We start from the raw sequence: 85,458 nt of genomic DNA, 5'->3' as shown, positions 1-85,458 counted from the left end.
CGGGGGGGCCGGGGGCGGCCCCCCCCCCCGGGGGGGGGGGGGGGGGGGGGGGGGGCGCCCCGGGGGGCCCCCCCCCCCCCCCGCGGGGGCGGGGGGGGGGCCCCCCCCGGCCCCCGCGACCCCGGCGTCCTGACGTCCGTCTGACGTCCGCCTCCCCACCCGCAGCCGCTTCCGGACCGGACCGCGCTCAGTCGGCCTCCGGATCGCGCGTGTCGACGATCCGGGTGGTGTCGTGCTCCGCGTCGGCATCGGGTCGGGCCCCGGCCGCCCCGTCGGCCCCGTCGGCCGGCGGCGGATCCGGAGGTACACCGGACCCGCCGCTCACCCGCGTCGGTGTCGGTGTCGGCGGCGCGGGCGGTGGCTGCAGCGGTTCGGGCGAGGCCCCCGGCGCCGCCACGACCGCGAAGGTCGTCAGGCGGCTCTCGTCGCCGTACAGCCACTTCCCCGCCGTCACGTCGTAGACCCACACCGACTCCCCGTCCACGACCACCCCGGCCCGCAGCCCCCGTACGGTCCGCCGGAAGGAATCGGCGTCCGTCCTCCCCGAGGCGAGCTCGTCCGCGGCACGCCGGTAGCGCTCCAGGGCCTCGGCGGCGCGTGTGAGCAGGGGCCGCGCGTCCTCCGTACGGGCGAGCGGCCGGTCGGCCGTCGGCGGGGGTTGCGGCACCGACACCAGGAGCCGGCCGTCCACCCAGGCGGACCAGCCGTTGGCGCACAGGACCTCGCCCCAGTCGCCGCGCCGGGACAGCAGCTGTACCGGGAGGAAGCCGTCGAGCGGCACGGTGGGGCGGGACACGTCGGGGCTCTCCCAGGCGGGAAGACCCTCCTGGGGGACGATGTGGGTGGGCCGGAAGTCCTCGACCGGACCGGGGCTGGTCATGGGCGGCTACTTCCTCATGACCGCGGGCTCGTTGCGGCGCAGTATCCGGGCCACCAGCACGGTGAACAGCACGGACAGGACGAGCAGCATCCAGATGTCGAGGAGCCAGAGGCTCGTCTCGTGATCGAACATCGGGTCCTGGGTGATCTTGAGTGGCACGATCGCGCCGAGGTCGGTGGTGCTGGCCATCGCGCCCATGGCCCACCGGGCCGGCACGACCCAGGCCAGCTGTTCGAGGACGGGGACGCCGGAGAGTTTCAGCAGGGCGCCGCAGAAGGCGGACTGGACGATGGTGAGGAGGACCAGCAGCGGCATGGTGGCCTCCTCCTTGGTCACCAGGGCGGAGATCATCAGGCCGAGCAGCATCGAGGTGAACGACAGCAGGGCGACGGCGAGGGTGATCTCGATCAGCGGCGGCAGGAAGATCCCCTTGCCGCCGGGGGCGTTGGTGTCGACCCCGGCGAGGCCGACCACGGTGAGGACCACGGCCTGGGCGATGGTGAGTACGCCGAGGACCACCACTTTGGACATCAGGTAGGCCGACCGGGACAGGCCGACGGCGCGCTCGCGCTGGTAGATGACGCGTTCCTTCACGAGTTCGCGCACCGCGTTGGCGGCGCCGGTCAGGACTCCGCCCAGGACCAGGATGAACAGCGCGTTCAGGCCCGTCTCGGCCGTGAGGGCGCTGCCGGCCAGCGCACGGGCCAGGCAGCCCATGACGAACGGCAGCCCGATCATGATCGCCAGGAAGGTGCGGTCGGCGCCGAGGACGGCGGTGTACCGGCGGATCAGGGTGGAGAGCTGGGAGCCCCAGCTCTGGGCCTTGGGCGGCGGTTTCGGCACGGCTCCGGCCGCCCGTGCCGCCTCCCCGGCGGAAGGGGGCGGGGGCGGGGGCCGTCCGGCGGAGACGTCGACGTAGCGGCTCTGCAGCGGTGAGGCCCGGTACTGCCCGGCCCAGTCGCGGTTCTGCTCGTTCTCGAACGCCTCGTAGGCCTCGGGCCACTGCGTGAAGCCGAAGAATCCGAGGGCCTCCTCCGGAGGGCCGTAGTACGCGGTGCGCCCGCCGGGCGCGAGGATCAGGAGGCGGTCGCAGACTTCGAGGTTGAGCACGCTGTGGGTGACGACGATGACCGTGCGGCCGTCGTCCGCAAGGCCGCGCAGCATGTGCATCACCGAGCGGTCCATGCCGGGGTCGAGGCCGGAGGTGGGCTCGTCCAGGAAGAGCAGGGAGGGCTTGGTGAGCAGCTCCAGGGCGACGGACACGCGTTTGCGCTGGCCGCCGGAGAGGCTGTGGATGGACTGGTCGGCACGCTGCTGGAGGCCGAGTTCGCCGATCACCTCCTCCACCCGGGCCTGGCGTTCGGCCTTGGCGGTGTCCTGCGGGAAGCGCAGTTCGGCGGCGTAGCCGAGGGCGCGCCGCACGGTGAGCTGGGAGTGCAGGATGTCGTCCTGGGGGACGAGTCCGATGCGGCGGCGCAGTTCGGCGTAGTCGCGGTAGAGGTCGCGTCCGTCGTAGAGGACGGTGCCCTGGTCGGCGGGGCGCAGCCCGGTGAGCGCGCCGAGCAGCGTGGACTTGCCGGCGCCGCTGGGGCCGACGACGGCGAGCAGGCACTTGGCCCCCACGGGGAAGGACACCCGGTCGAGGAGGATCTTGCGGCCCTTGTCCACGGCGACGGTGAGGCCCTGGACGTCGAGCGAGACCTCGCCCGTGTCCACGAACTCCTGGAGCTGGTCGCCGACGAGGCAGAAGGCGGAGTGTCCGATGCCCACGATGTCGCCCTGGGCGAGGGGGGCGGCCCGGCGGTCGAGGCGGGCGCCGTTGAGGTAGGTGCCGTTGTGGCTGCCGAGGTCGGCGATCTCGTAGGTGCCGTCGGCGAGGGCACGGAGTTCGGCGTGCCGGCGGGAGACGGTGAGGTCGTCGATGACGAGGTCGTTCCCGGGGTCGCGGCCGATGCTCACGGCGGCCCGGGCGAGGAGCGGACGTACGGTCGTCGGCCGTTGGAAGGTACGGGACACCGACGCGACCCGCGAGGGCCGGACGCGGGCGGCGGCGTCCGGCACGGCGGAGGAAGGCGGTGGCGGTGGTGGTGGCGGAGCCGGAGGGGGCGGCGGACCGACGAGGACGGCGCGCGGGCCGTCCTCCGCGTCGCCGAAGCACAGCCGGCTCCCGGCGCCGACGCTCCATTCGTGGACGCGCCGGCCGTCCGCCCAGGTCCCGTTGGTGCTGTGCTCGTCCTCCACCGTCCAGTGGTCGCCCTCCGGGCGCAGGACCGCGTGGTGCCAGGAGACGCGGGCGTCCTCCAGGCAGATCTCGCAGAGCGGGTCCCTGCCCACGTGGTAGGTCCGGCCCGGGCTCATCGCGATCGAGCCCGTGTCGGTCACCAGGACGAGCTCGGGTGCGGTCGGCACACCGGGGCGCTGGACCATGAGCAGATTTTCCCATGAACCCGACCGCCCGGCAGCGGTCCGACATCATCGCAGGTCAGAGGCCTCTTATGGGTAATGACAACGGTCCCCGTTGCAGCCTTTGCCCATCTCGCCGGGGTGCGCTTCACTTCACGCGACGGATCCGAACACACGGGTGCCGCGATGAGACGGGGGACGCCATGAGTGGGCACGACCACGCGCACGACGACCACGACCACGGGCACGGAAACGGGCACGCGGGACACAGCCACGGCGTGTCCGCCGACGCCGACCGCCGCTGGCTGGCGATCGCGCTCGCGCTGATCGGCGGGTTCATGGCCGTCGAGGTCGTCATCGGCGTCATGGCCAACTCTCTGGCCCTGATCTCCGACGCGGCACACATGCTGACCGACGCCGTGTCGATCGTCCTGGCGCTGATCGCCATGCGGCTGGCCGCGCGGCCCGCCCGCGGTGGCTTCACGTACGGCCTCAAGCGGGCGGAGATTCTCTCCGCCCAGGCCAACGGCCTGACGCTGATCCTGCTGGGGCTCTGGCTGGCGTACGAGGCGGTGCGGCGGCTGATGGACCCGCCGCCGGTGGAGGGCGGTCTGGTGGTGGTGACGGCGCTGGCCGGCATCGCCGTCAACGTGGCGGCGGCCTGGTGCATCTCCCGGGCCAATCGTTCCACGCTCGTCGTCGAAGGCGCCTACCAGCACATCCTGAACGACCTCTTCGCCTTCATCGGGACCGCCGTCGCCGGCGTGATCGTGCTGACCACCGGCTTCCGGCAGGCGGACGCGATCGCCACGCTGGTCGTGGTGGTGCTGATGCTCAAGGCGGGCTACGGGCTGATCCGCGAGTCCGGCCGGATACTCCTGGAGGCCGCTCCGGCCCATGTGGACCCGGACGCGGTCGGCGACCGCCTCGTCGGCCACCCGCCCGTCACCGAGGTGCACGACCTGCACATCTGGACCATCACCTCGGGGCAGGCGGCGCTCTCCGCGCACGTGCTGGTGGAGCCGGAGGGCGACTGCCACGCCGTACGCCGGGACCTGGAGGGGCTGCTGGAGAAGGAGTACGGGATCACGCACACCACCCTCCAGGTGGACCACGCGCAGGACTCCCTCCTCACGGTCGGCCGGGCGGGCGAGGGCCCGGCCGGCGCCCACTGCGCGGACGCGCACGGGCCGGTCCACCGGCAGGGGCCGCACGACCACTGACCCCGGGTCCGTGCCCGCGCGCCTCTGGGCCCAGTGCACTGACCCGCGCCCGTACGGGGCATGGATGGACCCATGACGCACAAGCGCAGTGCCGGACTGCTCCTGTTCCGGCGGACCGGCGGTCCGCCGGAACAGGACCCGTCCGGGGTCGAGGTCCTGCTGGGACACATGGGCGGCCCGCTCTGGGCCGGGCGGGAGGCCGGGGGCTGGGCCATCCCGAAGGGTGAGTACGGGCCGGAGGAGACGCCGCGGGACGCGGCCCGCCGGGAGTTCACCGAGGAGATCGGGCTGCCCCCGCCGGAGGGCGCGTACCTGCCGCTGGGCGAGGTGCGGCTGACCAGCGGGAAGCTGGTGACCATCTGGGCCGTGGAGGCGGACCTCGACCCGGAGCTGATGGTGCCCGGGACCTTCACCATGGAGTGGCCCCCGCACTCCGGGAACGTCCAGGAGTTCCCGGAGCTGGACCGGGTGGCATGGTTTGCTCCGCCACTGGCCGAAAAAATGCTGATTAAGTCTCAGGTCCCTTTCCTGGAGCGGCTGTTGGTACTCCTGGGGGGCCTTGAGAGCTGACTCGTACTTGCGCTTGCCAACACCCCCACCTGCATGGACATTGCACATATGACGAACGTCGTGCTGGTGGGAACCCTGGACACCAAGGGTGTGGAGTACGGCTGGCTGCGCGAGAGGCTGCTGCGCACCGGCGTCGAAGTGGTACTGGTCGATACAGGAATCATGGGCGAACCCCGGGTGCCCGCCGATGTGCCGCGTGACGCGGTCGCCCGGGCGGCGGGAACGGAACTGTCCGAACTGCGCGCGGCCGCCGACCGGGGCGCGGCCGTGACCACGATGGCCCGCGGCGCGGAGGCGACGCTCTTACGCCTGCACGCCGAGGGCCGGCTGCACGGGGTGCTCGCGATCGGCGGCAGCGGCGGCACCTCCATCGCCACCCGGGCGATGCGCGCCCTGCCGCTGGGCGTACCGAAACTGATGGTCTCGTCCATGGCGTCCGGGGACGTCAGCCCCTACGTGGGCTCCTCGGACATCACGATGATGTACAGCGTGGTGGACATCGCGGGGATCAACAGCGTCTCCGGACCGGTCCTGACGAACGCCGTCGAGGCGATCGTCGGAATGGCCGGGGCCTACGCCCGCGCCTCCCTGGAACGCCGCCCGCCCCGGCTGGGAGCGGGCGCCCGCCCGCTGATCGCGGCGAGCATGGCGGGCGTGACCACGGCCGGTGTGGACGCGGCCCGCGAGCGGCTGACGGACCTGGGCTACGAGGTGCTGGTCTTCCACGTCAGCGGCACCGGCGGCCGCACCCTGGAGACCCTGGCCGGCCAGGGGATCTTCGCGGGCGTCCTCGACCTCACCCTCAGCGAGCTGGCCGACGACCTGTGCGGGGGCATCCTCACGGCGGGCCCGGACCGGCTCAGCGCGGCCGGGCGGGCCGGGATCCCGCAGGTGGTGAGCCTGGGGGCGCTGGACATGGTGAAGTTCGGCCCGCTGGAGAGCCTGCCCCAGCGGGTCCTGGACCGGGGGGTCCACGTCCACAACCCGTCCATCACGGTGATCCGGACGAACGAGGCGGAATGTACGGAACTCGGCCGTCGGGTCGCCGTCAAACTCCGTGCCGCGACCGGCCCCACGGCCGTCTGCGTCCCGCTCCGCGGACTCTCCACGCTCGGATCGCCGGGCGGCCCGTACCATGACCCCGGCGCGGACCGGGCTCTGTTCTCGGCGCTGCGCGACGGCTTGCGGGGCAGCGCCGCCCGGCTCTACGACTACGACACGCACATCAACGACCCGTCCTTCGGCCGGGCGGCCGCCGACCGGTTGCACGACATGATCGGCGCGATGGCGGCCGCGGCCTGAGGGCCGCAGCCTGAGACACCCCGCACGGTGGGAACCGGCCGTGCCGGAAACCGTGTCCCAGGGGGTGGCCGGTCACCGACCGGGCACCGGGACAGGACACGGTGCGGCACGGCACGGCGGAGCGCCGGACAGGGGGCGGGAACGATGAAGGACACGCGGGCGGCATGGTCGGTCCCCGGTTACACGGAGGTCCGGGAACTCGGCGCGGGCGGCAGCGGCCGTGTGGTGCTCGCCGTCCACGACGCCACGGGCACGGCGGTCGCGGTGAAGTACCTCAGCGACCGGCTGCGCCAGGACCCCGCGTTCGTGGGGGAGTTCCGGGCCGAGGCGCGCCTCCTGGGCGGGCTCGGGACCCCGTACGTGGTGAGGCTGTACGAGTACGTGGAGTCGCCCGGCGGCGCGGCCATCGTGATGGAGTTGGTCGACGGCATCTCCCTGCGCGCGCTGCTCAAGCAGTCCGGGCAGGCGGACGCCGAGGCCGCGCTGGTGGTCCTCAAGGGATCGCTGCTCGGGCTCGCGGCGGCGCACCGGGCCGGCGTGGTCCACCGGGACTACAAGCCGGAGAACGTGCTGGTCGCGGCGGACGGCTCGTCGAAGCTGGTGGACTTCGGGATCGCGGCGAACCGCGGCACCACGCCCGGCGTGGCCGGAACCCCCGCCTACATGGCCCCCGAGCAGTGGCAGGGCCGGCCGGCCTCGCCCGCGGCCGACGTGTACGCGGCGACGGCGACCTTCTTCGAGTGCCTGACCGGGCGCAAGCCGTACGACGGGGAGAACTTCGCGGAGCTCGCCGTGCAGCACATAGAGGCGCCCGTGCCGGAGACCGAGGCCCCGGAGCCCGTACGGCCGCTGATCCGGCGCGGCCTCGCCAAGCAGCCCGAACAGCGCCCGGAGAACGCCGAGGCGTTCGTCGCGGAGCTGGAGGGCGTGGCGCTGGCGGCGTACGGACCCGAGTGGGAGGAGCGCGGGCAGCGCAAGCTGGCGGCGCTGGCCGCGCTGCTGCCGCTGCTGTTCCCCTCGGCGGGCGCCCCGGCGGCGGGCACCACGGCGGTGGCCACGACCACCCTGAGCAGCGGCAGCGGCTCGGGCTGGGCGCCCGGCCGCAGCGGCTGGCTCGCGGCGGGGATCGCGCTGGTCCTGGGCGCGGTGGTGGTGCTGACCACGGACGCGATCGGCGCGGCCCCGGGCGGGGCCTCGGCGTTGAGCGCCTTCGCCACGACGAGCGCGGCGCCGCCCGGATCGGCCTCCCCGACCCCGACCCCCACCCCGACAGGCTCCGCTTCCGCTTCGCCGACTCCGAGCCCCTCGGCGTCGGCGAGCCCTTCGCCGTCCGCATCGGCCTCCGCCTCCCCGTCCGCGTCGCCGTCGGAGTCGCCCTCGCACACGCCGAGCCCCACCCCGAAGCCCACGGTGAGCTGGTCACCCACGCCCACGCCGACGCCCACGCCGACCCTGGTGGTCACGAAGGTGGACGTGTCGCTCAAGACCGGCGTGTACCGGGGTGACGCGACGGTCTCGGTCGCCGCCCAGGGCACCGGGCCGGTCACGGTGGTGCTGGAGTGGTTCCTCGGCGGTGCGCAGGGCTCCTACTCCGTCCCCGACGGCACGGAGTCGTTCACGGTCCAGGCCGGCTCGCCGGTCACCGTGGTCAAGTCCCACACCTTCACCCGTGACCGCGGCTGCTACGGAGGTGTCCGGGTGACGACCAAGCCGGCCGCCGGGAACAAGTCCGCGTCGGCCTCGCAGTACCTCCTGCGCTGCCAGGACGTGCCCCGATGACCGGTCCCCGCGCCCCCGAGGGCGACGACTACAGCGCCACGGTCCTCGGCAGCCACTGGTTCTCCGGCCCCCCGGTGAACCCGGAGGTGGTCCCCGACCGGGTCGAGGGATCCGTGCTCCGGTTCGGTCCCGGGGTGACCGCGGCCATGCCCGCGCCGTTCCCCCTGGTGGTGGCCACCGTCGACGCTCCCCGGCGCCGCCGGCTCGCCGGTCTGCGGCGGTACGCCCTCGCCGCGGTCGTGCTGGCCGCCGTCCTCGCGTACCTCGGGTGGCAGCGGTTCGGGCCCGCCATCGAGGTCCGGGACGTGGCCGTGACCACCGACCCGCAGGGCCCGTCCTGTGACGCGACGGCCGACGTGGTGGCCGTCGTCGGGACCAACGGCCGCCCGGGGACGCTCACCTACCGCTGGGTCCGCAGCGACGGCACGCGGTCGGAGGAGCTGACCGAACGGGTGCCGCGCGGGCAGCGGGAGGCCCGGCTGCACCTGCTGTGGACCTTCCGGGGCACGGGGAACTACCCCGCGCGGGCCGAGCTTCAGCTGCTGTCCCCGGGTCAGCGCACGGCCGCGGTGGACTTCACGTACCGCTGCTCCCCGTAGCGGACAGCCGGATGACGGCGAGTCCGCCGTCGAGGTCCACGCGGGAACGCGGCGGCGCGCCGTCCTCCTCGTCGTCGCGCAGGACGAGGGCGCTCTGCCGTTCCTTGAGCTCGTTCTGCTTGCCCGGCGAGAAGCTGGCGTGCAGCTGCTCGAAGCCGGTGGCGGAGATCTGCCCCTGGCGGCCGTTCCAGCGCCAGGGCAGCAGGCCCGCGCGGCCCGCGCGTTCCAGTGCCAGGTCGAGGAAGGCCATGGCGGTGAGCAGCAGAGCCAGCCCCGGAAGGGTCATGAAGACGACGAAGCCCATGGCCCGACGGTAGCCGACCCGGTGGTTCGGCCGTTCGGCCGAGGGGACCGTGGCCGTCCCGCGAGGATGCCGAGTCCGCGCGGGAGGCCCGCGGCCGCTTTTGGGAGTGGCCGCGGGCCGTTCCGCGTTCCCTCCCCCGCCGCAACCGGGGGACGGAAGTCCAGGGGCGCGGCGGAGGTCAGAACCGGGCGTGCGCCGTGATGTCCGCCTCGAACTCGCCCGTCATCGCCGGGGTCACCGTCGGCCGGCACTGCCGGACCGCCGCCAGGTAGTCCTCCGTGGTCGCGCCCAGCTGCGCGGCGGCCGCACCCCGCGCGCCCACCGCCTCCAGGTCCCGCTCGAAGGACACCTGCGCCGCGATCCGGGCCGCGTGCTCGATGTCGGCCGGCGTGAACAGCTCGGTCGCGGCGACCAGGGCCGCCACGTCGACGTCCGCGCGCCCCGCCGTGTAGCGGGACCAGATCGCGGCGCGCGCCCCGGCGTCCGGGGTGCCGATCGGGATCAGGTAGTCGAAGCGCCCGGGCCGCAGAAAGGCCGGGTCGAGGGAGCGGATGGAGTTGGTGGCGCACACGAGCAGCCGTTCGTCGCCCTCCCGGAAGCCCGGTATCAGCTTGAGCAGCTCGTTCGTCACGCCGTGGATCCCGCCGGGCTGCGCGGGCTCGGTGCGCACCGGTGCGATCTCCTCCACCTCGTCGATGAAGACGAGTACGCGCTCCAGCTCGGCGATCCGGGCGAAGGCGTCGCGCAGCGCGGCGGCCAGGTTGCCCTCGTCGGCGAGGCGGGAGGGCAGCAGTTCCACGAAGGGCCAGCCGAGCCGGGAGGCGATGGCCCGGGCGAAGGTGGTCTTGCCGGTGCCAGGCGGCCCGAAGAGGGTGATCGCACGCGGCGGCCGCACCCCGTGCGAGGCGGCCCGCTCGGGCTCGGCGAGCGGCAGCACCACGCGCCGCTCGATGAGGTCCTTCTCCTTCTCCATGCCGGCGACCTTGGCCCACAGGTCGTTGGGGAGGAAGCGGCCGCCGAGGTCGTCGAGGAGGCCGGCCGCCGGCCCGTGCAGGGGCTCGGTCTTCTCGAAGTAGGCGACGGCGGGCTGCCGGGTGTAGCCGGCGTTGAGCAGGCCCTCGCCGAGCAGGTCCTCCTCGGGCAGGACGTAGGCGATGCGGCCGACGCGGGCCGCGATGAGCCGTCGCTCCAGCTCGACGAGCAGGGCGCTGGCCAGGCCGCGGCCGCGCCAGCCGGCGGCGATCGCGATCCGCATGACCCAGGCCCGCTCCCCGGTGACGCAGGCGAGTGCCGCGCCGATCGGGACGCCCTGGTGGACGGCGACCACGCAGGGCTGCCTGTCGGTCAGCGCGCTGATGCACTCGGCGAGCGAGAAGACGGACTCCTGGCCGAGTTCGGCCGTGGTGTCGATCAGGTGGACCACCGCTGCGAGATCGCTCTCGCGGTAGTCGTGGATGAGCCAGTTCACCGGGTACCGCCCCTCGTTCGTGCTCCTGCGGCGAGGCTAGGGGCGGCAGCACCGGGCGATCACGCTCCGTCGTGCACAACAGGCGGTCCGGAAACCGTCCGTGGCGTCCATAGACTGGTGCCTTCCGCCCGAACATCAGACCGAGGACCCCGGCACCTTCATGCTTTGCCACATATCCGCGGCCCGACGCGGGCGTCTCGTATGGATCGTTCCGTTCCTGTGGACCCTGGCGCTCGGTATGTGGGGACTCTCCCGGCAGGACAGCGTGTGGCGGGACGAGGCGGCGACCTGGCAGGTGGCCGGGCGGCCGGCGGGCGAGATCTGGCGGATGCTGGGGAACGTCGACGCCGTGCACGGGCTCTACTACCTGCTGATGCACGGCCTCTTCGAGGTCTTCGGCGCGAGTACGACGACCCTGCGGCTGCCGTCGGTGCTGGCGGTCGCCGCCGCCGCGGCGTGCGTGGCGCTGATCGGGAGCCGGCTGGCGGGCTTCTGGGCGGGGCTCGGCGGCGGGCTGGCCCTCGGGCTGCTGCCGGCCGTCCAGTTCTACCTGCAGGAGGGCCGGCCGTACGCGCTGGTCGCGGCCGGGGCCGGGCTGTCGACGCTGCTGCTGGTCTCGCTCCTGGAGAGCGGGCCCGGGCGGCGGGCCTGGCCGCGCTGGACGGCGTACGGGGTCACGGTGCTGGCGTGCGCCCTGCTGAACTGGCTGTCGCTGCTGGTCCTGCCGGCGCACGCGGCGACCCTGTGGTGGGTGCGGGCCGGGCGCGGTGTCCTGCTGCGCTGGGCGGCGTGCGGCGCGGGCGCGGTGGCGGGGGCGCTGCCGCTGATCCTGTTCAGCCGGGGCCAGTCCGAGCAGGTGTCCTGGATACCGCCGCTGACCTGGCACATGCTGATCGGCCCGGGGATCCTCCTCGTGATCGGCGGGCTCGGCGCGTGGGCGGACCGGCCCGGCCGCAAGGACCTCTCGGCGGCGGCGGTGGGGCTGCCGCTGCTGGCGGTGCCGCAGCTCGGGCTGATCGGGCTGTCGCTGGTCCAGCCGCTGTTCCAGGACCGGTACGTGCTGTTCTCCATGACGGGTCTGGCCCTGCTGATCGGCGCCGCCCTGGGCACGGCCGTCCGGGCGTGCGCGCCCCGGTTCCCGGCGGCGTCGGGCCTGCTCGTGCCGGGTGCGGTCGGGGTGGCGGTCGTGGTGCTGCTGCCGGTGGAGCTGGGCAAGCGGGCCCCGGCCAGCCGGATCGACGACGTCCTGGCGGTGGCCGGTGAGGTGGACCTGCTGAAGCGGGACGGGGACGCGGTGCTGTTCGTCCCGGCCGCGCGGCGGGACACCGCGCTGGTCTCCCCCGGCGCCTTCACGGGCCTGACCGATCTCGCGCTGGCCCGGACCCCGGTCGCCTCGGCCACCCTCAAGGGCGAGGAGGCGGAGCCGGAGCGGATCCGGGCGGCGCTGCTCGGGCAGCGGCGGGTGCTGCTGGTGACGGACGCGGCGGAGGTCGCGAAGGCCCCGTCGGCGGAGCGCGACAAGGCGAAGGCCGCGGTCCTGCGCGAGCACTTCACGGTGGTGGAGGACCGGCAGGTGCGGGGCCGCCGGGTGACGGTCTACGAGCGCCACGGGTAACCTCGCGGGCCCGCGTCCGGCTTTTACATCGGGTCCACCGGATTCACAGGGGATTCATACGGAACACCGGGCTCCGGACATAGGTTCGGCGGGCAGGGTGGAGTCATGATCCACCGCATGCTCACCCGGCCGGCCCGGCGCATCCGTGCGCGGCGGGCATCACGGATCCTGCTCGCGCTGACCGCGATGGCAGCGCTGCTCGGCGTGGACGTACCGGACGCCACGGCCGGAGCGCCACCGGGGATCACCGCGCGGGCGGTGCCCGGCGCCACGGCGGACCGGGTGGGCGCGCTCTTCGCGGACGGGCTCGACGGCGGGCACTTCTGCACCGCGTCCGTGGTGCGCAGCGACGACCACGACGTGATCGCCACCGCCGCGCACTGCCTGGAGAGCCCGTACACCACCGTCTTCGCGCCGGGCTACCGGGACGGCGAGGCCCCGTACGGCCTCTGGAAGCTCACCGGGGTGTACGTGGCCCCGGGCTGGACGGAGGGCCAGAACCCGGACGACGACATCGCCTTCGCGACGGTGGCCCCGGTGGACGGCGGGCGGAACGGGTCCGTCGAGGACCTCGTGGGCGGCTTCCCGGTCGCCGCCGCGCAGCCGGACGACGCGGCGGTGACGGTCATCGGCTACCCGCGGACCCTGGAGGCCCCGCTGCGCTGCGCCAACACCACCGAGCTGTTCTCCGAGACCCAGCGGCGGATCGGCTGCCCGGACCTCAGCGGCGGCACCAGCGGCAGCCCCTGGCTGGTGGACGGCGCGCTGGCCGGGGTGCTCGGCGGTCACGAGGGCGGCGGGTCCGTTCCGGAGGTCTCGTACAGCGCGGTGATGGGCGACCAGGCGGTGGAGCTGTACCGGGAGGCGGCCGACGCCGGTTAGGACGGCCGGGGCCGGACGGGGGCTAACGGACGGCCGGGATGCGTTCCGCCTCGGGCGCGGAGGACTGCGCGGGCAGCCGGTCGAGCGGGGGGCGGCCCGGGGTGGCCGCGCGGATGTCCTGCATGCCGCGTCGCAGCCGGTCGCGCAGGAAGCGGCCCAGGGGGCGTTCGACGAACCGGTGGATGAGCCAGGCGAGCAGCACCATGAAGGCGGTGACGCCGACGGCCAGGGGCACGGGCGCGACCTCGTGGCGGAAGTGGTGGATGAAGGTCAGCCCGGCCAGCATGTGGATCAGGTAGAGCGGGTACGTGATCGCTCCGGCGTGCGGGAGCCAGCGCCACCGGATGCCGTCGAGGGCGCCGAGGGCTATCGCCGCCATGACCATGAAGCCGAGCAGGATGATCACGTGGGCGGGCCAGGAGGGCGTCTGCTGGGTGACGCCCCGGCCCAGGCTGGCGATCATGCGGTCGGCCACGTGGTGCTGTGCGAGGAGGAACTGGACGCCGACGACGGCCCACAGGACGGCGTTCGGCCCGAAGCGCCGCATCAGGTAGAAGGCGATTCCGGCGATGAAGTACGGGGAGGCGGAGGACGCCGCGAAGAAGGACAGCACGCCGCTGTCGACGGTGGGGGCCACGACGCCCGCCAGGGTCCAGGCCCCGCAGAAGAGGACGCAGTTGCGGTAGGTCACGCCGCGCATGACGACGACGGCGAACAGGACGTAGAACTTGAGCTCGACGAAGAGGGTCCAGTAGGCGTCGTCGACGTGGGGGACGCCGATGCCGCCCTGCAGCATCGACAGGTTCACCAGGACGTCACTGACGTCCTTGATCTTCCTCACCTCGGGCCAGTTGAACAGCACGAGGGAGGTGAAGGCCACGGCCGCCCAGTAGGCGGGGAACAGTCGGGAGACCCGGGACACCGCGAAGTCGCCCACGCTCCGGCCCCAGGTGCTCATGCAGATGACGAACCCGCTGACCAGGAAGAAGATCTCGACGCCGAGCCAGCCGTAGACGGCGAACCCGTGCGCGGCCGGGAAGAGGCCCTCGGCCGGTTCGCCCCAGGCGCTGTCGAGGACCACGTAGTGGTAGAAGAGCACGGAGAGGGCGGCGAGGACCCGAACGCCGTCGAGGGCCGCCAGGCGTCCGCCGGCGGCTCCGGTGCGCGTACCGCCGCCCCGTATGCCACCGGTCAGCGGGCCGCCGCCCGGCTGCGGCCCTCCGGCTGAACTGCGCGCGCCCATCCCTCGACCACCCCTTGTGAACGTACGACTGTCCGATGACCGCCGTTGGATCTGCGGAACCTTACAGCGCACTTCCGGCCATCCCCAGGTGAGCCGGACCACACGCGACCGGTTTGCCGGACGCGTCCTATTCCGTGATCTCGACGGGCGCCGCGAACCAGGTGGGCTCGTCCCGCAGGGCCCGGTGGATCCGGTCCAGGGCGAAGGACTCCAGCGGCGGCAGCGCGTCCACCTCGAACCAGGCCACTTCGAGGGACTCGTGATCGTTGGCCCGAGCCTCGCCGCCCGTCGCGCGGCAGCGGAAGGTGATGTCCTGGAACTGGCAGATGTCGCCGTTGGGGTAGGTGATCGGCTCCAGCATCTGGACGAGCACCACCCGCTCCGGGACGCAGCGCACCGCCGTCTCCTCGTAGACCTCGCGCACGGCGGTCTCGGCGGGCTGCTCCCCCGGTTCGGCGATTCCGCCGACCACGGACCACCGCCCGGTGTCGGAGCGCCGGCCGAGCAGGACCCGGCCCCGGTCGTCGAGGACGATGGCCGTGACCCCGGGCAGCAGGAGCAGCTGGTGCCCGGCGGTGGCTCGGATCGCACGGATGTAATCGGGTGTGGTCATCCCCCGACCCTACGAGGCCGGGGCGCCGGCCCCCGCCTCAGACCGCCCGGCGCGCGCGGATCCGTCGGGTCAGGAGCGGGCCGAAGCCGCCTGCGGCCAGGAGGAGCAGCGCGTACTCGGGCAACGGTCCGACGACGGTGGCCGGGGTGCGGGTGGAGCGCAGCGGGATCTCGGCGACCAGCGCGTCCGCCGTGAACATCTTGGTCTCCGCCGTGATCCTGCCGTCGGGGCGGATGACGGCGCTGACCCCGCTGGTGACCGGGACGAGAACGGTCCGGCTGTGCTCGACGGCGCGGATCCGGTCCATGGCCAGCTGCTGGTAGGTCATCTGGGTCCGGCCGAACGTGGCGTTGTTGCTCGGTACGGCGATCACCTGGGCGCCGTCCTGGACGGTGGAGCGGACGGCGTCGTCGAAGGCGGCCTCGAAGCAGGTGACCATGCCGACGCCGCTGCCGGCCATGTCGAAGACGCCAGGGTCCTTGCCGGGGCCGAAGTCCCGGCGCACCCGGTCCACGTCGGAGCTGAAGAGCCGGACGAAGGAGCGCATCGGGATGCGCTCGCCGAAGGGCTGGATCTTGCGCTTGTCGTAGGTCGCGGTGGGGCCGGCGACGGGGTCCCAGAGGATCATCGTGTTGCGCAGCGGGCCCGTCTCCGGGGACACGACGGCGCCGATCGCGACGGGCACGCCGATGGCCTTGACCGCCTCGTCGATGACGGCGCGGGCGTCGGGTTCGGCGTAAGGGTCGAGGTCGGAGGAGTTCTCCGGCCAGACGACGAAGTCGGGCTTCGGCACGCGGCCGGCCTTGACGTCCTCGGCGAGCTGGATGGTGCGCTTGGCGTGGTTGTCGAGGACGGCGCGGCGCTGGGAGTTGAAGTCGAGGCCGAGGCGCGGCACGTTGCCCTGGATGACGGCGGCCACCACGGTGCCGTCCTCGGCCGCGTCGGAGACCAGCGGACGGGCGGCGAGACCGGCGCCGATCGGGGCGGCGATGGTGAGCGCGGCCAGCGCGGCGGTGGTGCGGCCGGGGTGGTGGCGGGCGATGCGCAGGGCTTCGTAGAGGCCGAAACCGCAGAGGGCCACGCCGAAGGAGAGCAGGGGAGTGCCGCCGAGGGCGGCGAGCGGGGTGAAGACGCCGTCCGCCTGTCCGAAGGCGAGCTTGCCCCAGGGGAACCCGCCGAAGGGCGCCCGGGCGCGCAGGGCCTCGCCCGCGACCCAGACGGCGGCGGCGAACAGCGGCCAGGCCGGGAGCCGGCTGACGAGGGCGATGCCGAGGCCGGTGAGGCCGATCAGGAGGGCTTCGAGGCTGACCAGTGCCAGCCAGGGCACCGGGCCGACCTCCTCGCCGGTCCAGACGAGGAGCGGCAGCAGGAAGCCGAGGCCGGCGAGGAACCCGAGGCCGAAGCCGGCCCGGGCACGGCGGCCGTGGAGGCAGCCGGCGAGCAGGGCGATGCCGAAGGGGGCCAGCCACCACAGGGGGCGGGGCGGGAAGCTGAGGTAGAGCAGCACGCCGGAGAGGACGGCGAGCACGGCGCGCACCAGCCAGGCTCCCTTCCGCGGCGCGGGGGCGGAGGCCGCGGCGGGGGCGTTGCCGCGGGCCGTGGCGTGGGGCGGCGCGGCCTCGGCCGGGGCCCCGTCGGCGGGCTGCGAGGGCTCGTTCCCGGCCGCGCGGGTGACACTGCTGCTCATCTGGCGGAGTGTACGTCCCCACGCCTCGGACACGGGTAAGCGCCCGGGCCGGTCCGGGCCCGTCGCGACCACCGCCCAAGTGATCCCAAATACGACAAGTCACCCATATCCCCCATACAACTCACCTCGCCACATACGCCTCTTGAGGGTGTGTCAGTCGCAAACGCGCGGGGCATAATCGGGCCCGGTCGTCTCCGGAAGCGGTGGAGCCATCGGGACACCGACTCACTCCCTCGGCGGAATTCCGCACCGGACCGACCCTCAAGGCGTTGCAGATGTCCCTGGCCAGCCGCAGCCGCCTCGCGGCCCTGCTCACCGCGCTCACGATCGGCGCCGCCGGGGTCACGACCTGGGCCTACGGATACGGGAACCCGCAGCAGCCGGCGGCCCCCGAGACGGCCTTCCGCCCGAGTGTGACCGAAGGCACGGTCCTCCACGTCGTCGCGCACCCCGACGACGACCTCTTCTTCATGAACCCCGACCTGAGCCGCTCCATATCGACGGGTGTGAAGGTCGCCACCGTGTACCTGACCTCCGGCGAGTCCGACGGCAGGAACGAGGCCCACAGCCCGCACCTGGAGGACCCGGAACGCCCCGCCGACCACGCCGCCTACGCGGAGGCCCGGCAGAACGGCATACGGGCCGCCTACGCGCAGATGGCCACCGGCAACCGCGCCAGCGCCTGGCAGCGCAAGTCCATACCCACCGCCGGCGGCGGGAGCGCCGAGGTGGACGTCCTCGTCGCCCGGCCCGAGGTCAACCTCATATGGATGCAGCTGCGCGAGGCCCGCAGCATCTCCGGCGACAACCCGGACAGCCTGCGCGGCCTGTGGGACGGCAAGGTTCCCGCCCTGGGCGCCCAGCTCACCTCCGGGACGCCGGTCAAGCCCTGGTTCTCGTACACCAAGGAACAGGCCGTGGAGGCCATCGCGGACGTCTTCGCGCGGTACCGGCCGACGACGATACGGACGCAGGACCCGACGCCCGGCCGGGCGCAGGGCGGCGGCGCCTTCCTCGACCACCAGGACCACATGTACGGGGCCCGCTTCGTGCAGGCGGCGGCCGAACGGTACGCGCAGTCCGCGGACCGGCCGCACTTCTCGGTCCAGAACTACGTGAGCTACCCCAACAGCTCCCTGCCCCCGACGCTCGACCCGCAGGCGGCCGAGGAAAAGCTCGGCTACCTCAAGACCTACGCCTGGACGGACCACCAGGACTGGTGCGGCAGCACCGCCGGATGCGGCGACCGCAAGACCGCGACCCGGCCCACCGGCGCCGGCTGGAACCAGACCATCCGCTACAGCCGGGGCGACGGCACCTCCTGGATGACCGAGGGCACCTCCGGCCGGCTGTGGGCCTTCGCCGTCCTGGACGGCCGGATGGCGTACTGGACGCGCAGCGGCCCCAAGGCGCCCTGGCAGGGGCCCGGGTTCCTCCCCGGCTCGGGGATCGACGCGGGCGCCACGTCCGTGCGGCTGCCCGACGGCAGGATCGCGGTCTTCGGCACCCGCACCACGCTGGGCACCGCGCCCCAGGAGTACGGACGCGACCTCGTGTACGCCGTCCAGACCGCACCCGGCGGCGCCTTCGGCCCGTGGCAGTCGCTGGGCACCCCGGACACCGGCGACATATCCGGCACCTCGGCGATCAGCGCGCCGGCCGTCGCCGTGGACGACGCGGGCCGACTGACCGTGTACGTACGCGACTCGCGGCGCACCCTGCGCGCCCGCGCGCAGGACGCCCCGGACGGCGCCTTCGGCGCGTGGCAGGCCCTGGGCGGCGCCGGTCTGCAGGGCGACCCGGTCACCGCGACCGACCCGGCCGGGCGGCGCCACGTGTACGCGGCCACGGCCCGGTCCGTGCTGGCCTGGGTCCGGCCGACGCCGGACGCCCCCGTCGGCGGCCCCTTCCCGACCGGGCTGCCGGCGACCACCGGACCCCTGTCGGCGAGCCCGCAGGGCGACGGCGTCCGCCTCTACTTCCGCCGCCCCGGCACGGGCACCGTCGGTACGAGCCTGGCCACCGCGGACGGCCCCGCGCCGACGTTCTCCCCGGTGACCGAGGCCGGCGGCGAGGGCGGCTACGGCGCCGTCGGCGTGACGGGCGGGCTGCTCACGGGCCGCGCGGGCGCGGGCACGATCGGCGTGTCGGGCCCGGGCGACGCGCCGTCCTGGTACGAGTCCCAGATGCTCTACACGGGTGCGCCGGCGGCCGTGGCCGAACCGGACGGCACGGCCCTCGCCGCGGCCCTCGGACTGGACGCCGGCCTGCACGTCACGACGGCTCCCCCGGCCGGATCCGAACCGCCCGGCAGCCGCCCGCCCTCTTCCCCGTGGCACCGTGCGGTCCAGCCCACGACGGTCGTACAGGCCGGACCCTAGGTCCCGCCGTCGGCTCCGGGTGGCAGGGCCGGCCGGTGCGGGCGACGATGACGGGCACCACGTCGGGACCCGGCCGGGGCCGGCTCCCGACCGGCTGACCGGCCGGCCGGCCGACCGCTGGTGATCGGAGCTCCCATGGCCGCTCGCCCCACCGCGCGCGGCAGCGCGGGACCGGGAAGGGCCCGCGCCGTGGCCTGCGCCGCCGTGCTGGTGGCCCTCGCCACCGGGTGCCGGAACGACGCGGCGCCGGCCTGGGGGTATCCGGAGCTCGGGGCGACCGTGCGGTCGCTGTCCCGGGCCCTCGCAGAGGGCTGTGCCGGTCAGACCCCCGCGCGCTGCTCCGAGCACCTCGAACGGCTCGACGCCCTGGCGGAGCGCGCCTTCGCCGAGGTCCTCGACCACCGGCTCCTGGACGACGCGTACGTCACGGCCGCGAACGAGGTGCGCCGGACGAGGCAGCTCCGCCTCGCGGCCGCGGTACAGGCCCGCGCCCGCCGCGATCCGCACCACCCGCCCCTCGCACGGGCGGTGGCAGCCGAAGAGCTCGCCTACCGGCACCTGCTGGCCGCCCTGTCCCGGATCCGCACCGCTCCACCGCCGGCTGACGGAACGGACCCCGTCTGAGCAGGAGGTTCGATCCGAGCGGTCGGCCGGGGCCGGGTCAGCGGTTGCCGGGGCTCAGCAGCGCGGCGGCCGCGGCGATGAAGGCGACGGCCGCTTCCTTGGCCGCGTGCCGCCGGGCGTCCAGCTCGGTCCGGTCGGTGGCCTTGCGCAGTGCGTACGTGGCATCTGCGGCCTCCTGGGCGGCGCCGGCCAGCTCGGGGACCAGGACCTGAAGGCGGATGTGCGGCGCGGTGATGGCCGCGCGGGTGTCGTGCGACCTGGTCTGGGCCTCCAGCTGGTGCTCGGTGCCCGCCTCGGTCAGCGCCAGACGCTCCCGGTGGAACATCGCCGAGCGGTGCGCGTCCAGGGCTGCCGCGAAGTCGGTGACGGCGCCGAGCTGGTCCTGGCGGTGGCTGTCGACGCGCGCCTCGGCGCGCGCGGTGCGTGCCGAACGGTGCTGGAGGAGTCCGGCGGTCAGGGCACCGGCGAGGGTACCGAGTACGGCAACGATCGAAGTCCACAGGGACATCAGGTGTCGGGTCCTCTCCGGTGGGGGCGTCAGGGCCATGATCACTCGTTCCGGGCGGAGTGCCGGGCCCGTGCCGCCGCGCAAGCAGCGGAACAGGCCGGCGGCCGGCTCCCGGCCCACGCCGGCGGCCCGGCTCAGACGCCGGAGGGGACCTCGGCCTTCTCGGCGGACCCCGTGCCGGCCGCCTCGGCCGCCGCCAGCCTGCGGTTGCGCCGGACCGAGGAGATGAAGGACCAGGCGATCAGGACGACGCCGACGAGGCCCGTGATGACCTCGTGGATCTCGTACTGGATGGTGACGAGCAGGATCACGGCGAGGGCGCCGATCGCGTAGTGCGCGCCGTGCTCCAGGTAGACGTAGTCGTCGAGGGTGCCCTGGCGGACCAGGTAGACGGTGAGCGAGCGGACGTACATCGCGCCGATGCCGAGGCCGAGCGACATCAGGACGATGTCGTTGGTGATCGCGAAGGCGGCGATGACTCCGTCGAAGGAGAAGGACGCGTCCAGCACCTCCAGGTAGAGGAAGAGGAAGAACGCGGCCTTGCCGGCCATCACGACCGCCGGGACCTTCGTGCCGCTCGTCCTGGCCGCTTCCTCGGCCTCGTGCTCGCGCTCCTCCTCTTCCTCGAGCTTGCTCTCGAAGTATCCGGAGAGACCGCCGACGATCATGTAGGTGATCAGGCCGAGGACGCCGGAGATCAGGACGGTCTGCGCCTTGTCCACGTGGATGCCGCCGTGCTGGTGCGCGTTGGTGGCGAAGGTCATCGAGGTGATGACCAGGACGACCAGCGCGATGCAGGCGGAGAGCATGTCGATCTTGCCGAGCTTGGCGAGCGGGCGCTCCAGCCACGCGAGCCACTTGAAGTCGCGGTCCTCGAAGATGAAGTCAAGGAAGATCATCAGGAGGAACATCCCGCCGAAGGCGGCGATCGCCGGGTGGGCGTCGGTCACCAGCTGCTGGTACTTGTCCTGCTCGTCCAGCGCGAGCTGTACCGCTTCGATCGGACCGATCTTGGCGCTGACGGCGACGATCACGACGGGGAAGACCAGGCGCATGCCGAAGACCGCGATCAGGACACCGATAGTGAGGAAGATCTTCTGCCAGAAGGCATTCATCTTCTTCAGGATCCCGGCGTTGACCACGGCGTTGTCGAAGGACACCGAGATTTCGAGGATGGACAGGATCGCCACGACCCCGAAGCCGGCCCACCCCCCGTATAACACCGCCGCGATCAGGCCGAGCGCGGTGACCGCGAACGACCAGCCGAACGTTTTCAGAAGCACTGGCTACCCAATCGTCGTGTACGGGGCTCCCCGCGCCGTACATGGCTTTGCGAAACGTTGACCCTGAAGTCTAGATCGATGCCCCGCAACCCCGACAGATCCCCCCGGCCCCACGGTTCCCAACTGCCGCTCGTCGCCGCGCCGGTAGACCTCCCCGAAGAACAACGCCGGCTCCGTGGACGCGACTTCGCCGAGTGCCCAGTGGCGCACTAACCCCGGGCTTTCACTCGGGGTCCGTCCGGATCATGGGGCGGAAGGACGACCGGCAGAGCGAGTACGCCAAGTGGATCACGCTCCCGGCCTCACGGTCATTAGCAGAAGCCATCTCATTTGGCGCATTTCAATGGCCCGCATGAGTGATAACTCAGATCGGATGTGAAACCGGTTGCGATGCCGGTGGAAGCGTTGATTCCGAGAGACCGTTGCGCCTTCGAGAGCGGAAGGCTTCCCTAGGCGCCTTCGGATGGATCTCGCACTCACAGAAAAGGGAAGCAAGCATGCGATGTAAACTCAGGGCCCCACGGCGTCTCGACGGCCGGTCCAAGAGCTTCACTTGGACCGCTAGACGTGTTTCGGCAGTGGCCGGATCCGTAATCGCCGGGGTTCTCATGGCCTCACCCGCGGCCGCCAGTGGCGGCATTCCCACCGAGTCCCTCACCGGCGTCGGAGTGATGAGCTCGGTGAACTCTGCCGACGACCCAACACCGCCGCCGAACACGACGAACCCTAACCCGGAAGCCCCGGAAACAGCCGCCGAGGGGCTCGGTGGGCACGATCAGAAGACCGTGCGGGCCGTCGTGAATGACAACGGGACCCTCGTTGCTGGGCAGAGCTTCGGGGCCGTGTCGGTGACCAGGGTCGAACAGCCCGTCGGCACCTATCAGGTCTGCTTCAATGTGCCGATCACCAACGGCACCTATGTTGCAAGCATCGGCATTCCCGGCAACGTCGGCGCGTCGGCACCCGGTGAGATCACCGTCGTGGGCCGGTTTGCGACCACTAAATGTCTGTTCATTCAGACATTCAACTCATCAGGGGTGCTGGCAGACCGCAGCTTCCATGTGACCGTGGTGTACTCCAAAAAGCGATAACGGCGACAACGGATCACCGGACACCGCCCGCCTTGTAGTGAGCAGCGGTCACGCGGGGGCGGCGTCGTAGATTGCTCCGAACGAGTCTGACGAGAGCCCTCGCTTGGCCGGGCGCCTGAGTCATGGCGGGGGGAATCCCGCTGTGGCTGGGGCGGCCGATTCCACGGCTTTGCCCCAAGGCCGTGAAGTGAGCTCCGGGCTTTCACTTGGGGTCCGTCCGGATCATGGGCGGGAACGCAAAAGTGCCTTCTGAGCTGGGACGATGAACCTTGTCGAGGGGTTCTGTCGGTCCAGGCGGAAGGCGCTTTCTACGTGCATCGGTTCGCGTCCCAGGCTCCATGTCTCTGCCGACGGTGCGGGGGTGGTCGGTCACGCCGGTGCACGGCTGCTGGCTGATCTTGCCGATGCCACCGGGCTGACCAGCGCGTACTCCACCGCGCTGAGTCCACTTCGACCACGCGGCACCGGTCATGACCCGGTGGACGGGAAGTACCCGGCCTGGTCCTGGACATCGGCGCCACGCCGATCACCTGCCACTCCGAGAAAGACCAGGCCGCGCCCACCTACAAAGACGGCTTCGGCTTCCACCCCCTGCTGTGTTTCCTGGCCAACACCGGCGAGGGCATGTCCGGGCGGCTGCGGCCCGGAAACGCCGGAGCCAACACGGCCGCGGATCACATCGCGGTGCTGGACGACGCTCTCGCACAGATCCCCGACGCCCACCGGCACGGCACCGGCATCCTCGTCCGCACCGACAACGCCGGATCCGCGAAAGCCTTCCTCACCCACGTCCGAGAGCTACGAGCACACGGAATCCGCACCTTCTTCTCGGTCGGATGCACGGTCACCGAGCCGGTCCGCCGCGCGATCCGGGCCCTGCCCGAGAAGGTCTGGCACCCCGCTCTGGACCAGGACGGCACGCTGCGCGAGTCCGCCGAGGTCGCCGAACTGACCGGCACAGTCGACCTTCCCGGCTACCCGGCCGGCACCCGCATCATCGTCCGCCGTGAACGTCCCCACCCCGGAGCCCATCTCTCGCTGTTCGACCAGGACGAGGGCCTGCGGCACCAGGTCTTCCTCACCGACACCCCGTTCACCTGCGGCTCGGCCCAGTTCCTGGAGGTCCGCCACCGCGGACACGCCACCGTCAAAAACCACATCCGGTGCGGCAAGACCACCGGCTTCGGCCGCTTCCCCTCCCGTGACTTCAACATCAACGCCGCCTGGCTCGAACTCAACCTCGCGGCGATCGACCTCCTCGTCTGACCCGCGCCCTCCTGCTGGACGGCGAACTCGCGAACGCCGAGGCTAAGGCCGCAGGGGCGGCGTGGGCAGGGTCGTGCCGTCGAGGGCCACGAGGGCCAGGACGGCGATCGAGCCCGTCCACGCGAGGGGAGCCACCGAGGCGGCCCTGCCCTCCTTGTCCACCTTCTCCGGCAGCTCGCCGAGCGAGTTCCGCTTGGCGAGGACCCAGTCGAGGACCGGTCCGGCCTTGGCCGTGGCGCCCGTGGCGGCCCAGGCGAGCGCGAAGAGCGCCGTACTGGGCGTCCAGGCGTTCGCGCCCCAGGGTGCCGTGGAGTCGTTTCCCGGGGTCAGCCCGCCGTTGGGCAGGAGCAGGGCCCGGTACGTGGCGTCCAGCGCCCCGGGCAGCCCGGCCGGGGCCGTGTTGAAGGGGGGCGCCATGAACGTCACCGCACTGTCGCGTCCGTGCCGTCCGTCCACGGTGCGCTGGTATCCCAGAGGTGCGAACCGCGCGGAGATCCCCGTGGAGAGCCGCCGCGCGGCCCGCGCCCAGCGCGCCGCGTCGTCCGGCCGGTTCGCCTCCCGGGCGAGGTCCGCGGAGGCGTTGAGCCCGGCGAGCAGCGGCGCGGCCGTGCCGATGTTCGTGGTGGTCGTCATCAGCTCCCAGTAGTCGGGGGAGGCCGGTGGCAGCCCGTCCGCCCGCAAGGAGGCCGCCGCACGGTCGGCGGCCCTGCGGATCATCGGGTAGAGCGTGGCCAGCCGGGCGCGTCGGGTGGCCGCGGGGGCCGTCCGGTACCACTGCCAGGTGGCCCAGGGGACCCAGCCGTTGGCGTCGAGCTGCCACCACCTGCCGTCGGGCGGGCCGGTGGCATCGAGCTTCGTCCGCGCCTCCCAGGTGCCGTCCTTGCGCTGGGTCGCGGCGCTGTAGCGCAGGATCCGGTAGGCCTCGGCGTCATGGCCGGTGTGCGCGAACGCGGCGGAGGCGAAGCTGGAGTCGCGCGGCCAGGAGTAGTTCCAGCCGGGGCTCCACGCCGCGGCCACGGCGCCGTTGGGCTGGAGCAGGGCGCGCACGGCCAGGAGGGCCCGCCCGGCCGCGGCGCGCTGTTCGGGCGTTCTGCCCGGGACCCGGCCGGAGGCCAGCCAGGCGCGGCTCTGCTCGATCTGCCGCACGGCCGGCGGATGGCCGGCGGCGACCACGGCCGACTCCTTCCCGCCGGCGGGAAGGTACTTCCAGCGGCCCGACGCCAGCCGCAGGACGTTGCTCCCCTCGACGTACCGCGCGCCCTCGGCGACGGACCGCGGAACGCCTTCGGCGGCGGTCGTGTTGGAGAGGAGGCCGACGGTGGGGGCGACGAGCGTCGACAGGGGCGCGTAGCTGCCCGTGGGGCACAGGGGAACGGCGAAGCCCGCGAAGGCCGCCGTGGCGACCGCCCAGCAGCCGAGGACACCGGGCATCGCCACTCCCTCCGCCGGCCCCCGGGTCCGCGCGGACCCGGCTTCCCCATCCTGGGAGAGCCGGGCGGAGGCTGCCACGGAACGCCCGCCGCCCGGGTGAACGAGCGATGCGAAACGGTTCGGAGGAGTTCCGAGGAGTTCCGAGTGGGCCCGCCGCTCCGTACCCGTCCTGGCGCACCCGGGATGCAGGGGGCGGCGCGCCGTGCACACGATGGGTGTTCGCGGGCCCCCACTGCGACGAGGTGGTGAATGAGCACGGCTGCGATAGAGGACGAGGACGTCCGGTCCCCCGGACCCGCGGCGGGCGGGGGAACGGGCCGCCGGCCCGTCCTGCGCAGGCTCCTCCCGGCGGCCGGGGCGGTGCTCGTCGCGGCGGCCGGGGCCCTGATCGCCGTCGGCTGCTTCCTCGGCCTCTACGTACGGCCCACGTCCGACGACTGGTGCGCCGCGTGGAAGGCCCGCGATCTGGGGGTCCTCGGCATCACGTCCGACTTCTACCGGACCCAGAACGGCCGGATCGCCAACGCCTTCCTGAGCGGTGTCGTCTACGGCGACGGACTGGCCGGGATCAAGATCCTTCCGACGGTCATCGCCGTCTGCTTCACCGCCGGACTGGTCCTGCTGGGGCGTGAGCTCGTCCGGTTCCTCGGCGGCAGGCCCCGGCTGCTGGTCCTGACCGCCTGCGCCCTGGTCGTCCAGGCGCTGGTCTACTTCGCGGGCACACGCAGCTACCAGGTACTGCTGTGGGCCCCGGCCACCATCTCGCACACCGTGCCGAGCGTCATCGGCGTGTGGGCGATCCTGCTGGCCCTGTGGACCGTCCGCCGCCCCCGGGCCCCCGCCCGCGCGGCCGGCTTCGTCTCGGCGTTCCTCATCGCCTTCGCGCTCGGCACCCTGAGCGAGCCGTTCGCGCTCGTCAGCGGGCTGCTCGCCGGCCTGGCCGGGCTGCTCTGCCTGCCCCGGATCGGCCTGTCCCGGAACTGGCATCCGTTCACCTGGTGCCTGGTGTGGTGCTCCGGCCTCGTCTGCGGTCTGGTCGTGCTGTACACCTCCCCCGGCGCCCGGTGGCGGCGGGCCCAGCAGCCGGACAAGGAGTCCCTGCTCTCTGCGGGCGAGCTCCGGGCCACCTTCGAGGACTGGCTGCGCATGTGGGACTCCGTCACCGGCCAGTGGGCGTACCTGGGAGCCGCGGCCGTCGGCGTCCTCCTCGGCCTGGCGTGCTGCCTGCGCGGGCGGGCGCCGGGGAAGCGGGAGCCGCGGCGGAGCGTCCCGCGCCGGGCGCTGACCGCCGCGCTGCTGCTGCCGGTGCCCGTGGTGGTGCTGGGGTCGTTCGCGGTGGTGGTGGGCCTGCGCAGCGGCTACGGCCCGAGCGGGTGGACGTACGCCCGTACGTGGACGAACTTCCTCGTGCCGATGGAACTCGCGCTCTGCGGCTACGGCGCACTGCTGGGAGCCCGGGGCGGCCGGTGGCTCGCGGCCCGCCGCTCCGCCGACGCGGCCCTCGCGACCGGCGCCGTGGCGGCGGGCTGCCTGGCGCTGGCCTCGGTGGCCGTGCTCGTCCCGAACGTCCGGGAACTCACCACCACCACGGTCGCCCGCTCCGTGGCCTGGGACGCCCAGAACGCGCGCATCCGCTCCGAGGCCGCGCAGGGTGGCAAGGACGTGGGCTACCGCCCCCTGTACATCGGCGTTCTCGCCGAGCCCTTCTTCACGGGGGACTACGACCGGGACTGGGTCGCCTCGTGCGTGTCGAACTGGTACGGCGTCGACCGCATCCACCGCCGCTGACGGCCGGGGAACCGCGGGCGCGAGCGACGATCTCCGGCGTGACCGCTCCCGGCCGGCCGTGCCCGGCCCTGGGGCCCTGGTGGTGCCGCGGCGTGTTCCGGAAGGGACGCGCTCAGCGGGCGAGGGCCCGCAGGTGGGTGCGGATCACGCGGACGGCGTCCTCCGCGTCGTCGACGGTGACCGTGAAGAGCTTTCCGTCGCCGAGCCGGAGTTCCAGGCCCTCGCCGCGGCGGACGATCACCGCGGTGCCCTTCTCGGGGCGCCACCGGTAGCCCCAGCCGCCCCACTGCTGCGGGGTGATCCGCGGGAGGAACTCGGCGGAGGTCACCTCCGTGAGCCGGATCGTGCGGCGCGGCAGGCCTATGTGGCCGCAGCGCACGATCAGGGCCTCGGAGTCGATGGTGACGGCCACGTGTACGAAGGCGAGCGTGCCGTAGAGGATGAGCAGCCCGGCGGCGAGGCAGCCGGCCACGGCCATGAGGAGCGGGACGAAGCCCGAGGTCCAGGCGTTGTCGACGGCGAGCTCGATGCCGAGCGCCAGACAGGCCGCACCGGCCGCTGCGAGCAGCCACTGCACGCGGTTGGAGGCCCGGCCTGTCCACAACGGACCCGGGGGGTGAGCCGTCATGTGTAGCAGCGTACTCACGTTGCGCCGGTACGCCACCGCCCCTCGCCCAGTCGGATCAGCGCGGCGGATCCGGCGCTCTGATCAGCGCGGCGCGCCGGCCCCTCCGCCGGGCAGCAGGCCGACGAGCGCGTCGCGCAGGGCGGGCCGGCGAGCGGTCACGAAACGGTGCAGGCTCCGGGAGCCGAAGGCGACGCGCTGTGCGCTGCGGCGGCGCTCGGCATCGTACGCGCGCAGGGCGCCGGGCAGCCCGGCCGGTCCGCCGGCCGTGCCGAGGGCGGCGACGGCGCGGGTCAGCGCCTCGGCGTCGAGCAGGGCGGTGCAGGCGCCCTGGCCGAGGTTGGGTGTCATGGCGTGGGCGGCGTCGCCGACGAGGGCGATCCGGCCGTCGGCGACGAAGGTGGGGAGCGCCGGGTAGAGGTGGCGCATCTCGTACCGGATCCAGGTGGCGGGGTCGGTCTCGGCCAGCACGCGCGGGACGGGGTCGTGCCAGTCGGCGAAGGCGTCCCGTACGTCACGGGCGGTGGTGGCCTCGGGGACGGTGGCGTACCAGTTGGTGCGGCCGGGTTCGACGGGGGTCATGCCGAAGAAGCGGCCGTCGCCCCAGGTCTCGCCGTACAGGCCCGTCTCGAATCCGGCGATGCCGATCCAGGCGACCGTGCCGATCGGGCGCGGGCGGCTGCGGCGGCCGAAGTACGCCGTACGGACCACGCTGTTGATGCCGTCGGCGCCGACGACCAGGCAGTCCGGGTCCGCGGCGAGCGAGGCCGGGTCGGTGAGGCGGTGTCCGTAGGCGATCCGCACGCCGCCGAGCCGGTCGAGTTCGGAGAGCAGTGCGTCGATCAAGTAGGGCCGGGATATGAGCAGTTCCGGCCTGCCCGCCTTGCGTTCGATCCGTTCGAGCGGGAGGGCTGCCAGCACCGTGCCGTCGGGGCGGCGGATCCGGGCGTCGCGGTACGGGACCCCGCGCGCCCGCAGCGCGTCGCCGAGGCCGAGCCGGTCGAGGGCGGCCTGGGCGGTGGGGTGGATCCCGAAGGCGGTGCCGTAGCGGTCGAGTTCCGTCCGGCGCTCCAGGACGGTCACCGTCCAGCCCGCGCGGCTCAGGCCGATGGCGGTGGCGAGGCCGCCGACCCCCGCCCCGACCACGACGGCCGTACCCGGCGCGCGCCCCCGCCCGCTCCCGGCCCCGGCCCGGGTCCCGGTCTTGGCCTCGATCTCGATCTCGGTCTCGGCTTCGGTCTCGGTCTCGCTGCTCATGGCGCGTCCCCTCACCTGCATCCCGATCGACCACCACATCCGTGGTACTACACTTGTGGTACCACGGAAGTGGTTAGGGTGGCAACGTGAATCAGGACCGGAGGGACCGGCTGCGGGACGCGGCCGTCGCCGTGCTGGCCGAAGCGGGCGGGCGCGGGCTGACGCACCGGGCCGTCGACGCGGCCGCCGCCGTGCCCACGGGCACGGCCAAGAACTACTTCCCGACCCGGGACGCCCTGCTGCGGGCCGTCGCCGAACGCTGCGCGGAGCAATACCGGGCGGTGGCCGCCTCCCTGGCCGGGGCCGGGCCGGGGCCCTCCGACGCAGCGCAGCTCGCGGCACTGCTCGCCGGGCTGCTGCGGAACGTCGCCGGGCCGGGCCGGCCGCGCGTCCTCGCGTACCTGGAGCTCCAGACCGAGGGGACGCGCCGGCCGTGGCTGGCCGCGCTGCTGGACCCGATCGCCGCGGCGGACTTCGCCGCGCACGCGCACCTGCTGCGCGCGGCCGGGCTGCCGGCCGGGCCGGAGCAGGCCCGCGCCCTCACCCTCGCGCTGCACGGCGCCATCCCCCCGCTGCTGTCCGGTGGTCCCGCCACCCTGGCGGCGGCCGGCCTGGACGACCTCGACCGTTTCGCCCGCGGCCTGCTGGCCGCCGTATGCCCCGAGGAGACACCTTGATCACACGCCTCGACCGCGCCGTCGGAGCCGTCCTGGGATCGGCGGCGGGCGACGCGCTCGGCGCGCCGTACGAGTTCGGCCCGGAGGGACAACTGACCGCGCGCGGGGAGGAGATGCGCGGGGGCGGCGGCTGGGATCCGGGCGAGGCGACCGACGACACCCAGATGGCCGTGCTGGTCGGCGAGTCCCTGCTGGAGCGGGGCGGCCTCGAACTCCCCGACGTCTTCGCCCGGTTCCAGCAATGGGCGGCCGGGCAGCCCAAGGACATCGGCCTCCAGACGGAGGACGTGCTGACGAACGGCGAGCCGTGGGACCGCGCCGCCGCCCTGCACTTCCAGGTCAACATCCGTGCCGCGGGCAACGGTTCCCTCATGCGCGCCGCCACCTCGGCCGTGTACTTCGCCGCCGCCGGGCGGGAGCGGAGCATGGACGCCGCGCGCCGGATCGCGGCGCTGACGCACGGCGACCGGGCCGCCTGGGAGGGAACGGCGGTCCTGCACGAGCTCGTCCGCGTCGCCCTGGACGGCGCCGATCCGCTCGCCGCCCTCCCGGAGACGCTCGCCGCGGTGCACCCGGACCACCGCGAGCGGTACGGCCGCGTGCTCGCCCCCGACTGGCATCCCGGGATGGCCACCGAGTTCAACGGTGCGGTGTGGCCCTGCCTGGGCTCCGCGGTGTGGGCGCTGCGCACCACCACCGGGTTCGCCGACGCCGTACGGGCCGCGGTGGACCTCGGTGGCGACACCGACACGGTGGCCGCCGTGACGGGGGCCCTGGCCGGGGCCCGGCACGGACAGGGGGCGATCCCGGAGGCCTGGACGGCCGCGCTGCACGTGCCGCTGCCCGGGTTCGGGGACCGGGTCCTGGACGCGGACGGCTTGCGGGAGCTGGCTCAGCGGCTCGCGGCGGCCGGCCGGCCGGTCGCCGGCTCCCGCTGAAGCTCCAGGCACCGCCCCCGGAAGGCCGCGCGCAGCCGCCGGTCGTGCGTGACCAGGACCAGGGTCCCGCCGAAGTGGGCCAGGGCCGCCTCCAGTTCCTCCACCACGGCCGGGGCCAGGTGGTTGGTCGGCTCGTCCAGGAGCAGCAGGTCGAGGGGGCGGCCCACCAGCCGGGCGAGCTCCAGCTTGCGGCGCTGGCCGGCCGAGAGGAGGCGTACCGGACGGACGAGGTCGTCCGGGGTGAGCAGGCCGTGCCGGGCGACCTGCTCGGCGTACTGCTCGCCGAACACCTCCACTGTTGACCGGGGTTCGCGGGCCCATCGGTCGCCCTGCCGGAGCAGTCCCACGCGCGGGGGCGTGCGCACGAGGCCCTGAGCTGGCTCCAGTTCACCGGCGAGCAGGTGCAACAGGGTTGATTTTCCGGTCCCGTTGGGTCCGGTGAGCAGGAGCCGCTCCCCGGGGGCGAGCGTGAGCGAGACGGGTTCGAGCCGCCCCGGCACGGCCGCGCCGGCCAACTCCACCGCGCCGTCGGCCCCTTCGGTGAACCGGCCGGTGAAGACGAGCGGCTGCGGGGGCGGCGGAACGGGGTTTCCGGTCAGCCGGTGCAGCCGTTCGCGGGCGGCCCGGACGCGGCCGGCGGCGCCGTGGGTCCGGGAGCGGGCCCGGAAGGCGCCGGCTCCGCTGAAGCCGCGGGGCAGCTTGCGCGGGATGGCGGCGAACCGTTCGATATTGGTGTCGGCGAGCCGCTCCGCGCCGCGGACCTCCTCGCGCCACTCTTCGTACTCCCTCCCCCAGCGGGCGCGTTCGGCGGCGCGGGCGGTCAGGAACCCGGCGTAGCCGTTGCCGTAGCGGCGGACCGCCTTGCGGTCCTGGTCCACTTCCAGAATGGCGGTCGTGACGCGGTCGAGGAAGAGCCGGTCGTGGGTGACGGCGACGACCGTTCCGGGGTGGGCGCGCAGGTGCTCCTCCAGCCAGCCGACCGCTTCGTCGTCGAGGTCGTTGGTCGGTTCGTCGAGCAGCAGCAGCTCCGGTTCGGCGGCGAGGGCCGCCGCGAGCGCGAGCCGGGAGCGCTGACCGCCGGAGAGCGTGCCGAGCCGGCGGTCCGGGTCGAGCGCGTGGCGTTCGCCGAGGTGGTTCAGGGTGGTCGCGACGCGGCGTTCGGCGTCGCGTCCGCCGCGGGCCTCGTAGGCGGCGAGGAGGTCCCCGTACGCGGCGAGTTCCTCGGGCCCGGCCCGGTGCAGGCGGGCTTCGGCGGCGCGGATCCGGCGTTCGAGGGCGCGCAGGTCGGCGAGGGCGAGGTCGACCGCGTCACCGGCGCGGGCGGAGGGCGGGAGGTCGAGGGTCTGCGCGAGGTACCCGACGCCGCCGGGGGCGGTGACGGTGACCTCGCCGCGGTCGGGCCGTTCCCGCCCCGCGAGGAGGCGGAGCAGGGTGGACTTGCCGGAGCCGTTGTCACCGACGACGCCGACCCGCTCGCCGGGCCGGACCGTACAGCTCACGCGGTCCAGGACGACACGGGCGTCGTAGCTCTTGGTGACCTCGGACAGGACGATCTGGGTGGAGGCGAGTGGAGCACGCAAGGGCGATTCCTTCCTTCACGAGACGAACCGTTTCGTCTCGCTACACCCGCAACGGTAGACGCCGCCCACGCTTCGCGCAAGACGTTGCGTCTCGCTTCTCTCGTCAGTCGGCAGTCGTCGGCTGTCAGCCGACGGGCGCACCCCGGCCCGCCAGCAGCCGGCCCTCCGCGTATGCGAGCGCGGCGGCCGGCAGGGACCCCTCGCGCCCACTGCGCAGTACGGTCAGTCCGCCCGTACGGGGCAGAGCGGGCTCGGGCCGGGAGCCGAGGCGGCGCAGCGCCTGGACGGCGACGGCCTCGGCGGAGCCGTGGTAGACCGGCTCGGCTCCCCCCGTCCGCGCGGCGAGGGCGGCCCTGATGGCGCCGTCGACCAGTTCGTAGTGCGTGCAGCCGAGCACCACGTCGGTGACATCGGCCGGGGTCAGCGCGGCCGCCGCGGCCACGGTGTCCGCCACGGCGGCGTCGTCGGCTGCCTCCACGGCGTCGGCGAGCCCGGGGCAGGGCACCTCGGTGACCCGGGCCCCGTCGGCGAAGTCACGGATCAGCCCGCGCTGGTAGGCGCTGCCGGTGGTGGCGGGGGTGGCCCAGATCGCGACGCGGCCTCCGGCCGCCGCGGCGGGCTTGATCGCCGGTACCGTCCCGATGACGGGGATGCCGGGCTCCAGCTCCGCGCGCAGGGTGTCCAGGGCGTGCACGGTGGCGGTGTTGCAGGCCACGATCAGCGCGTCCGGGCGAAGCGCGGCAGCGGCCCGTGCGACGGCGAGCGCCCGCTCGGTGAGGTCGGCGGGGGTCCGGGGGCCCCAGGGCATCCCGTCGGGGTCCGAGGACAGGACCAGGTCCGCGTCCGGCCGCAGCCGGCGCACCGCCGCGGCCGCCGCGAGGAGGCCGATTCCGGAGTCCATGAGCGCGATCTTCACCGGGCCACCTTAGTCGACCCTCCCCCCACCCGGACGTCCCACGGCCAACACCCCACCCCCGACCTCCCCACCCACAGACCCACCGGACACCCTCTCCGCCGACACCCACAGGGCCACCCGACACCCTCGCCGTCCGAATCCGCAGGCCCACCCGGCAGCCTCGCCGCCCGGATCCGCAGGCCCTCCGGGCGTCCCCGACGTCCGCACCCACAGGGCCACCCGACATCCTCGCCGCCCCCACCCGCAGGACCATCCGACATCCGCGCCGTCCGAATCCGCAGGCCCACCCAGCACCCTCGTCACCGGCACCCACAGGGCCACCCGGCACCCTCGCCGTCCGGATCCGCAGGCCCACCGGGCGTCCTTGACCTCCGCACCCGCAGCCCCCTCGGGCGTCCCCAACGTCCGCACCCACAGGCCCACCCGGCAACCTCACCGCCCACACCCACAGGCCCACCTGCCCCCCAGCCAGCCGCGGCGACGCAGTCCCACCTGGCGCCCCCGTCCACCGCGGCCCCAGGGGCCACCCGGCACCCCGGCCGCCGCGGCCCCATGACCGCACGCGCCGCGCGCTAAGGGCTGCGGGCCAGCGGCCCAGGCGGGCCCGGCCAGGGACGGTCGACAGCCCGGGCCCGTCCGTCTGCCCGCCCGGCGAGGGCCGCCGCACCCGGGGGCGGTCGATGCGCGACACGTCCGCCGGGGCCCGGCACACTGCCGCCATGGGCCTCTTCACCGCCGCCTGCGCGGCCTACGCCTCCCTCGCCGCCTGGCTCTGGCTCACCCTCGCCCAGGGCATGTTCTGGCGGACCGACGTCCGCCTCCCCCCGCGCACCGCCCCCACCCACTGGCCGTCCGTCGCGATCGTCGTCCCCGCCCGGGACGAGGCCGGGGTACTGCCGCTGAGCCTGCCCTCGCTCCTCGCCCAGGACTACCCCGGCGAGGCGGAGGTGGTCCTCGTCGACGACGGCAGTACCGACGGCACCGGCGGCCTCGCGCTCCGGCTCGCGGCCGGGCAGCCGGGGCTCCCGCTCACCGTCGTCTCCCCCGGCGACCCCGCCCCCGGCTGGACCGGCAAGCTCTGGGCGCTGCGCCACGGCATCTCGCTGGCCCGCACCGCGCGCGCCACCGAGCCCGACTTCCTCCTCCTCACCGACGCCGACATCGCGCACGAGCCCGACAGCCTGCGCGAACTCGTCGCCGCCGCGACCTCCGCCGACCTCGACCTGGTCTCGCAGATGGCCCGTCTGCGCGTGGCCGGCTTCTGGGAAAGGCTCGTCGTACCGGCCTTCGTGTACTTCTTCGCCCAGCTGTACCCCTTCCGCCGGATCAACCGACCCTCCGCCCGGACCGCGGCCGCCGCCGGCGGCTGCGTGCTGCTGCGCACCGAGGCCGCCGTGCGCGCGGGGATCCCCGACTCCATCCGGCAGGCGGTCATCGACGACGTCTCCCTCGCCCGCGCGGTCCACCGCTCCGGCGGCCGGATCTGGCTCGGACTGGCCGAGCGGGTGGACAGCGTGCGCCCGTACCCGGCGCTCGCCGACCTGTGGCGGATGGTCTCGCGCAGCGCCTACGCGCAACTGCGCCACCAGCCCCTCCTGCTGGCCGGGACGGTCGCCGGGCTGGTGCTCGTCTACCTCGTGCCCCCGGCCGCCCTCCTGACGGGGCTCGCGACGGGACACCCCGCCGTCGCCTGGGCCGGGGGCCTCGCCTGGCTCCTGATGGCCGGCACGTACCTGCCGATGCTGCGCTACTACGGGCAGCCCGCCGTGCTCGCGCCGCTGCTTCCGCTCACGGCCCTGCTGTACCTCCTGATGACCGTCGACTCGGCCGTTCAGCACTACCGGGGTCGCGGCGCGTCCTGGAAGGGCCGAACCTATGCCCGTCCGAGCGACGCCTGAAACGACGAACCGTCGGCCGAAGCCGAGTCATCCGAGGTCACCGCGTTGTGACGCTGCGTCAGCACGAAGTCGGTGCAACACCCAACCGGTGGGCACGAGTAGGAACAAGGTGGGGTGGAAGTGACGAATCGTGCACGTGAACGTCAAGTGAAAGGTGAGGCCCTGACCTGCGAAGATGCAGGTCAGGGCGGTGTTGACGGCACCTCGCTATGGACCCGGTGAAGTCGTGGGCTTAACTTAGGTCCCATGACCTCCCCCCGCTCCACTTATGGCGGCGGTTACTACTCCGCGCCCTCCTTCCCGGACACCCCCATCTACGACTCCCTCGTCGCCGAACGCGGCACCCCGCAGATCGCCCCGATCCGCGTTCCGGCCGCCTACGAGTCTCCGAGTGCCGGATATTCGAGCGGCGGGTACCTGCCGGCCCTGGCGTCGGCGCTGCCCGCGCTGCCGCCGGCCGCCCCTCAGCAACAGCAGGCTCCGGCCTACGGCTACCCGTACCAGCAGCAGGCCGCCCCACAGCCGATGCCGCTGCAGCACGCGCCCGCCCCGTACATCCCGCAGCAGCAGCCGGTTCCGGCGCGTACCGGATACGTGCCGCAGCCCCAGCCGCAGCAGCCCCGCCCGGCCGCCATGGCCACCGGGTACGAGGCGATGCGCCCGGCCGCTCCGCGTCCGATGCAGGTGCCCGCGCCGGTGCCGGCCGCCTCGTACGAGGACCCGTACGGCCGCCAGTACCAGGGGCGGGGTTACTGACCGGGCCACCGACAGGCGCCGGGACAGCGGAGGGGCTGGCAGTATTCCCCCATGTCGAACTTGCACGTCCAGGCGCTCCACGTCCATCCCGTCAAATCGCTGGCGGGTACCGCTCCCGACGAGGCGGCCGTGGAGCCCTGGGGGCTGTCCGGAGACCGGCGGTGGGCGCTGGTCGACACCGGGGGCACGGTCATCACCCAACGCCGTCATCCGCAGCTGGCCTTGGCGGCGGCCCGTCCGATGGCCGGCGGCCGGATCGCGGTGACCGCGCCGGGCATGGCGGAGCTGGTCGTGGAGGTGCCCGAGCCGGGTCCGCTGGAGCCGGTCGTCCTGTTCGGGAAGAAGGTCGAGACCGTCGTCGCGCCGAACGCCGCGGCCGACTGGTTCAGCGCGTACCTGCAGGAGCCGGTGCGGCTGGTACATCTGGATGATCCGTCCGTCCGCCGTCCCGTGGATCCGGACTACGCACTGCCCGGCGAGATGGTGAGCCTGGCCGACGGCTACCCGCTGCTGATCGCCACCCTCGCCTCGCTGGACGCGCTCAACTCTCTGATCGCGCAGGGGGACCATCCCGAGGAGGGTCCGCTGCCCATGAACCGTTTCCGCCCCAATGTGGTGGTATCCGGCGCCGAGGCGTGGGCGGAGGACGGCTGGCGGCGCATCGCGATCGGCGACGCCGTCTTCCGCGGGGCACGGGAATGCGGCCGGTGCGTCGTCACCACCACCGACCAGGCGACGGCGGAGCGGGGCAGGGAACCGCTGAAGACCCTGGGGAAGCACCGGCGGATCGGCAAGTCGCTGGCCTTCGGGCGGCTCCTGGTGCCGGTGCGGCTCGGCACGGTGCGCGTCGGCGACGAGGTGCGCGTCCTGGAATGACGCAAATGATCCGAAGAGGGTGAATGACGCCCCGGCACTGACCAGCCGGCTCGGAATGACACCTTCGGGGGGCTCCGCATCCTCGCTGGAACCAACGGGCACGACCACGCCGTTGGAGCAGTCAGGACACGTGGGCAGAGGGAGACTGGCACAAGTTGGGGGAGCCGGACCGTGCGGACAGCAATGGGTGTGTGGCGTTGGCGGCGCAATCCGCTGCGCCGGCCGACCGATCTCTTCGAGGCGTGGGTGGCGTTCGCCGCGCTGGTGTGCGTGATCGTGGTGGCTCCGGCCATCGGATGGGTCGCGGGCCTGCGGGTGGACGGCACCCTGCAGCAGGCCGCGCAGGAGCAGCGGCAGGAGCGTCATCTCGTGCCGGCCGTGGTGGTCCGGCCGGCGCCGGAGCCGACGGCGGAGGTGTCCGCCGACGCGTCGGCGCAGCGGAGCGCCCCGCGCCGTACGCAGATCGTGGCCGCGTGGACCGCGCCGGACGGCAGCAGCCACGAGGGCACCGTGCCGGCCGCGGAGGAACCGCCGCGCGCCGGCGACCGGTTCCGGATATGGACCGACGCGCGCGGCCGGCTGGTCGGGCAGCCGCTCGACCCGTCCGCGGCCGCCTTCCACGCGGGGATGGCCGGGCTGGCCGCGGCGCTCGGGGTGGCCGCGCTGGGCGAGACGGTCCGGCGCCTGGTCGTACGAAGGCTCGTGCATCGGCGGTACATACGTCTGGACCGGGCCTGGGCGGCTGCCGGACCGGACTGGGGTCGAGCGGGCGCGGGCAGTTGACCTGGCACCTCTTCGGCTCCGCGCGCGCTACGGTGGGGCGGCCGGATCGGTCGCTCCAGCAGCTTCGGTGGCCCCAGCCGTCCCAACGGCTCTGAACCACCCGGATCGGCTGCGGCGGATCCGGTGACTTCAGTGGTTCCGGTGGCTTCAGACTTCAGTGGCTTCGGTCGCATCGGCAGCGCAAGTACGAGGGTGGGGGCACGACAGCACCATGGTTCAGGGCACGGTCCAGGTGACGCACGGCGGGTCTTCGCGGTGGAGGCGCCGCTCCGGTGAATATCCGACGCTGGCCGCCGCGCTCGCCGTCGCGGGAGACGGGGACGTGCTGACCGTCGCCCCCGGCACCTACCGGGAGAACCTGGTGCTGCACCACGCCGTCACCCTGCGCGGGCCCGAGGGCGGGGTCGGGTCGGTGCGCATCGCCCCGCTCGACGGGGTCGCGCTGACCGTGCGCGCCTCGGCCGTGGTCCAGGACCTGTACCTGGAGGGCCAGGACCGGGCGGCGCCCGCGCTGCTCGTGGAGGACGGCTGCCCCGAGCTCACCGATCTGCGGGTCAGCACCCACTCGGCGGCCGGCATCGAGGTGCGCGGCCCCGGGGCCCGGCCCCTCGTGCGGCGGTGCACGGTGGAGAACCCGGCCGGTGTCGGGATCGCCGTACTGGACGGCGGCGGCGGGGTGTTCGAGGAGTGCGAGGTCGTGGCCGCCGGGCAGACCGGCATCTCGGTGCGCGGCGGCGGCCGGCCCCGGCTGGAGCGCTGCCGCGTCCACCACGCCACGGGCGCGGGCATCGGGGTCACCGGCGAGGGCTCGGGCCTGGAGGCACTGGGCTGCGAGGTGTACGAGGTCAAGGGCGCCGGGGTGCAGATCGCCGCGCGTGCCACGGCCCGGCTCACCGACTGCGCGGTGCACCGCACCTCGGCCGACGGGGTCACCCTCGACACCGACGCGGTCCTCACCCTGGCCGGCTGCGACATCCACGACATCCCGGAGAACGCCGTCGACCTGCGGTCCCGTTCGGTGCTCACGCTCAGCCGCACCACGGTCCGCCGCTTCGGCCGCAACGGGCTGTCCGTATGGGACCCGGGCACCCGGGTGGACGCCGAATCCTGCGAGATCCACGACAGCACGGGCGACTATCCGGCGGTGTGGATCAGCGACGGCGCCACCGTGGCCCTCGATTCCTGCCGGGTGCACGACGTGCCGGACGCGCTGTTCGTGCTGGACCGGGGTTCGCGCGTCGACGTGGTCGACAGCGACCTGTCGCAGGTGCGCAACACGGCCGTCTCGGTGAGCGACGGGGCGACCGCGCAGCTCGACGACTGCCGGATCCGCGAGGCGGGCACCGGGGCCTGGTTCCGCGACCACGGCAGCGGCGGCACGCTCGCCAACTGCACCATCGACGCCGTGCAGACCGGCGTGATCGTCACCAAGGGCGCCGATCCCGCTCTGGAGCGGTGCACGGTCGCCTCCCCGGCCGAGGCCGGGTTCTACGTGTCGGCGGGCGGCCGCGGCACCTTCACGGCCTGCCGGGTGACGGGCAGTTCCGGTTTCGGCTTCCACGTCATGGACGGCTGCCGCACCACGCTGACCCGCTGCCACACCGAGCGCTGTGCCCGCGGGGGCTACGAGTTCGCGGAGGACGGGCCGCTCGCCGAGGAGTGCACGAGCGACGAGTCCGGCCCGCGGCTGGCGGCCCAGTCGGCCTCGGGCGGCGGGTTCGCGGGCGCGCAGGCGGGAATCCGTACGGTCACGGCGGCGCAGAGCTCCGTGCCGCAGCCCGCCCAGGCGCCCGCGGCCGTACCGCGGCCCGCGGCGGAGCGGCCGGAGGGCGGACCGGCGGCGGGTGTGCGGGGTTCCGGCGAGGTGCTGGGCCAGCTCGACGCACTGGTGGGCCTGGACAGCGTCAAACGCGAGGTGCGCGCGCTCACCGACATGATCGAGGTGGGCCGGCGGCGGCAGCAGGCGGGTCTCAAGGCGGCTTCGGTGCGCCGGCACCTGGTCTTCACCGGCTCCCCCGGCACGGGCAAGACCACGGTCGCCCGGCTGTACGGGGAGATCCTCGCCTCCCTGGGGGTGCTGGAGCGCGGCCACCTGGTCGAGGTGTCCCGTGTGGACCTGGTCGGCGAGCACATCGGTTCCACGGCCATCCGTACGCAGGAGGCCTTCGAGCGGGCGCGCGGCGGGGTGCTGTTCATCGACGAGGCGTACGCGCTGGCCCCGGAGGACTCGGGCCGGGACTTCGGGCGCGAGGCGATCGACACGCTGGTGAAGCTGATGGAGGACCACCGGGACGCGGTGGTGGTGATCGTCGCCGGGTACACGGCGGAGATGGACCGCTTCCTGACCGTCAACCCCGGTGTGGCCTCGCGGTTCTCCCGGACGATCACCTTCGGCGACTACGGGCCCGGGGAGCTGCTGCGGATCGTGGAGCAGCAGGCGGAGGAGCACGAGTACCGGCTCGGGGAGGGCACCTCCGAGGCCCTGTTGACGTACTTCACGGAGCTCCCAAAGGGTCCGGCCTTCGGCAACGGCCGCACCGCGCGCCAGACCTTCGAGTCGATGGTGGAGCGGCACGCGGGCCGGGTGGCCCAGCTGTCGGAGCCCAGTACGGACGAGCTCACCCTGCTGTTCCCGGCGGACCTCCCGGCTCTGCCGGCCCTGCCCGCTCCTTGCTGAGACGGGCCTGCTGAGCGGGTACTCCCCCCGCTGCCGCCGGGCGGGGCTCCCCGCCCCGTGCGGCGGCGTCCAGCCGGGCGAGCAGGGCGTCGCGTTCGGCGGCGAAGGCCGGATCGGCCTGGTAGTCGGAGTGGCCCAGGATCGGCGCGGGCAGCGGGTGGCGGGCACTGCGTCCGTAGGCGATCGGGTCGGCGAGCGGGCCGCGGTCCACGTCCTGCCCCGCGCCGGGAAGCGCCGGGCCGCCGATGGGGTCGGTGGCCCGCCAGAGGTTGCGCCAGCAGTCGACCTCCTGGTGCAGGGCGGCGAGCGGCCCGGGGCCGAAGTAGGCGGGGAACCAGCGGCCGTAGAGGCGGCCGAGCGGGGATCCGTAGGTGAGCAGGGCGACCCGGCGGCGGGCGGGCGGCGGGAGTTGCCAGACGGCCGCCGCGGCGAGCACGCTGCCCTGGGAGTGGCCGGAGATCACCAGGCGGCCGCCGGTGCGGCCGGTCCAGCCGGCCATCCGCCAGGTCAGGTCGGGGACGGCGCGCTCGGCGTAGCAGGGCGGCGCGAAGGGGTGGGCCGCGCGCGGCCAGAAGGTGCCGACGTCCCACAGGATGCCGATGGTCCGGCGGGCGGAGGGGTCGCGGTAGGCGCGGCGGCCCCAGGTGACGAAGAGGGCGATGCCGAGGCCGATGAGCCAGGACCCGGCGTCCTGGGCGGCGCGGGCGGCGCCTTCCAGCAACGGCTGGGTCCCGCGGGCCGCTTCGCCCGGGACCTGTCCGCTGATCCAGGCTCCGGCGAGGGCGCCCGCGCCGAGGACCAGGGTGATCCCGGAGACGGCCGCCACGAACCACGGCGCGGAGTCGGTGAGCGCGGCCGCGGTCCGCGCCCCGGCGATCCGGCGGCTGCGGGCCCCGTCCGGTGCCTCCCCCGGGTACTCGGCGGCCACGGCACCGGCGAGCCGGGCCCGGGAGCGGGCACCGCGCACCGCGAACCAGACGGCGAGCAGGGCCAGCACGAGGAGCATCGGCGGTAAGACGGCGGCCTGCCAGGACAGCAGCACGGGCGGCCCGGGCAGCGGGGTGCCGGCCATCCCGGGGGTGGCACCGCCGTCCAGCCAGTCGGCGACGCGCTGGGCGACCCCGCCGGACATCACCCCGCCGAGCGCGCAGCCGAGCATGGCGACGGCCGGCCCGCCGAGGCCGCGCAGGGCGGCCGACGGATCGGGGGCCCGCCGGTGCAGGGACCGGGCGACGGCGGCGAGGGCGAGCACGCAGCAGCCCTGCCCCAGCATGAGCACGCCGAAGGCGAAGTCCCCGGGGAGCCGTCCGGTGGAGACCCAGCCGGGGCGCGACCAGCAGGCGTGGAGGAGGACGGCGGCGAGGAGGGCGAGGGCGGCGCCGGGCAGCAGGGTGACGGCGGCCCGGTCCAGCCGGTGGTCGGCCCGGACTTCGGTGCGGCCGCGCCGGCAGACGACCCAGGCCACGGTGACGGCGCCGGCGGCGAGCAGCGCCTGAAGGGCCCAGCCGAGGGCTTCGAGGGCGGGCGCGGCTGCGCGCCGGTCGTAGCGGGCGGTGGGCACGGCGACGGCCACCGCCACGGTGAGCAGCCCGGCGGCGGTGTGCGCGGCGCGCAGCCGGGCCACGATCCGGCGGCCGTACCAGAATCCCGGGCGGCCGAGCGCGGGCGCCGTGTCGGAGGCGGCGTCCGGGTCGGCGGATCCGGCGGGCGGCGGCTGGGACTCGTAGGCGCTCCAGGTGCGGTTCGACAGGAACCAGAGCAGCCCGGTCAGGGCGGCGGGGACCAGGGCTCCGAGGGCGAGGCGGCGCCCCGGCTGGGCCCACCAGCCGCCTCCGGGCGCGAGGAAGCCGAGCCAGGAGCGGGAGCGGGTGCAGGTGCGGGAGCCCGCGCACTGCCAGGCGAACAGGTCGAGCGCGACCTCGCAGGCCGCCGCGATCAGCAGCACGGTCAGGCTGAGCGCGAGGATCCGTACGAGGACCCCGTACGTGCGGACCGCGCGCGGGGCGGGGGCGGCGGCGGGCGTGGCGGGCCGGGCCCAGTGGGCGAGGTTGGCCACCATGAAGGGCAGGAGCAGCAGCCACAGGGCGCGGGCGCCGTTGCCTGAGGTCAGCCGGGACCAGCAGTAGGCCTCGGGCACGGGCCGCCCGGCGTACCGCTCGGGGTGGGCTTCGGCGTCGGCGTCCTCGGTGCGGCGGAAGACGGCGGCGGTGGAGTCTCCGGTGACGCGGACGGTGCGCGGGTCGCCGAGCAGCTCGCCGGGGGCGGCGCCGGCGACTCCGTGGACGAGGAGTTCGAGGGCGAGGGGATGGTCGGGCGTGGGTCGGTCCGGCACAGCGGCCTCCGCTCGCGGGGCGGGATCGGCGCGACTCCAGCATCCCGCGCGCCGCCTCCCGTGCCCAGGCCCCGCGCCGCGCGGATCCCCCGCGCGGGGTGAAAGCACCGGGACCCGAACCAGGATCGGGACCGAGGCCGGGACCGAGGTCGGAACCGGGCGGGAATCCGCGCGAGATCGCGGCGGACATCTCGGGGCCGCCCGGCTATGGTGACGCCCACGCAGACCCGAACCTTCGTCCCAGGGGGTACCGCCATGGCTCGCCGACTCCGTCCGGTGGGGCTGGACTTCATCGACGACGCGCCGATCCGGCTGGTCTTCGCCACCGAGGCGGCGGCGCCGCCCGAGGCCGTGTACCGGGCGCTGGCCGAGGAAGTGGCGGGCTGGCCGAGCTGGTTCAGGGCGGTGACCCTGGCCCGGCCCACGCACGGCGGCGCGGGCCGCGAGGTCAGGCTGATGGGCGGGGTGCGCTTCCAGGAGACGATCATGGCCGCGGAGCCCGAGCAGCGCTACGCGTACCGGGTCGACACGACCAACGCCCCCGGAGTACGGGCCCTGCTGGAGGAGTGGCGGCTGACGCCGGTCGGCTCCGGCACGCACGTCCGCTGGACCTTCGCCGCGGACGGCTCGGCCCCGTTCCGCCTCGGCCTGACCGCCGCCCGGCCGGGCCTGGGCCACTCCTTCCGCACGGCGGTCCGCACGCTGGACCGGCGGCTCACCGCCCGGCGCGCGGCGGATCAGTAGCCGGGTCCGCCGTCGTGCCGGTCGCACGGTGCACTTCGGCCAGCTCTCCGTAGCCCCCCGCGCCCCAGACCTCCCTGCGGAACTCCTGCAGGGTCATCGCCGGCCCGGTACCGAAGTGGACCACCGCGCACCGTGCGCAGCACCAGCCGCGGGACCAGACCTCCTCGGCGGCGTCCCGGCCGGCCGCGGTCCGGGCCCGGAACGCCCGTTGGGTCCGCACGGCCGAGACGATCAGCAGGACCGCCCCCAGCAGGGCGAACCCGGAGATCCAGGCCAGGAACAGGAGCTCGGCCCCGGGTTCGGGCGCGGGGGCCCCTGTCGCGCCGCCCCAGAGCGTCATGGACCCGTGGTTCACCTCGGCCGCGGGCGCGTCGGCGAACCAGTGCCCGCCCTGCGCGCCGCCGATGAACGTACCGATCGACACCAGGACCAGCAGCACGCCCAGCGCCGTCCGCCCGGCCGTCACCGGTGGCGGCGGGGCCACGGCCAGCGCCTCGGCCAGCCGCGGGACGACCTCGAGGGCACCGGCGCTCCGGTCGCCGTCGGCGTCCTCCCGGTACCTGGTGTGCCCGCTCACGCAGATGGCGGGGACGGCCCGCACCTCGTCGGAGCGGTGGCAGCTCGGACACTCCAGCTGCGCCGCCGTCGCCCCGGCCCGGGACTCGGCCCTCGGCTCGGTCCGGGGACGGTCCGGCCGGTCAACCGGCCCCGGCCGCCCACCCCCACCGGTCTGGGCCCGCGTCCGCGCGTCCCGTTCCGGTCTGTTGTACTCGATGCCCGCCATGGCTCCCCCGAAGCTCCGCCGTGCTCAAAAGTCCGCACAGCGTAGCCAGCCGACCCGGCTCCGCCCAGGGCGTTTTCGTCCCCGGACCGTCACAGCCGCGCCACAGGCCGGTCAGCCAGGTCAGGATCGTCAGGCCGACGGCTCGCGCCAGACCCCGGTCGTCAGCAGGGTGTCGATGGTCTTCGCGTACGGGGCGATGTCGAGCCGCTGCGCCGCCAGCCACTCGTCGGAGTAGTACTTGTCCAGGTAGCGGTCGCCCGGGTCGCACAGCAGGGTGACGACGCTGCCGGTACGGCCCTCCGCCACCATCTCCGAGATGATCTTCAGGGCGCTCCACAGGCCGGTGCCGGTCGAACCGCCCGCCTTGCGCCCTATGGCCGTCTCCAGCGCGCGGCAGGCGGCGACGCTCGCCGCGTCCGGGACCTTCATCATGCGGTCGATGGCGCCGGGCACGAAGCTCGGTTCCATCCGCGGCCGGCCGATGCCCTCGATGCGCGAGCCGCAATCGCTGCTCGCGTCCGGGTCGTTGTTGGTCCAGCCGTCGAAGAAGCAGGAGTTCTCCGGGTCCGGGACGCAGATGCGGGTGTCGTGCTGCATGTAGTGCACGTAGCGCGCGATGGTCGCCGAGGTGCCGCCCGTACCGGCGGTCGCCACGATCCAGGCGGGCTCGGGGAAACGTTCCAGCTTCAGCTGCTGGTACATCGATTCCGCGATGTTGTTGTTGCCGCGCCAGTCGGTGGCCCGCTCGGCGTACGTGAACTGGTCCATGTAGTGCCCGCCCGTACGGGCGGCGAGCTCCGCCGAAGCCTCGTACATCTTCATCGGGTCGTCCACGAAGTGGCATTCGCCGCCGTGGAATTCGATGAGCCGGCACTTCTCCGGGCTGGTCGTGCGCGGCATGACGGCGATGAAGGGCACGCCGATCAGCTTCGCGAAGTACGCCTCGGAGACGGCGGTGGAGCCGGACGAGGCCTCGATCACCGGGCGGCCGGGGCGGACCCAGCCGTTGCAGAGCGCGTACAGGAACAGCGAGCGCGCGAGCCGGTGCTTGAGGGAGCCCGTCGGGTGGGTGGACTCGTCCTTGAGGTAGAGGTCGATGCCCCACGCCTCGGGGAGCGGGAAGCGCAGGAGGTGGGTGTCCGCGGAGCGGTTGGCGTCGGCCTGGACCTTGCGGACGGCTTCCTTCAGCCAGGCGCGGTAGTCCGCGTCGCTGCGGTCGACGTCGATGGTGGTGGCCGTCGTACCGGTGCTGCTGGTGGTGCCGGTGGTGCTCATGCGCCGCGCTCCTTCATGGGTGTAATTCGCCCCCTCCTTTCGCAATGTACCTCGCTCACCTGCACAAACGTTCGCTTTGGGTTTCCATGCACATTGCTTTCGACCGCGTTCGGTTGCACTGCGCGGCACCGTGGGTGACCCTGGTGGAGCATTACCGAGGGTGCAGCACCCGTAACACTCATGTCGGGGAGTCGCAGCCGTGATCACTCATTCCCGCAGGCACTGCGTCGTGGAACTGCAGGCCTTGCCGTCGCGGATCGGCCAAATCCGCAGAATCGTTTCTGCACAACTGCGCCACTGGCAGCTCGATCCGCTCATAGACCGGGCTGCGCTCGGCGTGACGGAGCTGCTGACGAACGTCCATCGCCACGCGCAGCCGGACAAGACCTGCACCGTCGAGATCGAACTCCGCCTCGGGCGCCTCACCGTCTCGGTGATCGACAGCGATCCGCGGCTTCCGGTGCTCCACGAGACGCAGGCCGGCTCGCTGGAGACCTGCGGGCGGGGCCTCGCCCTCGTGGCGGCGCTCAGCGAGGCCTGGGGCGCACGGCAGCAGTCCGACGGGCCGGGCAAGGTGGTGTGGTTCTCGCTCACGGCGGCTCCCGCCCCGGCGGCGCGCCTGCAGCCGGTGCGGATCGAGACCAGGCCCGTACGGGAACCCGCGCGGACGGTGCTGGTCTCCGTCGACCCGGGGGCCGTCGGGGCGGGCGTGCCGGTGGCATCGCCGGTGGCATCCCCCGTCGGCGCCGCCCCCGGGTAGCCCCACACCCGTCGCACCCCGTCCCGCCCCTGTCCCACCCCGTCCCGCCCCCGCTAGCCCGCCAGGTCCCCGCGCCCGGAAGGATCCGGGAGCGACGGCGGCCTAGGCCAAGGCTCCCAGCGGGTCGTCGAGCACGGGCTGCCAGGCCAGTTCGGCCGCGCCGACCAGGCTGTTGTGGTCCAGGGTGCACGGCAGGATCGGCACGCCGCCGCTGCGCCCCCACAGGCTGCGGTCGGCGACCACCGCGCGCAGCCGTTCCGGGTCGGCGTGCAGCAGTTCCCGGTGCAGGCCGCCCAGGATGATCCGGTCCGGGTTCAGGATGTTCACCAGGCCGGCGAGGCCGAGCCCGAGCCGGTCGATCAACTCCTCGGTGGCGGCCCGTACCGCGGGCTCCGCGGGTTCGTCGCGCAGCAGGTCGCGGGCCTGCTGGAGAAGCGACACCTCGGGGCCGGGGCTGCGGCCCGCCGCGGTGAGGAAGGCCAGTGGGTCCGCCTCCACGTCCAAGCAGCCGCGGCCGCCGCAGTGGCAGGCCCGCCCCTCGGGGTTCACGGTGAGGTGACCGACCTCCAGGGCCAGGCCCGAACTGCCGCTGTGCAGGCGGCCGTCCAGCACCAGCGCCCCGCCGACCCCGCGGTGCCCGGTGGCCACGCACAGCAGGTGCTGCGCGCTGCGCCCCGCGCCGTGCCGGTGCTCCGCGAGGGCCGCGAGGTTGACGTCGTTCCCGGTCAGGGCCGGGCCGTCGATCCCGGCCGCCTTCACGCACTCCGCGAAGATGGCCCGTACGGGCGAACCGGCCGGCCAGGCCAGGTGCAGCGGGTTCAGCGCGGTGCCGTCCGGCTCCGCGACCGCCGAGGGGACGGCGAGCCCGGCGCCGACGCAGCGGCGGCCGCTGTCCGCGAGCAGTTCGGCGCCGGCCTCCACGACCGCGCCGAGCACCTGGGCCGGGTCGGCGGAGACGGTGACCTTGCCGGGGGCGGTGGCCACGATGCGGCCGCCGAGGCCGACCAGGGCCGCCCGGAAGCCGTCCGAGTGCACCTGGGCCGCGAGGGCCACCGGGCCGTCCTCGGCCACGGAGAGGCGGTGCGAGGGGCGGCCCTGGGCGCCGCCGGCCCCGCCGGGGCGGGAGTCGACGCGGATCAGCCCGAGCGCCTCCAGCTCGGCGGCGACGGCTCCGGCGGTGGCACGGGTGACCCCGAGCTCGGCCGTCAGGACCGCTCGGGTCGGGGCGCGGCCGGTGTGGACGAGTTCCAGCGCCGGCCCGAGCGCGCCGCGACCGCGTTCCAGCCTGGTCCGCGTGGCGTTCGTGGACGCGGATGCCGTGGTCACATCCCCCACCCGCGGCGGGGCCCCGTTGCCGTTCATGGCATCGATCCTCGCATGATCGGAGGGTGCCGGACGCCTCCGCTCAGCCCAGCCCGCCGACCCGGAGTGTGATGTTCAGCCGCCCGGTCAGCCCGAGGGCCCGCGGGCCCGTGCCCGGCAGGACCTTCGGCACTCCGTGGTAGGCCAGTCGGCTCGCGCCCCCGAAGACGAAGAGATCCCCGCTGTGCAGCTCCACGTCCCGGTACGGGCGCCCGCGCGAGGTGGTGTTCCCGAAGCGGAAGACGCAGGTGTCGCCGAGGCTGAGCGAGACCACCGGGGCCGCGGACTTCTCCTCGGCGTCGCGGTGCATGCCCATGCGGGAGTCGCCGCCGTAGAAGTTGATCAGCGCGATGTCGTAGGCCGCCGCCGGGTCCGGGAGGTCCGCGGCGCCCCCGTACGCGGCGGCCACCGCCTCCCGCCCCAGCTCGGCGAGCCACCCCGGCATCGGCTTGACCGGCGCCCCGTCCCCGTCGACGGCGGTGCGGGCGTACCCGTACGGATACCAGTGCAGCCCGAGGCACACCTGCCGGGCGGTCATCACCCCGCCGCCCGGGGTCCGTACGGTGCGCAGGCCGGCCGGCGGACGGGCCCAGGCCCGGCAGGCCGCCAGCAACTCGCCCTGCCGCTCGGCCCCGAGCCAGTCGGGCACGTGCACGGCGCCGGGAGCGATCACGGCCCGCTCGCGCGGGAAGAGTTCCCCATCCATGTCGCCCATTGTCGCGGGCGGGCTGATAAGACTCCCGGTATGGAGATCAGCGAACTTGTGAAGACGCTCGCACGAGAAGGCGAGCTGCTCGCCGACGTGGCCGAACAGGCCGGTACGGACGCCCCGGTCCCCACCTGTCCGGGCTGGCACGTCACCGATCTGCTGCGCCACACCGGGTCGGTGCACCGCTGGGCGGCCGGATACGTGGCGGAGCGGCGGCTGGAGCCGGTCGGCTTCCCGGACGCGCCGGAACTGGCCGACGGCGAACTGCTGGCGTGGTTCCGGCAGGGCCACGCGGACCTGGTGCGCACCCTGACGGAGGCCCCGGCCGACGTGCAGTGCTGGACCTTCCTCCCGACGGCCCCGCCGTCGCCGCTGGCGTTCTGGGCGCGGCGCCAGGCCCACGAGACGACCGTGCACCGGATGGACGCGGAGGCCGCGCGGGGTGTGGCGTTCTCCCCGATGGAGCGGGAGTTCGCGGAGGACGGGGTGGACGAGCTGCTGACCGGCTTCCACGCGCGGCCGCGCAGCCGGGTGCGTACGCCGGAGCCCCGGGTGGTACGGGTCCGGGCCGCCGACACGGGCGCGGTGTGGACCGTGCGGCTGTCGCCGGAGCCGGCCCGGACGGTACGGGGCGACACGGGCGAGGCGGCCGACTGCGAACTGACCGGGGAGGCGGCCTGGCTCTACGCGGCCCTGTGGAACCGGCTGCCGCTGGCGGGTCCGGGAGTGAGGGGCGACCTGGCGCTGGCCCGGCTGTGGAGCGAGACGGCCGGGATCTGAACCCGGCCCGGGCGGCGGGGGCGGGGCGGGCCCCCTTGTGACGGGCAGTGCGCGCTGTGACACTGCACGCATGGAGCAACGTACTCAGGCGGACCGGGACGCGATCACGATCGAGATCGGCTACGCCCTCGTCAGCGCCTGCTTCGCGGCCGCCCTCACCTTCGGCGCGGTGTACGGTCCCGCACTGGCGTTCTCCCTGTCCCCCGAGGCCGGCCACGCCCTGAAGGTGGCAGGAGGAATCGCGGCCGTCACGGTGTTCCTCCTGCGGATCTCCCACGTCCTGTGGCGCTTCGCCCGCCGCCCCGAGAACGACGGCCGCTGAACCACCGGACGGTCTAGGCGGCCGGGCCCACCGCGGACCACCAGGCGACCAACCGGTCGGCCATGGCGTCGGTCCGGCGGTCGACGGGGTCGAGACCGAAGTGGTCCTCCAGCTCGTACCAGAGGAACTCGCCGATCTCCGCCCGGGTGGTGCCGCGGTGGAGACGCTGGAACAAGGGGACGAGCAGGCAGTCGTACTCGTCCTGCGACAGGTCGGCGACGCCGATCGGGTCCCACTCGTTGAGCAGGTACCGCAGGTTGTCGGACAGCGCGGCCGACGGAGTCCAGGGTGGCATCGGGCCAGACTGCCACCCGGCAACGAGTCCCGCCGCCGAATATCGCGGGCCCGCAGCTAGCCCAGGGTGGCCGCGTAGGTGGTCTGGGCGCGGTACTTCCATGTCGGGCCCGCGTTCCAGGGGTTGGGCATGACCGTGCTGGTCGCGTACGCGTAGCCCGCGCCGCGGTCGAAGGCGGTGCCCAGGGTGGCGCGCATCGCTCCGGCGTCGGGGACGTCGTGGACCAGGTGCCAGAACGCCGTTCCGCTCGGGTCGAGTTCGGCGCCGGAGCGGTAGCCGGCGAGGGGGTCGAAGACGTTGCCGCCGAGCCAGCCGGCGCCGGTGTACGCGGCGTACGTGTCCTCGAAGGTGACGAAGACGTCCGCGGTGCGCCGGCCCGGCTCCAGGTAGCAGTCGGCTATGGCGGTGCCGGGGTTGTTGACGACGAGGTCGGGGGCGGCCGGGTCGGCGGCGTTCATGGTGTCCTGGACGTAGCGGCGCAGCTCCGCGTAGTGGTCGCGGGTGGCGTTGGCGGGGCCGCAGTCGCGGCTGACCACGTCGAAGAAGATGCCGTCGACGTGGAGGCGGCCGTCGGGGGTCTTGAGGTAGTTGTCGACGGAGGCCTTGACGGCGGCGATGTCGCGGTTGCCGTGGTCGGTGTGGACGTAGCCGAGCACCTTGGTCTTCTCGCCGGTGGAGGTGGTGCGTTTGCGCAGCGCGTCGGCGCGGGCCCGCCAGGGGGTGTCGAACGGGGAGTCGCCGTTGCCTGGGTTCAGCACGACCACCGAGGCGGCCGGACCGGTGGCGGTGAGGTCGGTCAGCATGCGGTCGTTCGCCGAGACGTACGCGGGCACACCGATCTCCAGGCCCCGCACACCGGGCATCCGGGGCATGGGGGGCGGGTTGGGCGCCGGGGCGTCGGTGGCGACCACCGGCGCGTCGCGCGCCGACGCGGTGACGGCCGGTGCCGGCGCGGCCAGTAAGAGGGTGGCCAGTACGGCGTACAAGGCCTTTGCGGCGCGAGGCATGAACGTTCCTCCGGCGGCGGCAGGGGGGCGACCCGAGGAACACTAGACGGGCGGCCCATCGTTCAAGGCTGAACCGCCCGCATTGGTGTGAGGAACAGAAGAGCGAGCTATCGCCTCATCATGTGAATCTCCGGACGGGACCCCTCGCCGCCGGCCCTCCCGTCATACGGCGGGCAGGCCTACGCCGTGCGCCAGTTGGGCGGCGGCGTGCGCGAAGAAGGCGGCGCGGTCCTCGACGACGCGGTTGAACTGGCCGAACAGTTCGAAGGAGACGAGCCCGACCAGTTGGGCCCAGGCGGCGACGAGGGCGGCCGTGACCTGCGGGGGCAGGCCCTCGGCGAAGTCGGCGGTCATCCGGTCGGCTTCGGGACGCAGGGCCGGCGGCAGCGGCGGGAGGGCGAGGCCGCGCCCCTCGTAGGCGGCACGGAGGATGCCGATGAAGGAGTTGCCGACCCGGGAGGCGGGGCCGATGGTGTCCATGGGGGCACTGTAGCCGGGCACCGGCGAACCGTAGATGAGGGCGTACTCGTGCGGGTGCTCCAGCGCCCAGGCGCGGACGGCCTCGCAGACCGCGATCCAGCGGGTGCGGGGCGGGGACCCGGCGGCGAGGGCGCGGGCGTCGGCCTCCTCGGCGGCGGCGCCGACGCTGTCGTACGCGTCGATGATCAGCGCGGTGAGCAGCTCGTCGCGGCTGGGGAAGTAGCGGTAGAGGGCGGAGGAGACCATGCCCAGCTCGCGGGCTACGGCGCGCAGGGAGAGTTTGGCGGCGCCGTCGGCCGCGAGCATGCGGCGCGCCTCGTCCTTGATGGCGGCGGTGACCTCGATGCGGGCCCGTTCCCTGGCCCCTCGCACGGTGTTCATGCGGGTCAGTGTGCCACGCATCTGGAGCACTGCCCAGAAAACGGACCCATGCTCTATTTCGAGAGCAGTGCTCTTGCTTTGGCGCACCGATCCGTGCACACTGATCTCAAGCGAGAGCAGTGCTCTCTCAAGCGGAAATCGGCCCCGGAGGTCACCATGAACGCGACGCCCACCCCGTACTACGTCCAGGCCAGCCCGCTCGCCATCCGCTTCAACTCGTTCTTCGGCAAGCTGGCCCGCTTCGGCATCAGCCTGGCCGGCAGCGCCGAGATGTCGGTGCGCGGGCGCAAGTCCGGCAAGATGCAGCGGATCCCGGTCAACCCGCACACGTACGAGGGCGCCCAGTACCTGGTGTCGGCGCGCGGCCACTCCCAGTGGGTCCGCAACATGCGGGTCGCGGGCGGCGGCGAGCTGCGCGTGGGGCGCAAGGTGCGGACGTTCACCGCCACGGAGCTGACCGACCCGGTCCAGCAGGCCGCCGTCCTGCGTACCTATCTGGAGAAGTGGGGCTGGGAGGTCGACCGGTTCTTCCAGGGCGTCTCAGCGAAGTCCTCCGACGCGGAGATCCAGGCGGCCGCTGCCGACCACCCGGTCTTCCGGATCACGGTGTCGCACTGACCCCCGTGCGGACTCGCTCGCCACGGCGACCATCACGCCCGCCACGCCCGCCACGATCCCCGCAACGGGCCGCGACCGCTCAGCCGAACGGCCGGCGCAGCCGCTCGACCAGCCGTTCCCACAGGTGGTGCCGGCACGGCCGGAGCGGCAGCTCCCGGTGCCCCGGGAGGCAGCGGGGCAGCAGTTCCCGACAGCGCCGGTCCACCGTGCGGTGGAGCCGCGCTATATGGGCCAGGGCCACCACCCCCTGCCGGCGGACCTCCCGGTCCGCCGACTCCGGCGCCCTGGCGACCACGGGCAGCACGGCCCCGGCCCACGGCGCCTCCCTGGCCCCGGCCGCCGTTAGCCCTGGCCGCCGTTCCGGGCCGCCGCCGCCTGCCTGGCGTCCAGCATGTGCAGCGCCTTGCGGGCCAGCGGGTACGTACGCACCATGTCGGCCAGGTTCGTCGAACCCCGCGTGATGCGGGCGAAGGCCCGCCACGCCGGACGGAAGCCGGTGATCGCCGCGTGCAGCATCCGCGGCCGGGCCTCGAAGACCGTCAGCATCCGCTTGCCGACGCCCATCTCGACGCCCAGCCCCGCCTTCACCGCGAAGGCGTAGTTGAGGGCCTGCCGGCGCGCGTCCACCGCGTCCTGCGCCTCGGAGATCTTCACCGCCCACTCCCCCGCCAGCCGCCCCGAGCGCAGTGCGAAGGAGATGCCCTCCCGGGTCCACGGCTCCAGCAGTCCGGCCGCGTCGCCCGCCACCAGGACCCGGCCGCGCGAGAGCGGCGAATCGGGCTTGCGGCAGCGCGTCAGGTGCCCGGAGGAGACGTCCGGTTCGAAGCCGGCGAGCCCGAGCCGGGCGATGAAGTCGTCCAGGTAGCGCTTGGTCGCGGCGCCCTCGCCCTTGGCCGAGATGACCCCGACGGTGAGGGTGTCGCCCTTGGGGAAGACCCAGCCGTAACTGCCGGGCAGCGGGCCCCAGTCGATCAGCACCCGCCCCTTCCAGTCCTCCGCGACCGTCGCGGGAACGGGGATCTCCGCCTCCAGTCCGAGGTCCACCTGGTCCATCTCGACGCCGACGTGCGCGCCGATCCGGCTCGCGCTGCCGTCCGCGCCGACCACCGCGCGGGCCAGGACGGTCTCCCCGTCGGCGAGCACCACGGCGACGGTGCGCCGGTCGGGCACGGCCGTGCCGTGCTGTTCGACGCGGGCGACGGCCGTGCCCGTACGGACCGTGGCGCCGGCCTTCTCGGCGGCGGCGACCAGGCCGGCGTCGAACTCCGCCCGGTTGACGAGCCCGAACAGCATCTGCTTCGAGCGCCGGGTGCGGGTCAGCTTCCCGTCCATCGAAAAGGTGACCGCGTGGATGCGTTCCTTGAAGGGCAGCACGAAGCCCGGGGGCAGGGCGTCGCGCGAGGGGCCGATGATGCCGCCACCGCAGGTCTTGTAGCGGGGCAGTTCGGCCTTCTCCAGCAGCAGGACGCGCCGGCCTGCCGTCGCCGCCGCGTACGCCGCAGAGGATCCGGCCGGTCCGGCCCCGACCACGACCACGTCCCACACTTCGCCGGTCCCGCCGCTTCCCCCGGCCCCCTCGTCGACCGCCTCGTCGTCGACCGCCTCGTCGACCGCCTCGTCGGCCGCCGCCCGGACGGCCTGCCCCGCGTCCACGCCTGCGTCTGCGCCCTCGCCCGGGCGCCGGCCCGCGTCTGCGCCCACGCCCGCGTCCTCGCCTGCGCCCGCCCCTGCGTCGCGTACGTCGTCGTCGCTGCTCACGATGTGTTGCCGCTCCTGATCACCCGGTTGCTCCGATGCCGGGGAAATCCTACGGCGAGACGACGCACCACCCCGCTGTGCGAGGATCGGGACTGTCTTTTTCGCCGTACCCGGCATACGCACACCCCGCGGATGCGGGCGGCGTACACGGAGAACAACGTCGCACCCAAAAGGAGCGTGCCCATGTCCCAGAATCCGATCGCCGAGACCGTCGCCTCGCTGATGCCCCGCGCCAAGCAGGAGCTGACCGAGCTGGTGGCCTTCCAGTCGGTGGCGGACTGGGCGCAGTTCCCCAAGAGCGAGAGCGAGGCCGCCGCGAACTGGGTGGCCGACGCCCTGCGCGTCGAGGGTTTCCAGGACGTGGCGCTGCTCGACACGCCCGACGACACCCAGTCCGTGTACGGCTTCCTGCCCGGCCCCGAGGGCGCGCCGACCGTTCTGCTGTACGCGCACTACGACGTCCAGCCGCCGCTGGACGACGCCGCCTGGATCTCCCCCGCCTTCGAGCTGACCGAGCGCGACGGCCGCTGGTACGGGCGCGGTTCGGCCGACTGCAAGGGCGGGTTCATCATGCACCTGCTGGCGCTGCGCGCGCTGAAGGCCAACGGCGGTGTCCCGGTGGCCGTGAAGATGATCGTCGAGGGTTCCGAGGAGCAGGGCACCGGCGGCCTCCAGCAGTACGCCGAGGCGCACCCGGAGCTGCTGACCGCCGACACCATCGTCATCGGTGACGCGGGCAACTTCCGCCTCGGCCTCCCGACGGTGACGGCCACGCTGCGCGGCATGTGCCTGATCAAGGTGAAGATCGACACGCTGGGCGGCAACCTGCACTCCGGCATGTTCGGAGGCGCCGCCCCGGACGCGCTGGCCGCGCTGATCCGCGTACTCGACTCGCTGCGCGCGGCGGACGGTTCGACGACGGTGGACGGGCTCGCCTCGGACGCGGTGTGGGACGGTCTGCAGTACCCGGAGGCGGACTTCCGTGCCGACGCGAAGGTCCTCGACGGGGTCGAGCTGATCGGCGAGGGCACGATCGCGGACCGGCTGTGGGCCCGCCCGGCCGTCACGGTGCTCGGCATCGACTGCCCGCCGGTGGTCGGCGCGACGCCTTCGGTGCACGCGAGCGCAGGCGCCCTGATCAGCCTGCGGGTGCCGCCGGGCGTGGACACCGCCGCGGCCGTCAAGCTGCTGCAGGCCCACCTGGAGGCGCACACTCCGTGGAAGGCCCGCCTCGAACTCGAGGTGGTCGGCCAGGGCCAGCCGTTCCAGGCGGACACCGACAGCCCGGCGTACGCGTCGATGCGGTCGGCGCTGGAGGCCGCGTACCCGGGCCAGGAGATGCAGATCAGCGGCATGGGCGGGTCGATCCCGCTGTGCAACACGCTGACCTCGCTGTACCCGGAGGCGGAGATGCTGCTGATCGGGCTGAGCGAGCCCGAGGCGCAGATCCACGCGGTCAACGAGAGCGTGTCGCCGCAGGAGCTGGAGCGCCTGTCGGTGGCAGAGGCCCTCTTCCTCGTCAACTACGCGGAGTCCAAGCGCGCCTGACCCCCGTACGGGGGTGCGTGTACGCCCAGGGCGGAGTGCGCCTTGGGCGTACTCCGCTTCCGGTGAAGTCACGTGTCCGAGCGGGCCGGCCGTGCCTACGGTCGACGTATGGATCTTGTAGAAGTACTTCCGGACCGGCTCCACATGCTGCGCTTCCCCATCGGCCAGGCCTACCTCTGGCAGGACGGGGAAGCCCTCACCCTGATCGACGCGGGCCATGCCGGGTCCGCCGACGGGATCGAGCAGGCGATACGTTCCCTCGGGCGGACACCCGAGCGGCTGGAGCGGATCGTCCTCACCCACTGCCACGGCGACCACTTCGGCGCGGCCGGTGAGCTCGCCGCCCGCTGGGGCCCGCGGGTGCTGGCACACCGCCTGGACGCACCGGTGATCCGGGGCGAGGTACCCGTGCCCGAGCCGGTGCTGCTCGACTGGGAGGTCCCGCTGTACGCGCACGCCCTGACCGCCGTCCCCGAAGCCCCGCCGACTCCGGTCGACCGTGAGCTGGAGGACGGGGACGCGCTGGGCTTCGGGGACGGGGCGTACGTCGTCCACGCACCGGGCCACACGGACGGGAGCATCGGGATCCACCTCCCGGACCACGGCGTGCTGTTCGCCGGCGACTGCATCGCCGCCGTCGGCCCGCTGATGCTGGGCGTCTTCAATGTGGACCGGGGCCGGGCGATCGATTCCTTCCACCGGCTGGCCGGGCTGTCCCCGTCGGTCGCCTGCTTCGGCCACGGCGATCCGCTGACGGAGGACACGGCGGCCGCGCTGGCCGAGGCGGCCGCCGCAACCCCCGCCTGACGGCTCGGTTCCCCGTCGTCGGCTCCCCGTCCTCGGGTCCCCGTCCTCGGGCGCCCGCCCGTCGCCGGGCTCAGCCGACCGGAATGCCCGCCTCCAGGTAGAGGGGGCGGCCGCGTTCCCGGGCGCGCAGGGCCCAGCGCAGGCGTTCGTGACGGTGCGACGGGAGGAGGCCGGCGGCCTCGGCCTCCGTGACGAAGCGCCAGGCCCGCAGTTCCGGGCCCGGAAGGCGGAGCCGGGCCGTCGCCTCCGGGGAGAGCCGGCCGCCGTCGAAGAGCAGGCGCAGTCCCCCGTAGCCGGGGGGCTGCGGGGGCTCCCAGTCGACCACGAGCAGGCCGGGCACCCGGTCCAGTACGAGGCCCAGTTCCTCCGCGACCTCCCGCACGCCCCCGCACGCGGGTGCCTCGCCCGCTTCGACGACGCCGCCCGGGAACTCCCAGCCGGCCTTGTACGTCGGATCCACCAGGAGCACCCGGTCCTGCTCGTCGAAGAGCAGGACCCCGGCCGCCACCGTCTCCCGCGTGGGCTCCGGGGTCTGCACGATGTCGCAGACCGGGGCCGTCTCGGAGCGGACGGCCTCGGCGATGCGCTGCGCCGTCTCGCGCGGGGTCAGGCTGCTGTTGTCGATGACGTGCGCGTCGCCCGTGAGCCAGCCGAGGGCCTGCTGGTAGACCGGGATGTGGTCGTAGGCCCACTGGCGGACCCTGAGGTCGACCTCGTCCGGCTCGCCCGGCTCCTCCCGGGTGGCGATCCGCTCGCGCAGGATCGTTTCCGCAGGGGCCAGCAGGACGTGCCGCACCGCGATCCGGCGCGCCGCGAGCCCGCCGAAGATCTCGTCCCGGTACTCCTGGCGCAGCAGCGTCATCGGCACGACGAGCACCCCGCCCAGCTCCGCGAGCAGCGCCGCCGCCGTGTCCACCACCAGCCGCCGCCAGCTCGGCAGGTCCTGGTAGTCGGTGACCTCCGCCAGCCGTTTGGCCGGCAGCAGCACGCGCAGCGCGTCGCCGATGAGCTCCGGGTCGAACAGGGTGCTGTCCGGCAGGATTCCGGCCAGTTCGCGGGCCGTGCTGGTCTTTCCCGCGCTGAAAGTGCCGTTGATCCAGACAATCACGTCTACCCCTCTCCCCATGGCTCGTCCGGAGCCCCCAGAGGCTTGCCCGCACCAGCCTGCCACGGAAACCTCACTCTCGGCCGAGTGCTTATCCTCAAGGTCACACCCCTGCCCGAGACTCCGGAGGATTCACGACCGTGCCCCACAATCGCCGCCCGTCCGATCCCCTCTACGGCAACCGGCCGACCATGAAGGACGTGGCGGCCCAGGCGGGCGTCGGCCTGAAGACGGTGTCACGGGTGGTCAACGGCGAGCCGGGCGTCACCCCCGAGACCGAGAAGCGGGTCCAAGAGGCCATCGACGCCCTGGGGTTCCGCCGCAACGACAGCGCGCGCGTCCTGCGCAAGGGCCGTACCGCCACCGTGGGCCTGATCCTGGAAGACCTCGCCGACCCCTTCTACGGCCCGCTGAACCGGGCCGTGGAGGAGGTGGCCCGCTCGCACGGGGCCCTCCTCATCAACGGCTCCAGCGCCGAGGACCCGGACCGCGAGCGGGAGTTGGCGCTCGCGCTGTGCGCCCGCCGGGTGGACGGCCTGATCGTGATCCCGGCCGGGGACGACCACCGGTACCTGGAGCCGGAGATGCGGGCCGGTGTGGCCACGGTGTTCGTGGACCGGCCGGCCGGGCGGATCGACGCGGACGCCGTGCTCTCGGACAGCTTCGGCGGCGCCCGCGGCGGAGTGGCCCACCTGATCGCGGGCGGCCACCGGCGGATCGGTTTCATCGGCGACCACCCCCGCATCCACACGGCGGCGGAGCGCCTGCGCGGCTACCGCGCCGCCATGGCCGACGCGGGCCTCCCGGTGGCCGATTCCTGGGTCTCCCTCGGCTCCACCGACCCGGTCCGGGTGTCGGCGGCGACGAGGTCGATGCTCACGGGCCAGGACCCGGTCACCGCCGTCTTCGCGGGCAACAACCGCGTGACGGTCACGGTGGTACGCGTCCTCGCGGCCCGGGCACACCCGGTGGCCCTGGTCGGCTTCGACGACTTCGAACTGGCCGACCTCCTGCGCCCCGGCATCACGGTGGTCGCCCAGGACCCGGCGACCCTCGGCCGCGTGGCCACGGACCGCCTCTTCCAACGCCTGTCGGGCGCCGCCCTCCCCACGACCCGCACCGTACTCCCGACCCGCCTGATCCCCCGCGGCTCGGGCGAACTCCCGCCGGCCTGCTGACCCTCCGTCGCGGCACGGCCAACACCGTTGTCCGCCTAATCACTTGACGTGCGCACGGAAGATCATGGATCCTCTCGCATTGCACGCGCCCCTCCCAGTCCCCGGACTCGCAGGGGTCGCGCACCACTGCACCCTCCCTACGGGGAGGCCGAGTCGAGGAGCCACCGCATGCAGAAGACCGCGTACGTGTACGTCCCCACGCCGTCGAAGACCAATCTGGAAGTGGGTCTGGCGCGAGGCCTGTGGGGGTGGCGCAGTCCCACGCTGGACCGCGCCGAATCCCGGCAGGCGGTACGCAGCCTCAACGAGGGCGACCTGCTCGTCCTGGGCCACAGGGGACCGAACAGCCGTGTGGCACCCGGCGGCTGGAACGCAGCAGTCCTCCAAAGGGTGATCATCAGCGAGATCACCCGGCCGCTCTTCACCGCGGAAGACGAGGTCTGGACGGACGACGACTACCCGGAGCGCATCGGGATGGACGTTCTCGAGGACGTCTCCCCGTCCGAGGGGCTCACCCTGGGATCCGGCGCGATGGAGGCCTTGCGGCTGTCCGCCAACAAGCAGGGCGCCGCCGTACTCGAGCCCGGGGTCGTCGAGGTCACCCGCTTCGTCGAGTCGCTTCCGCCGGTGACCAGCGGATCGGACACCGGGAGCATCAGCCACGACGGGGAGACCAGCACGGCCACCACCGTGCTGAGGCGCCGGGAGCAGGCCAAGATGCGCCGGGCGCGGTTCGGCAACGCCACACGGCTCACCTGCGCCATATGCGGGCGGGTTCTCCCGACGAGGTTCGTCCGGGCGGCGCACATCAAGCGCCGGAGCGCCGCCAGCCAGGTCGAGCGGCTGATGCTCGCGAACATCATCCCCGCTTGCCTGATGGGGTGCGACGAGCTGTTCGAGCACGGACACATCTACGTCGACCGCACGGGGACGATCAAGGCAAGCCCGAAGGCCGAGGAGACCGCCGACCTGGCGGCCGTGGCGGCACGGCTCGCGGGCCAGCCCGTCTCAGGGCTCACGGAGGACCAGGAGCCCTTCTTCTCCTGGCACCGCCGGCACATCGCCCAGCAGGTCTGACGAGCCGACGGCCCGGTCGTCCCGGACGGTTCCGGGGCCGGGCCGTCGGCGGTGCACTGGGATCAGGCGGTCGCCGTCAGGGTGGCCGAGCGGCGGGGGATGGCGAAGGCGTCCAGTTCCGCGCGGGTCAGGCCGGTCAGGGCGGTGACCTCCTCGGGGCCGACCGCGCCGCAGTCGAGGCCGCGGACCAGGTAGCCGGCCAGGGCCTTCGCCGTGGCGGGCTCGTCCATCACGTCGCCCTCGATCTTGGCCACGTAGGCCTTCAGGCGCGCGGCGGCGGTCTCCAGGCCCTCGCGGTAGAAGGTGAAGACGGCCGCGTAGCGGGTCGGCAGGTGGCCGGGGTGCATGTCCCAGCCCTGGTAGTAGGCGCGGGCCAGGGCGCGGCGGGTGAGGCCGTAGTGCAGCTTCCAGGCCTCGTGGACCTTCTCGGTGGTGCCGATGGGCAGGACGTTCGTCGAGCCGTCGGAGACGCGTACGCCGGTGCCGGCGGCCGCGACCTGCATGATCGCCTTGGCGTGGTCGGCGGCCGGGTGGTCGCTGGCCTGGTAGGCGGCCGAGACGCCGACGCAGGCGCTGTAGTCGAAGGTGCCGTAGTGCAGGCCGGTGGCGCGGCCCTGGGAGGCCTCGATCATGCGGGCCACGGTGGCGGTGCCGTCGGAGGCCAGGATCGACTGGCTGGTCTCGATCTGGATCTCGAAGCCGATCCGGCCCGGGCGCAGGCCGCGGGTCGTCTCGAAGGCCTCCAGCAGCTTGACGAAGGCGGTGACCTGCTCGGCGTAGGTGACCTTGGGGAGGGTCAGGACCAGGTTGTCCGGGAGGCCGCCGTGCGCGAGCAGCCCGGAGAGGAAGACGTCGGTGGTGCGGATGCCGCGGTCGCGGACGTTGGACTCCATGCACTTCATGCGGATGCCCATGTAGGGGGCGTTGGTGCCGTTCGAGTACGCCTCGGAGATCAGGCGGGCCGCGCGGGCCGCGGCCTGGTCCTCCTCCTCGTCGGAGCGGACGCCGAAGCCGTCCTCGAAGTCGACGCGGAGGTCCTCGATGGGCTCGCGCTGCAGCTTGGCGCGGACGCGGTCGTAGACGGGTACGGCCAGCTCGTCGGAGATGCCGAGTACCTTGGCGAAGGTGGCGGCGTCCGGGGCGTGCTCGTCGAGCGCGGCGAGGGCCTGGTCGCCCCAGGAGCGGATGGTGTCCGCGGCGAAGACGTCACCGGGTACGTAGACCGTGTGGATGGGCTGACGGGTGCCGGGGTCGCCCGGGTAGTGGCGCGCGAGCTCCGCGTCCACCGGCGCGAGGGAGGCGCTGATGCCCTCGCTGACCGCGCCTGCGAGGCTCGTCGCCACCTTCTCCTGCTGACCCATCGTGCACTCTCCTCTTTTCCGCTTCACGGAAGCTTAGATCCGCATAGCAGAATTTAGTCACGGGGTTCCGCTCCGTCAATGGTCCCTCCGACGCGTGGGACGAACGACTCGGGGCCGTGCGGTGAGAAACACCACACGGCCCCGGAGAAGTGAAGCTACGAACAGAAGCGCAGGTCAGCCCTTGCGCGCCTTGATCTCGTCGGTCAGCTGCGGGACGACCGCGAAGAGGTCGCCGACCACGCCGTAGTCGACGAGGTCGAAGATCGGGGCCTCGGCGTCCTTGTTGATCGCGACGATGGTCTTCGAGGTCTGCATGCCGGCCCGGTGCTGGATCGCGCCCGAGATGCCGGAGGCGATGTACAGCTGCGGGGAGACCGACTTGCCGGTCTGGCCGACCTGGTTGGAGTGCGGGTACCAGCCGGCGTCGACGGCGGCGCGCGAGGCGCCGACGGCCGCACCGAGGGAGTCCGCGAGGTCCTCGATGATGTGGAAGTTCTCGGCACCGTTGACGCCACGGCCGCCGGAGACCACGATCGCGGCCTCGGTCAGCTCGGGGCGGCCGGTCGACTCGCGCGGGGTGCGGCCGGTGACCTTGGTGCCGGTGGCCAGGGCGCCGAAGGTGACGGCGAGCGCCTCGACGGTGCCGGCGGCCGGGGCGGCCTCGACCGGGGCCGAGTTCGGCTTCACGGTGATGACCGGGGTGCCCTTGGAGACGCGGGACTTGGTGGTGAACGACGCGGCGAAGGCGGACTGCGTCGCGACCGGGCCCTCGTCACCCGCCTCCAGGTCGATGGCGTCGGTGATGATGCCGGAGCCGATGCGGACGGCCAGGCGCGCGGCGATCTCCTTGCCCTCGGCGGAGGACGGGACGAGCACGGCGGCCGGGGAGACGGCGTCGTACGCGGCCTGGAGCGCGTCCACCTTCGGTACCACGAGGTACTCGGTGAACTCGGGGGCGTCGGCGGTGAGGACCTTGACCGCGCCGTGCTCGGCGAGCACCGCGGCGGTGGCGTCGGCACCGGCGCCCAGGGCGACGGCGACGGGCTCGCCGATGCGGCGGGCCAGCGTCAGCAGCTCGAGGGTGGGCTTGCGGACGGCGCCGTCCACGTGGTCGACGTAGACGAGAACTTCAGCCATGGGACTGCTCTCCTGCGATTGCGAAGTGTCTGGGGGCTATGGAGGGGTTGGCCGAAGCTCTTAGATGAACTTCTGGCCGGCCAGGAACTCGGCCAGCTGCTTGCCGCCCTCGCCCTCGTCCTTGACGATCGTGCCGGCGGTACGGGCCGGACGCTGCGCCGCGGCGTCGACCGCGGTCCAGGAGCCTTCCAGACCGACCTCGTCGGCCTCGATCTCCAGCTCCTCCAGGTCCCAGGACTGAACCGGCTTCTTCTTGGCGGCCATGATGCCCTTGAAGGACGGGTAGCGGGCCTCGCCAGACTGGTCCGTCACCGAGACGAGCGCGGGAAGGGAGGCCTCCAGCTGCTCGCTCGCGGTGTCGCCGTCACGGCGGCCGGTCACGGTGCCGTCCTCGACCTTGACCTCGGAGAGCAGGGTGACCTGCGGGACGCCCAGGCGCTCGGCCAGGATCGCCGGCAGCACGCCCATGGTGCCGTCGGTCGACGCCATGCCCGTGATGACCAGGTCGTAGCCGGCCTTCTCGATGGCCTTGGCGAGCACCAGCGAGGTGCCCATGACGTCGGAGCCGTGCAGGTCGTCGTCCTCGACGTGGATGGCCTTGTCGGCGCCCATCGAGAGCGCCTTGCGCAGCGCGTCCTTGGCGTCCTCGGGGCCCACCGTCAGAACGGTGATCTCGGCGTCGTCGGCCTCTTCGGCGATCTGCAGCGCCTGCTCGACGGCGTACTCGTCGAGCTCCGACAGCAGGCCGTCGACGTCGTCACGGTTGACGGTCAAGTCCTCGGTGAACTGCCGGTCGCCAGTGGCGTCGGGCACGTACTTCACACAGACAACGATCCTCAGGCTCACGCCGGCTCTCCTACCGCATCGTCTTTTCTGGTACCGCCTTATGCAGGCAGCATAGGCGCCTTGTCGGGCGGATCCCGGTCGGGGCGGCCCGCGCTCCGAAGGGAATGTTACTCGTCAGTACACAGTGGGTCCCGCCAAGTCGCAAGGCTGGTGAACTGTGATCTGCCCAACGCCGCCCGACCCTCCCAAGCAGGGACGATTCAGTCGCGCAACGCGTTGAAGCGCCCCTGGTGGTACAGCAACGGGCGGCCTTCGCCGGCCGGATCCCCGGCGACCGCCTCAGCGATGATCACACGATGTTCGCCGGCGGGCACCCGTGCCACCACCCGGCACACCAGCCAGGCCAGTACGCCGTCCAGCACCGGAACCCCGTGCGGCCCCGGATTCCAGCCGGTGCCCGGCCCGAAGCGGTCGGCTCCGCTACGGGCGAACAGCCCGGCCAGCTCCCGTTGGTGTTCGCCGAGTATGTGGACGCCGAGGTACTCGCTGTCGCGCACCCCCGGCCAGCTGGAGGCCCCCGTGCCGATCGTGAACGACAGCAGCGGCGGGTCGGCGGAGACCGAGTTGAGCGAGGTCGCGGTGAATCCCACCGGCCGCGCGCCGTCCTGGGCGGTGATCACGGCGACACCGGCGGCGTGCTGCCGGAAGACCGAACGCAGGAGGTCGGGCGAGCCGGGGCGGCCGTCACCGGAACGGGACGGACGGGGGGCGCGGGGGGACGGAGCGGTGTGGACCGTCGGGACCGTCGGAGCAGTCATCAGGGTTCTGCCTTCTGCCGCGGGACACGCGGGCGCTGTCGGAGATCGGGGGCCGGGGTCGTTCAGCTGTCCCGACAGCGCGCGCTCGCGTACCGGACGAGGTCCACGTGGACCCGCCCGTAGAGCAGGAGTTCATACCGCATGCCGCCAGCCTGGCGATCTCCCGTGGACACAGTCAAGCGGGATCGGGCAGATGTCAGGCGCGTCACGCTGCGTGCGGGCGCGCGCACCGGCGCGCCCGGTACCCCGGTCGCCGACCCGGACCCGTGCCCGGACCCGTGCCCGGCCGCGGGGCCCCGTCCCGATCCGCCCGTCATACGGCGGCCCCCAGCGCGGCGATCACATCCGCCTTGCGCGGCATTCCGGCCGCCCGCCGCACGATCCGGCCCTCCGAATCCAGGACGAGTACGGTCGGGGTCTTCTCGATCCCGAGGGCGCGCACCAGCCCGAGCCGTTCCTCGGCGTCGATCTCGATGTGCGCGACCCCTTCGACCATCGCCGCGACCTCGGCGAGGATCCGCCGCGTGGCCCGGCAGGGCTGGCAGAAGGCGCTGGAGAACTGCACCAGGCTGGCCCGCTCCCCCGGCTTCGCGCCCAGTTCGGCGACGCCCAGCCGCCCGTCCCACCCGTCCTGCCCGAGCATCCGCGCTCCCCTCGCCGCCTTCGTCCGCGTACGCCATGCTCGTACGCTCGTCCGTGGATCGGAGCATCCTGGAGACGTACGACATTCCCGGCGTGACGAGAATCTCCCCGGGCACGGGCCTCTGGGCTGGCCAGCAGCCCTCGTATGGGGCACCATCCCCATGGTCGCGTACCTACGCTTCCGTAACTTCCGGCCGGGAGCACCTCCCCAGGCAGAAAGCGGGGTCTCCCCACCATGGCTGAGCTCGTCTACCCTCCGGTGATCGGCGCCGCGCACGGACTCTTCCGTGCCCTCGACATCCGCATCGACATGAAGGGCACCGAGAACATCCCCCGCAAGGGCGGTGCGGTCCTGGTGTCGAACCACATCGGATACCTCGACTTCATCTTCGCCGGCCTGACGGCGCGGCCGCAGAAGCGCCTGGTGCGCTTCATGGCGAAGGAGTCGGTGTTCCGGCACAAGGTGTCCGGTCCGCTGATGCGCGCGATGAAGCACATCCCCGTCGACCGCAAGCAGGGTGAGGCCGCGTACCAGCACGCCCTGGACTCGCTGCGGTCGGGCGAGATCATCGGCGTCTTCCCGGAAGCCACGATCTCCCAGTCGTTCACCCTCAAGAGCTTCAAGTCGGGCGCGGCCCGGATGGCGCAGGAGGCCGGGGTCCCGCTGATCCCGGTGGCGCTGTGGGGCACCCAGCGGCTGTGGACCAAGGGCCGCCCGAAGAACCTCAAGCGCAGCCACATCCCGGTGACGATGCGCGTGGGCGAGCCGATCGAGGCCCCCGCCGACCAGTACGCCGGGGCCATCACCCGCCGGCTGCGCGAGCGCGTGCAGGAGCTCCTGGACGCCGCCCAGCGCGCCTACCCGGCCAAGCCCAGCGGCCCCGAGGACTCCTGGTGGCTCCCGGCCCACATGGGCGGCACCGCGCCGACCGCGGCCCAGGTCCGCGAAGCGGGCTGACGCCCGAACGCACGCCCCGTACGCCGGCGACGGCCTCCAGGACCACTGACAGGTCCTGGAGGCCGCGTCAGTACGCGGTCAGCGCAGTTCCTCGAGCTGCTGCTCCGCCTCGACCAGCAGGGCCGTGAAGCGTCCGGAGTCGGCCTCGGCCAGCCTGCGCAGGACGCCGACGCGCTCCCGCGCGGTGCCCCGGGCCGCCTTACGCCGACCGACAAGGGCGAAGTGGTCGGTGAGCGTGCTGAGTGTCTGTTCCAAGTACTCGGCGTAGAAGGCGAAGTCCCCGGCAGCCTGCTCCCGACGGATCGCGGTCGCTTCCTGCAGCGGAGCCAGCGATTCCTCATACCGCCCCAGCGCATGGAGAGCCTCGCCGAGGTTGTTCAGCGCCCCGGCGAGTTCCACGTCATTCGGAACCGAATCACCGTGGACGAGGCTCCGGCAGACCCTCACGGCCTCCTCCGCCACCTTGAGCCGCTCGGCGGGCGCAAGCCGTCTGCGGCCCGCAAGATTGGCCAGGGCGTAGGTCAGTCGCCCTTGGAACCGGTCGTACAGCTTCGGTCGGTCCTCGTACTTCGCCGCCAGCCCTTCATAGAGCGCAACGCACTTTCTGCTGCACTCCAGGGCCCGCACGTGGTCACCCTTGAGCTCGTACATGATCCCGGCCCAGTCCAGGTGGAACGCCAGCCGGTCCTGGTGGCGGTCATCCTTCGGGGCGATTTCCCCGAAGAGCCGGAGGGTCTCCTCCATCTCGGTGACGGCAGCCGCGTGGTTCCCGATGTTCTGGAGGCGTGAGGCGAGATCGGCGTGGACCTCGGCCAGGGCTGAAGGGTCCCGGCCCGCGCGTCGCAACCGGTACGGGGTGACGTGCTGGGCGATCTCCGCTGCACCTGCGTCGAGTTCCGGGTTCCGGAACGGCAGGCCCGACTCGATGGCGTCCAGCAGCTCCGGCGGCAGGGCCGGGATCCGTACGAGCGCGGATAGCGCGGCGGACCCGGCCCTGTGCACCAGAGTGGGCTGAGCGGTGAGCAGCGGTACGAGCTGCCGTTCGGCGACGTGGTCCCAGCGCTGGGCCGTCTCGATCAGGGTGATCAGTGCGCGCCTGGGCCAGGACAGGCCCTCGGCCGACTCGTCGGAGAGGGAGAACAGCCGCTGGGGAGCCTGCGTGGTCCATGCCGTGCTCAGGCCGGAGCGCATCGGGCCGTTCGGCAGCATCAGGGCGAGGAAGTCCTCGCCGAGCCGGTCCGGGTACAGCGGTTCCAGCACGGTGTCCTGCTCGCGCGCCGGATAGGCGACGCGGTGGTCGTCGAGGGCCAGGCCCGGATCGCCGGGGCTCACGTCGAGGCGCGTGAGCACCTCGTGCGCCTGCGGCCAGGGCAGGGCACCGGTGAGCGTGGCGGCGTACACGGTCCGGGCGAACGTGGCGGGCGGGATGGCCGTCTGGCCGGCGGCCCGCAGCTGCTCCCAGTACGTCTGCTCGCGCAGGAGCAGGTAGGTGGAGATCTCGGCCGGGCTGCGCGGTGGGTCCTGGCCCCGGCGCTGGGCGTCCACCTCGGCCAGCGCCGCCATGTGCACCGCGAGTACGGTGGCGAACCCGTCGCCGCTCAGCTCGGGCGGTGTGCGGGGCGGGGCCGTGACGCCGAGCGCCGCGCCGAAGTGGTCGCGGGCCGCCGCGAACAGGGTGGCGCGGTCGATCTCCTCGGTCAGGGCGGGCAGTTCGCGTTCCTCGACCTGCGCGTCGAGGTCCCACAGGTGCTTGGACGGCGTGCTCCACCAGCCGGTGGCCGCGCGGGCGATGAACAGCATCCGCAGCGCGGGGTCGCCCTGCCCCGTGCAGTCGGTCATGAAGTCGGTCAGGTCCCGGCCGGGCCAGCGGTCGGCGTAGTCGACGATCAGCAGGAGCCCCGCGGAATCGGCGTCCGCCTCCGGTACGGGGGACTGCGCGTGTGGGCGCGTCATGCGGTCGCTCCCGTGCCGTACCTGGAACACGGTCCAGCCCGCCTCCTGGGACTCCCGCGCGAGCTCCTCGGCCACGCGCGACTTGCCCTGGCCGCCCGGCCCGTGGAGCAGCAGCGCCGAGGAGGCCGTCTTGGCGCCGCGCCACTCCCGCAGGTCCCCGAGCAGCGCGGCCCGGCCCACGAACTCCGGCTGCGGATACCGGGGGTTGAGCAGCTGGCTCGGGTGCTCGCGCACCTTCTCGCGGTCGATGTCGAGGGGAGCCCGGGTGGCGGGCCCCAGGTGGTAGAGGGGCGGCTGGTCGAAGTTCTGCACGACGGAGCTGCCGACCCGCTCGACCACCGTCATGTTGCCGTGCACCGTGACCTGCTGCCCCGGCCGGGCGAGCCAGCCGCGCCGAGGGGTCACCGCTCCTCGACCACTGACTCGCCCGCGCCGTCGACCTGGACGTTGTTCCCCTCGATGTGGGTACCGGGCGTCGAGGGGGGAACCGGCGCGGCCCCCCGGTTCCGGCCGACTCTCCTCAGCGTCACCCGCGAGCCGCCCCGGACGCGGCGGACCGAGACATTCGACCCGCCGACGTACTCGGAACCGGGCGCGGGCGCGGGCGGCGTGGTGGCGGTGCGGTGTGCCATGACCAGGGAGAACACCTGTCCCGCGAGTCCGAGCAGGGTGACCGGCAGGCCGATACTGCTCGCCAGTTTGTCCGCCTGGTCGAGCCCGACGGTGACGAAGTACGTGATGAGGCCCGCGGCGGTGAGCACCCAGACCGCACCGCAGATCCAAGCCAGTCTCTGCCAAGTCATACGGTCAGCATGGCCGTCACCGCCCGGTGGTGAAACCCGTTCAGTGGGGGTTGTCTGCGTGGGTCAGGGTCTCCCAGGCCTCGAAGTGGTTCTCGGTGCCCGCCGGGCGCCGTCCCTCGGTGAGCCTGCGGGTGTTCTCCATCGTGACGCCGAGCCGGGTGTGCAGGGCGTTGTAGCCGACCTCGGTCGCCGGGCCGATGCCCTTGGTCAGGCTGCCTCCGCAGAGCCAGGAGGGGACCGCCGCGCCGAGTTCGTACGTGGCGTGGAATCCCAGCGCGTGCCGGAACCGGTCCTTGAACTGCGGGTAGAGGTCGCGGCCCTGGATGCGTGAGGTCTCGGCGACGTGCATGGCCGCGGCGATCCCCATGCCGGTGTGGCCGAAGTCCCGGCAGGTCTCCTGCGCGAGGCCGTCGACGAAGGTGCTCTGGCCGTGCCAGTAGTCGATCAGCTCGCCGCGGGTGTCGATGGACGAGCGCGGCGGGTACGCGGGCTGCGCGCCGTCGGAGGCCAGGTAGAAGTAGGCGGGGACGCGGCCGAGGTAGATGCCCATCGCCTTGTCGTAGCTCGCGCGGTCGTCGAGGTGCACCGAGATCCCGACGGCCGCGTCCATCATGATCAGTTCCCAGTTGCCGTTGCTGTTCGGCCGCCCGTTGATCACCTCGGGCAGGTAGACGTCCCGCAGCATCGTCGCGAAGCGCCCCTGGTTCGGCCAGCCGCCCGTGTACGTGTGCTTGATGATCTCGGCGGCGCGCGGCCAGGTGGAGCCCGCCCAGCCGCTCTGCAGCGGCGCGTTGCTGTTGGTGTGGTCCTTGATCTTCGCGGACCACGCGTCCATCAACTCGATGGATTTGCGGGCGTACTTGGCGTCCCGGGTCACGTACCAGGCGAGGGCGTGGCTGTACGCGGCGATGGCGTCCTCGCGCTCGTCGGTGCAGCCGATGTTCGGGTTCGAGTACGAGCCGCATTCGACGACCTCGCGCGGCTTGGGCGTGCGCGACAGCGAGCCGTACTTGCTCGCCAGCATCTGGTCGTAGGCGGCCTTCCACGGCTGCCGGCCGGCCTGTACCTGCGTGCGCACGAAGTCCAGTTGCGCGCGGCTGTTGAGGACTCCGGGGTGGGTGAACTGCGCGGGTGCGGCCGCGGTTCGGGGTGTTCCGGCGACTGCGGCGTGGAGGGGGAAGAGGGTTGCGGCCAGGCCGAGGGCAAGGGCGGCCAGCCCGGCGGGAACTCCGTAACGCATGAAGCGCCTTCCGGTCGGAGGTGGGGGATTCCGGGATTCCGGGGGTCTCCGTGGGGGGATTCCGCAACCGAATCTACTCATGCCCATGCCAATCTGACAACGATGTCAGACAGGAAACCTTCCTATTAACTCAACGTCAAAGAGCCGTCGGCAGCTTCGTCCACAGCTCCGGCCGGTCGGCGGACTCCCGCAGGGCGCCCAGCGCGGCCGGGTGCGGCGCGGCGTACAGCTCCGGATGGTCGATCTCGCCGAGTTCCGGCCGCACGGGGAAGGCCAGTTGCTCGCGGTCGAGGCTGAACTGCGCGTCCACCCCCGACTTGTTGCCGCGGGGGTCCAGGCGGGACCAGTGGGAGCTGCCGGGCAGCCGGACGGCCACCAGGCCGTGCACGACCGGGTTCGACCCGTCGTCGTCGGTCAGCCGCTGGTAGCAGAGGGCCGCCGGGATGCCCTGGGCGCGCAGCAGGGCCGCGAGGGCGTGGGACTTGGCGTAGCAGATGCCGTTGCGCGTGGCGAGGACGTCGGAGGCGCGCCAGGAGACCCGCAGGTCCCCGGAATCGGCCGAGTGCGGGATCGTGTCGCGGACGAACTCGAAGGCCACCTTGGCGTATGAATATGCATCGCCGGTGGCGGACCAGAGGGCGTCGGCGGTTTCCTGAACGAGGGGGTGCCAGTGATCGATGGCCTCGTCCGACGCCAAGTAGGCATGGATATCAGGGTTCTGCTGGATCAGCTGCATACCCCGGAGCATAGACAAGCCCCCGACCGTAGATCAATGGATTTACAGTCGGGGGAATATCTATGCATACAGTGGCGCTAGCGCGCCATCTCTTCCTTCAGGGCCTGCAGGAAGCCGTCCACGTCCTCTTCCTGGGTGTCGAAACCGCACATCCAGCGGACGTCGCCCGCGGCCTCGTCCCAGAAGTAGAAGCGGTAACGCTTCTGCAGTCGCCGCGACACCTCGTGCGGCAGCCGCGCGAACACCGCGTTCGCCTGCACGGGGTAGAGGATCTCCACCCCGTCCGTCTCGCGCACGCCCGCGGCCAGCCGCTGCGCCATCGCATTGGCGTGCCGGGCGTTGCGCAGCCACAGGTCCTTGGCGAGCAGCGCCTCCAGCTGCACCGACACGAACCGCATCTTGGACGCGAGCTGCATCGACATCTTGCGGATGTGCTTCATCTGCCGGACCGCGTCCGGGTTCAGCACCACCACGGCCTCGCCGAACATCATGCCGTTCTTGGTGCCGCCGTACGACAGCACGTCGACGCCGACGGTGTTCGTGAACGTGCGCATCGGCACGTCGAGCGAGGCCGCGGCGTTGGCTATCCGGGCACCGTCGAGGTGCACCTTCATGCCCAGGCCGTGCGCGTGCTCGCAGATGGCACGGATCTCGTCCGGCGTGTAGACCGTGCCGAGCTCGGTGTTCTGCGTGATGGAGACGACCTGCGGCATCGCCCGGTGCTCGTCCTCGAAGCCCCAGGCCTCCTGGTCGATCAGCTCGGGGGTGAGCTTGCCGTCCGGAGTGGGGACGGCGAGCAGCTTGATGCCCGCCATCCGCTCCGGCGCGCCGCCCTCGTCCACGTTGATGTGGGCGGTCTTGGCGCAGATCACGGCGCCCCACCGGTCCGTCATGGCCTGCAGGGCGACGACGTTGGCGCCCGTGCCGTTGAAGACCGGGAAGGTCTCCGCGTACGGACCGAAGTGGCTGCGGAAGATCTTCTGCAGGTGTTCGGTGTACTCGTCCTCGCCGTACGAGACCTGGTGGCCGCCGTTCGCCAGGGCGACGGCGGCGAGCACCTCGGGGTGCACCCCCGCATAGTTGTCGCTCGCGAAACCGCGCACCGCCGGATCGTGGTGGCGCCGGGCGTCGGTCTTCCCGGCATCGGTTCTCACGGTTGCGGAGTGAGCCACAGACGCTGTCCGTTCACATCGGTGGCGGGCCGCTCCCAGACGCCGGCGATGGCCTCGGCCAGCTCCTTCACGTCGGTGAAGCCCGCGAACTTCGCATTGGGTCGCTCGGCGCGCATCGCGTCGTGCACCAGTGCCTTGATGACCAGGATCGCAGCCGCCGCGCCCGGGCCCTCGTCACCCCCCGCCTTGCGGAAGGAGTCCGCCATCGCCAGGGTCCAGGCCTCGGCCGCCGCCTTGCCCGCGTTGTACGCGGCGTTGTTGGCGACGGGCTTGTGCGCGCCGGACTGGCTGACCAGGACGTAGCGGCCGCGGTCGCTGCGCAGCAGTCCGTCGTGGAAGGCCAGCGAGGTGTGCTGGACGGTGCGGATGAGGAGCTTCTCCAGGAAGTCCCAGTCCGCGAGGTCGACGTCGGTGAAGGTCTTGCTGCCGCGCCAGCCGCCCACGAGGTGGACCAGCCCGTCGATCCGGCCGAATTCCTTCTCGGTCTGCTCGGCCCAGGCCTGGGTGGCGCCGAGGTCGAGCAGGTCCACGGTGTCACCGGTGATGGTGGCGCCGCCGTGGGCGTAGCGTGCGGCGTCCACGGCCTCCGCGAGCCGCGCCGCATTGGCGTCGGACGCGACGACCACGGCACCCGCCTCGGCGAGGCGGAGCAGGGTGGCACGGCCGGCGGGGCCGCCGGCCCCGGCCACCGCCACCACCGCTCCGTGCAGCTTTCCGTTGCCGTTCCCGGAGCCGTTCATCTGTCCAGCCTCCTGTGGGCGAGCGCTCACGCGGCGACTCGCTCGGCCTGCTCTGCATTCAGGGCGGTGATGCCCTTCGTGGAGGCGATCACTCCCTTGAGCTTCTTGGAGAGCGCCTCAAAGAACATGCTGAGCGGAAACTCGTCCGGAAGCACGTCGTCCACGAGCTTGCGCGGCGGCTGCGTCATGTCGAGGGCGTCGGGACCCTTGGCCCACTTGGAACCCGGGTGCGGGGCGAGGTACGTCGAGACCAGCTCGTAGGCCTTGAACCAGTGCACCAGCTTCGGGCGGTCGATGCCGGCCCGGTACAGGTCCTCGATCTCGGCGCACAGCTGGTTGGTGACCTGCGGGGCGCGCATCCAGTCGATCTTCAGCTTGTTGTCCGTCCAGCGCACGACGTCGTGCTTGTGGAGGTACGCGAAGAGCAGCTGGCCGCCGAGGCCGTCGTAGTTGCGCGTGCGGTCGCCGGAGACCGGGAAGCGGAACATCCGGTCGAAGAGGACGGCGTACTGCACGTCACGGCCGTGCTCGTTGCCCTCGGACTCCAGCTTCACGGCCTCCTTGAAGGCGGTGAGGTCGCAGCGCAGCTCCTCCAGGCCGTACATCCAGAACGGCTGGCGCTGCTTGATCATGAAGGGGTCGAACGGCAGGTCGCCGTGGCTGTGGGTGCGGTCGTGGACCATGTCCCACAGGACGAAGGCCTTCTCGCAGCGCTCCTGGTCGGTGACCATGGCGGCGATGTCGGCGGGCAGCTCGACGCCGAGGATGTCGACGGCGGCCGAGGTGACCTTGCGGAACCGCGCGGCCTCGCGGTCACAGAAGATGCCGCCCCAGGTGAAGCGCTCGGGGGCCTCGCGCACGGCGATGGTCTCCGGGAAGAGCACGGCGGAGTGGGTGTCGTAGCCCGCGGTGAAGTCCTCGAAGGTGATGCCGAGGAAGAGCGGGTTGTCGTACCGGGTGCGCTCCAGCTCGGCGAGCCACTCGGGCCACACCATCTTGAGGACGACGGCCTCCAGGTTGCGGTCCGGGTTGCCGTTCTGCGTGTACATCGGGAAGACGACGAGGTGCTGCAGCCCGTCCGCGCGCTCGGCGGCCGGGTGGAAGGCCAGCAGCGAGTCGAGGAAGTCCGGCACCTGGAAGTCGGCCGCGGCCCACTTGCGCAGGTCGGCGACGAGCGTCTCGTGGTACGTGGTGGCGTGCGGCAGCAGCGGGGAGAGCGTCTCGACGGCGCGGATCACGCGACCGACCGCGGCCTCGGCGGTGTGCCGGGCGGGGGCGCCCTCGGCATCGAAGTCGATGGAGCCGTCCTTGGCCTGCCACGGACGGATCTCCTCCACGGCGGCCTTGAGCTCGGGCCACGCCGGGTGGTCGACCACCCGCGTCTCGGCGGTTATCACGGCGCCGCCGGTACCCGGCACAAGAGTTTCCGTCATGTCACTTCCTCCACAGGAGAACCTCACGTCAAGGCAGCGTAAGCGCGCGAGGCTCTTCCGTTCAAGAGGTAGCTCGGGAAATTATCCGGTGATACCCCCCGCTTCACCGGAAGTCTTCCCGTTCGAGGGGGTGGAACCAACCACTCCGCCCAGTTGCGCCAAGGCCTTTCCGGCCACTGACGGCTTCCGGCCGGATCGGGCCGGGCCGGAGCCCCGGCCCGCGACGGAGTCGGACATCACATGCCGCGGAAGTGCGGGATGACCTTCTCCCCCCACTGCCTCAGGGTCTCCAGGCACGCCTCCTGCTCCACCGTGCCCATCTGGATCAGACACATGATCTCGTCGGCCCCCGCCTCCCTGAGCCGCTCCACGTACGCGATGGCGTCCTCGGCGCTCCCGTAGGCGTGGTCGGCGTTGAAGGTGGCCGTGGAGGCCGGCCGGACCGGGATGTCCAGCTCGTGCAGCCGGGCCACCACCTGCTCGGCGGCCCGGCACATCTCCGCGGCCTCGTCGGCGCCCGCGACAACGGCCTCGTCCGGGACCCCCGCCCCGCCGTACCAGTGGCCGATCGACTGGGCGAAGAACCGCTGGCCGCGGACGCCGATCCGGCGCGCCTCCTCCCGGTCGTCGAGCACGATGGTCGGGCACAGCACGGAGAAGTGGTCGTTGACCACGGTGGACACGAACCGGCTGCCGTCCCGCCCGGCGATCGCGGCGTCGTAGACGGAGCGCATCCGCGCGATCGACTCCGGACCGGCGAAGCCCATCACCAGCGCCCCGATCCCCAGCTCGGCCGCCTGGACGAGGGTCTCGCCGCGGCTGCACGCCAGGAACAGCGGCGGATGCGGGGTCTGCAGCGGCCGCGGCAGGATCGGATGCGGGTCTATGTCGATCAGCTCGCCGTGGTACTCCAGCTCCTCCTCCTGCCAGGCCCTGCCGATGATCCGCAGGGCCTCCTCCACCTCCGCCGTGGTGCGCTCCCGGTCCACTCCGCACAGCGAGGTCTCCTGCTCGGTGCCGCCGCGCCCGGCCCCGAGGTCGAGCCGCCCGCCCGAGAGCAGGTCGAGCATGGCGGCCCGCTCGGCGACCCGCACCGGGTGGTTGAAGTTGAAGGGCATGCACACGACGCCGTGCCCGATGCGTATGGTGCTCGTCTTGGCGGCGATCCAGCTCAGGAAGACCTCTGGAGCGCTCATGTGCGCGTACCACTTCAGGGAGTGGTGCTCGACCGCCCAGATCCGGTCGAAGCCCACGCGTTCGGCCAGCACGGCCTGCTCGACGCAGTCGCGGATGACCTGGTGCTCCCGCTCGACGGTCGGATCGGCCAGCTGAGCCTCGAAGATCACGGAGAATTTCACGGTGCCCCCAGGGTTGCGTCGCATGCCCGGCCTCACTTCAATTAGTAATATGACTAGTAGTCAGGAAGCGAAGAAGCAAGAGCTTCCGCCGACCGCGTGGGCCGTACTGGGCCTGCTCTCCTTCCCCGGCGAGCGGACCGGCTACGAGCTGAAGAAGTGGGCGGACTCCTCGCTGCGCTTCTTCTACTGGTCACCGGCCATCAGCCAGATCTACGCGGAGCTGCGCCGACTGGAGGAACTCGGTTACGCCGCCTCCGCGCGCTCGGGGCCCGAGGAGGCGCGGGCCAAACGGCGGTACGCCATCACCGACGCGGGCCGCGCGGCCCTGTCCGGCTGGGCCGCCGACACCGCCGAGGCGGGACCGCCGGTGCTCAAGCACGGTCTGCTGCTGCGGATCTGGCTCGGCCACCTGGCCGAGCCGGAGCGGCTGCGCGCGATGGTCGACGAGCACGTGGAGCGCACCCGGGGCGAGCTGGCCGCCGTACGGGAGGCCATGGAGCAGGCGGACGGGGTACCGGAATGGGCCTTCCCCGCCCTCGCGCTGCGCTGGAGCGAACGCCAGCACCTGGCCGAGCTGGAGCTGGCCGAGGCCCTGCTCACCGACCTGGTGGCGCTTGCGGAGGCGGGAGCGACCGGCAGCGCGCGGACCGGCTCGGAGGCCGTCGCCCGGGGCCGTCAAGCCGACGAGGACGCGCCCACGCCCGGGTGACGCGGCGGGCCCGGCGCCGGCCGCCGCAGGGCGCACAACCCTGGCGGGAAGCGGCCTGAGCGGCCTTCCGGGCCGATGCACGGACGGTCCCTTCGCACCCTCGGCGCACTAGCATGCGACCTCATCGCGCGCGGCCGGTCGGGACACCGCGACCGCGCGGGGAGCCGCCGTCGACGGAAGCGAGAGAACCTTGACTTTCCTCACCATCGGTCACCGCGGGGTCATGGGTGTCGAACCGGAGAACACCCTGCGGTCGTTCGTTCGAGCGGAACGTTCCGGCATGGACGTCATCGCCCTGGATCTCCGGCTGAGCAAGGACGGCGCCCTCGTCGCCCTGCACGACCCCGAGGTGGACCGGACCACCGACGGCTCGGGGGCCGTCGCCGATCTGACCCTGGCCGAGCTGCGCGAGCTGGACGCCGGTCAGGGCGAGCGGGTGCCGGTCCTCGATGAGGTCCTGGACGCGGTCCGCGTGCCGCTCCAGGTGTCCGTACGGGACCGGGCCGTGGCCGGCGTGCTGGCGGAGCTGATCCTGCGCCGGGACCTGACCGGCCGGGTGGAGGTGGCCTCCGCCGACGGGGCGTTGCTCGCCGAGACGGCCCGGCTGGTGCCCGGCGTACGGACCACCCTGTACGCGGCCCCCGGGGGCGGCGCCGGTGGCATCGTGGACCGGGCGCTGGCCGCGGGCGCCACGACGATCGCGGTGGACATCCACCTGCTCTCCCTGGAGACGGTGGAGGCGGCGCACGCGGCCGGGCTGCGGGTGACCGCCCTGGCGGTCAACACCCTGGACCAGCTGCGGCTGGCGCGGGCGCTCGGGCTGAACGGCGCGGCCACGGACCTCCCGGAGATCCGCAGCACGGGCCGGTTCACCGCCTGACGGCCTGACGACCTGACGGCCTGACCGCCCCCACCGTCCTGACGAGGGATCAGAGCGCCTTGACGAGCAGCTCGAAGGCGAGGTCGTCCCGGAGCGGGACGCCGAAGCGCTCGTCACCGTAGGGGAAGGGGCTCAGCTCGCCGGTGCGCGCGTAGCCGCGGCGCACGTAGTAGGCGATGAGCTCCTCCCGTACGTTCACCACCGTCATCCGCATCTCCTTCGCCTCCCAGGTCTCGCGGGCGCGGCGCTCGGCCTCGGCCAGGATCTCCTTGCCGAGGCCGGCGCCCTGGAGCCCGGGGCGGACGGCGAACATGCCGAAGTAGGCGTGGTCCCCGCGGTGTTCGAGCTGGCAGCAGGCGACGAGTTCACCCGCGCGCTCGACGACGAGCAGGACGCTGTCGGGGCTTTCGATGACGGCGCGGACCCCGTCCGGGTCGGTGCGCTGCCCGTCCAGGTAGTCGGCCTCGGTGGTCCAGCCGGCCCGGCTGGCGTCCCCGCGGTACGCGGACTCGACGAGCACCACCAATTCCGGTACGTCCGCCTCCACGGCACTGCGGAAACTGAGGGCGGCTGACTGGGCGGTCGACATCTGGGCGCTCCGTTCGGTGCGGTGGCATATGACATGCCTGGTGCGGCAGGGAGAGCGTATCCCGGGGCCGCGTGAGCGCCGTGTGAGAGGGGCATCTCTTCCCGTGACGCGTGACGCCGACGAACCGGGGGTTCCGCCGTGCACGGTTCAGCCACGTCCCTTTCCGACTCCGTGTCCGTTTCCGTGTCCGTTTCCGTGTCCGTGTCCGCCTGGCTGCTGGTGCTGCTGTGCGCGGTGAGCGGTGGGTACTGCCTCCGGCGGGTGCGGACGTCGGGCGGAGCGGTGGCCGCCGAGGCGGTGATGGGGTTCGGCATGGCGCTGATGGCCGTGCCCCTGGCCCGCGCCGACGGGTGGCGGGCTCCCGTGCTGGGGGTGGTCTTCTGCGGCGCGGCCCTGCACGCCCTGTGGCTGCTGCGGGGCGGGGCGCACCACACGCACCACCTGGTGGGCTCCCTGACGATGGTCTACATGAGCCTGACGGCGGCGGCCTCCGGGAACGGTCACGGGCACGGCCAGGGCGCCGGGCTGCCGCTGCTGACCGGGGCGCTGCTCCTCTACTACGCCGGGTACGTGGTGCTCGGTGGCACCCGGCTGCTCACCGCGGGGGGCCCGGCCGGGCAGCCGGCCGCCGCGGGCGGGGGCGGACCGGCCGAGCTGATCCGTGCCTGCCGACTGGCCATGGGAATGGGGATGTTGGCGATGCTGCTCACGATGTGACGGCGCCCGCGAACGTGTCCTGCGTCACCAATGCCCCGAGGCCGTACCCGCAGGTAGTCCCGCGCTCATAGGCTGGCGACCATGATGGTCCCCGCCGTTCTCCTGATGCTCGGCGCCCTGACCGCGGTGCTCGCCCCCCGTCTGCTGGCCCGGGCCCGATGGCCCGAGCGCGAGCCTGTCGTGGCGCTGTGGGCGTGGCAGTGCGTGGTCGGTGCCGTGCTCCTGTGCTTCGGACTGTCGATGCTGCTGAGTGCGGCGGCCGCCTGGCAGGCGGTCCGGGGCCGGCTCTTCGCCGCCGCCCCGCACGGGGTGGTCGACGCCTACGCCCTGGGCGCGTCCGGCGGGCCCTGGGCCGCGGCCACCGCGCTGGCGCTTGCGGGCGGTGCGCTGTGGACGGGGGCGATGCTGACCGGTGAGGTGCTGCGGGCACGGGCCCGGCGGCGCGCGCAGGGCAGCGAACTGCTCGTACGGGCCCCGCTGCTCCCGGGCGAGGACCCCTCGGGTGCGCGGCTCGTCGTACTGGAGGGTCCGCGGCCGGACGCCTGGTGGCTGCCGGGAGCGGCCCCGCAGCTGGTGGTGACCACGGCGGCGCTGGGCCGACTGAAGGGCAGCCAGCTGGACGCCGTACTGGCGCACGAGCAGGGGCACGCGACGGCCCGGCACGACTGGCTGCTGCACTGTTCGCGGGCGCTGGCCCGGGGCTTCCCGCAGGTGCCGGTCTTCGCGGCCTTCGAGGCGGAGATGCACCGGCTGGTGGAGATGGCCGCCGACGACGTGGCCTCGCGGCGGTTCGGACGGCTGACGATCGCGCTGGCACTGGTCGGGCTCAACGAGGACCGGGGGGTGTTCGCGGCCTCCACCCAACAGGCGCACGTCCCGCAGCGGGTGCGCAGGCTGCTCGCTGCCGCACCCCGGCTGTCGCCGGGCCGCAGGCTGCGCCTGACGGCGCTGGCCACGCTGGTCCCGGCGATACCGCTGCTGGTGGCTTTCGTGCCGGGGCTGAGCGCGCTGGCGTAGTGCGCCGTCGTAGTGCGCCGTCGTGGTGCGCCCTCGTGGTGCGCCCGCGGCGCGGCCCGGCGACCCGCGCGCCGGTGCGAGGATCGCCCCATGCGGAACAACCCCCTTCGGTGGGCGGGCATCCTCGCCACGCTGCTCGTGTCGGTCCTGACGGCGCTGGTGGTGGCGGGCTGGCGGCCACTCCTCTTCTGCGACCTCCGGATCGCCCGGGACCTGCACGCCCACGCCGTCGCCCACCCCGGGGTCACGCAGGTCATGCGGGTGCTCTCCGACTGGGTGTGGGATCCCTGGACCATGCGGGCGCTGGCCGCCGTCGCGTGCGTCCTGCTGTGGTGGCGCGGTGACCGGGAGCGGGCGCTCCGGGTGGCGCTGGCCATCGTGGTGGCCACGGTGGTGCAGCAGGGGCTGAAGGCACTGGTGGGCCGGGAGCGGCCGGTGTGGCCGGATCCGGTGGACTCGGCGCAGTACGCGGCCTATCCGTCCGGGCACGCGATGTCGGCGACGGTGGTGTGCGGCCTGCTCCTGTGGCTGCTCCCCCGGCCGCCCTCGCAGCCCGTGCCCGCCACCCGTACGCTCCCGGCGTGGGCGCCGGCCGCCGCCTGGACGGTGGCCGCGGTCTCGGTGCTCGGGGTCGGCTTCACCCGTGTCTACCTCGGGGTCCACTGGCTGTCCGACGTGGTGGCGGGCTGGCTGCTGGGCGTGGCCGTGGTGGCGCTCGCGACGTCCGGATCGGGCCGTCGGCGCGGGTCCGGCGCTGCGGACCGGTGAAGGGTGTGGGGTGCCTGCTCTGGGCGATCCCCCGTTTCACCCAGAGCAGGCGACCCCGTGCGCTGAGTATATTGGCTCTGAGCCAGTCAACGCAGGAGTAAGCATGGTCCCGCGCAGCGCATCGGTCAATGAAGAATTGCGCAGACGTTCCCGGGAGCGGCTGCTCCAGTCCACGGTCGAGCTCGTCTCCTCGCGCGGCTACGAGGCCACGACCCTGGGCGACATCGCCGACCGGGCGGGCGCCGCCCGCGGCCTGGTCTCGTACTACTTCCCGGGCAAACGGCAGTTGCTGCAGTCGGCCGTGCACCGGCTGATGCACCGCACGCTGCACGCCGCGCTGGAGCGCGAGCCCCGCACCGACGACGGGCGCGAGCGGCTCGCGCGCGCCATCGACGCGATCCTCGGGCTGGCCCGGGACGAGCCGCTGCTGATGCGGACGCACATGGCGGGCATCCTCACTGCGGAGGGCTTCGTGCAGTGTCCGGAGCAGCAGCGGCTGGCGGAGCTGCTGCGGGACACCGTCGCCCGGTACGGCTCGGCGGACGTGGACGCGGACTATCCGCTGCTGCGGGCCCTGCTGATGGGTGCGGTCGTGGCGATCCTGCTGCCGGGCGCCCCGATGCCGCAGGCCCGGCTGCGGGCCGAGCTGTTCCAGCGCTACGGACTGGACTGGGAGCTCGGCGTTCCGCCGGACGGCGGAACGCCCGGCGGAACGTTTCCCTCACACCCCTAGCCAGGTGGACGTCAGTGGTACTCGGGCTGGCTCTGCACGTTGAGCCGGTCCATCCACACCCACTTGGCGCTCTCGGTGCGCCAGTCGTCGAGGCGCAGCACGTCGAGGCCCTTGGCGATGTCGTTCGAGTAGATGTGCCCGTTGTAGTAGTACGCCGACCAGGACCCGCCCAGTCCGAGCCGGTCCGTCGTCAGCGGTCCGCGCTCGAAGTACGCGATCTCCCTGGGCCGGGCGGAGTCGGTGAACTCCCATACGGACACGCCGCCCTGGTACCAGGCCTGCACCATGATGTCGCGGCCGCCGCCGACCGGGATCAGCGAACCGTTGTGGGCCACGCAGTTCTCGGTGTCCGCTTGGTGGCGCGGGATCTTGAAGTAGCTGCGGAAGACGAGCTTGCGCTGGTCCCCGCGGCCGGTGATGTCGTAGACCCCGTCGGCGCCCCGGTCGGGGCCGGTGGCCGCGTTGCAGGTGGCACCGGAACCGCCGCCGAGCTCGTCGGTGAACACCACCTTGTTCGCCCGCTCGTTGAAGGTGGCGGAGTGCCAGAACGCGAAGTTCACGTTGTCCTGCACCCGGTCGATGACCTTCGGCTGCTCGGGCTTGCTGATGTCGAAGAGGATGCCGTCGCCCATGCAGGCACCGGCGGCGAGCTTCTTCGACGGCAGCACCGTGATGTCGTGGCAGCCGGTGGTCTTGGAGACCCCGGGGTTGGTGGGCCCGCCCGGGTTGCCGCCGTCGGGGAAGAGGATCGGGAAGGCGACGACCGCGGCCTTCGTCGGCGCCTTCTTCGGGACCTTCACCACGGAGATGCCGTCGTGCGGCGGCTTGCAGTCGGGGAAGGCCTCGTTCGGGGAGTACGAGGCTACGTAGAGGTAGACGTCCTTGTCACCCGGCACCAGGGTGTGGGTGTGGGAACCGCAGGCGGTCTCGACGGACTTGATGTACTTGGGGTTCTTCTTGTCCTTGATGTCGAAGATCTTGATGCCCTCCCACGAGGACTTCTCCGTCGCGGGCTGCGAGACGCTGTTGCAGGAGTCGTCGCTGCGCGAGGAGTCGGTGGAGAGGAAGAGCAGGTCCCCGTGGACGGAGACGTCGTTCTGGCCGCCGGGGCAGAGCACCTGGGAGACGGTCTTCGGTGCCTTCGGCTGGGCGATGTCGTAGATCGTGAAGCCGCTATAGCTGCCCGCGTAGGCGTACCTGCCCTGGAAGGCCAGGTCGGAGTTGATGTTCGCGGGATCGGTGCTGGGGATGTTGGCCAGGTGCCTGATGTTGCGGCTGTGCACGATCTCGTCCTGGCCGGGGATCTCGCCCGGGGCCAGTTCCCTGCCCTCGACGGAGCTCGCGCTCTGCTGGTTGCCGCTGCCGCTGCCGGGTGATAAGTCGCCCGGGTCGGGGGTGGCCGACGCCGGTCCGGCCGCCAGGAGCGTGGTGAGGAGCCCGGCCGCCGCGACGGCCACCCCCACCCTCCTGTTCCGCACTCGCCTGGTGTGTAGCGAGGTCACTGTGCCCTCCGATGGGGGAGCCCGATCGGTTCCGCCCGCAAGGGAACGGAACCAGGACCCCGGCAGTATCTTCCTTTCCATGGACATGGCAAAAGCCCTCCGGAGCCACAAGGCACCGACAGCTCTGCTCCATCGCACCGCAGCGGCCGTCGCCACCGCCGCCCTCCTGCTGCCCCTCGCCGGCTGCCAGGGCGGGGACGAGGGGAGCGACCGGGCCACAGAGGAACGGCCCGTGGTCGTCGCCCCGGGCCGGCCCGGCGAGAAGGCGCGCACCCTCACCCCCGAAGAGGCCGCGAAGGCGAAGCCCGACGACAGCCCGAACGCCGCCGACCGCGCTTACGTGGAGCGCATGATCGAACACCACCGGCAGGCGCTGACGATGAGCGCGCTGGCCCCGGAGCGGGCCGCCGCGGACGGGGTCAAGCGGCTGGCGGAACGGATCTCGGCCGCCCAGCAGCCCGAAATCGGGGCGATGGAGAAGTGGCTGACCCTCCATCCGGCCCCGTCGGGGGGCTCCGGCGGGCACGACCACGGCCACGCAGCGATGCCGGGCATGGCGACCGAGGAGCAGCTCAAGGAGCTGACCGGGGCCGGCGGCGCCGATTTCGACCGGCTCTTCCTGAAGCTGATGACCGCCCACCACGAGGGCGCCGTGAAGATGGCCGGCGAGGCGCTGGCCGCGGGCAACAACGTGGCGGTCGAGGAGATGGCCACCGAGGTGGTGGCCACGCAGAGCGCCGAGATCCACCGGATGCGCGCGATGGGCTGACGCCGGAGGGGGCCGGTGTCATGCTGGGACCACCTGCGGGAGGAGCTCCGCCGTGCTTCGTGTCGCCGTCGTCGGATCGGGCCCCAGCGGGGTCTACGCGGCCCAGACGCTGGTCCAGCAGCGCGAGGTGCCCGGGGTGCGGGTCGACGTACTGGACCGGCTGCCGGCGCCGTACGGGCTCGTACGGTACGGGGTCGCCCCGGACCACGAGAAGATCAAGTCGCTGCAGGGCAGCCTGCGCACCGTGCTGGAGGACGAGCGGATCCGCTTCCTCGGGAACGTCGAGGTCGGCGGGCCGGAGCTGTCCACGGCGCGGCTCCTGGAGCTGTACCACGCGGTGGTGTACTGCGTGGGCGCGGCGCGGGACCGGCTGCTGGGGATCCCCGGCGAGGAGCTCGCCGGGGTGCACTCCGCGACGGCCTTCGTCTCCTGGTACAGCGGCCACCCCGATGCCCTCGACGAGGTCTTCGACCTGCCCGGGGTGGAGTCGGCGGTGGTCGTCGGGGCGGGCAACGTCGCGGTGGACGTGACCCGGATCCTGGCCCGCGGCACGGCGGAACTGGCGCCGACGGACATGCCGCAGCCGGCGCTCGGCGCACTCGCGGACAGCGGGGTGCGCAGGGTGGCGATGGTGGCCCGGCGCGGGCCCTCGCAGGGCAAGTTCACCACCAAGGAACTGCGCGAACTGGGCACCCTGCCGGGGGTGGACGCCCTGGCGGACCGCGCCGAGCTGGCGCTCGACCCCCTGTACGCCGATCCGGCCGCGGCCGCCGCGCTGCCGGCGGTGGCGCGGCGGAACCTCGAGGTGCTGCGCGGCTGGGCGGAGGCGGATCCGGGCGGGGAGCCGCGCCGCATCGCGCTGCGGTTCTACCTGCGCCCGGTGGAGGTCCTCGGCGGGCCCGACGGGCGGGTCACCGGAATGCGCTTCGAGCGGACGGCCCCGGACGGGCGCGGCGGGGTGACCGGGACGGGCGTCCACGAGGACATCGAGGCGCAGTTGGTCCTGCGTTCGGTGGGGTACAAGGGCGTCCCGCTGGCCGGGCTGCCGTTCGACCCCGAGAGGGGGACGGTCCCGCACGCGGCGGGCCGGGTGGTCCGCGCGGGCCGGGCCTCGGTCGGCGAGTACGTGGCGGGCTGGATCAAGCGCGGCCCGACCGGGGTGATCGGCACGAACCGGCCGTGCGCCAAGGAGACCGCGTCCTCGCTGCTCCAGGACGCGGCGGTGCTGGCCCGGCGCGAGCTGTCGGGGGACCCGCTGGACGCCCTGCGGGCGGCGGGTCTGCACCCGGTGGAGTGGCCGGGCTGGCAGGCCATCGAAACCGCCGAGGCCGAACTGGGCCGTTCGCTGGGCCGCCGCTCCGTCAAGATCCCGGACTGGCCCGGGCTGTTGGGCGCCGCGGGGCTCGCTTAGGGGATGTCGCACATTAGAGTGCTGCGGTGATGCGCGGAAGAAATCTGGTGCTTGCGGTGACCGTGGCGGCCTGCGCCGCACTGTCGGGGTGCACGGACGAGGGCGCCGACCGGGCCGCCGTGCCCGCCCCGGGCCCCACCGTGACGAGTACGGCCGCTCCCCCGGACGCGGCGGCCCTCGCCGAGCGCTACCGGCAGGCGGGCGGGGACGCCGACGTGTACGGCATCGAGCGGGTACCCGGGCCGGAAGGAACGTCACCCCTGATCGTCGTGCGCACCCACAACGCGGACACGGGCGACGCCCGGTTCAAACAGCAGGCGGCGTCCATCACCGCGTACCTGACGCTCAGCGAGGGCGTCACGCTGCCGCACGGCTACCGCATGGACGTCTTCGGCCCGGACGGCGGACTGCTCCACCGCTGGGACGCCACGACCTAGCAGGGCGTTGAGCTTGGTGGTGGCGATGGTGGCCCGGTGCGGCCCCCCGCAGGGCCGGGTCAAGATCCTCGACTGGCCCGGGCTGTTGGGCGACGCGGGCCCGGGCCGGGCGTAGGCACGCCTGGCCCTCCACACGCCCGACCCTCCTCATGCCCGGCCTCTGCTGGCGCCTCGTCCCTCCGCGTGAGTACGTCCGGGTGGTCGTCCGGCAGGAATGTCCGCATGCGGGAGTGTCGCCGGGCCGGCCCTCGTGCGCGGGCCGATCATGTCGCTGGAGCGAAGCCCCGGAGCAGCATGCGGATGGAGTGTCATGGCACCGAACGGATTGCGCCGGTCGTGGGACCGGTGGCGGCCCTGGGTCCTCGGGACGGCGACGACGGCGCTGCTGGTTTCGGCGCCGTCGTACGCCGCGGCAGCCGGGGCGGGCGCTGCCGTCCGGAACCCGTCGGGCGTCATGAACCGGGCTGCCGGGGGTACCGCCCCCTGCCCGGACCACGCCCTGGCCGGCGGCCACAGCTCGGGCGCCGCGTCCACCTCCGCTCTCGGCGGCCTGTGGTGCCCCCCGCCCGCGTGCGATGCGGAGCCTCCCGTCTGCGAGGGCCCCGGCATCCCCCTCGGCGAGGTCACGGTGATCAAGGAGGACGCGGAGACGGGCGACCCGCTGGGTGGCGCCGTCTTCGAGCTCTGGGAGGAGACCAACGGCATCCCGGGGCTCCAGACCACCGGCAGCGACCCGGACACTTCGATCGGCGCCTCCTGCACCACGGCAGCCGACGGCACGTGCACGCGCACCCTGCCGACCGGCATCTACTACTGGCTGGAGACCCAGGCCCCGCCCGGCTACGACCTGCCCCTGAACCCGGTGTTCCCCCTGCTCCTGACGGAGGAGAACATCGCCGAAGGCGTGACGGTGACCGCCGAGAACACGCCCACGCCCGTGACCGCCGGTGAGGTCGCCTGACCTGCCCCTCACCGCCCGCGACGGGCCGGTCAGCGGGGCGCGAGCCGCGCCGCCTCGGCTTCGGCGGCCGTGAGGACGCTGTCGAGGAGGCCGGGGTAGAGGGCTTCCAGGTCCTCGCGGCGCAGGGCGTTCAGCTTCGTGGTGCCGCGGTAGGTCTGGCGTACGACTCCGCTCTCCCGCAGGACGCGGAAGTGGTGGGTGGTCGTGGACTTGGTGACCGGCAGGTCGAAGTACGAGCAGGCCAGGTCCGCGGCCGAGGCGGCCAGGTCCCGGACGATGGAGAGCCGGACCGGGTCGGAGAGCGCGTGCAATACGCCCTCCAGCCTGATCTCGGCCGTTTCGGGGTGGGCGAGGGTGCGGCCGGCGTCCCGTTCCGTCATGTCCCTGCTCCACTCACTCGGTTTGCTGCGGGCCCCCATCGTACGAGAGCCGCCGAAGGACTCGGGGCCCCGCGGAGATCGACGGAACCGGGCGGTGGGGGGGCGGGGCCGCCGGGGGGCGGGGGGGGCGGCCCCCCCCCGCGGCCCCCGCGGCGGTGGGTCGGCGCGGGGGCGGGGGGATGCCCGCGCCCCCCGGCGGGCGC

General features: G+C 73.1%; 79 protein-coding genes and 1 pseudogene. 39 read left to right on the top strand and 41 right to left on the bottom strand.

The genetic code is table 11. The features are described from left to right. Positions 1–187: 187 nt before the first annotated feature. A complete protein-coding gene (locus ACIPYQ_RS34805; RefSeq protein ID WP_401258123.1) occupies positions 188–880 on the bottom strand; it encodes a hypothetical protein in 693 nt (230 codons plus the stop codon). A 6-nt stretch (positions 881–886) separates the two neighbouring features. Further along, entirely contained in the window at positions 887–3,307 is a 2,421-nt protein-coding gene (locus ACIPYQ_RS34800) for an FHA domain-containing protein (RefSeq protein WP_401258121.1), read from the bottom strand. Between the two features lie 179 nt (positions 3,308–3,486). On the opposite strand from ACIPYQ_RS34800, the gene ACIPYQ_RS34795 reads away from it, so the two are divergent. From ACIPYQ_RS34795 to ACIPYQ_RS34775, 5 genes are all read left to right on the top strand, one after another. Then, positions 3,487–4,506 carry a cation diffusion facilitator family transporter gene (locus tag ACIPYQ_RS34795; protein WP_362234336.1) on the top strand — a complete coding sequence of 340 codons (1,020 nt, stop codon included), beginning with the start codon at positions 3,487–3,489 and terminating at the stop codon, positions 4,504–4,506. 72 nt (positions 4,507–4,578) lie between these two features. After that, the gene (locus ACIPYQ_RS34790; protein WP_362234339.1) at positions 4,579–5,076 is read left to right on the top strand and encodes an NUDIX domain-containing protein; all 498 of its coding nucleotides are present in this window, start codon (positions 4,579–4,581) and stop codon (positions 5,074–5,076) included. Between the two features lie 48 nt (positions 5,077–5,124). Beyond that, entirely contained in the window at positions 5,125–6,378 is a 1,254-nt protein-coding gene (locus ACIPYQ_RS34785) for a Tm-1-like ATP-binding domain-containing protein (protein ID WP_401258118.1), read from the top strand. Positions 6,379–6,522: 144 nt separating this feature from the next. Next, on the top strand, positions 6,523–8,157 hold the full coding sequence (locus ACIPYQ_RS34780; protein WP_401258117.1) for a serine/threonine-protein kinase: 1,635 nt from the start codon (positions 6,523–6,525) through the stop codon (positions 8,155–8,157). After that, complete coding sequence (locus ACIPYQ_RS34775; RefSeq protein ID WP_401258115.1) at positions 8,154–8,756, top strand: hypothetical protein; 603 nt, start codon at positions 8,154–8,156, stop codon at positions 8,754–8,756. The genes ACIPYQ_RS34780 and ACIPYQ_RS34775 overlap by 4 nt, the downstream gene beginning before the upstream one ends. Here ACIPYQ_RS34775 and ACIPYQ_RS34770 read toward each other — a convergent pair. Both ACIPYQ_RS34770 and ACIPYQ_RS34765 read right to left on the bottom strand, forming a co-directional pair. Further along, on the bottom strand, positions 8,734–9,060 hold the full coding sequence (locus ACIPYQ_RS34770; protein ID WP_401258114.1) for a DUF6191 domain-containing protein: 327 nt from the start codon (positions 9,058–9,060) through the stop codon (positions 8,734–8,736). The two genes, ACIPYQ_RS34775 and ACIPYQ_RS34770, sit on opposite strands and share 23 nt — an antisense overlap. A gap of 178 nt (positions 9,061–9,238) precedes the next feature. Then, a complete protein-coding gene (locus ACIPYQ_RS34765) occupies positions 9,239–10,528 on the bottom strand; it encodes a bifunctional GNAT family N-acetyltransferase/ATP-binding protein (protein ID WP_351286772.1) in 1,290 nt (429 codons plus the stop codon). A gap of 160 nt (positions 10,529–10,688) precedes the next feature. On the opposite strand from ACIPYQ_RS34765, the gene ACIPYQ_RS34760 reads away from it, so the two are divergent. Next, positions 10,689–12,143 (top strand): hypothetical protein, encoded by a 1,455-nt coding sequence (locus ACIPYQ_RS34760; protein WP_401258142.1) that lies wholly within the window; start codon positions 10,689–10,691, stop codon positions 12,141–12,143. Between the two features lie 105 nt (positions 12,144–12,248). Beyond that, positions 12,249–13,025 (top strand): trypsin-like serine peptidase, encoded by a 777-nt coding sequence (locus ACIPYQ_RS34755; protein ID WP_401258112.1) that lies wholly within the window; start codon positions 12,249–12,251, stop codon positions 13,023–13,025. A 22-nt stretch (positions 13,026–13,047) separates the two neighbouring features. Here ACIPYQ_RS34755 and ACIPYQ_RS34750 read toward each other — a convergent pair whose 3' ends face one another. From ACIPYQ_RS34750 to lnt, 3 genes are all read right to left on the bottom strand, one after another. Further along, positions 13,048–14,268: an acyltransferase family protein gene (locus ACIPYQ_RS34750; RefSeq protein ID WP_401258111.1), complete on the bottom strand. Its 1,221-nt coding sequence runs from the start codon at positions 14,266–14,268 to the stop codon at positions 13,048–13,050. 127 nt (positions 14,269–14,395) lie between these two features. After that, the gene (locus ACIPYQ_RS34745) at positions 14,396–14,881 is read right to left on the bottom strand and encodes an NUDIX hydrolase (RefSeq protein WP_401258109.1); all 486 of its coding nucleotides are present in this window, start codon (positions 14,879–14,881) and stop codon (positions 14,396–14,398) included. Positions 14,882–14,918: 37 nt separating this feature from the next. Further along, the gene (gene lnt, locus ACIPYQ_RS34740; protein ID WP_401258107.1) at positions 14,919–16,568 is read right to left on the bottom strand and encodes an apolipoprotein N-acyltransferase; all 1,650 of its coding nucleotides are present in this window, start codon (positions 16,566–16,568) and stop codon (positions 14,919–14,921) included. Positions 16,569–16,843: 275 nt separating this feature from the next. On the opposite strand from lnt, the gene ACIPYQ_RS34735 reads away from it, so the two are divergent. After that, a complete protein-coding gene (locus ACIPYQ_RS34735) occupies positions 16,844–18,949 on the top strand; it encodes a PIG-L family deacetylase (RefSeq protein WP_401258105.1) in 2,106 nt (701 codons plus the stop codon). Between the two features lie 135 nt (positions 18,950–19,084). After that, positions 19,085–19,573 (top strand): hypothetical protein, encoded by a 489-nt coding sequence (locus ACIPYQ_RS34730; protein ID WP_401258104.1) that lies wholly within the window; start codon positions 19,085–19,087, stop codon positions 19,571–19,573. Positions 19,574–19,610: 37 nt separating this feature from the next. On the opposite strand, the gene ACIPYQ_RS34725 is transcribed toward ACIPYQ_RS34730, so the two are convergent. Then, a complete protein-coding gene (locus ACIPYQ_RS34725; RefSeq protein ID WP_401258102.1) occupies positions 19,611–20,081 on the bottom strand; it encodes a hypothetical protein in 471 nt (156 codons plus the stop codon). Positions 20,082–20,215: 134 nt separating this feature from the next. Next, positions 20,216–21,364, bottom strand: coding sequence for a DUF475 domain-containing protein (locus ACIPYQ_RS34720; protein ID WP_401258100.1), 1,149 nt, complete (start codon positions 21,362–21,364; stop codon positions 20,216–20,218). Positions 21,365–21,972: 608 nt separating this feature from the next. Here ACIPYQ_RS34720 and ACIPYQ_RS34715 point away from each other — a divergent pair. Both ACIPYQ_RS34715 and ACIPYQ_RS34710 read left to right on the top strand, forming a co-directional pair. After that, a complete protein-coding gene (locus ACIPYQ_RS34715) occupies positions 21,973–22,455 on the top strand; it encodes a hypothetical protein (RefSeq protein WP_401258098.1) in 483 nt (160 codons plus the stop codon). 262 nt (positions 22,456–22,717) lie between these two features. Further along, positions 22,718–23,762 (top strand): annotated as a pseudogene (locus ACIPYQ_RS34710) (transposase); the annotation flags it as partial. 1 nt (position 23,763) lies between these two features. On the opposite strand, the gene ACIPYQ_RS34705 reads toward ACIPYQ_RS34710, so the two are convergent. Further along, positions 23,764–25,152, bottom strand: a complete 1,389-nt coding sequence (locus tag ACIPYQ_RS34705) for a hypothetical protein (RefSeq protein ID WP_401258096.1) — start codon at positions 25,150–25,152, stop codon at positions 23,764–23,766. 249 nt (positions 25,153–25,401) lie between these two features. On the opposite strand from ACIPYQ_RS34705, the gene ACIPYQ_RS34700 reads away from it, so the two are divergent. Further along, positions 25,402–26,940 carry a hypothetical protein gene (locus ACIPYQ_RS34700; RefSeq protein WP_401258094.1) on the top strand — a complete coding sequence of 513 codons (1,539 nt, stop codon included), beginning with the start codon at positions 25,402–25,404 and terminating at the stop codon, positions 26,938–26,940. 112 nt (positions 26,941–27,052) lie between these two features. Here the strand turns inward: ACIPYQ_RS34700 and ACIPYQ_RS34695 are convergent, their stop codons facing one another. Together ACIPYQ_RS34695 and ACIPYQ_RS34690 are read right to left on the bottom strand one after the other, a co-directional pair. Beyond that, a complete protein-coding gene (locus tag ACIPYQ_RS34695) occupies positions 27,053–27,568 on the bottom strand; it encodes a hypothetical protein (RefSeq protein WP_361755379.1) in 516 nt (171 codons plus the stop codon). Between the two features lie 81 nt (positions 27,569–27,649). Beyond that, positions 27,650–28,711: an FAD-dependent oxidoreductase gene (locus ACIPYQ_RS34690; protein WP_401258140.1), complete on the bottom strand. Its 1,062-nt coding sequence runs from the start codon at positions 28,709–28,711 to the stop codon at positions 27,650–27,652. Between the two features lie 197 nt (positions 28,712–28,908). On the opposite strand from ACIPYQ_RS34690, the gene ACIPYQ_RS34685 reads away from it, so the two are divergent. Both ACIPYQ_RS34685 and ACIPYQ_RS34680 read left to right on the top strand, forming a co-directional pair. Beyond that, positions 28,909–29,499, top strand: coding sequence for a TetR/AcrR family transcriptional regulator (locus ACIPYQ_RS34685; RefSeq protein ID WP_401258092.1), 591 nt, complete (start codon positions 28,909–28,911; stop codon positions 29,497–29,499). After that, the gene (locus tag ACIPYQ_RS34680; protein WP_401258138.1) at positions 29,499–30,437 is read left to right on the top strand and encodes an ADP-ribosylglycohydrolase family protein; all 939 of its coding nucleotides are present in this window, start codon (positions 29,499–29,501) and stop codon (positions 30,435–30,437) included. The genes ACIPYQ_RS34685 and ACIPYQ_RS34680 overlap by 1 nt, the downstream gene beginning before the upstream one ends. Here ACIPYQ_RS34680 and ACIPYQ_RS34675 read toward each other — a convergent pair. Both ACIPYQ_RS34675 and ACIPYQ_RS34670 read right to left on the bottom strand, forming a co-directional pair. Next, positions 30,392–32,017 (bottom strand): ABC-F family ATP-binding cassette domain-containing protein, encoded by a 1,626-nt coding sequence (locus ACIPYQ_RS34675; RefSeq protein WP_401258090.1) that lies wholly within the window; start codon positions 32,015–32,017, stop codon positions 30,392–30,394. The two genes, ACIPYQ_RS34680 and ACIPYQ_RS34675, sit on opposite strands and share 46 nt — an antisense overlap. A 124-nt stretch (positions 32,018–32,141) precedes the next feature. Further along, entirely contained in the window at positions 32,142–32,933 is a 792-nt protein-coding gene (locus ACIPYQ_RS34670) for a glutamate racemase (RefSeq protein WP_401258088.1), read from the bottom strand. Between the two features lie 719 nt (positions 32,934–33,652). Here ACIPYQ_RS34670 and ACIPYQ_RS34665 point away from each other — a divergent pair. The 5 genes from ACIPYQ_RS34665 (at position 33,653) to ACIPYQ_RS34645 (ending at position 39,923) form a co-directional block, all read left to right on the top strand. Beyond that, entirely contained in the window at positions 33,653–34,831 is a 1,179-nt protein-coding gene (locus ACIPYQ_RS34665; protein ID WP_401258136.1) for a glycosyltransferase, read from the top strand. A gap of 246 nt (positions 34,832–35,077) precedes the next feature. Then, complete coding sequence (locus ACIPYQ_RS34660; protein ID WP_361755388.1) at positions 35,078–35,587, top strand: DUF6643 family protein; 510 nt, start codon at positions 35,078–35,080, stop codon at positions 35,585–35,587. A gap of 51 nt (positions 35,588–35,638) precedes the next feature. Next, on the top strand, positions 35,639–36,463 hold the full coding sequence (locus ACIPYQ_RS34655) for an MOSC domain-containing protein (RefSeq protein WP_401258086.1): 825 nt from the start codon (positions 35,639–35,641) through the stop codon (positions 36,461–36,463). Between the two features lie 171 nt (positions 36,464–36,634). Then, positions 36,635–37,246 carry a hypothetical protein gene (locus tag ACIPYQ_RS34650; RefSeq protein ID WP_401258085.1) on the top strand — a complete coding sequence of 204 codons (612 nt, stop codon included), beginning with the start codon at positions 36,635–36,637 and terminating at the stop codon, positions 37,244–37,246. Positions 37,247–37,457: 211 nt separating this feature from the next. Beyond that, a complete protein-coding gene (locus ACIPYQ_RS34645; protein ID WP_401258084.1) occupies positions 37,458–39,923 on the top strand; it encodes a right-handed parallel beta-helix repeat-containing protein in 2,466 nt (821 codons plus the stop codon). On the opposite strand, the gene ACIPYQ_RS34640 is transcribed toward ACIPYQ_RS34645, so the two are convergent. Further along, the gene (locus ACIPYQ_RS34640; RefSeq protein ID WP_401258082.1) at positions 39,865–42,255 is read right to left on the bottom strand and encodes a hypothetical protein; all 2,391 of its coding nucleotides are present in this window, start codon (positions 42,253–42,255) and stop codon (positions 39,865–39,867) included. The genes ACIPYQ_RS34645 and ACIPYQ_RS34640 overlap by 59 nt on opposite strands. Before the next feature lie 255 nt (positions 42,256–42,510). Between ACIPYQ_RS34640 and ACIPYQ_RS34635 the strand changes: the two genes are divergently transcribed. Beyond that, the gene (locus ACIPYQ_RS34635) at positions 42,511–42,999 is read left to right on the top strand and encodes an SRPBCC family protein (protein WP_401258081.1); all 489 of its coding nucleotides are present in this window, start codon (positions 42,511–42,513) and stop codon (positions 42,997–42,999) included. Here the strand turns inward: ACIPYQ_RS34635 and ACIPYQ_RS34630 are convergent. Continuing rightward, entirely contained in the window at positions 42,971–43,783 is an 813-nt protein-coding gene (locus ACIPYQ_RS34630) for a hypothetical protein (protein ID WP_401258079.1), read from the bottom strand. The two genes, ACIPYQ_RS34635 and ACIPYQ_RS34630, sit on opposite strands and share 29 nt — an antisense overlap. A gap of 129 nt (positions 43,784–43,912) precedes the next feature. After that, entirely contained in the window at positions 43,913–45,058 is a 1,146-nt protein-coding gene (locus ACIPYQ_RS34625) for a PLP-dependent cysteine synthase family protein (RefSeq protein ID WP_361755409.1), read from the bottom strand. 199 nt (positions 45,059–45,257) lie between these two features. Between ACIPYQ_RS34625 and ACIPYQ_RS34620 the strand changes: the two genes are divergently transcribed. Beyond that, positions 45,258–45,818: an ATP-binding protein gene (locus tag ACIPYQ_RS34620; protein WP_361755412.1), complete on the top strand. Its 561-nt coding sequence runs from the start codon at positions 45,258–45,260 to the stop codon at positions 45,816–45,818. A 102-nt stretch (positions 45,819–45,920) separates the two neighbouring features. Here ACIPYQ_RS34620 and ACIPYQ_RS34615 read toward each other — a convergent pair whose 3' ends face one another. Both ACIPYQ_RS34615 and ACIPYQ_RS34610 read right to left on the bottom strand, forming a co-directional pair. Then, a complete protein-coding gene (locus tag ACIPYQ_RS34615) occupies positions 45,921–47,180 on the bottom strand; it encodes an ROK family protein (RefSeq protein WP_361755415.1) in 1,260 nt (419 codons plus the stop codon). Between the two features lie 43 nt (positions 47,181–47,223). After that, positions 47,224–47,886, bottom strand: coding sequence for an alpha-ketoglutarate-dependent dioxygenase AlkB family protein (locus tag ACIPYQ_RS34610; protein ID WP_401258076.1), 663 nt, complete (start codon positions 47,884–47,886; stop codon positions 47,224–47,226). A gap of 39 nt (positions 47,887–47,925) precedes the next feature. Between ACIPYQ_RS34610 and ACIPYQ_RS34605 the strand changes: the two genes are divergently transcribed. Together ACIPYQ_RS34605 and ACIPYQ_RS34600 are read left to right on the top strand one after the other, a co-directional pair. Beyond that, positions 47,926–48,669, top strand: a complete 744-nt coding sequence (locus ACIPYQ_RS34605; RefSeq protein ID WP_401258074.1) for a maleylpyruvate isomerase family mycothiol-dependent enzyme — start codon at positions 47,926–47,928, stop codon at positions 48,667–48,669. Between the two features lie 70 nt (positions 48,670–48,739). After that, on the top strand, positions 48,740–48,991 hold the full coding sequence (locus ACIPYQ_RS34600; protein ID WP_401258072.1) for a DUF6332 family protein: 252 nt from the start codon (positions 48,740–48,742) through the stop codon (positions 48,989–48,991). Between the two features lie 13 nt (positions 48,992–49,004). Here ACIPYQ_RS34600 and ACIPYQ_RS34595 read toward each other — a convergent pair whose 3' ends face one another. From ACIPYQ_RS34595 to ACIPYQ_RS34585, 3 genes are all read right to left on the bottom strand, one after another. Then, positions 49,005–49,286: a hypothetical protein gene (locus ACIPYQ_RS34595; protein ID WP_401258071.1), complete on the bottom strand. Its 282-nt coding sequence runs from the start codon at positions 49,284–49,286 to the stop codon at positions 49,005–49,007. 56 nt (positions 49,287–49,342) lie between these two features. Next, the gene (locus tag ACIPYQ_RS34590; protein WP_401258069.1) at positions 49,343–50,293 is read right to left on the bottom strand and encodes a spherulation-specific family 4 protein; all 951 of its coding nucleotides are present in this window, start codon (positions 50,291–50,293) and stop codon (positions 49,343–49,345) included. Positions 50,294–50,455: 162 nt separating this feature from the next. Continuing rightward, a complete protein-coding gene (locus tag ACIPYQ_RS34585; RefSeq protein ID WP_401258068.1) occupies positions 50,456–51,154 on the bottom strand; it encodes a TetR/AcrR family transcriptional regulator in 699 nt (232 codons plus the stop codon). A gap of 156 nt (positions 51,155–51,310) precedes the next feature. On the opposite strand from ACIPYQ_RS34585, the gene ACIPYQ_RS34580 reads away from it, so the two are divergent. Then, positions 51,311–51,772 carry a nitroreductase/quinone reductase family protein gene (locus tag ACIPYQ_RS34580; RefSeq protein ID WP_401258066.1) on the top strand — a complete coding sequence of 154 codons (462 nt, stop codon included), beginning with the start codon at positions 51,311–51,313 and terminating at the stop codon, positions 51,770–51,772. A gap of 79 nt (positions 51,773–51,851) precedes the next feature. Here ACIPYQ_RS34580 and ACIPYQ_RS34575 read toward each other — a convergent pair whose 3' ends face one another. Both ACIPYQ_RS34575 and ACIPYQ_RS34570 read right to left on the bottom strand, forming a co-directional pair. Then, positions 51,852–52,076: a hypothetical protein gene (locus ACIPYQ_RS34575; protein ID WP_401258064.1), complete on the bottom strand. Its 225-nt coding sequence runs from the start codon at positions 52,074–52,076 to the stop codon at positions 51,852–51,854. A 38-nt stretch (positions 52,077–52,114) separates the two neighbouring features. Beyond that, on the bottom strand, positions 52,115–53,530 hold the full coding sequence (locus ACIPYQ_RS34570) for a geranylgeranyl reductase family protein (protein WP_401258063.1): 1,416 nt from the start codon (positions 53,528–53,530) through the stop codon (positions 52,115–52,117). Between the two features lie 183 nt (positions 53,531–53,713). Between ACIPYQ_RS34570 and ACIPYQ_RS34565 the strand changes: the two genes are divergently transcribed. Both ACIPYQ_RS34565 and ACIPYQ_RS34560 read left to right on the top strand, forming a co-directional pair. After that, positions 53,714–55,078 carry a dipeptidase gene (locus tag ACIPYQ_RS34565; protein ID WP_401258061.1) on the top strand — a complete coding sequence of 455 codons (1,365 nt, stop codon included), beginning with the start codon at positions 53,714–53,716 and terminating at the stop codon, positions 55,076–55,078. A 108-nt stretch (positions 55,079–55,186) separates the two neighbouring features. Next, positions 55,187–55,885, top strand: coding sequence for an MBL fold metallo-hydrolase (locus ACIPYQ_RS34560; RefSeq protein WP_401258059.1), 699 nt, complete (start codon positions 55,187–55,189; stop codon positions 55,883–55,885). Between the two features lie 70 nt (positions 55,886–55,955). Here ACIPYQ_RS34560 and ACIPYQ_RS34555 read toward each other — a convergent pair whose 3' ends face one another. After that, positions 55,956–57,011: an NUDIX domain-containing protein gene (locus ACIPYQ_RS34555; RefSeq protein ID WP_401258058.1), complete on the bottom strand. Its 1,056-nt coding sequence runs from the start codon at positions 57,009–57,011 to the stop codon at positions 55,956–55,958. Positions 57,012–57,181: 170 nt separating this feature from the next. On the opposite strand from ACIPYQ_RS34555, the gene ACIPYQ_RS34550 reads away from it, so the two are divergent. Together ACIPYQ_RS34550 and ACIPYQ_RS34545 are read left to right on the top strand one after the other, a co-directional pair. Beyond that, the gene (locus ACIPYQ_RS34550; protein ID WP_401258135.1) at positions 57,182–58,168 is read left to right on the top strand and encodes a LacI family DNA-binding transcriptional regulator; all 987 of its coding nucleotides are present in this window, start codon (positions 57,182–57,184) and stop codon (positions 58,166–58,168) included. A gap of 168 nt (positions 58,169–58,336) precedes the next feature. Further along, the gene (locus ACIPYQ_RS34545; protein WP_401258057.1) at positions 58,337–59,245 is read left to right on the top strand and encodes a hypothetical protein; all 909 of its coding nucleotides are present in this window, start codon (positions 58,337–58,339) and stop codon (positions 59,243–59,245) included. Positions 59,246–59,307: 62 nt separating this feature from the next. On the opposite strand, the gene ACIPYQ_RS34540 is transcribed toward ACIPYQ_RS34545, so the two are convergent. The 5 genes from ACIPYQ_RS34540 to ACIPYQ_RS34520 form a co-directional block, all read right to left on the bottom strand. Then, the gene (locus ACIPYQ_RS34540) at positions 59,308–60,606 is read right to left on the bottom strand and encodes a DUF6986 family protein (protein WP_361755454.1); all 1,299 of its coding nucleotides are present in this window, start codon (positions 60,604–60,606) and stop codon (positions 59,308–59,310) included. A gap of 174 nt (positions 60,607–60,780) precedes the next feature. Then, complete coding sequence (locus tag ACIPYQ_RS34535; protein WP_376108129.1) at positions 60,781–61,743, bottom strand: electron transfer flavoprotein subunit alpha/FixB family protein; 963 nt, start codon at positions 61,741–61,743, stop codon at positions 60,781–60,783. Between the two features lie 60 nt (positions 61,744–61,803). Next, the gene (locus tag ACIPYQ_RS34530; protein WP_327417918.1) at positions 61,804–62,589 is read right to left on the bottom strand and encodes an electron transfer flavoprotein subunit beta/FixA family protein; all 786 of its coding nucleotides are present in this window, start codon (positions 62,587–62,589) and stop codon (positions 61,804–61,806) included. A gap of 200 nt (positions 62,590–62,789) precedes the next feature. Further along, positions 62,790–63,347, bottom strand: coding sequence for a flavin reductase family protein (locus tag ACIPYQ_RS34525; RefSeq protein ID WP_401258055.1), 558 nt, complete (start codon positions 63,345–63,347; stop codon positions 62,790–62,792). A 313-nt stretch (positions 63,348–63,660) separates the two neighbouring features. After that, positions 63,661–63,990, bottom strand: coding sequence for a TlpA family protein disulfide reductase (locus ACIPYQ_RS34520; RefSeq protein WP_401258053.1), 330 nt, complete (start codon positions 63,988–63,990; stop codon positions 63,661–63,663). Positions 63,991–64,224: 234 nt separating this feature from the next. On the opposite strand from ACIPYQ_RS34520, the gene ACIPYQ_RS34515 reads away from it, so the two are divergent. After that, a complete protein-coding gene (locus ACIPYQ_RS34515) occupies positions 64,225–64,947 on the top strand; it encodes a lysophospholipid acyltransferase family protein (protein ID WP_361755467.1) in 723 nt (240 codons plus the stop codon). A gap of 78 nt (positions 64,948–65,025) precedes the next feature. Here ACIPYQ_RS34515 and ACIPYQ_RS34510 read toward each other — a convergent pair whose 3' ends face one another. The 8 genes from ACIPYQ_RS34510 to ACIPYQ_RS34475 form a co-directional block, all read right to left on the bottom strand. Beyond that, the gene (locus ACIPYQ_RS34510) at positions 65,026–67,305 is read right to left on the bottom strand and encodes a tetratricopeptide repeat protein (RefSeq protein WP_401258051.1); all 2,280 of its coding nucleotides are present in this window, start codon (positions 67,303–67,305) and stop codon (positions 65,026–65,028) included. Continuing rightward, positions 67,302–67,703, bottom strand: coding sequence for a hypothetical protein (locus ACIPYQ_RS34505; protein WP_401258049.1), 402 nt, complete (start codon positions 67,701–67,703; stop codon positions 67,302–67,304). The genes ACIPYQ_RS34510 and ACIPYQ_RS34505 overlap by 4 nt, the downstream gene beginning before the upstream one ends. 40 nt (positions 67,704–67,743) lie before the next feature. Then, complete coding sequence (locus ACIPYQ_RS34500; protein WP_401258047.1) at positions 67,744–68,943, bottom strand: alginate lyase family protein; 1,200 nt, start codon at positions 68,941–68,943, stop codon at positions 67,744–67,746. Between the two features lie 136 nt (positions 68,944–69,079). Next, positions 69,080–69,679, bottom strand: coding sequence for a transglutaminase family protein (locus tag ACIPYQ_RS34495; protein ID WP_401258045.1), 600 nt, complete (start codon positions 69,677–69,679; stop codon positions 69,080–69,082). Positions 69,680–69,756: 77 nt separating this feature from the next. Further along, positions 69,757–70,851, bottom strand: a complete 1,095-nt coding sequence (locus ACIPYQ_RS34490) for a threonine aldolase family protein (protein ID WP_401258044.1) — start codon at positions 70,849–70,851, stop codon at positions 69,757–69,759. Next, complete coding sequence (locus ACIPYQ_RS34485) at positions 70,830–71,591, bottom strand: SDR family NAD(P)-dependent oxidoreductase (protein WP_401258042.1); 762 nt, start codon at positions 71,589–71,591, stop codon at positions 70,830–70,832. The genes ACIPYQ_RS34490 and ACIPYQ_RS34485 overlap by 22 nt, the downstream gene beginning before the upstream one ends. Before the next feature lie 26 nt (positions 71,592–71,617). Next, positions 71,618–73,024 (bottom strand): DUF6421 family protein, encoded by a 1,407-nt coding sequence (locus ACIPYQ_RS34480; RefSeq protein ID WP_361755488.1) that lies wholly within the window; start codon positions 73,022–73,024, stop codon positions 71,618–71,620. A 236-nt stretch (positions 73,025–73,260) separates the two neighbouring features. Continuing rightward, positions 73,261–74,382, bottom strand: a complete 1,122-nt coding sequence (locus tag ACIPYQ_RS34475) for an LLM class flavin-dependent oxidoreductase (RefSeq protein ID WP_401258134.1) — start codon at positions 74,380–74,382, stop codon at positions 73,261–73,263. 49 nt (positions 74,383–74,431) lie between these two features. On the opposite strand from ACIPYQ_RS34475, the gene ACIPYQ_RS34470 reads away from it, so the two are divergent. Next, positions 74,432–75,091 carry a PadR family transcriptional regulator gene (locus ACIPYQ_RS34470; protein ID WP_401258041.1) on the top strand — a complete coding sequence of 220 codons (660 nt, stop codon included), beginning with the start codon at positions 74,432–74,434 and terminating at the stop codon, positions 75,089–75,091. 190 nt (positions 75,092–75,281) lie between these two features. Continuing rightward, the gene (locus tag ACIPYQ_RS34465) at positions 75,282–75,971 is read left to right on the top strand and encodes a glycerophosphodiester phosphodiesterase (protein WP_401258039.1); all 690 of its coding nucleotides are present in this window, start codon (positions 75,282–75,284) and stop codon (positions 75,969–75,971) included. 49 nt (positions 75,972–76,020) lie between these two features. On the opposite strand, the gene ACIPYQ_RS34460 is transcribed toward ACIPYQ_RS34465, so the two are convergent. Then, positions 76,021–76,560: a GNAT family N-acetyltransferase gene (locus ACIPYQ_RS34460; RefSeq protein ID WP_361755500.1), complete on the bottom strand. Its 540-nt coding sequence runs from the start codon at positions 76,558–76,560 to the stop codon at positions 76,021–76,023. Positions 76,561–76,755: 195 nt separating this feature from the next. Here ACIPYQ_RS34460 and ACIPYQ_RS34455 point away from each other — a divergent pair, with 195 nt between their 5' ends. From ACIPYQ_RS34455 to ACIPYQ_RS34440, 4 genes are all read left to right on the top strand, one after another. Further along, positions 76,756–77,277, top strand: a complete 522-nt coding sequence (locus ACIPYQ_RS34455; RefSeq protein ID WP_401258037.1) for a DUF5134 domain-containing protein — start codon at positions 76,756–76,758, stop codon at positions 77,275–77,277. 81 nt (positions 77,278–77,358) lie between these two features. Next, on the top strand, positions 77,359–78,294 hold the full coding sequence (locus ACIPYQ_RS34450) for a M56 family metallopeptidase (protein ID WP_401258036.1): 936 nt from the start codon (positions 77,359–77,361) through the stop codon (positions 78,292–78,294). Between the two features lie 90 nt (positions 78,295–78,384). Then, a complete protein-coding gene (locus ACIPYQ_RS34445; protein ID WP_401258035.1) occupies positions 78,385–79,062 on the top strand; it encodes a phosphatase PAP2 family protein in 678 nt (225 codons plus the stop codon). 103 nt (positions 79,063–79,165) lie between these two features. Beyond that, positions 79,166–79,795 carry a TetR/AcrR family transcriptional regulator gene (locus ACIPYQ_RS34440; RefSeq protein WP_401258034.1) on the top strand — a complete coding sequence of 210 codons (630 nt, stop codon included), beginning with the start codon at positions 79,166–79,168 and terminating at the stop codon, positions 79,793–79,795. An 11-nt stretch (positions 79,796–79,806) separates the two neighbouring features. Here ACIPYQ_RS34440 and ACIPYQ_RS34435 read toward each other — a convergent pair whose 3' ends face one another. Further along, positions 79,807–81,297 (bottom strand): LVIVD repeat-containing protein, encoded by a 1,491-nt coding sequence (locus tag ACIPYQ_RS34435; RefSeq protein WP_401258033.1) that lies wholly within the window; start codon positions 81,295–81,297, stop codon positions 79,807–79,809. 79 nt (positions 81,298–81,376) lie between these two features. Here ACIPYQ_RS34435 and ACIPYQ_RS34430 point away from each other — a divergent pair, with 79 nt between their 5' ends. The 4 genes from ACIPYQ_RS34430 to ACIPYQ_RS34415 all read left to right on the top strand — a co-directional run bounded on the left by ACIPYQ_RS34430 (position 81,377) and on the right by ACIPYQ_RS34415 (position 84,875). Continuing rightward, positions 81,377–82,066, top strand: coding sequence for a DUF305 domain-containing protein (locus ACIPYQ_RS34430; RefSeq protein WP_401258031.1), 690 nt, complete (start codon positions 81,377–81,379; stop codon positions 82,064–82,066). Positions 82,067–82,118: 52 nt separating this feature from the next. Next, on the top strand, positions 82,119–83,477 hold the full coding sequence (locus ACIPYQ_RS34425; protein WP_401258029.1) for an FAD-dependent oxidoreductase: 1,359 nt from the start codon (positions 82,119–82,121) through the stop codon (positions 83,475–83,477). Between the two features lie 29 nt (positions 83,478–83,506). Beyond that, a complete protein-coding gene (locus tag ACIPYQ_RS34420) occupies positions 83,507–83,914 on the top strand; it encodes a hypothetical protein (protein ID WP_401258028.1) in 408 nt (135 codons plus the stop codon). A gap of 310 nt (positions 83,915–84,224) precedes the next feature. Beyond that, complete coding sequence (locus tag ACIPYQ_RS34415; protein WP_401258027.1) at positions 84,225–84,875, top strand: prealbumin-like fold domain-containing protein; 651 nt, start codon at positions 84,225–84,227, stop codon at positions 84,873–84,875. A 29-nt stretch (positions 84,876–84,904) separates the two neighbouring features. Here the strand turns inward: ACIPYQ_RS34415 and ACIPYQ_RS34410 are convergent, their stop codons facing one another. After that, complete coding sequence (locus tag ACIPYQ_RS34410; RefSeq protein ID WP_401258025.1) at positions 84,905–85,255, bottom strand: ArsR/SmtB family transcription factor; 351 nt, start codon at positions 85,253–85,255, stop codon at positions 84,905–84,907. Positions 85,256–85,458: the final 203 nt, after the last annotated feature.

This window comes from Streptomyces sp. NPDC090045 (assembly GCF_044747975.1).
Lineage (GTDB): Bacteria > Actinomycetota > Actinomycetes > Streptomycetales > Streptomycetaceae > Streptomyces.
This window is presented reverse-complemented; position numbering and strand designations above follow the sequence as displayed.

What these genes read in the sequence shown, in the direction of transcription:
- ACIPYQ_RS34805 (WP_401258123.1), bottom strand. Translation starts at nt 880, where the DNA reads ATGACCAGCCCCGGTCCGGTCGAGGACTTCCGGCCCACCCACATCGTC.
- ACIPYQ_RS34800 (WP_401258121.1), bottom strand. Translation starts at nt 3,307, where the DNA reads ATGGTCCAGCGCCCCGGTGTGCCGACCGCACCCGAGCTCGTCCTGGTG.
- ACIPYQ_RS34795 (WP_362234336.1), top strand. Translation starts at nt 3,487, where the DNA reads ATGAGTGGGCACGACCACGCGCACGACGACCACGACCACGGGCACGGA.
- ACIPYQ_RS34790 (WP_362234339.1), top strand. Translation starts at nt 4,579, where the DNA reads ATGACGCACAAGCGCAGTGCCGGACTGCTCCTGTTCCGGCGGACCGGC.
- ACIPYQ_RS34785 (WP_401258118.1), top strand. Translation starts at nt 5,125, where the DNA reads ATGACGAACGTCGTGCTGGTGGGAACCCTGGACACCAAGGGTGTGGAG.
- ACIPYQ_RS34780 (WP_401258117.1), top strand. Translation starts at nt 6,523, where the DNA reads ATGAAGGACACGCGGGCGGCATGGTCGGTCCCCGGTTACACGGAGGTC.
- ACIPYQ_RS34775 (WP_401258115.1), top strand. Translation starts at nt 8,154, where the DNA reads ATGACCGGTCCCCGCGCCCCCGAGGGCGACGACTACAGCGCCACGGTC.
- ACIPYQ_RS34770 (WP_401258114.1), bottom strand. Translation starts at nt 9,060, where the DNA reads ATGGGCTTCGTCGTCTTCATGACCCTTCCGGGGCTGGCTCTGCTGCTC.
- ACIPYQ_RS34760 (WP_401258142.1), top strand. Translation starts at nt 10,689, where the DNA reads ATGCTTTGCCACATATCCGCGGCCCGACGCGGGCGTCTCGTATGGATC.
- ACIPYQ_RS34755 (WP_401258112.1), top strand. Translation starts at nt 12,249, where the DNA reads ATGATCCACCGCATGCTCACCCGGCCGGCCCGGCGCATCCGTGCGCGG.
- ACIPYQ_RS34750 (WP_401258111.1), bottom strand. Translation starts at nt 14,268, where the DNA reads ATGGGCGCGCGCAGTTCAGCCGGAGGGCCGCAGCCGGGCGGCGGCCCG.
- ACIPYQ_RS34745 (WP_401258109.1), bottom strand. Translation starts at nt 14,881, where the DNA reads ATGACCACACCCGATTACATCCGTGCGATCCGAGCCACCGCCGGGCAC.
- lnt (WP_401258107.1), bottom strand. Translation starts at nt 16,568, where the DNA reads ATGAGCAGCAGTGTCACCCGCGCGGCCGGGAACGAGCCCTCGCAGCCC.
- ACIPYQ_RS34735 (WP_401258105.1), top strand. Translation starts at nt 16,844, where the DNA reads ATGTCCCTGGCCAGCCGCAGCCGCCTCGCGGCCCTGCTCACCGCGCTC.
- ACIPYQ_RS34730 (WP_401258104.1), top strand. Translation starts at nt 19,085, where the DNA reads ATGGCCGCTCGCCCCACCGCGCGCGGCAGCGCGGGACCGGGAAGGGCC.
- ACIPYQ_RS34725 (WP_401258102.1), bottom strand. Translation starts at nt 20,081, where the DNA reads ATGTCCCTGTGGACTTCGATCGTTGCCGTACTCGGTACCCTCGCCGGT.
- ACIPYQ_RS34715 (WP_401258098.1), top strand. Translation starts at nt 21,973, where the DNA reads ATGGCCTCACCCGCGGCCGCCAGTGGCGGCATTCCCACCGAGTCCCTC.
- ACIPYQ_RS34705 (WP_401258096.1), bottom strand. Translation starts at nt 25,152, where the DNA reads ATGCCCGGTGTCCTCGGCTGCTGGGCGGTCGCCACGGCGGCCTTCGCG.
- ACIPYQ_RS34700 (WP_401258094.1), top strand. Translation starts at nt 25,402, where the DNA reads ATGAGCACGGCTGCGATAGAGGACGAGGACGTCCGGTCCCCCGGACCC.
- ACIPYQ_RS34695 (WP_361755379.1), bottom strand. Translation starts at nt 27,568, where the DNA reads ATGACGGCTCACCCCCCGGGTCCGTTGTGGACAGGCCGGGCCTCCAAC.
- ACIPYQ_RS34665 (WP_401258136.1), top strand. Translation starts at nt 33,653, where the DNA reads ATGGGCCTCTTCACCGCCGCCTGCGCGGCCTACGCCTCCCTCGCCGCC.
- ACIPYQ_RS34660 (WP_361755388.1), top strand. Translation starts at nt 35,078, where the DNA reads ATGACCTCCCCCCGCTCCACTTATGGCGGCGGTTACTACTCCGCGCCC.
- ACIPYQ_RS34655 (WP_401258086.1), top strand. Translation starts at nt 35,639, where the DNA reads ATGTCGAACTTGCACGTCCAGGCGCTCCACGTCCATCCCGTCAAATCG.
- ACIPYQ_RS34645 (WP_401258084.1), top strand. Translation starts at nt 37,458, where the DNA reads ATGGTTCAGGGCACGGTCCAGGTGACGCACGGCGGGTCTTCGCGGTGG.
- ACIPYQ_RS34635 (WP_401258081.1), top strand. Translation starts at nt 42,511, where the DNA reads ATGGCTCGCCGACTCCGTCCGGTGGGGCTGGACTTCATCGACGACGCG.
- ACIPYQ_RS34630 (WP_401258079.1), bottom strand. Translation starts at nt 43,783, where the DNA reads ATGGCGGGCATCGAGTACAACAGACCGGAACGGGACGCGCGGACGCGG.
- ACIPYQ_RS34625 (WP_361755409.1), bottom strand. Translation starts at nt 45,058, where the DNA reads ATGAGCACCACCGGCACCACCAGCAGCACCGGTACGACGGCCACCACC.
- ACIPYQ_RS34615 (WP_361755415.1), bottom strand. Translation starts at nt 47,180, where the DNA reads ATGAACGGCAACGGGGCCCCGCCGCGGGTGGGGGATGTGACCACGGCA.
- ACIPYQ_RS34610 (WP_401258076.1), bottom strand. Translation starts at nt 47,886, where the DNA reads ATGGATGGGGAACTCTTCCCGCGCGAGCGGGCCGTGATCGCTCCCGGC.
- ACIPYQ_RS34605 (WP_401258074.1), top strand. Translation starts at nt 47,926, where the DNA reads ATGGAGATCAGCGAACTTGTGAAGACGCTCGCACGAGAAGGCGAGCTG.
- ACIPYQ_RS34600 (WP_401258072.1), top strand. Translation starts at nt 48,740, where the DNA reads ATGGAGCAACGTACTCAGGCGGACCGGGACGCGATCACGATCGAGATC.
- ACIPYQ_RS34595 (WP_401258071.1), bottom strand. Translation starts at nt 49,286, where the DNA reads ATGCCACCCTGGACTCCGTCGGCCGCGCTGTCCGACAACCTGCGGTAC.
- ACIPYQ_RS34590 (WP_401258069.1), bottom strand. Translation starts at nt 50,293, where the DNA reads ATGCCTCGCGCCGCAAAGGCCTTGTACGCCGTACTGGCCACCCTCTTA.
- ACIPYQ_RS34585 (WP_401258068.1), bottom strand. Translation starts at nt 51,154, where the DNA reads ATGAACACCGTGCGAGGGGCCAGGGAACGGGCCCGCATCGAGGTCACC.
- ACIPYQ_RS34580 (WP_401258066.1), top strand. Translation starts at nt 51,311, where the DNA reads ATGAACGCGACGCCCACCCCGTACTACGTCCAGGCCAGCCCGCTCGCC.
- ACIPYQ_RS34565 (WP_401258061.1), top strand. Translation starts at nt 53,714, where the DNA reads ATGTCCCAGAATCCGATCGCCGAGACCGTCGCCTCGCTGATGCCCCGC.
- ACIPYQ_RS34560 (WP_401258059.1), top strand. Translation starts at nt 55,187, where the DNA reads ATGGATCTTGTAGAAGTACTTCCGGACCGGCTCCACATGCTGCGCTTC.
- ACIPYQ_RS34555 (WP_401258058.1), bottom strand. Translation starts at nt 57,011, where the DNA reads ATGGGGAGAGGGGTAGACGTGATTGTCTGGATCAACGGCACTTTCAGC.
- ACIPYQ_RS34550 (WP_401258135.1), top strand. Translation starts at nt 57,182, where the DNA reads ATGAAGGACGTGGCGGCCCAGGCGGGCGTCGGCCTGAAGACGGTGTCA.
- ACIPYQ_RS34545 (WP_401258057.1), top strand. Translation starts at nt 58,337, where the DNA reads ATGCAGAAGACCGCGTACGTGTACGTCCCCACGCCGTCGAAGACCAAT.
- ACIPYQ_RS34540 (WP_361755454.1), bottom strand. Translation starts at nt 60,606, where the DNA reads ATGGGTCAGCAGGAGAAGGTGGCGACGAGCCTCGCAGGCGCGGTCAGC.
- ACIPYQ_RS34535 (WP_376108129.1), bottom strand. Translation starts at nt 61,743, where the DNA reads ATGGCTGAAGTTCTCGTCTACGTCGACCACGTGGACGGCGCCGTCCGC.
- ACIPYQ_RS34525 (WP_401258055.1), bottom strand. Translation starts at nt 63,347, where the DNA reads ATGACTGCTCCGACGGTCCCGACGGTCCACACCGCTCCGTCCCCCCGC.
- ACIPYQ_RS34520 (WP_401258053.1), bottom strand. Translation starts at nt 63,990, where the DNA reads ATGCTCGGGCAGGACGGGTGGGACGGGCGGCTGGGCGTCGCCGAACTG.
- ACIPYQ_RS34515 (WP_361755467.1), top strand. Translation starts at nt 64,225, where the DNA reads ATGGCTGAGCTCGTCTACCCTCCGGTGATCGGCGCCGCGCACGGACTC.
- ACIPYQ_RS34505 (WP_401258049.1), bottom strand. Translation starts at nt 67,703, where the DNA reads ATGACTTGGCAGAGACTGGCTTGGATCTGCGGTGCGGTCTGGGTGCTC.
- ACIPYQ_RS34500 (WP_401258047.1), bottom strand. Translation starts at nt 68,943, where the DNA reads ATGCGTTACGGAGTTCCCGCCGGGCTGGCCGCCCTTGCCCTCGGCCTG.
- ACIPYQ_RS34495 (WP_401258045.1), bottom strand. Translation starts at nt 69,679, where the DNA reads ATGCAGCTGATCCAGCAGAACCCTGATATCCATGCCTACTTGGCGTCG.
- ACIPYQ_RS34485 (WP_401258042.1), bottom strand. Translation starts at nt 71,591, where the DNA reads ATGAACGGCTCCGGGAACGGCAACGGAAAGCTGCACGGAGCGGTGGTG.
- ACIPYQ_RS34480 (WP_361755488.1), bottom strand. Translation starts at nt 73,024, where the DNA reads ATGACGGAAACTCTTGTGCCGGGTACCGGCGGCGCCGTGATAACCGCC.
- ACIPYQ_RS34470 (WP_401258041.1), top strand. Translation starts at nt 74,432, where the DNA reads ATGACTAGTAGTCAGGAAGCGAAGAAGCAAGAGCTTCCGCCGACCGCG.
- ACIPYQ_RS34460 (WP_361755500.1), bottom strand. Translation starts at nt 76,560, where the DNA reads ATGTCGACCGCCCAGTCAGCCGCCCTCAGTTTCCGCAGTGCCGTGGAG.
- ACIPYQ_RS34450 (WP_401258036.1), top strand. Translation starts at nt 77,359, where the DNA reads ATGATGGTCCCCGCCGTTCTCCTGATGCTCGGCGCCCTGACCGCGGTG.
- ACIPYQ_RS34445 (WP_401258035.1), top strand. Translation starts at nt 78,385, where the DNA reads ATGCGGAACAACCCCCTTCGGTGGGCGGGCATCCTCGCCACGCTGCTC.
- ACIPYQ_RS34440 (WP_401258034.1), top strand. Translation starts at nt 79,166, where the DNA reads ATGGTCCCGCGCAGCGCATCGGTCAATGAAGAATTGCGCAGACGTTCC.
- ACIPYQ_RS34430 (WP_401258031.1), top strand. Translation starts at nt 81,377, where the DNA reads ATGGACATGGCAAAAGCCCTCCGGAGCCACAAGGCACCGACAGCTCTG.
- ACIPYQ_RS34420 (WP_401258028.1), top strand. Translation starts at nt 83,507, where the DNA reads ATGCGCGGAAGAAATCTGGTGCTTGCGGTGACCGTGGCGGCCTGCGCC.
- ACIPYQ_RS34415 (WP_401258027.1), top strand. Translation starts at nt 84,225, where the DNA reads ATGGCACCGAACGGATTGCGCCGGTCGTGGGACCGGTGGCGGCCCTGG.
- ACIPYQ_RS34410 (WP_401258025.1), bottom strand. Translation starts at nt 85,255, where the DNA reads ATGACGGAACGGGACGCCGGCCGCACCCTCGCCCACCCCGAAACGGCC.